Source organism: Kitasatospora sp. NPDC040550, assembly GCF_055594965.1.
In genome coordinates this window covers 1-112,597 of record NZ_JBVIWC010000004.1, presented here as the reverse complement: position 1 = coordinate 112,597, position 112,597 = coordinate 1, and the positions used below count along the sequence as shown (strand labels likewise).

Below are 112,597 nucleotides of genomic sequence, written 5' to 3'. Positions count from 1 at the left end.
CCGTCCCGATGCCCGACGGCCGGCGGATCACCCTGCTGGACAGCCTGGAGCGCGCCGACGTGGCGCTGCTGGGGAAGCTCTCCGCCGCCCCGGCCGTTTGACAGCGACATGCCCTACGTCCTGCTCACCCTCGCCATCCTGAGCGAGGTCTGCGCCACCAGCTGCCTCAAACTCACCGAGGGGTTCACCCGCCTCTGGCCCAGCCTCGGCGTCGGGGTCGGCTACGCCCTCTCCTTCTACCTGCTCGGCCGCGCGCTCAAGCACATCCCGGTCTCGGTCGCCTACGCCGTCTGGTCCGGCGCCGGAACGGCCGCGGTCGCCGGGATCGGCGTGGTCGCCTTCGGCGAATCACTCGGCAAGCTGCAGATCCTCGGCATCGCCCTGATCATCGTCGGAGTCGTCGTCCTCAACCTCAAGGGCGGCCACTGACCGACCGCCACCCCGCCCGCCCGGGCCGTCCCAGGCAGGCGGGGTGACCCACCTCACGCCACCCCGCCGGAACCCCGTAGACCGTCCCACCGTCCTGTCCTTCGCACTTTTCTGACGAACGGACAGTACGGGGGACGATGCCGTGAGTGATGACGCCGCGAAAGCCGGCGGACCGGAGTTCAAGATCCGGCCGGGGCAACTCACGGACGCCGCACCGACGTTCGAGAACCAGGGCAAGGCGCTCAAGGAGGCCCTCGACAAGCTCCGGCACAGCCTCGCCGACGCGGGCGGCCCGTGGGGCGACGACAAGCAGGGCAAGGAGTTCGCGGCGGCCTACAACACCCCGCACGACCACGTGCTCTCCGCGCTCGACGTCCTGGTCAAGGGCCTGACCAGCATCGGCGAGGGACTGCGGGCCCACGCCGACAACCACACCGGCGCCGACGACCACGTCAAGAAGGGCCTGACGCCATGACCGGCCGCCGCCCCCGAACGGGGCCGGCGCATGGGTGAGTCCACGGCGGCGAAGGCCGTCCGCAAACTCACCGGGATGTGGTGGCCCGACGCCGACCCCGACAAGCTCCGCACGGTCGCCGACGCCTGGGAGGCGATGGCCACCGCCCTCGACAACGTCACCGCCCCCACCAACCAGGCCGCCGCCGCCATCGTCGCCAACAACCACGGCCCCGCCATCGACGCCTTCGGCACGTTCTGGGGCCGGTACTACGGGGGCAAGGACAGCGCGGGCAAGGGCAAGGGCTGGCTGCCCGAGACCGCCGAGGCCTGCCGCAGCCTGGCCAAGGCCCTGCGCGACTTCGCCCACGAGGTCGACAAGGCGATCAAGAAACTGGAGGAGGAGGCCGCGATCGTCGGCGGCACCCTGGTCGCCGGCACCGCACTGGCCTTCTTCACCCTGGGCATCTCCGAGGGCGCCGCCCTCACCGCCACCGCGGGCATCGTCGCCACGGCCGCCGCCCTGGGCGTGACCGTCTCCGAGACCATTGCCATGATCGCCGCCACCGTCCTGGTCGGCGCCGCGTTCGGCGCCGTCGAGGCCATCACCGTCGATCTGGCCGTCGCCCAACCGATCCGGGTCGAGTTCTTCGACGACGGCGGCTACAGCCTCCAGGAGGCCGTCGACTCCGGCAAGGCCGGCGAACTCATGGGCGCCGCCGGCGGCGGCCTCGGCGCCGGCGGCCGCGCCGTCGCCAACGCCGCCGAACGCGCCGAGGGCGCCTCCGTCGCCCTCACCGGCCTGGCCAAGGTCGCCAACGCCGCCGACACCCTCCCCGGCCGCATGGTCACCGGCGCCGGCCTCGCCTACGGCTACGACGCCGCCTTCACAACCGGCCCCGTCATGCCCCTCGACCTCGTCCTCGGCGCCGCCGGCAGCGCGGCCGCACCGGGGGGAGGGTCCGGCCGCCGGCCGGCTCGGACGGCGGAAGGCCCCGAATACCTGCCCAGAACCGGAGGGTCGGAGTACGTCGACCCAGCCGAATCCGAAAAGGCCCGGCAGATTTACGAGCAAGTCCGCCGGGCCACCGGCGACACCGAACGGATCGCCGCGAATACTGGCTACGATCTGGATGTCCTCAAGAGAATCAAGAACCACATCTTCGAGAACACCCACAAAGACGTACCGGTACCGCCGGACGGAAGTCCGGCAACCGGCCGGTTCGCACCCATGGACCACATATCCGAAATGTGGCTAAAGGCGGAAGCGGGAACGCTCACCCCGGAAGAATCCACAAGATTCTTCCGCTGGGCCTGCCATGAAGGCGTCGAGAGTATACTCATGGAACCCCCTCACAATCTTCCGTACCGACGAGGTCGCTGGGAGGACGGCACCCACTGGCCAACCCCAGGCGATTGGGGCGCACACGAGGTGGCGCCCCACGAACACCGCGAGGACCCGTTCTTCGCCTGGCGCGGGCTCGGCCTCGATAAGCCAGATTTCCCCATAGCCGGCGATTTGAGCAATCTTGACGAGGTTGCCGCCTGGATTCTCGCGCAGAGGAAAGAATCGTGAACAGTGTGCACGCCCTGGCCGATCGACTGACGAACGTCGAATGGGACCCAGAGGAGACGGATCCCCGGCTTCGGGTCTCGCTCATGAAGGAGTTTCTCCGGCGTTCGGCACTGTGGGCCCAGCAATTGGGTTCGGACACGTGGCCGTTCTTCGATGTGGCGGCCCTGATCGACCCGTCCGTTCGCGCCGACGCCGAGTTGGTCGAACGGGTCTCGAAGAGCTGTGCGTTGCAGAGCAATGCCGTCCGGCAAAGCTGCGTGGGAGCGCTGCATTTCGCCGCCCTCCAGGAATCCGGCCGAGCCGTGCCCCGACTGCCGGACCCTTATGAGCCCATCGTCTCCCTCTTCGAGAACGGCGGCGGCTTCGCTCTCGACGGAACCGGGATGATCGACATCGATGCCGCCGTGAGCATGAGCCGGGGCAGCCTGGCGGACTGGCTGGAGCGCACGGGGCCGACCTCCTGACGCATACCCACGACCACCATCTGCCCAGGGAAGTGCGTCCGTCGGCGGCTCGGGCCGGGCCGGAGCCGCCGACGATGACCGGGAAGTCGGACCGGCCGACTTCCTGACCCCCGCCCGGAGGCGGCAGGGGCCGGGCGTAGCGTTCCACCCCGGCGTCGTGAGGAGCGGGGGAAGCAGTGGCGGGGACGAGGACGAGACGCGGGACCGTCGCGCTGGCGGCCGCGCTGGTGGCGGCGGTGCCGGCCGGGACGTTCGGGCTGGTGGCGGTGAGCACGTACGTGGGGTTCGGGACGGCGTCGCTGCTCGGGCTGGTGCTCGGGGTCGGGTGGATCGTGGGGCTGGTCCGGTTGCTGGGGCCGGTGGGCTGTTGGGCGGCGATCCTGTCGGTGGCGCTGTGGGGCGGTGCGCTCGGCGAGGTGGTCTCGGCCCGGGACGCGGTGATCCTGAACGCCCGCGGGGTCACGGTGACGGCGCGGGTGTCGGCGGTGCACGACCACCCCGGCGACAAGCACCCGAGCTCGACGTACGACCTGGTCGGCGAGTTCGGCCTGCCGATCCCCAACGGCACGGTGTCCGGGAGCCTCCACGCGCACGCCGTCGGCGACCGGTTGGTGGTCCGCTACGACCCGGAGGGCGTGGCGGCCGCGACCGCCCCGGGCGATGTCGACTTCGCGAAGGACCTGGCGATCGCCGGCGCCCTGGATGCCGTCCTGATGGCGGCCGTCGCCGGTCTCGGGGTGGCGGTGGTCCGCAACGGCCGCCCGCGCCGGGTCCCGTGGCGCCGGGGCAGCGCCCTCTGAGCCACGCCCTGCGGCGGGGCCGCGCAGCCGAGGTGGGCCGGACGGGCCGGTGGGCTATTCCCGCGCCACCCGTGCCCGCAGGTAGTTGCGCCGTCCGAAGTTGGGCTCGTCGACCGCCGTGAGCTCCTCGACCTGGAACCGGTACAGCGCCGCCGCCCCGCCCCCGGTGAGGTACTGCCGCCGGACCTCCTCGTCCTGGGCGAAGGCCGGGTACCGCCCCTGGTAGGCCGCCAGCGCGGCTTCCGCCTGGTGCCCCCAGGCCTCGCCCGCGCTGCCGGTCAGCTGGAGTCCGCGCAGTTGCTCGCCGAAGACGGGCGGCGGCAGGAAGACGGTGGCGGCGGCCCGGGCCTCCTCGGCGAGGTGGTGGCTGTGCCGGGTGGAGCGCTCGCTGACGAAGTAGAGGACGAGGTCCTCGTCGTAGGCGAAGAAGGCGAGGTTGGCGTGCGGTCCGTGCTCGTGGCCGGCGGTGGCGAGGGTGAGCACCATGGCCTCGGCGAGCAGTCCTTCGACGCCCTTGTGCAGCAGGTCGCCCGGCCAGTCCCCCTGTGTGATGTCGAGTCGGTACGGCATACGGCACTCCCCTCCGCTGGCGCCCGGTGCCTTCGCGCCCCGAGCACGACTGAGCCGGGCGGGCGCCCCCGTCGGGGGCCGCACGCCCGGCTCACATGCTCCACCCGCCGTCCGAAACCGGACAAGGGGCGGGCCGCTCACGAATTGGGTTCTACTGCGCGCGGTGCGAGGCGTACCCGCGGGTCACCACCGGCACCGTGCCGGGGCCGAGCAGCGGCCGCAGCGCGCCCGACCGCATCCTGTCGACGAGCGGTCCGCAGCGTCCGGCCAGCGGGGCCAGCACCAGTGCGACCAGGGTGCCGACGAGGGCGCCGACCGCCACGTCGTGGGGGTAGTGCACGCCGACCCAGACGCGGGAGGCGGCCATCAGGGCCGCGAAGACGGTGGCGACGACGCCGAGCCGGCGGCTGACGAACCAGAGCGAGATCGCGGCGGCGAAGGCGATCACCGAGTGGTTGCTGGGGAAGGACCAGTCACCGGCGGCGGGGCAGGTCTCCAGCGAGACGCTGCCCTTGATCTGCGCGCACGGCCGGAGTTCCTCGACCATGCCCTTGAGCACGGAGTTGATGCCGTACGCGACGACCACGATCACCGGGGAGGCGAGCACCTTGGCCATCACCGCGGAGTCGGCGCCGCGCGCCCGCCACCAGGCGTACAGCATGAACAGGGCGAACAGCCCGAGGCCGATCGCGGACCAGACCTTGATCACGTCGTCCAGCCAGGCCGGGGCGGACTGCGCCCACTTGTTGACCTGGGTGTAGAGGCCGCCGTCGATGCCACTGCCGTCGTACACGGCGAGAGCCCGAGAGGACATCACACGTCACCTCCGTGACGGCGCGCCTTACGGGCGCGGAACAGTTCGAGAACAATGGGGAGCACGGAGACAACTACTACCAGACCGATGATCGGCAGCAGATACTGGTCGATCCCGGGAATCGAGGACCCGAGCCCGTACCCGGCCAGCACCACGCCGACGGTCCAGACCGCACCGCCCGCCACCTGCCAGAAGGTGAACGAGCGCACCGGCACTTCGAGTACGCCGCAGAGCGGATTCAGCACCGTACGGACCACCGGGATGAACCGGGCCAGCACGATCGCCTTGCCGTGGCCGTACTTGGCCAGCAGCTCCTCGGCCCGCGCCACGCCCTCCAGCAGGCTCTTGCGCTTGGTTCGGCCCAACAGCGCCCGGCCGCCGCGCCGGCCGATCAGGTAGCCGACCTGGGCCCCGGCCAGCGCCCCGATCAGGGCGGCGGGGAGCACCTGCCACAGGTGCAGCTGCGGGCCCTTGGTGGCGCCGGGCACGCAGAGCAGGCCCGCGGTGAACAGCAGTGAGTCGCCGGGCAGGAAGAAGCCCACCAGCAGGCCGGTCTCGGCGAACAGCACCACGGCGATGCCGAACGCCCCGAAGGCGGCGAGCAGCGAGGAGGCGTCCAGCGGGTTCACGGCGAGGTGGGTGCCCATCGCGAGGTGAACGGCCGGATCGGCGGGGAACTGGAGCAAGGCTGGCGGACCTCCCGTACGTTGGGGGGCGGTCGCCGCGACGCGCGGCGGACCCACCCGGGACCGTCTACAGTGACGTAGACGGTCTACATGACTGTAGACGAAAGCTGGAGGAAGCGCCGCCATGTCCGACGTACCGTCCGCCCGCCGGCCCGCCGGGGAGCTGGAGTCCGAGGTGCTGGCCGCCCTGTGGTCGGCCCGGCAGCCGATGACCCCGCAGGACGTCCAGACGGCGCTCGGCGGGGACCTCGCCCGCACCACCATCGCGACGATCCTGGCCCGGCTGCACGACAAGGGCACGGTCGAACGCACCCGGACCGGCCGCGCCTACGCCTACACCCCGACCGTCCAGGACACGGCGGGCCTCGCCGCCCGCCGGATGCACACCGAGCTCGGCCGCGAGGCCGACCGCTCCACCGTGCTCGCCCGCTTCGTCTCCGACCTCTCCGCCGAGGACGAGCAGCTGCTGCGCGCCCTGCTCGGCGACGGCACCCACGCCCTCGACGGCACCCACGGCGCCGACGGCGGCCCCCGACCGACGGGCGGCCCCGGATCGGCGGGCGCCCCGTGATGATCGCCGTCTGGGCGCCGCTGCTGCTGCCCTTCCTGACCGTCCCGCTGGCCCGCCGGCTCGCCGAGGCGCTGCCGCCGCGCGCCGCCGCCTGGCTGCTGGCCGGCACCGCCACCGTCCTGGCCGGCGGCACCCTCTGCTCGCTCGGACTGCTCGCCACCGCCGGACTGCTCCAGCTGCCCCCGGTCGCCGCCCTCGGCCACCTCTCGCTGCCCTGGCTCACCGCCGCCGCGCCCAGCGCCCCGCTCGCCGCAGCGGTGGCCGGCCTCGCCCTGGCCGCGCTGACCGCGCTGGCCGTACGGACGACCCGCCGCCGGTGCCTGGAACTGCGCACCGCCCGGGCCGCACTGCCCACCTCGGATGCCTTCTGCGGCACCGAGCCGGGCGCCGAGACGGCGACCGCAACGAGCGCCGTGACGCGCACCGCAACGCGCGCCGTAAAGCGCACCGGGACGGACGCCGACCAGCATCCGGACACGCGCCCCCGCCACGCCTCGATGCGCCGGGCGCGCGCCGAGCGCGGGCCGCTGGACCCCGCCCGGCGCTCAGCCGCGCGCCCCGCCCCGCGCCTCGTGCCCGGCCCCGCCCGGACGGCCTGGCGGCAGGCACTGGCCCGGCTGCGGCACCCCGCCGACCACCCGCTCACCGTGCTGGACGACGAGCGCGCCGACGCCTTCGCCCTCCCCGGTCGCCTGCGCCGCCCCGGCCGGACCGGCGAGCCCGGCCGGATCGTGGTCACCTCCGGGATGCTGCGCGCCCTCAGCGGGCCCGAGCGCTCCGCCCTGCTCGCCCACGAGCGCGCCCACCTGACCGGCCGGCACCACGTCTTCCTCGCCCTCGCCGAGCACGCCTCCGACGTCCACCCGGCGCTCCGCCCCCTGCGCGCGCCCCTCGGGTACCACCTGGAGCGCTGGGCCGACGAGGTGGCCGCCGCCCGGATCGGCGATCGCGCCGTGACGGCCCGCGCGGTCGGCCGGGCCGCCCTCGCCGCGAGCCGTTCGCCCTGGCCGGCCCGGCCCCGGCTGGTCGCCGCCGCCCACTCCGGCCCGGTCCCGCGGCGGGTCGCGGCCCTCCTCCAGCCCCGCCCGTCCACCGCCCCGGCCACCCGGCTGCGGGCCGTCGCGCTGGCCCTGGCCGCCTGCCTGGCCCTGACCACGGGCGCCACCCTGGAGGCCACCGCCGACCTCCACCACACCGTCGAGACCGCCCAGCACGAATCCGGCACGGAGCGCTAACCGCCCCCGAACGGGCACGGCCGGCCGACCCCGAGCGGGCACCGAAGCGCCTCCGAACGAGCGCCGAAGGGCCGCCGAACGGGCACCGAAGCGCCTCCGAACGGGCACCGAACGGCCCCCGTACGGGCACCGAACGGCCGCCGGACGAACGTCCGCCGGGCGCCCCGCGCGGTTTCTGTACCGACCGGTATGCGGACTTGGCGGACCCCGTCCCCATGCGCCCATCGCACCCGTACGCTTTCGTCAGCGCGTCGACCCCGGCGCGTCCTCGAACGGCGGCGAGGAGCAACCCGAGTGCGGCAGACCGGACGGCAGTCCCGACGACCAGAGCGCCGCACCCCGCCGACCGCGGCGGAGCTGGCCAGGGTCCACGAACGCACCCTCGCCGACGCCGCCGCCCGCGAACTCGTCCTCCCCGAGAACACCGGGCCCGGTACGCCCGGCCGACCCGAACCCCGCCCGGAGATCGGCGACTCCTGGGCGAGGCTGCGCCGTCTCGGCCTCGACCCCGACACCGGCGCCTCCACCGTCCTGCTCGGCCCCGCCGAGCTGGAGCAGCGCCGCCGGGCCAGCGGCCTCGACAACGTCATGCCGGTGCTGCGCGAGACCCTGCTGGAACCGGTGAGCCAGGCACCGCTGATCCTCGCCATCGCCGACGCCGAGGGCCACGTGCTCTGGCAGGAGGGCGAACGCGGCCTGCGCCGCAGCGCCGACCGGATCGGCTTCGTCACCGGCGCCCGCTGGATCGAGGAGACCGTCGGCACCAACGGCATCGGCGTCGCGCTGCGCGCCCAGCGCCCGATGCACGTCCACTCCGCCGAGCACTACCTGCGCAGCCACCACACCTGGACCTGCGTGGCCGCCCCCGTGCACGACCCGGCCACCGGGCGGCTGGTCGGCGCCATCAACCTCAGCGGCCCGGCCCACAACGTCCGCCCGTACCTGCTCCAGCTCACCGCCACCGCCGCCCGGCTCGCCGAGACCGAGCTGCGCGCCCACCGCCTGGAGGCGCTGAACCAGCTCCGCACCCTGGCCGCCCCGCTGCTCGCCCGGGTCGGCGGACCGGCCCTGGTGGTGGACGCGGCCGGCTGGACCGCCGCCTCGGCCGGGCTGCCGCCGCGGAGCCGGCTGCGCATCCCCAGCGAGGGCTGGGTCCCGGCCGCCGTGCACTGGGTGCCGGGGCTGGGCGAGTGCGTGCTGGAACCGCTCGCGGACGGCTGGCTGGTGCGGCCCGTCCGCCCGACCGAGGCGGACGGCTCCGGCACGGTGACCGCCGAACGCGCCGAGGGCGCCCGGCTCCGGCTCGACCTGCGCCGACCGGACCGCCCCGAACTGTCCGTCCGGGGCGCGGCCGACAGCTGGTCGCACCCGGTCAGCCCGCGCCACGCCGAGCTCCTGCTGCTGCTCGCCACCACCCGCGAGGGCAGCACCGCGTCCCAGTTGGCCGAGGCACTGTTCGGCGACCCGGGGCGGACGGTCACGGTCCGCGCCGAACTGTCCCGGCTGCGCCGCTACCTGGGCGGCCTGCTGGCCCACCGGCCGTACCGCTTCGCCGACTCGGTGCTGGTCACGGTGGAGGGGCCGGCCGATCCGCTCGACCTGCTGCCCTCCTCCACGGCCCCCGCGGTACGGCGGCTGCGGGCGGAGCTGGTGGCGGGCCTGGTCCGGCTGCCCGGGGCCGCGGCACCCGTGCCGTCACCGCGCCACGGCGGGGGCCCGCCGGTCCCGGACGGCGACCCGGCCGCGCGGTGCGCACCGACGAACAGCTCCCCCACGAACGGCCCGGCCACGAACAGCACGGCCACGAACGGCGCCCCCACGAGCGGCCCGGCCACCGACAGAACTGTCACCAACGGCCCGCCCGCGAGCGGCAGTTGCGCTCCTCAGCCGCCGGCGAGCAGCGCGGCCAACTGGGCGTCGGTGGGCCCGCAGTCGCGCTCGGCCTCGGCCGAGACCAGCGCGTAGGTGCGGTCCAGCCAGGCCTGCACCCGGGGCCTGGAGGCCTCCAGCAGGGCGCTGCCGTGCGGGGATTCGAGCGCCAGGTGCAGGGTCGAGCCGTGGCAGGGGCAGTACGCCGGCCACAGCTTGACGTCGCCCTGGCCGCTGATCCCCTGCAGTCCGTCGCGCAGCAGGTCGCGGGAGAACACCCAGTCCGCCTCGTCCGGACGCCCCAGGTGGAAGGTCAGCAGCACCTCGTAGGGCCGTGCGGCGTCGAAGCGGAACCGGGTGCACACCTCGCCGACCACTTCGTCGCCCAGTGAGATCCGCAGCATCAGCACCTCCTCCACCGACGCCGGAGCGGCGGCGGAGCCACCCCCATCGCCGCCCGTGGGGGTGGCGGCGAGGGGGGCACTGGAGGCTGCGGACAGCGGGTCGGGCGGCATGACGGTCTCTCCGGGAACGGCGCGGGATGCCATCAGCCTGCGTCACCCGCGACCGGGCAGGCAAGGGTTGCAAGGGGGTTGCAATAACCCCCGCCCGGGCCCGCCGACCCTTACCAGGAATATCAGACGGACCGTCAACTTCCGCCCATCGAACGGATGTCCGGAGAATGGAGGGATACTGTCCGTCGTCCGGCCACCCGCTGGTACGCTCTCCCCCTCCCGGCGCGGGCCCGCCCGCGAGGCCGGCCCGGAACGGCCGGACCGCTGCCCGGCGGTGGTGCGTGGGAGAATACGGCGACGCGACGGCGGCTTCGGGGAGGGAGGGGTCCGGTGGCTGTGCGTGGGGAGACCACGCGGGACGTGCAGCACGAACCCGCACGGCAGGGTCGGCACGGTCGGCCCCGCCCGTTCGGCGGCCGCTTCCGGCTGCCCACCCTGCGCTTCTCCGGTGCCGCGATGGCGATGTCCACCGTCGTCGGCATCAGCATCGCCACCACCCTCCTGCTGAACGAACAGCAGGGCATCGGCCGTCGGGCCGGCGTCGCCCGGGTCGGCACCACCCCGCCGCCCAGCCCGAGCGGTACGGACCAGGCCGAGGCCGCCTCCGAGCGGACCACGGACACCCCTCCCCCGCCCTCCGGCCACCCGCACGCCCCGAAGCCCTCCGGCCACCCCTCGACGCACCCGTCCGGCCCGGCCAACGCCGCCGCCACGCCGCCGTCGGGACTGCGGGCCGGAACGGCCGCCCCGGTCACGCCGTCGACCGGCGGGCAGGCCTCCGCCGGGCACGACCCGCAGCCCTCCGCCGACACCCCGGCGGACGGCTCCTCCCCCTCCGCCCAGCCGCCCACGGCCACCGACCCGTCCGCCCCGCCCCCGGGTCAGCCGGGCGCCGGGCCGGCGGGCACCGGACGACCGGAGGTCGGAGCAGCCGGCACGGGCGAGTCCCCGCATCCGCCCGCGCTCCAACCGGCCAAGCCCGGCCGCCCGGACGCCGCCCTCCCCGGCCCGGGCCGCCCGCTCCCGCCGCCGCCGGGCGCCGCCGCCCCCGGAAACGCCGTCGTCCCCGGAGACGCCGCTGGCACCGACACCGCCGGCAGCCCCGGTGCCACCAACGGCGCCGACGCCACCGCCACCACCCAGGACGCGGAGGGCGCCGGGAGCACCGAGGGCACCACCCCGGACGCCGATCAGGCCCTGACCGGCAGCGGACTGACCACCCCCCTCGGCCGCGACGGCCTCCGGCACGCGCTGGACCTCACCGTGGCCGAACCGGTCACCGCACTCCAGGCCGAATTCCGGCTCACCGCAGGCGAGTTGGCCCCAGGCACCGGCACCGTCTGGACCGACCTGCCGGGCGCCGTGGTGACCACCCAGCAGGAACGCGGCACCGTGGTCTACCGCTTCACCACCCCGCCCGGCACCGACGTCGAGCCCGGCCGCTACGGCTTCGTCGTGCGCGGCACCCGCCCGGCCGAGCCGGTCGGCCCGGTGCGCAGGTCGGGTGCACAGGAGAGCTGGAACGCCGCGGCCTTCGGCATCGACCACCCCCGGGCGGTCGCCGCGCTCGGCGGCTTCGGCCCGTCGGCGCCGCAGCGGACACCCCAGCCCGCACCGCAGGCCACACCCCAGCCCGCACCGCAGGCCACACCGCAGGCCGCCGAGCAGCCGGTGGGCCAGGTCCGCTGACCACCCCTCGGCCGATCCGATCGTCCGACGATCGGCCAGCTCACCGGGCTCATCCCCGCACCCCCGTTCGTTACTGTGTGCAGCACCCGGCCCGACGCCCCCAGCGGCCCCGGCCCGGGCCGTCGTTCCGCACCCGAGGAGGAGTCCTTGTCCACCGTCCTGACCCAAGGCGGCAACGCACCGCTGACCGCCGCGCGGGTGACCGTCGAGGTCACCGCGCCCAAGGCGCTGGACGTCTCCGGCCTCCTGCTGACCGACGCCGGCAAGGTCCGCTCGGACGCCGACTTCGTCTTCTTCAACGCCCCGCACGGCCCGGGCGTGAGCCTGCGCCCGGCCGCCGCCGGAGCACCGGACGCGATCACCGTCGACACCCCGGCCGTCCCGGCCGACATCAGCAAGATCGTGGTCACCGCCAGTCCGGCCGACCAGTCCGCCACCTTCGCCGGGATCGAGCCGACCGCCACCGTCCGGGACGCCGACACCGGAGCCGTCCTGGTCACCTTCACCCCGCCCCGGCTGGGCCTGGAGACCGCGCTCATCGTGGTCGAGGTCTACCGGCGCAACGGGGTCTGGAAGGTGCGCGCGGTCGGCCAGGGGTACGCGGACGGCCTGGCGGGCATCGCCACCGACTTCGGCGTCACCGTCGACGACGCCCCGACCTCGACCCCGGCCCCGCAGCCGACCGCCGCCCCCGCCCCGGCCGCGCAGCCGACCCCCACCCTCGCCCCGGCCCCAGCCCCGGCCCCGCCGAGCGCACCGGCACCCGCCACGGCCCCGACCAGCGCGCCGACCGTCCAGATGCACTCCCCGGCCGACCTCCCGCTGCCGCCCGTCCCCCCGGTGCCCCCGGCCCCGCCCGTCCCCCCGGTGCCGCCGGTGCCGCCGGCTCCCGCGGTCGACCCCCGGATCGCCCTGGCCACCGTCCCGTCCATGCCCGCCGCACCCCCGGAGCCCCCGGCCCCCGGAGCCACTCCGGCCCCCGCCCCCGCCGAGCGCCCCAAGGTCACCCTGGACAAGGGCCGGGTCAACCTGGTCAAGGGCAGCTCCGTCTCCCTGGTGAAGAACGGCCGCCCCTTCCTCTCCTCGGTCCGGATGGCCCTCGGCTGGGAGTCCGCCGCCCGCGGCCGCGACATCGACCTGGACGCCTCCTGCCTCGCCTTCGACGCCCAGCACAAGCGACTGGAGACGGCCTGGTTCATGAAGCTGAGCATCTTCAACGGCGCGATCGCCCACTCCGGCGACAACCTGGTCGGTGGGGACGGCGGCGACGACGAGGCGATCACCGTCCACCTGGAGGGCCTGCCGGCCGAGGTCCACGCGCTGGTGTTCGTGGTCAACTCCTTCTCCGGCCAGAAGTTCACCGAGCTGCGGAACGCCTACTGCCGCTTGGTGGACGTCCGCACCGAGGAGGAGCTGGCCCGCTTCGACCTGACCCACTCCGAGCCGCGCACCGGCGTGGTGATGTGCAAGCTGGTCCGTCGCCCCGCCGGCGAGTGGGAGATGACGGCGCTCGGCGAGTTCGTCGACGGCAAGACCGCCCGGGCGATGATCGAACCCTCCGCCGCCCTCCTCTGACCCGACCACACCCACCCAACGTCAAAGCCACGCCACCGATTTCACCCCCCTGGGGCATCAAGTCGTCCACGGATCGACTCGATTGACTCTCCGGGGGGTGATGCGCGCTCTCCCCCGCATCCGCGCACCCGCACCACCCGCGCACCCGTGGAGGAGAGACCGTGCCCCGCTTCCCGTCCCGCCTCGCCGTCGCCGGCGCCGCCGTCGCCCTCACCGTCGGCCTGATCACGCCCGGCGCCGCCCAGGCCGACACCACGCCCGCCACCCGGGCCGGCGCGCTCAAGTGGGCCGCCCTCGGCGACTCCTACACCGCGGGCGTCATCGAGGCCACCGGCGACCTCACCGCACCCCAGGACGGCTGCGCCCGCACCACCGGCTCCTACCCCGAGCTCATCCGCCGCGAGCTCGGCGCGCTGGTCGACCTCCACAACGCCAGCTGCAGCGGCGCCACCAGTCCGAACGTCTCCGCGAACAAGCAGAGTCCGCTCGGCCGCCCGCTGCCGCCCTTCGGCAGCGACCCCAACGCGCCGTACCCGCCCGTCCCGCCGCAGATCGACGTCGTCGACCCGGACACCGCCGTGATCACCGTGGGCATCGGCGGCAACGACCTCGGCTTCGGCCAGATCCTCAAGGACTGCATCGAACTCGGCGCCACCCACCTCGGCCTGGGCACGCCCTGCAAGGACAAGTACGACGCCCAGCTCCCCGGCCGGCTCAACCAGCTGCGCACCGACTACGGCACCATGCTCGCCGCCCTCCGGGCGAAGGCCCCGTCCGCCAAGGTCGTCACCGTCGGCTACCCGCACCTGGTCCCCGAGGACGCCGCCCGCTGCCGGTACGGCGACCTGCTGCAGTTCGGGACCTTCACCACCGGCGACCTCGCCTGGGCCCGCGACAGCATCCTCAGGCCGCTCAACCTGGCCATCGAGCAGGTGAGTTCGGCCCAGCAGGACACCTACGTCGACCTCTACCCCGGCTCCGCCGGACACAGCGTCTGCGACCCCGACCACTGGCTGGACGGCGTGCTGACCAGCATCCTGCCCGTCACGTACGCGCTGGTGCACCCCAACGCCAAGGGCCAGTCCTTCGCCGCCGGGCAGGTCAAGCGCACCGTCCTGGGCGGCTGAGGGAAATCCGGTGGCACGGCCCACCGTCGGGGATCATCCTGATCGGATGATCATCCGCGAAGCCACCCCCGAGGACTGGTCGGCCATCTGGCCGTTCTTCCACGACATCGTCGCCGCCGGCGAGACCTTCCCCTACCCCCTGGACATGCCCTCCGAGCTGGGCCGGGAGTGGTGGATGAAGACCGCCCCCGACCGCACGGTGGTCGCCGTCGACGAGGACGGCACGGTCCTCGGCACCGCCACCATGAACCGCAACCGCCCCGGCAACGGCGGGCACGTGGCCAGCGCCAGCTACATGGTGGACCCGGCCCACCACGGCAAGGGCATCGGGCGGGCCCTGGTCGAGTACACCCTCGACTGGGCCCGCCGGGCCGGCTTCCGCGCCATGCAGTTCAACGCGGTGGTCGCCAACAACGACCACGCCGTCAAGCTCTACCGCTCGCTGGGCTTCGAGGTGGTCGGCACCGTCCCCGAGGCCTTCCACCACCCGGTCGACGGCTACGTCGGCCTGCACGTCATGTACCGCCCGCTGTAACCACGGGGCCTACTCCTCGATCGCCCCGCCGACCCGCCGCAGGTGCTGCCGGAAGCTGTACGACGGGTCGGCGGCGCGGCGCTCCAGGAACTCCTCGAAGCGGGTCTGCCTCCGCAGGGTGTCCCCGGCCGTGATCCGCCCGGCCTGCGCCCGTTCGGTGGCGGCGATCCCGGCGGCCGTCTCCAGCACCTCCCCGGCCCGGTCGGCCGGCACGAACAGCACGCCGTCCGCGTCCGCGAACACAACGTCCCCGGCGGTCACCAGGTGCGGCCCGAACCGCGCCGACTCCAGCGCCGCCGGCTCCCGCCCGTCCAGCCGCAGCGGCCCCACCGGCAGCGCGCCGTAGCTGAACACCGGCAGCCCGATCTCCACCAGCTCGGGGGTGTCCCGGTGCAGCCCCCACACCACGATCCCGGCCACCCCGGCGGCCCGTGCCTCCAGCACCGCGAGGTCCCCGATGCAGGCCTCGTCGGTCCGCCCGCCGTTGTCGATCACCAGCACGTCCCCGGCCAGCGCGCCCCCGTACGCCTCCAGGAACACGTCCACGCTCCCGTAGTGCCGCACCGGCAGCGCCCGCCCCGCCACCCGGGTCCCGGCCACCACCGCCCCCACCCCCACCGGCGCCGCCCGCACCCCCACCCCGAGCCGCACGCACGCATCCGCCACCAACGGCGTCGACAGCCCCTCGAACTCCTTGAACATCCCCAACTCCTCCCGCTGAAAGCCCGGTTCACAGCAGCGAAGATCCTGAGCCCGGCCGCCGGAACAACGGAACGGCCCGCACCCCCCGTCAGGGGTGCGGGCCGTTCATCCTGCCGCCAGGGTCAGCTACGGGTGGCCATGGCGCGCAGGAAGAAGGTGAGGTTGGCCGGGCGCTCGGCGAGGCGGCGCATGAAGTAGCCGTACCACTCCTGGCCGTACGGGAGGTAGACCCGCATGGTGTTGCCCTCCTCCGCGAGGCGCAGCTGCTCCTCGGGGCGGATGCCGAACAGCATCTGGTACTCGAAGGAGTCCCGGGTGCGGTTGTTCCACTGGGCCAGCTGGCCGGCGATCTTGATCATGTTGGGGTCGTGCGAGGCGATCATCGGGTAGCCCTCGCCGGCCATCAGGATCTTGAGCGCGCGGACGTACGCGAGGTCGACCTCGTGCTTGCCCTGGAAGGCGACCGACTCGGGCTCCTTGTAGGCGCCCTTGCACAGGCGCACGCGGGAGCCGGGGCCGGAGAACTCGCGGCAGTCGGCCTCGGTGCGGCGCAGGTAGGCCTGGAGGACGACGCCCAGCCAGGGGTAGTCGGCCCGCAGCTCGCGCGCGATGGCGAGGGTGGAGTCGGTGGTGGTGTGGTCCTCCATGTCGAGGGTCACCGTGGTGCCCGCGTCGGCGGCGGCCTCGCAGATGCGGCGGGCGTTCTCCAGCGCGATCTTCTCGCCGTCCACCGGCAGGAACTGGCCGACGGCCGACAGCTTGACGGACACCTCGGCGCCGGCGGCGAGGCCGGTCTCCTTGAGGGCCTTGAGCAGGTGCTCGTAGGCCTCGGCGGTGCCGGCGGCCTGCGCGGCGTCCTGGGTGTCCTCGCCGAGGTGGTCGAGGGTGACCTTGCGGCCGGTCGCGACCAGGTCGTCGGTCGCGGTGACGGCGTCGTCGAGGACGTCACCGGCGACGAAGCGCTCGACTATCGCGTGGGTCGGGGGGAACTTCTCGACCACGGTGCGGACCTGGGGGGACCGCGAGGCCGCGAGAAGGGCGGAACGGAGCATCGTGACTCCTGGAGCTGGTGTTTCCAAGGGTGGCAGAAAGGGGGCCGGGGCGGCGGTACGGGGGTGAGCCGCCGCCCCGGCGGGGCGGCGCCCGGCTGCGGGGCCGGGCGTCGCGGGTGACCGTTGGCTACTGGCGCAGAGCTGTCGAGAAGCGGAGCCGTCGAGAAGCGGAGCTGTCGCGAAGCAGAGCGGTCGGGGCCGGGCCGGGCCGGTCAGCCCATGTGCGGGTAGCGGTAGTCGGTCGGCGGGACGAAGGTCTCCTTGACCGAGCGGGTCGACGTCCAGCGGGCCAGGTTCTGCTTGGCGCCGGCCTTGTCGTTGGTGCCGGAGGCGCGGCCGCCGCCGAAGGGCTGCTGGCCGACGACGGCGCCGGTGGGCTTGTCGTTGATGTAGAAGTTGCCGGCGGCAAAGCGCAGCTTGTGCATGGCGTCCTGGGCGGCGGCACGGTCCTGGGCGATGATCGCGCCGGTCAGGCCGTAGGCGGACACCGACTCCATCTGCGCCAGCATCTCGTCGTACTTCTCGTCCTCGTAGACGTACACGGCGAGGATCGGGCCGAAGTACTCGTCGCGGAAGTACTCGGAGGCCGGGTCCTGGCAGACCAGGACGGTCGGGCGGACGAAGTAGCCGACCGAGTCGTCGTAGGTGCCGCCGGCGATGACCTCGACGGACTCGTCGGCGTGGGCGCGGTCGATGGCGGCCTTGTTCTTGGCGAAGGCGCGCTCGTCGATGACGGCCGACATGAAGTTGGCGAGGTCGCTGACGTCGCCCATGGTGAGGCCGTCGACCTCGGCGGCGAACTCGTCCTTGAGGCCGGCCCAGATCGAGGCGGGGACGTAGGCGCGGGAGAGCGCCGAGCACTTCTGGCCCTGGAACTCGAAGGCGCCGCGGGTCATCGCGGTCTTGAGCACGGCCGGGTCGGCGGACGGGTGGGCGACCAGGAAGTCCTTGCCGCCGGTCTCGCCGACGATCCGCGGGTAGGTGCGGTAGCCGGCGATGTTGTTGCCGACCTCGCGCCACAGGTGCTGGAAGGTGGCGGTGGAGCCGGTGAAGTGGATGCCGGCCAGCGCGGGGTGCTTGAGGGCGACGGCGGAGACGTCCAGGCCGTCGCCGGTCACCATGTTGATGACGCCCTTGGGCAGGCCGGCCTCCTCCAGCAGCTGCATCAGCAGGTGCGCGGAGTACTGCTGGGTGGGGGACGGCTTCCACAGCACCACGTTGCCCATCAGCGCGGGCGCGGTCGGCAGGTTGCCGGCGATCGCGGTGAAGTTGAACGGGGTGATCGCGTAGACGAAGCCCTCCAGCGGGCGGTGGTCGCTGCGGTTCCACACGCCGTCCGAGGAGATCGGCTGCTCGGCCATGATCTGGCGGGCGAAGTGCACGTTGAAGCGCAGGAAGTCGACCAGCTCGCAGGGGGTGTCGATCTCGGCCTGCTGGGCGGTCTTCGACTGGCCGAGCATGGTGGCGGCGGCCAGGGTCTCGCGCCAGGGGCCGGCCAGCAGGTCGGCGGCCTTGAGGAAGATCGCGGCGCGGGAGTCGAAGGAGAGCGCCTGCCAGGCCGGGGCAGCGGCCAGGGCAGTGTCGATGGCTTCCTGCGCGTCGGCCTGGGTGGCGTTGCGCAGGGTGCCGAGCCGAGCCGCGTGGTTGTGCGGCTGGACGACGTGGATCTCGGTGCCGCCGCCCATCCGGCGCTCACCGTTGATCGTCATGGTCAGCTGGACCGGCTCCTGGCCGCCCAGCTCCTTCAGCTTGGCCTCCAGACGAGCCCGTTCGGGGCTGCCGGGGGCGTAGCTGTGGACCGGCTCGTTCACCGGCGCGGGGACCTGGGTCACAGCATCCATGAAGCGCACGCTCTCCTTCGTTCCATGCGGGGGAAGACCTGTGCGGGTCACGCACAGGCCACAGCACGAACGCTATTCCTGGCCGCCGGGCCACTTGATTGGCCGGGCGGCTAAATTCCCCCGTACGGCGTTGTCCGGACCGACGAAAGCGATCACACAACGGTCACGACAGCCCCATCTGCCCTACCTGCCCCACCGGCACCACCCTCGGCGGGACGCCCGGCCGGAACCGTTGGACGGTCCCGGTCCTGTCCGCCCGGCTAAAATCGACCGCACACCGTTGTCCGAGCGGATGAAGGAGGTCCGGAGTGACCACCCCCGGCCTTCCGCTCCGCCAGCTGCTGATGTCACTGGGCGAACCCCTGGTCGAACTCCAGGCCGCCCCCCAGGGCCTGGACGTCCCCGTCCGCGACGTCGCGATCCTCGATCCGGAGGACCCTCCCACCGCCTCCCCCGGCGAACTCGTCCTCGCCATCGGCGCCCGCGGCCGCGCCGCCCTCCCCGCCCTGCGTGCCGCCGGCCGGGCCGGCGCCGCCGCCGTCGCGGTCAAGCTGGACGCCCCCGGCCAGGCCGACGCCCTGCGCGAGGCCGCCACCGACGCGGGCGTCGCCCTGCTGTCGGTGCGCCGGGAGACCCGCTGGGAGCACCTGGACTCGCTCGCCCGGGCGATCATCGCCGGCCCCGACGCCCCGGCCTCCCCCGGCGCCCCCGAACCCAACGCGGGCGACCTCTTCTCCCTCGCCCAGACCGTCGCCGTGCTCACCAACGGCATCGTCTCGATCGAGGACACCTCCAGCCGGGTCCTCGCCTACTCCCGCTCCTCCGACTCCGACGAGGTCGACGACCTGCGCCGGCTCTCCATCCTCGGCTGGCAGGGCCCCGAGCCGTACCTCTCCAAGCTCCGTGAGTGGGGCATCTTCCAGCACCTGCGCAGCTCGGACACCCCGATCGCGGTCGAGCCGCACCCCGAACTCGGCCTGCGCCGCCGCCTGGCGGTCGGCATCCGGGCCGGCGCGCAGCCGCTCGGCACCATCTGGGTGCAGGAGGGCGCCCAGCCGCTGGCCGCCCACGCCGAGCAGGCCCTGGTCGGCGCCGCCCGGGTCGCCGCCGCCCAACTGGTGCGCCGCCGCCGCGAGTTGTCCGCCGACGTCCGACTCACCCAGACCCTGCTGACCGGACTGCTGGAAGGCTCCACCGGCCCCCAGTCACTGGCCACCCACCTCGGCCTGGACCTGCGCCGCCCGGCCACCGTGCTCGCCTACGGCGCCCACACCACCGAGGCGCTGCACCGCTCCGACGTCACCGGCCTGATCTCGGTGCACACCGCCGCCCGGCACCGCGCCGCACTGCTCGCCCCGATCGAGTCCCGGGTCTACGTGCTGCTGCCCGAGCTCCCGCCCGGCCTGCCGATGACCACCCTGCGCGGCTGGGCGGCCGAGGTGGTCACCGCCGCCCGGGAGCACCTCGGCGTCCCGCTGCGCGCCGCGATCGGCTCGACCGTCGACGGCCTGTCCCAGGTGCCGGACTCCCGCGCCCAGGCCGACCGGATCCTGGACGCGATGGGCCGCGGCGGGGTCGACCTCGACGTCGCGGCGCTGATCGACGTCCAGGCCGAGGTGCTGGTCAGCGAGGTGCTCGCGCTGCTCCAGGACCGCGTCGGCCTGCGCGACCCGCGGCTCACCGCGCTCACCGAGTACGACCGCCGCCACCACACCCGGCTCGCCGAGTCGGTGCTCGCCTGGCTGGACGCGCTCGGCGAGGTCCGGGTCGCCGCCGACGCCCTGCACATCCACCCCAACACCCTGCGCTACCGGGTGCGCCGCGCCGAGCAGTTGACCGGCATCGACCTCGCCCAGCCGCAGCAGCGGCTGCTGGCGATGCTGCAACTGCGGCTGCCCGCGGACGAGTAGTCCGCGGGCAGCCGCTCACGCACCGGAGGCCGGGCGCCGGAGGTCAGGCGCCGTACCCCTGGCCGCGCTTGTGCTCGTTCAGCCGCCGCCACGGCCCGCTGATCGCCAGCTGGATGCCCGGCTCCTGGATGTTGGCGAAGAGGGTCCGGCCGTCGTCCGAGAAGGTCACCCCGGTGAACTCGCTGAACTCGGGCTTGCCGACGCTGCCGATGTTCAGCTCGTTGCGCGCGATCGGGTAGACCAGCCCGTCCTCGGTGGCGCCGAACAGGTGCGAGATCCCGTTGCCGTCCTCGGCGATCACGATGCCGCCGTACGGCGAGACGGTGATGTTGTCCGGGCCGTCGTAGTTGTCGTGGTCGCCCAGGACGTCGTCGTTGACGCCCAGCAGCACCTTGAGGGTGATGGTGCGACGCGCCGGGTTGTAGAACCACACCTGGCCGTCGTGCTGGACCGGGCTCTCCGAACGGGCGTAGCTGGAGACGAAGTAGAAGCCGCCGTCTCCCCACCACATGCCCTCCAGCTTGCGGGCCCGGGTGACCTCGCCCTCCTTGAACTGCTTGCGCACCGAGACGGTCCGGGCGTCGCGGTCCTGCACCTTGACCCAGTCGGCGCCGTAGACGGTACCGACCTTGGTGGCCCGGGAGAGGTCGTCGACGAACCTGCCCTGGGCGTCGAAGACCTTGAAGGCCTCCAGCACGCCGGCGTCGGCGGCGAGCTTGCGCAGCTGGTGGCGGCCGTGCCGGAAACCGGCCGGCGGGGTCCAGCGGAACAGCAGCCCGTTCGGGTTGGAGGCGTCCTCGGTGAGGTAGACGTGGCCGCGCTTGGGATCCACCACCACGGCCTCGTGGGCGTACCGGCCGAAGGCCTTCACCGGCTGCGGGTCGCGGTTGTAGTCGTCGTCGAAGGGGTCGACCTCGAAGACGTAGCCGTGGTCCTTGGTGAAGCCGTTCTTGCCGGCCCTGTCCTCGGTCTCCTCGCCGGACAGCCAGGTGCCCCACGGGGTCACCCCGCCCGCGCAGTTGGTGGCGGTGCCGGCGATGCCGACCCACTGCTCGACCGAGCCGTCCCGCTTGGCGTGCACGATGGTGCAGCCGCCGGCCGCGCCCGGGTCGTAGACGTGCCCCTCGGTCAGCGGCACCGGGTGCGGCCAGTTGGCCCGGGCGCCGGACAGCTCGTGGTTGACCACCATCAGGTTGCCGCCGCGCTCGTCCTCGAAGGCGGACGTGCCGTCGTGGTTGCTCGGCGTGAACTCGCCGGTGCGCAGCCGGGTCTGCCCGGCCCGGTTGAGCACCTGGTACGAGAAGCCCTTGGGCAGCGAGAGCAGCCCGGCCGGGTCCGGCACCAGCGGGCCGTAGCCGATCGCGGCGCCGCCCGCCGCGTTGGTCCCGGCGGCACCGGCCGCGGCGGCGACCGGGGCCTCGCCGCCGACCGGCGCGGCGATCGCACCGGGGGCGCTGGCCAGCGCCTCGGCGCCGCCGGCGATCAGCACGCCGGCCCCGACGAGGGTGGAACGGTTGACGAAGTCCCGACGGGACAGCGACATGGCAGCAACTCCTGGGGGTGTACGGGCGTCGAGGCAGGTCGTCGACGCCCAGCAGACTCCGCCGCAGGGATGAACCCGGCATGACGCCCACCGCACGACGAGGCGTCCATTTGCCAACCGATGACCGACACATGACCCGGGCTTTACCGAGTGCGGGTCAGCCGCGCCCCGTCCGCCACTGCTCCCAGGCCGACAGCCACAGCTGCTCCACCAGCCGGTGCTCCTCCGGGGTGCCCGAGCCGGCCGCCCCCGGGCGCTCCCGCCACAGCTGCTCCCAGGCCCGCTGCGCCGGCAGGCTCGCCACCTCGCTGGCGAACACGGTGTACCGGACCACCTCCTCGACCGCCGCCTCCCCCTCCGGCGTGCCGATCAGCCAGTGCGTCTGCTGGGACAGCCGGTTGAGGTGGTTGACCATCGAGGTCACCGCCGCCGCGGCCTCCTCCCGGGTCTCCGTGGCGAGCCGCATCTGCTGGCGCACCGCCGCCTCCCAGCGCACCGCGCAGGCGTCCCCGCGCAGCCCGCGCGGCAGCCGCGGCGTCCGCCCGACCCGCACCTGGGCCTCGATCGCGGCGGCCTCCGCGATGCTCTGGGCGATCAGTTCCCGGTGCGCCTCCAGCCCCGCGGCGGGCGGCAGTTCACGCTCCTCGACCGGTACGTAGCGGGCCCGCCGGGAGGCCAGGTCGCGCAGCAGCTCGGTGCGCCCGCGCAGGTAGCAGTCGAAGTCCCCGATCCCGGCCAGCTCCACCCCGCCGGGGGGCAGCCCGCGCCCGCACACCGTGACGGCCTGCCCGTCGACCCGCAACCGGCCGGCCCACACCGGCCCGGCGGCCTCCGGGCCACCACCCGCCGCACCGGCCGGCGCCCCACTCAGTGCCCCACTCGGCGCCCCACCGACCGCACCACGGCCGACCGCACCGCCGGCAACCGGCCGGTCCTCGTGCACCTCCACCGGGCAGGGCTCGCCGTCCACGGTGATCCACTCCCGCAGCGTCCGCACCCGGCCCGGACCGTCGCCCTCGTCGACGCCCAACTGCTCGTAGACGCGGTCCCGTTCGTCCTCGACCACGTCCTCCAGCTCGGGCAGCACCTCACAGCCGTCGGCCCCCGGCCGGTACGTCCGCACGGTCACGTACGGCCCGGCCGCGGTGGTCCAGTCGCCGCACTGCACCTCGACCCAGCGCAGCTCGCCGCCGCAGGTCTCGAAGGCCGCGAGCGCCTCGCCCCGACCGGGCGGCCCGGCCACGCCGTACACCGGGAAGTCCACCGCGGAGAGGGTCCGGCGGGAGAACTCCTCCTGGCCGGCGAACCGCTCCTGCCCGCCCGACCGCTCCGGCCCCGACCGCTCGACGTTCCACTCCTGGGGCCTTCCGCCGCTCTCCCGCACCATCCTCTGCCGCACCCCCGAGTCCTCGCGCCCGCACCGCTGACGCCACCTTACGTGCCGGGAGCTGCCGGGTCATCAGCTCCGCTGCCGTACGGGGGCGGTGGCCGTGTCCGTCGGCCACGATGTCAGCCGCCCTCCCTACGCTGGCGGCATGACAGCACAGAACGACGCAGCCCAGCCCGCCTTCCCCGCCCGGATCAGCATCGTCACCCTCGGCGTCTCCGACCTCGACCGCAGCGCCCGCTTCTACCAGGACCTCGGCTGGCGGCGCTCCTCCGCCTCCAGCCCGGAGATCGTCTGGTTCCGCACCGCCGACTCGGTGCTGGGCCTCTTCCCCGCCGAGGAGCTGGCCGCCGACGCGGGCGTGCCCGCGACCGGCGAACCCTCCTTCCGCGGCGTCACCCTGGCGGTGAACCTGGAGTCCCCCGCCCTGGTGGACGCCGCGCTGCACACCGCCGTCGAGGCCGGCGCCGTGGTGGTCAAGCCGCCGGTCCCGACCAGCTGGGGCGGCTACTCCGGCTACTTCGAGGACCCGGACGGGCACCTGTGGGAGCTGGCCCACAACCCGTTCTTCCCGTTCACCGAGGACGGCTCGCTGGACCTCCCGTAGCCGCCGCCGACTCTTCGGCAGCCTCCCGTCAGCCCCTCCTCAGCCCCCGTCACAGCCCCTCGCCGGCCCCTCCTCAGCCCTTCGACCGGGCCTTGAAGGCCGCCTTGCGGGCCTCCTTGGCCAGCGCCCGGTCCGTGTGCAGCTCGCCGATCGCCTCCAGGACGTCCGCCGTGTACGGGTGGTCGACCCGCCACAGCTCACCGAACCACGACGCCGGGTCGCCCTTCACCGGCAGGTCGGTGATCAGCTCGCGCAGCAGCGCCGCGTCGCCGCCGCTGTCCAGCAGCTGGGCGGCGAAGGTGTCGACCACCGTCCACAGCGCCATCGTCCGGTCCGGCACCGGCACGTCCGTCGCGCCCAGCGCAGACAACCAGGCGCGGGCCGCACCACCGAGTTCCGGGTCGTCCAACACCTCCCGGACGGCGGGCTCGGCGCCCGCCCCCAGCAGGTTCAGCGCCGAGACGCACAGCATCCGGCGCAGCGGACCGTACGCGTCGTCGCCGCGCGCCGCCGCCAGCAGCTCGCGCGCCGCCGGCTCCGGCTCCCGGCCGGCCACCCAGACCCGCAGCTCCTCCTCCGGCAGCACGTTGGCCGCCTCGCACACCCCGCGCAGCAGCTCGGCGGCGTCCCCCTGGGCCAGCTCGCCGACCAGCGGGGCGTCGTAGCCGTCCTCCAGCAGCCACTGCCGGATGCCGTACTGGCCGAGCGGGGTGAGCCGGACCAGCCCGAAGCGGGCCGACTCCTCCTCGTCCAGCGGCGCCTCTCCGACGACGGGCTCCTCGCCCTCCTCCTCGTCGAACAGCTCCGGGTCGATCGGCCGGTACTCCAGCAGGCCCAGCTCGGCGAGGTCGCCCAGCATCGGGTCCAGGGCGACCATCACGTCGGTGATGTCGCCGAGCAGTTCCTCGCTCGGCTCCTCGCCCTCCGGCACCACCAGCAGCGCGGCCAGCACGCCCAGCGGCACCGTCTCGTTGCCCGGCTCGGCGAAGGCGGTGGTCTCGTACAGCACCTGCAGCGCCTCGTCGAGCAGCTCGGCGGCGGCGTCCCGGGCCTCCTCGACCTCGCTCAGGCCGTCCTCGTCCTCCTCGTCCGCCGCGTCGGCCCGCTCACCGTCCTCGTCCTCCTCCGGCAGCGAGTCCGCCTCCACCGCCAGTTCCCGGACGATCCCGGCGGCGGTCAGCCACAGCTCCAGGACGGTCTCCGCGTCCCCCTGCTCGGCGGGCTCCAGGTCCGGGCCCGGGACGGCGACGTGCTCGCCCTCCTTGGTCGTGCCCAGCTCCACCAGGTCCAGGTCGCAGGCCAGCGACCAGGCCCGCAGCGCCTCGACCTCGGCCTCCTCCGGCACCTCGCCCTCGGCCGGGGCCAGCCCGAGCAGCCGGGCGACCGGCGCCCGGTCCTCCTGGACCAGGTCCCCGAACTCGTCCACCACCCGGTGCGGGGACGCCCAGCGGGCCAGCGCCAGCGCGTAGCCGAACATCGGCACGGCCTTCGCCTGCTCGGCCAGCTCCTGCTCCGCGGGCAGCTTCACCGGCGGCACCAGGACCGCCGCGTCGTCCAGGTCCTCGTCGTCCAGGCCGTGCGCGGCGAACGCCCCGTAGAGGTCCTGGAGCTCCAGGTCCGCGGGCAGGACCGCCTCGGCCGCGCCCTCTCCGGCCGAAGCCCCCGCGTTCTTCCGACGTCGTCCGGCCATCGTCGTGTGCTCTCCCTCAGCCAGCGGTCAGCTCGAACAGCTCCGCGTGTCGATCTACCACCTCAGCGTATAGGCCGGGCACCCCCGATGCCCGGCCTCACAGGGCGCGCAAAGGGGCGCGCGCCGCTTCCGTGCGCCCACCCCTTATCCTTCGCATTGGCACCGCGCACAACCCCGCGCGGGCCACCGGGCAACGAAGCCCCCTTCTCTCAGCTCACCCGCTCCACCAGGGAGCCCCGCACCGCGGCCACCACCACAGCGCCTCAGGACGGGCGCACCGGCACACCCAGCCGACCCCGGTGGCGCCCGGCCACAGGAGACCCCTGCCATGGCGGACCTCTCCCCCGCCGGCTCCGCGCTGCGCACCGCGCAGCTCGACGGACGCCGACTGTCGGAGGCCCTGCTCCCCCTGGAGCTCGCGCCCCGCGCCCAGCTCCAGCTCGCCGCGATCAGCCGCTGGAACGCGCTGCGCGGCATACGCGTCGGCCTGGTCGCCGCCGCCCTGCTGTTCATGCTGATCGGTGCCAACCTGGCGACGCCGATCTACCCGATGATCCAGCAGCGCCTCGGCCTCGGCCCGCTCGACACCACGATCCTCTTCACGATCTACGTCTTCGCGCTGGTCCCGGTCCTGGCCGTGGTCGGCCACTGGTCCGACCACCTCGGCCGCCGCGCCCTGATCCTGCCCGCCGTGGTCCTGGCCGCCGCCGGGGACCTCGTCTTCGCCACCTCCGGCAGCTTCTGGCAGCTCGCCCTCGGCCGGGCCGTCCAGGGCATCGCCGTCGGCCTGTCCACCGGCGCCGCCGGGGCCGCCCTCGGCGACCTGCTGCCCGACCAGCCGACCCTGGCCGCCAAGCTCACCCTGGCCTGCTCGGCGGGCGGCGTCGCGCTCGGCCCGGTCGTCGGCGCCCTGCTGGCGAACGGCTCCGACCCGCTGCTGACGCCCTTCCTCCTGCACGCCGTCGCCCTGCTCGCGCTCTGCGTGCCGCTGGCGGTCGTCCACCCCCGGATGCCCGGCCGCAACCGCCCGCCCGCGTCGCCGCCCCGCATCACCACCCCGGCCCACCTGCGCCCGCAGCGCCTGCGACTGCCGGTCACCGGCCGCCGCGAGTTCCTGCTCGCCGCCTCGGCCGGCTTCATCTCCTACGCGGTCTTCGGCGTCTACCTCAGCCTGGCACCGGCCTTCTCCGCCAAGCTGCTGCACACCGACTCGCACCTGACCGGCGCGATCGTGGCCGCCCTGCTGCTCGGCTCCTCGGCCGCCGCCCAGCTGATCGTCCCGCCCACCGCCGACCGCACGGTCATCGCCCTCGGCATGACCGGCCTGGCCACCGGCCTCGCCCTGGTCGTCGCCGCCGGGTACACCGGCACCCCCGCGCTGCTGTTCATCGGCAGCGTCCTCGGCGGCGCCTGCCAGGGCGTCGCCTTCCGCTCCCTGTTCACCACCGCCGTCGCCGCGATGAACCCGGAACGCCGGGGCTCCGAGATGAGCTCCCTGTGGATCATCGTCTACCTCGGCAGCTCCCTCCCCATCGTCATCGTCGGCGCCCTGGTCAAGAGCTACGGCCTCCTCCCCGCCATCAGCGGCTTCGCCAGCGTCGCCGCCCTCCTCTGCGCGGCCCTGGCCCTCGCCGTCGCCCGCAAGCCCAAGGCCGCCTGACCCCCGCACGCCCCAAACGCCGCTGCCCGGGACTTCCCCTTCGGAAGTCCCGGGCAGCGGCGCTTCCCCCACCGGCTGAACACCCGCGCATCATCTGCTCCGTCGAACAGCTCTCCCACCGTTCCCCACCATCCACCCCCCACCCGCCTCCCGGCGGGTGCCCGCCCCGACCCCGCCGCAGGAGCAGGAGCGGGGCGAAGCTCCTGCCGGAAGCGAGAGGCCCCGTCCTGCCGGACCCTCCACACCCGTACTACCAGGCGCCATCGCCCCAGGCTCAGCGGATCGAGCGGATCATCGCAGTCAGCCGGGGCGAGTCCGGAGAGGGCTGTTGCGCATTGAACGCCCTATAGCCCCAGGACTCGTAGAGCCGCTGGACCTTGCCGTCTCCGGCGAGCGGGTTGACCAGGAGGGTGACACGGTCCTCAACGCGGCGGCGCAGCAGGTCATCGTGGATTCGGCGGGCGGCACCCGTGCCCCGCCATGGGACCCGGACGCCGATTTCCTTGACGGCCAGAGCAGGGGTCTCCGTGTAGCCGGCCGGAAGGGGCTCGGTCATGCGCTTCCAGTACCGGTCGCCCGCCTCGATCGTGTTGCCGTAGGCGTAGCCGACCGGTACCTCGCCGTCGTAGCCGAGGACGAGCCCGAAGCCGGGCTCGGTGGCATGCCGATCGAGGCGTTCGGCGAACACGTCGACGCGGTAGTTCGGCAGGCGCAGCAGTGGGGCCCGCACGTCGGCGTACACGTCCAGCAGATCCTGCCGGGCCTCAGGGGGCAAGGTGGTGTGGTGGCGGAGTTCGACGGTCACGCGGTGGTCCTCCAGGTGTTGTGGGCGTACGCCGTCCAGGTCCGATCCGGGCCGCTGCCGTCGGCCAACTTGTGCAGCGAGGTGCCGAAGGCGACCAGCATCCGGATGACGCGGGGGTGCGCGGAGTCCTCGGCCGGGACGGACATGGCGGTGGCGACTGCGGGCTCCAGATCGCCCTGTCCGAGCTGGGCCCGGGCGAGCCGGACGGTGGTGATCGCGCGGGACCGCTGCATGGTGTCACGTCGCTGGGCGATGCTGCGGTGTGCGTGTGCTTCCGCGTCCTCCCAGTTCCCGGCCGCCAGGTGGGCGGCGAGGGCGAGGGAGTCGAGTTCGGACTGGTCGTAGAAGGCGGTGATCCACACCGGTCGGGAGACGCCGAGGTCCGCGCGGTTGAGGGCGTCCTGTGCGTGTCCGACGGATCGGCGGACGGCGTTGGAGTCCCCGGTCAGGCCGTGGATGGCCGCGTGCCGCGCGTGTCCGAGGGAGGCGAACAGCGGGTCACGCCGGGAGATCGGCAGGCTGCGGGCGACCTCATTGGCGGCGAGCGCGTCGCCGGCCTGCCCGAGGTGCCGGTACAGGCTCCCCGCGTGGGACCAGATGCGGAACTGGATGCCGGAGTCGCCGGACATCGCCGCCAGGGTGGCGGCCTTCTGGTGGTGTTCGAGGGCGGCGCCGAAGCGACGGCCGTCGATCGCGGCCCACATCGCCGAGGACGTGAACGATGCCGCGCACGCGTACAGCTGGGCCCGGACCCGCTGGGTCGCGGTGCCGTTCTTCTGCAGGTCGAGGGCTTCCTCGGCGAGCGCGGTCGCCCTGGTCTCGATGCTGAGCCGACCGCCGTGGCGGTGGTCGCTGGCGATGACCTCGACGAAGCGGCTCTGCAGTCTCCGCACGTCACCGACGCCGATCCGGCCGCTCGATGCCACGGCAGGGGAGCCTGTGAGCACGGTCACGGCCGCGCCTCCGGCCGCCGCTATGAAGTCGCGTCGCCTCACGTCGTCCTCCGGTGTGGTGCGGGCCCGCCCGGTCGGGACGAAGCCCAGGTCTTCGGGCGTACATGCGAATACTGCCCTGAGTGCGAGGCGGATCTTCACCGGTGGCCACCGGGTCGCGCCGGTCAGCCAGTTGTGCACCGTGCGCTCTGAGACGGAGCCGAGCCTCCCCGTGAGAGTCCTGATTTCGGTGTTCACTTCGCGCGCCAACTCGGCCTTCGTCATGCGGCGTTCGGTCATCCGGAGGCGGAGCGGGACATTGGCCAGCATGGGGTCACCGTAGTCGTGTTGTCACGTGCCGCACATGAGGCCAGGCAATGGGACGGTCAAGTTTTCCGGTCGAGACGGGACCAGAGTTTCTGCAACTTTGCCTCACCATAAGGCTTATGACGGTCGTTCACTGATTGCGCGCCGCTCGACCCCGGGCGGCCCCGGCGCAGGATCCCGTCTCGTGAATGGACCTGCGGCGGCCCAGTCTCCACCCTTGGAGGGTCAGCATGATGCACTCTCCGGCCCAATATCGGCGCCGCATCGCCCGTCGTCCGAGGACGGTCGTTCTCCAGACGGACCCTTTCTGCAACCTGGACTGCTCCTACTGCTACCTGCCCGACCGCAAGCGGCGGGCCCCGATGTCGGTCGCGGTCGCCGAGGCGGTGGCCCGTTCCGTCGCCGAGTTCGCCGATACCGCGTCGCCGGAGCCGGTCGAGGTGGTCTGGCACGCCGGCGAGCCGCTGACCGTCGGCCGCACTCGGCTCGCGGAGCTGCTGGCCCCGTTCGAGCCGTTGCGGCAGGCCGGGCTGGTCGAGCACTCGGTGCAAACCAACGCCGTCCTGATCACCCCGGCCTGGTGCGAGTTCCTCACCGCGTACGGGTTCCGCGTCGGGGTGAGCGTCGACGGCCCTTCCGAGCTCAACCAGCGGCGCGTGGACTGGTCCGGACGCCCGACCTTCGGCCGGATCATGAAGGGCGTCGAGTGCCTGCGCGACTACGGCGTACGGTTCTCGGCGATCGCGGTCGTCAGCGCGGAGAGCATCGGTGATCCCGAGGGCCTGCTCGACTTCATGGCCGACCTCGGCTGCCACACGGTGGGTCTGAACATGGAGGAGAGGGAAGGCGTCAACACCGACCGGGCAGTTCCCACCCCCGAGCAGGCCCGCGCGTTCTGGCGCCGCGCCATCACCTGGTCACGCCGCCACCGCAACCTGGCCATCCGCGAGATCGACCGGCTCGGCGGCTACCTGCGGGATGTCCGCGCCGGACACCAGGCCGCCTGGGACCGCGTGTCGATCGACCCGATCCCGACCATCGCCTCCAACGGCGACGTCGTCCTGCTTTCGCCCGAACTCGCTGGGATCACCGACCCGGCCTACGGGGACTTCCGGGCCGGGAACGTCCTGGAGCGGAGCGTCGGCTCGATGCTGGACCAGGCTCACCGCCTGCGCTACGTACGTGAGTTCCTGACCGGACTGGACGCCTGCGAAGCCACCTGCGATCTCTTCGACTTCTGCCGAGGGGCCCAGGCCGGCAATCGCTACTTCGAGAACGGCCGCCTGGACACCACGGAGACGAACTACTGCCGCGTGTCCCGGCAAGCCCTGGTCACCGCTCTGTCCGACAGCGTCCAAGAAGAGAAAGTCGCATGACCCTGCTCGAACTGCTGGCCGCCAGCAACACCGCCGTCGTCGCCGACCTCACCCGCCTCGCCGTGACCGACCCCACCGCCGGGCCGTTCGACAATCGACCCACCTGGGACAACAACGGGCCGAAGTTCGACAACCGGCCCACTTGGGACAACTGGTCGAACAAGAACAAGGGCAAGTAACGCCACCCGGACGCACCCGGGCCCGCACCAGCTGGTGCGGGCCCGTCCCTCGAGAGAGCGGAGCCCCTCATGGACAGCATCACCTTCGGCCGTGTCACCGTGACCCTGCCCCACCTGAACGAGCCCGGCCTGTACCTGTCCAACGTCACCACCCTGGATTCCGCCCGGGGCATCGTCCAGGACTTCCAGTACGGCGACGCCGACCTGCGGGCCCTGGACCTCGCCGAGACCCGCCTCGTCACCGGCCGCGTCTCCAACGTGCGGGCCGACCGCGTGCAGTTCGACCAAGTCCGCCTTGATTCCGTTGAGTTCGACACCTGCGACCTCGCCGCCACTCGCATCACCGACAGCAAGCTCTCCCGCGTCGTCTTCCGCAACTGCAAGATCATGGGCGCCAGGCTCGTCGGTGTGACCCTGGACAACGTCCTCTTCGACAACTGCAAGCTCGACTACACAACCTTTGAGCAGATCCGCGCCACCGGCGCGGTCGTCTTCTCCAAGTGCGGGCTCACCGAGGCGTCGTTCACCGGCTGCGACCTCGGCGGCGCGGTCCTCGACACCTGCATCCTGCGGCTGACCGAGTTCGGCCGGGGCAAGTACCAGGGCCTTGACCTGCGGGGCAACAACCTGACCACGCTGAGAGGCGTCGCCAACCTCGGCAAGGTCCTCATCGACCGCACCCAGCAGGCCGAACTCGCCGAAGCCTTGGTCGCCGAGCTGGACGTGACCTTCACCGACACCCTCGACGACCGGTGAACCACGCCTGGGAGGAATCCGCGTGACTCTCGCGATCGCCCACAGCGATCCCGCCGCCCTCATCGCCAGGTGTGACAGCACCGGCGTCCGCACCGCACGCGGCGAGCCCGAGTACGAGAACGGGGCCGTCCTCCCGACCGGCCCCTGGCAACCCCTCACTGCCGTGCTGGCGGCAGAACTCCGCTCGACCGAGCAGAGCGACAGCACGCTGGTGGAACTGGTGAAGCTGCCCGACGGCCCGCCGCCGGCCACCCTTCCCACGCTCGCTGACCAACTCGGCGACCCCGACGCCGTCCACCTCGGCCAAGCCACGAGCCCGGCCAAGGCTCTCACCACCACCCCGAATTACCAGGACGGCCGCCGTATCGGCCTGCACATCGACAACTGGGACAGGCTCCGCTACCAGGCCAAGCACACCGGTCGCCGACGCCTGTGCTTCAACCTCGGTCCGGGAACCCGCTACCTCCTGCTCGGTGGCCTCGACATCCGCGCTGTCTGCCGCGGACTCCACACTGACCCCGAGGACCACTATCCGCACACCGACGACCTGCGGTCCTACACCGCCCTCGGGCTACCCCTGCGTGTCTTCCGGCTGCGGCTCGACCCCGGCGAGGGCTACATCGCCCCCACCGAACTACTGCCCCACGACGGCTCCACCGAGGGCCAGCCCCAACCATCCACCGCCGCGTTCTGGCTCGGCCACTGGCCACGTGGCGTCCTGGCCTCACTGATCTGACACCGGCCCGTGCGAGTTGTTCCGCTGCCCGTGATGGTGGCAGCGCCGCGTCCGCCCCATTCACGTAGGAGACTTCCATGGCTGCTGCGCCTCCACAGAACCCCCGGCCGGTCACGCCTCGGCTGCCGACCGGCCCGACCTTCGACCAGGAGCTGTGCGCGCTCGTACTCGACACCGCACCCCGGCTGTTCGCCGTCGTCCAGGTCTGGGGCGAGGGACTCTCGGACGTCGACGGGTGGGTCGTGGCCTGGGGGGTCGCCGACCACAGCGGGCAAGCGCACGTGATCGGCATCGACGGGCAGGCGCGAATGACCCTCGCGTCTCCCAACCGGGCCTTGCGCCATTTCGCCGGGCGACCGGGGATCACTGCACGGCTGGTCTGGCTCGCGCAGCCGAGTGCAGCCGCAATGGAGCAGGCCGAAGCCGCCTGACTGCGGCCTGCTGGCGCGCGCGGGCCGGTAGCTATGTCAGCACACTGGTCTCACGTTGAATACCACGAACAACTCACGCTACGTCAAACATCGTGGTACGTTCCGTAATCCAATCAAAAACGGGTGACCCCGGCAGCGCGCCAACGCTCCGGGGTCCGGCAACAGGAGCTAGACCTCCCGATGCGCATCCATCGTAGCGCCCACGTGCGCAACTTCACCGTGCTACCCAACGCCGTTCTCCAGTACCGGCGGTTGAGCTACACCGCCCGCGGCCTGCTCGCGGACCTCCTCTCCCGGCCCGATGGCTGGCGCGAGGACGGGCGGCACATGGCCGACAGCAGCCCCCAGGGGCGCGGAGCCGTCCGAAAGGCGTTGAAGGAGCTGACCGAGGCCGGGTACTACCGGGTCGAGAAGATCCGCATGCCGGACGGCACGATCATCACCGAAACCCACGTCTACGACACCCCGCAGCTCGCGCGCCCGGGTGCCACCCGTCCGGCGCCCGGTGCAGCGGCAACCGGCCGTGCTGGCAGCCCTGTTGTAAAGGACCGGCACCAAGAACCCTCCCTCCCCCCGAGCCCGGCAGACGAAAGCGACCGGGGAGGCGAGGAGGAACCACCCGAGATCCGCGAAGCGGTGGCCACCCTGTTCCGGGTGATCCGCCCCGAGCCCCGGCTGCGCCTGGGCAAGGCCGAGGCCCGGGAGCTGGCCCCCTTGGTGGCGCAATGGCTGCAGCGCGGCGCGACCAACGCCGACCTCACGAACGCCCTGCTGCCGGGCCTGCCCACCCCGGTGCACTCGGCTGCGGCCGTGCTCCGCTACCGCCTGGTGCACAAAATGCCGCCCGCCCGGCCCGCTGCACGGCCACCGGCCCGCTACGCCGAGTGCGCCAAGTGCCACGACCCCGTGCCACGACCGGGCATCTGCCGCCCGTGCGCCGGGCTGACCGCCCGAACCCCCACGGCCCACCAGGGCGCGGACGTGGCCACCGCAGGTGCCGCCCGAGTCCGAACTGCCCTGCGCTCCGCGATGACCGGCAGTCGGCCTGCGCAGATCGCAGCCTGAGACGTATTCCACCAGGGCCGGACGGCGCCCGGCGAGGGCCGGGGCGGGCACCCGCCGACAGGCGGGTGGGGGGTGGATGGTGGGGAACGGCGGTGGACTTGCCCCGGCTCCACCTGCCCCATGAACCAGCTCCCGCAGTACCAGCAGCCCGGACCGCTGTTCCCCGGGCACCCGCACTCCCACAGCCGGTACAAGGCAGGGGACTTCCCGGTCGCGGAGCACGCCCACGCCCACACGATCAAGCTCCCGGTCTGGCATCGTGAGCAGGATCTCGAAGTGGCCGAGCAGTACGTCCGCGCGGCCGTCAAGATCAGCGACCATCACAAGGAGCTGCAGTGACTGTCACCTCCCCCGAGTTCGTGGCCGGCCTGGCGGCCGACGCCGACGCCGCCGGAATCAGCGGCTTCGTCGCCGCCGCCGTGATCAATCACGACGGCCGGGTCCTGCTCGTGCGGCGCAACCCCGACGACTACATGGGCGGGATGTGGGAGATCCCCTCCGGCACCGTCGAGGCCGGGGAGAGCATCCTGGAGGCCCTGTACCGCGAGACCGCAGAGGAGACCGGGCTGACCATCAAGGAGGTCACCGGCTACATCGGGCACTTCGACTACCAGAACAGCCGCGGCGGCACGACCCGCCAGTTCAACTTCGCCGTCACCGTGGAGAAGACCGAACCGGTCGTCCTCACCGAGCACGACGCCCACCAGTGGGCACTCCCCGGTGAGCTGCCCGAAGTGAGCGACGCGGTTTGCGAGCTGATCGCCCGCTGAGATGGTGCGAGTGCGGCGGGGCCCTCGGATTCCCCGAGGGCCCCGCCGCACCAAGGTCGAGCTGCCCTGCTGCGGCTCAAGAGGGTTAATGCCGATGCGCCGAGGATAACGAGTGGAGCTTCGAGGACCGCACCGGCTCCGAGTTCAGCCAGGAAGGCCGAGGCGAGCACCTCCTGGGGAGATCCCCCTCACCCTTGTGCTCCGGACGTGCTGCGGCCCGGGGCGGGCCGTCCCGGGCCGCGAGCATTTCACACCGCGCCTTAGTCGCTCCCGGCCTCCAACTCTCCGTATCGATCCGGAAGTCGGCGGGCTTCGACGGTCTGGCCACCAAGTACGGTATGAGCCACCAGTCACAGAGCATTGACGGCATCCGGTGAGACTACGGCCGCCAGACCGCTCTGAAACCTCGGTGATCAAGGAGTATGCGGGTGGCGGACATTCACCCTCTGGTCACTGCTGAGCAGTGGCGGGATGCCCAGACAATCTGGGACTACCACCAGATGCACCACGAGCTGGGTCCGTGCGATGCGGCGATCGGCCTCGGCAGCCACGATCTCGGAGTGCCGGTCTACGCGGCCGAGCTCTACCACGAGGGTTTCTTCCCGACCCTGGTCTTCACCGGTGGTCCCAATCCCACCCACCCGGAGCGGTTCCCTCGGGGCGAGGCGGTGCACTTCCGCGAGCACGCTCTTGAGCTCGGCGTCCCGCAGTCCGCGATCCTTCTGGAGCCGAACGCCACGAACACGGGCCAGAACATCAGCCTCTCGCGGGAGGCACTGGCCTCGGCCGGACGTGAGGTTCGGTCGGTGATGCTGATCGCGATGCCGTACATGGAGAGGCGCGCGTTCGCCACCTGCCGGAAGCTGTGGCCGGACGTTGAGGTGGTTTGCGCCTCGGCACCAGTGAGGCTAACCGACTACACAAAGGACTTCGCGAGCGAGAAACACGTCATCGACATGCTCGTCGGGGACATGCAGCGGGTGATCGAGTACCCGAAGCTCGGGTTCGCCGTCGAGCAGGAGGTCCCGGAGGAAGTCAATGCCGCTTACGACCGGCTCTGCTGCGCCGGCTTCGACACACGACTCATCAAGTCCTGACATTCTGCCGCCGCTCGGCCGGACAGGCGCCGGCCTGACAACCCGCACCCTCACAACCGGCTAGGGCGCAGAGGTGGCAGCCGCCGGTGCCGGACGGCCGGACGGCGCCCGGCGAGGGCCGGGGCGGGCACCCGCCGACAGGCGGGTGGGGGGTGGACGGTGGGGAACGGCGGTGGACTTACCCCACCCCACCAGATCACGCGCGGGTTCTCACCCGACGCCGGGCGAAGCACCCACGCGGATACACCACTGCCGCGCGAACCCACAGGATTCGCGCGGCAGCAGGTTGACGAATGGGCCCGTCGGTCAGACGTTGAAGCCCAGCGCCCGCAGCTGGTCGCGGCCGTCGTCGGTGATCTTGTCCGGGCCCCACGGCGGCATCCAGACCCAGTTGATCCGCAGGTCCTGGACCAGGCCGTCGGTGGCGGTCTTGGCCTGGTCCTCGATGACGTCGGTCAGCGGGCAGGCCGCCGAGGTGAGCGTCATGTCGATGGTGGCCACGTCGGACTCGTCGATGTGGATGCCGTAGATGAGGCCCAGGTTGACGACGTCGATGCCCAGTTCGGGGTCGACGACGTCCATCAGGGCCTCGGTCAGGTCCTCGACCGAGACGGTGCCGGCGGTGGTGCCGACGATGACGGTGCCGGTCTGCTCCTCCGCAGTGGAGGGGGTTTCGTCACTCATGGTCTTGTCCTCCTCTGCGGGTCAGTCGTTCACGGCGGGGTGGTTGGCGAGCGCCTGGGCGGTGGCGTCCTTCCAGGCCATCCAGCTGAGCAGGGCGCACTTGACGCGGGCCGGGTACTTGGAGACGCCGGCGAACGCGACCGCGTCCTCCAGCACCTCCTCGTCGCCCTCGCCCTGGCCCTTGCTCTGCATCAGCTCCAGGAAGGCCTCCTGGACGGCCTGCGCCTCGCCGACGGTCTTGCCGACGACCAGCTCGTTCAGCACCGAGGCGCTGGCCTGGCTGATCGAGCAGCCCTGGGACTCGTACGAGACGTCGGCGACGGTCGCGCCGTCGAGCTTCACCCGCAGGGTGATCTCGTCGCCACACGTCGGGTTGACGTGGTGCACCTCGGCGTCGCCGTCCCGCAGCCCCTTGCCCTTCGGGTTGCGGTAGTGGTCCAGGATGATGTCCTGGTACATCGAGTCGAGCTTCATGATCGTCCTGCCCTGTCCCGTCAGCCGAAGAAGTTCCGGACGTGGTGCAGGCCGTCGATCAGCGCGTCGACCTCGCCCGGCGTCGAGTACAGGTAGAACGACGCCCGCGTGGTCGCCGGAATTCCGTACCGGAGGCAGACCGGACGCGCGCAGTGGTGTCCGACGCGCACGGCGATGCCCTGCTCGTCCAGCACCTGGCCCACGTCGTGCGGGTGGATGTCGCCGAGGGTGAAGGAGATCGCGGCGCCGCGGTCCACGGCCGTGCGCGGGCCGATGATCCGCAGGTCGGGGACCTCCAGCAGGCGCTCCACCGCGTACTCGGTGATCGCGTGCTCGTGTGCGGCGATCTTGTCCATGCCGATGGCCGACAGGTAGTCGATGGCCGCGCCGAGCCCGACCGCCTGGGCGATCGGCGGGGTGCCGGCCTCGAACTTGTGCGGCGCCGGGGCGTAGGTGGACGAGCCCATGGTGACGGTCTCGATCATCTCGCCGCCGCCGAGGAACGGCGGGAGGTCCTCCAGCAGCTCCTGGCGGCCCCAGAGCACGCCGATGCCGGTCGGGCCGAGCATCTTGTGGCCGGTGAAGGCGACGAAGTCGGCCTCCAGCGCCTGGACGTCGAGCACCATGTGCGGCGCGGCCTGCGAGGCGTCGATGACGACCAGCGCGCCGACCGACTGGGCCTTGCGGACGATCGTCTCGACCGGGTTGACCGTGCCCAGCAGGTTGGAGACCAGGGTGAAGGAGACCACCTTGGTCTTCTCGGTGATCAGCTCGTCGATGTCGGACAGGTCGAGCCGGCCCTCGTCGGTGAGCCCGAACCACTTGAGCTTCGCACCGGTGCGCTGCGAGAGCAGCTGCCACGGGACGATGTTGGAGTGGTGCTCCATCTCCGTGATCACGATCTCGGAGTCGGCGTCGACCTTGTACGGCTCGTCGGCCCAACCGAGCATGTTGGCAACGAGGTTGAGCGACTCGGAGGCGTTCTTGGTGAAGATCACCTCGTTGCGGCTCGGCGCGTTGACGAAGGCCGCGACCTTGTCGCGGGCGCCCTCGTACAGTGCCGTGGCCTCCTCGGCGAGCACGTGCACGCCGCGGTGGACGTTGGCGTTGTGCCGCTCGTAGTAGGCGGTCAGCGCCTCCAGCACCTGGCGCGGCTTCTGCGAGGTCGCCGCGTTGTCCAGGTAGACCAGGGGCTTGTCGTCGTGGAGCAGCCGCTGCAGGACCGGGAAGTCCTTGCGGATCGCGTCGGTGTCCAGCAGGCCGGACAGCGGGGTATGGGTCACTCGGAAGCGCCCCCCTTCACATACGCCTCGTAGCCCTCGTTCTCCAGCTTGTCGGCCAGCTCGGCGCCGCCGGACTCGACGATGCGGCCGCCCGCGAAGACGTGGACGTAGTCGGGCTTGATGTACCGCAGGATGCGGGTGTAGTGGGTCACCAGCAGGGTGCCGACCTCGCCGGTGGAGCGGACCCGGTTGATGCCCTCGGAGACGATGCGCAGCGCGTCGACGTCCAGGCCGGAGTCGGTCTCGTCGAGGATCGCGATCTTCGGCTTGAGGAGCTCCAGCTGGAGGATCTCGTGGCGCTTCTTCTCACCGCCGGAGAAGCCCTCGTTGACGTTGCGCTCGGCGAAGGCCGGGTCCATCTGCAGGGCGGCCATCGCCTCCTTGACCTCCTTGACCCACAGCCGCAGCTTGGGGGCCTCGCCGCGGACGGCGGTGGCGGCGGTGCGCAGGAAGTTGGAGACCGAGACGCCGGGGACCTCGACCGGGTACTGCATGGCCAGGAAGACGCCGGCCTTGGCGCGCTCGTCGACGGACATCTCCAGGACGTCCTCGCCGTCCAGCAGCACGGTGCCGCCGGTGACGGTGTACTTCGGGTGGCCGGCCAGCGAGTAGGCCAGGGTGGACTTGCCGGAGCCGTTCGGACCCATGATGGCGTGGGTCTCGCCCTGCTTCACGGTCAGGTCGACGCCCTTCAGGATCTCGCGCGGGCCGTTCTCGGCCTCGACGGAGACGTGCAGGTCGCGGATTTCAAGGGTTGCCATGTGTACTCAGGACTCCTGGTTGACGGAGACGAGCACATCGTCCCCTTCGATCTTTACGGGGTAGACAGCGACCGGCTTGGTGGCGGGCAGGCCGGAGGGCTTGCCGGTGCGCAGGTCGAAGCTGGAGCCGTGCAGCCAGCACTCGATCATGCAGTCCTCGACCTCGCCCTCCGAGAGCGAGACGTTCGCGTGCGAGCAGGTGTCGTTGATCGCGAACACCCCCTCGTCGGTGCGGACGACCGAGACCGGCACGCCGTTGAGGTCCACGCGCTTGGGCACGTCCTCCTGGAGGTCGCTCAGCGCGCAGGCACGCAGGAAACTCATCGGGATCAGACCGCCGCTTCCAGCTCTGCGTCGATCTTCACCAGGAGCTGCTCCTGGACCTCGGCCACCCCGATCTGCTGGAGCAGCTCGGCGAAGAAGCCGCGGACCACCAGGCGGCGGGCCTCCTCGGCGGGGATGCCGCGGGCCATCAGGTAGAACAGCTGCTCGTCGTCGAAGCGACCGGTCGCCGAGGCGTGGCCGGCGCCGACGATCTCGCCGGTCTCGATCTCCAGGTTCGGGATCGAGTCGACCCGGGCACCGTCGGTGAGCACCAGGTTCCGGTTGAGCTCGTAGGTGTCGGTGCCGACGGCGGCGGCGCGGATCAGCACGTCGCCGACCCAGACCGCGTGGGCGTCCTGGCCCTGCAGCGCGCCCTTGTACGCCACGTTCGACCGGCAGTGCGGCGTGTCGTGGTCGATGACCAGGCGGTGCTCCAGGTGCTGGCCGGCGTCGGCGAAGTAGAGGCCGAACAGCTCGGCCTCGCCGCCGGGGCCGGCGTAGTTGACCCGCGGGTGCAGGCGGACCAGGTCGCCGCCGAAGGTGACGACCACGGACTTGAACGAGGCGTCCCGGCCGACCAGCGCGCTGTGCTGGGCGACGTGGACGGCGTCCCGGTCCCAGTCCTGCACGGAGACGAAGGTGAGCTTGGCGCCGTCGCCGACCAGCAGCTCGACGTTGGCGGCCCGGGTGCCGGTGCCCTCGTGGTTGAGCACCACGACGGCCTCGGCGAACGGCTTGACGTCGATCACCACGTGGGCGAAGCGGACCCCGCCCTCGGCGCGCACGTCGATCTTGACCGGCTCGGTCAGCACCGCGTCCTTGGGGACGGTGACCACGAGCGCCTGCTCGAAGGCGCTGAACGCCTGCGCGGCGACCCGGTCGACCGGCGTGCCGGCCTTGCCCAGCCGGGCGTCGTCGCGGCCGACGGTCTCGGCGGTGACGCCGTCCGGCAGCGCGAACTCGACCTTGTCCGCGCCCCGCTCGCCGGCAGCGGCGGCGGTGCCGTCGTGCAGCCCGGCGAGACGGTGCAGCGGGGTGAACCGCCAGTCCTCCTCGCGGCCGGTGGGCACCGGGAAGTCGTTCACGTCGAAGGACGGCTTGACCGCGACGCGCGCGTCGATCGGCTGATGGACGGTGGTCCGGCCGGTGCCGGGGCCGGCGAGCTGCGCGCCCGCGCCGGCGGTGCCGACCTCGATCGAACCGGCGGTGGTGGAGCCGGTGGTGTTCTGAACGTCAGCCATGGCTGTTCGTAGTGCTCTCTTCCTCAGAAATTCCGGATGGATGGCGGCGGTACGGCCGGTCGTCAGCCGACCGCGCCCTCCATCTGCAGCTCGATCAGCCGGTTGAGCTCCAGCGCGTACTCCATCGGCAGCTCGCGCGCGATCGGCTCGACGAAGCCGCGGACGATCATCGCCATCGCCTCGAACTCGGTCATGCCCCGGCTCATCAGGTAGAACAGCTGGTCCTCGCTGACCTTGGAGACGGTCGCCTCGTGGCCCATGGACACGTCGTCCTCGCGGACGTCCACGTACGGGTAGGTGTCCGAGCGGGAGATGGTGTCGACCAGCAGCGCGTCGCACAGCACGTTGGACTTGGCGCCCTTGGAGCCCTCACCGATCTCGATCAGACCGCGGTAGGAGGTCCGGCCGCCGCCGCGCGCCACCGACTTGGAGACGATGTTGGAGGAGGTGTTCGGCGCCATGTGCACCATCTTGGCGCCGGCGTCCTGGTGCTGGCCCTCGCCCGCGAAGGCGATCGACAGGGTCTCGCCCTTGGCGTGCTCGCCCATCAGGTAGACAGCCGGGTACTTCATGGTGACCTTGGAGCCGATGTTGCCGTCGACCCACTCCATGGTCGCGCCCTCGTACGCCACGGCGCGCTTGGTGACCAGGTTGTAGACGTTGTTCGACCAGTTCTGGATGGTCGTGTAGCGGCAGCGGCCGCCCTTCTTGACGATGATCTCGACGACCGCCGAGTGCAGCGAGTCGGAGGAGTAGATCGGCGCGGTGCAGCCCTCGACGTAGTGGACGTAGGCGTCCTCGTCGACGATGATCAGCGTCCGCTCGAACTGGCCCATGTTCTCGGTGTTGATCCGGAAGTAGGCCTGGAGCGGGATGTCGACGTGCACGCCCTTCGGCACGTAGATGAACGAGCCGCCGGACCACACCGCCGTGTTCAGCGCGGCGAACTTGTTGTCGCCGGCCGGGATGACGGTGCCGAAGTACTCCTTGAAGATCTCCGGGTGCTCGCGCAGCGCGGTGTCGGTGTCCAGGAAGATGACACCCTGCTCCTCCAGGTCCTCGCGGATCTGGTGGTAGACGACCTCGGACTCGTACTGGGCGGCGACACCGGCGACCAGGCGCTGCTTCTCCGCCTCCGGGATGCCCAGCTTGTCGTAGGTGGCCTTGATGTCCGCGGGCAGGTCCTCCCAGGACTCGGCCTGCTTCTCGGTGGAGCGGACGAAGTACTTGATGTTGTCGAAGTCGATGCCGGTGAGGTCGGAGCCCCAGGTCGGCATGGGCTTCTTGCCGAACAGCTTGAGGCCCTTGAGCCGCAGGTTCAGCATCCACTCGGACTCGTTCTTCTTCGCCGAGATGTCGCGGACGACGTCCTCGCTGAGCCCGCGCTTGGCCGCGGCACCGGCGGTGTCCGGGTCGGCCCAGCCGTACTCGTAATTGCCGAGGCCTTCGAGCTCGGGGTGCGAAACGGTGTCAGTCATGCGAGCTTCCTAACGCGCGGACGCTGAATCTTCGGTGGACGCGGAGTTTTCATGTACTGGCAGTCGGCGCCGCATCGGAACCGTGGCCCGCGGTGCGCTGGGCGGGCGACGATGCGACACCGGGTGCCGGCACATAGGTGGTGCAGACCCCGTCGCCGTGGGCGATGGTGGCCAGCCGTTGCACATGGGTGCCCAGGAGCTGGGAGAAGACCTCGGTCTCCGCCTCGCAGAGCTGCGGGAACTGCTCGGCGATGTGCGCGACCGGGCAGTGGTGCTGGCAGAGCTGGGCGCCCGCCGGGGCCTTGGCCACGGCCGACGGGACACGCCGCACCGTGGCAGCGTACCCGTCCGCGCTCAGCGCCTGGGCGAGGGCCTCCGGGCGCTCCTGGACCTCGGCCTGCCGCAGGGTCTCCAGGTACTTCTCGGCCTGCTTGCCGAAGCGGGCGCGGGCGAAGGCGGCGACCGCCTCCTCGCCCGCCTCGCCGCCGCCCACCGAGTCCGCGATCCAGCGCAGGGCGTCGGCGGCGAGCTGGTCGTACGCCTGGTAGAAGGCGTCCCGACCGGCGTCGGTGAGGGCGAAGACCTTGGCCGGGCGGCCCCGGCCCCGGCTGCCGTAGACCCGCTGTTCGCGGGACTCGACCAAACGGGCGGCGGCCAGGCCGTCGAGGTGGCGGCGGACGGCCGCGGCGGTGAGGCCGAGCCGGGTCGCCAGGTCGGCGGCGGAGGAGGGGCCGTGGTCCAGGATCGACCGGGCGACCCGGTCCCGGGTGGCCCGGTGGCCCTCCAGCAGCACCTCGGCCGCCGTCACGGGCACGTCACAGCCGGGGGCCGACTCGGCCTCCTGCTGCGGGGTGTGCTCGCGCATGTTTTTCACAACACCAGTGTTGCGTAATTACTTCCGACAGGACAAGCCGTGATGCAGGCCTCACTCGTGTCATCTGTCACGCAGGCAAGCCTTACCTGACCTGCGTAAACGATCACCAAGGCCGGTGTCCGGCCCGCGCGTTCGGCCCTCTTAGACTCGCCGGTATGAACCCCGTACCCGCGGTCCAGGTCGCCGGGCTGGTCAAACGCTACGGTGACAAGGTCGCGGTGGACGGCCTCGACCTGACCATCGCGACCGGCGCGATCACCGCCGTCCTCGGCCCCAACGGCGCCGGCAAGACCACCACCATCGAGACCTGCGAGGGCTACCGCCGCCCCGACGCCGGCACCGTCCGCGTCCTCGGTCTCGACCCGGTCGCCCAGAGCGCCGCCCTGCGGCCCCGGATCGGCGTGATGCTCCAGTCCGGGGGCGTGTACGCGGGCGCGCGCGCCGTCGAGATGCTCCGGCACACCGCCAAGCTGCACGCCCACCCGCTGGACGTGGACGCCCTGGTCGAACGCCTCGGCCTCGGCTCCTGCGGCCGCACCACCTACCGCCGGCTCTCCGGCGGCCAGCAGCAGCGGCTCGCCCTCGCGATGGCCGTGGTCGGCCGCCCCGAACTGGTCTTCCTGGACGAGCCCACCGCCGGCCTCGACCCCCAGGCCCGCCGCGCCACCTGGGACCTGGTCCGCGACCTGCGCCGGGACGGCGTCACCGTGGTCGTCACCACCCACCACATGGACGAGGCCGAACAGCTCGCCGACCGCGTCGCCGTCGTCGACCGCGGCAAGGTCATCGCCGACGGCACCGTGACCGAGCTGTGCCGCGGCGGCGCCGAGGACGCCCTGCGCTTCGACTGCCCGCCCGGCCTCGACCTCGCCCCGCTGCTCGAGGAACTGCCCGCGGGCGCCACCGCCACCGAGACCGCCCCCGGCAGCTACCGCGTCGAGGCGCCCCTCGACCCCAGCCGGCTGCTGGCCACCGTCACCGGCTGGTGCGCGGCCTCCGGCGTCCTGCCCGAGCGGCTGGCCGTGCAGCGCCGCAGCCTCGAAGACGTCTTCCTCGACCTGACCGGACGGGAGCTCCGCTCGTGAGTACGTACGCGCCGAAGCCCGGCGCCGCACCCGTCAGCCGGATGCTGCTCGCCCAGACCGCCTTCGAGACGAGGATGCTGCTGCGCAACGGTGAGCAGCTGCTGCTCACCGTGGTCATCCCGACCGTGCTGCTGGTGCTGTTCTCCGCCGTGGACGTCGTCGCCGTGGAGGGCCCCGGCAAGCGGGTCGACTTCCTGGCCCCCGGCCTGCTCGCACTGGCCGTGATGTCCACCGCCTTCACCGGACAGGCCATCGCCACCGGCTTCGAGCGCCGCTACGGCGTGCTCAAGCGGCTCGGCGCCAGCCCGCTGCCGCGCTGGACGCTGCTGACCGCCAAGACCGGCTGCGTCCTGGTGACGGAGATCCTCCAGGTCGCCCTGCTGTCGGTGATCGCCCTGGCCCTCGGCTGGTCCCCGCACGGCAACCCACTGGCCGTCGCCGCCCTGCTGGTCCTCGGCACCGCCGCCTTCTCCGGCCTCGGCCTGCTGATGGCCGGCACCCTCAAGGCCGAGGCCACCCTGGCCGCCGCCAACCTGGTGTTCATCCTGCTGCTGCTGGCCGGCGGGGTGATCGTGCCGCTGGGCAAGTTCCCGGACGCCGTACGGTCGGTGCTGGAGCTGCTGCCGATCTCGGCACTCTCGGACGGGCTGCGCTCGGTGCTCCAGCACGGCGCCGGGGTGCCCTGGTCGGACCTCGGGATCCTGGCCGGCTGGGCCGTCCTGGGGCTGGCCGCGGCCGCCCGGTTCTTCCGCTGGGAGTAGCCGCCTCCCCGTCGACGCCCGACGCCCCCGACCTCAACAGGTCGGGGGCGTCGGGCATTTCAGCCGATCATCGGGGGTCAGCCCTGGCTGCCACCGCGCCGCTTGCGGGCGAGCAGCACGAGCGCGCCACCGACCAGCAGCACGCCGCCACCGGCCGCCGCGATCATCGGGGTCGCGTCGTTGCTACCGGTCTGGGCCAGCGCCGGGGCGCTGGTGCCGGGCACCGGGGCCGGGGCGGCCGGGGTCGTCCGGCTGGGGGTGGGGCTGGCCGACAGGGTCCCGCTCGGGGTGGGCGTCGCCGACGGGGTGCCGGTCGGCGTCTGCGTCGGGGTCGGGGTGGGGGTGGGGGTCTTGGTGGGGGTCGGGGTCGGCGTGGGGGTCTTGGTCGGGGTCGGGGTCGGCGTCGGGGTGTGGCACGGCGCGATCGTCTTGGTCTCGTCGATGTTCCACCCCTTCTCCGCCGGGGTCTCGGTGGTCTTGACCACCAGGTGGGCGACGATCGGGGCGTCGTGGTCCTTCACCGGGTACTTGCCGTGGAACTCCGCCGGGAACCCCTGGGCGTCCAGGACCTTCTCGTCACCGATGGTCAGGCTGACGGTGTTCTTCACATCAGGCTTGGGGCTGTAGTTGATCAGGTCGACCACGACCTTGTCGCAGGTCACCGACCAGGTCGGCACGTGCGCCGAGGCGTTGGTGGCCAGCGCCAGCGGCAGGAGAATTCCGGCCGCCGCCGTGCCGGCGAGTGCCGCCGCGCCCATCCGAATGTGCCGCTGCTGTCGCGCCATTACCCTGTTCCCCTCCGAACGGTCGTACGCAGCAGGCGGGTTGAAGTGGTTCGCGGTGGCCCACTACGACATGTCCGGGGGACTCTACCGGCACTTCCGTACCTCGCCACACCCCGCCGTACGACCGGATTTCGTCTGTCCGTGCGTTCCTGGATGTGCTCGACCAGCCCATCACAGCCGCCACCTCGCAGAACGCGAATTCGGCGAACTTGAATGAACTTGGTCACTTTCAGAACAACGGCGCCCCCGGTGATCAGGTTCAATCACCGGGGGCGCCCTGTCGACACGTCGACGAACAGTCGGACCACTCAGGCCGTTCAGGCGTTTCAGACCTCTCAGGCCTCTCAGGCCTCTCAGGCCCGCTTCGCGACCTTGCGCCGGGCCGCGACCACGATCCCGCCGCCAGCCGCCAGCACCACGGCGCCGCCGATCGCCAGCGGCAGCACCGGACCGGAGCCGGTGTGCGCCAGGTTGCCGCCCTCGTTCGACGGGGCGGACGGGCCGGCCGAAGCACCACCCGGCACGGCCGCCGAGGAAGAGGCGGAGGAGGAGGACGGACCGGCCGAGCCGCTCGGGCTCGGCTTGCCGGTCGCCGGGGCGCTCGGGGAGCCGGACGGACCGGTCGAGGCGCTCGGCGTCACCGGGGTGGTCGGCGTGCCGGACGGCGTCACCGGCGGGGTGACCGGCGGCGTGGCCGGGGTGGTCGGCACGACGGTGCCGGGCAGGCAGCCGGTGAAGGGGTAGTGGTGGGTCTCGGCGCCGCCCTTGCCGGTCAGCGAGGCCGCGATCACCGAGCCGTTGACCGGGCCGCCGCTGCCGAGCTCGAAGGCGGCGTTGGGCGCGAGCACCGTCCCGGCCCAGGCGGCCTTGCTGTTCTTGACCACCGTGGTCGCGGTCGGGAAGTTCCAGAGCAGCTTGGCCCGGATCGCGCCGCCCGCCGCGCTCTGGTTCTTGTCGTCCAGCAGGAAGGCCGACCTGCCCTCGTCCCACAGGTGGAAGCCGGTGGTCCCGGCCGCCGCCATGTCGTACGAGCCGCCGGTCACGTTGATGACGGTCACCGAGCCGGCCGGCACCTTGACGAAGACGTCCTTGGCGCCCTGGAGCTTCCCGGCGTCGACGGTGAAGCTGTTGTACGTGGCGTCGCCACCGGCGAAGGTCAGCTCGGTGCCCTTGGCCTGGACGGTGGCCCCGGCGGTCTGCGGCACGGCGGCCAGCGCGGTGGAAGCGGCGCGCAGCTTGGCGAACTCGGCCTTGAAGTCGATCGGCGAGGCGCCCTGGGCGATCTTGCCCTGGTGGGCCTCGACCACGGCACCGTCGGCCTTCGAGCCGTAGACGCCGTTGCCCTTCATCACCTGGGTGTTGTGGCCGGTGATCTTGCCGGCCACGACCAAGGCGTTCCTGCCGGGCAGGGCGTCGACCTCGGCGGCGGTCAGCTCCTGGCCGATGGAGAACCCGCCGGTGAAGTCGGCGTTGCCGCCGACGGCGACGGCGCCCTCGGCGTCGGGGGTGTGGGTGTCGTCGCCCTCGATGAACTCGCCGTACAGGTTGGCGACCCCGAGGGTGCGGCAGTCCTGATCGGTACCGACGGCCTGGGCGGCCGGAGCGATCAGGCCGGCGAGTGCGAGCGAGCCGCCGACCGCGAGCGCGGCGGCGGAGGTGGATATGCGCATTTGCGGGTCTCCGCTGGTGCGGGAGGAGTGGGAGAGGCCCGAAAAAGGTATGGACCAATCCGCACTCTTTCGGCCAGACGGGTGAATGGTCAAGACCACTGACCGCCTTGTCCGAACAGTCCGCTTTGATCACCGGCGGCCGCACCCCGCGCCCCGCCCCAAGATCGCCCGTAAGGCCGCCTACGATGGAGCCCGTGCTGAACCCCTTCTCCCTGCTCGCCGAGCGCTGGCAGCCCTCCGCCGCGATGGTCCGGCGCGCCACGTTCGCCGCGCTGGTGATGAGCGTGGTGATCGTCGTCACCGGCGGCGCCGTCCGCCTCACCGCCTCCGGCCTCGGCTGTACCACGTGGCCCCGCTGCACCGCCGAGAGCCTGACGCCCACGGCGGAGATGGGCTTCCACGGCATCGTCGAGTTCACCAACCGGATGCTCACGTACGTGCTGAGCGCGGCGGTCGGCTGGGCGATCCTCGCCGCGCGCTGCCACCGCCCGTGGCGGCGCAGCATGACCAAGCTCGGCTGGGCCCAGTTCTGGCTCGTGATGAGCAACGCCGTCCTCGGCGGCATCACGGTGCTGACGGGCCTCAACCCGTACACCGTGGCGCTGCACATGATCGCCGCGATGGCGCTGGTCTGGGTCGCCCTCCTCATGTGGGAGCGATCGAAGGAAGGAGACGGCGCCCCCAAGCTCAACGTGGCCCGCCCCATCCACCAGCTCTCCTACGTGCTGGTCACGGTGGTCGGCCTGCTCGTCGCGGCGGGCACCCTGGTCACCGGCGCCGGCCACCACCCGGGCACGCCCCAGGACAACAAGATCGTGCCGCGCATCCCGATCGACTACGACCGCCTCGCGCAGTTCCACGCAGACCTGGCGTTCGTCTCGGTCGGCCTGACCATCGCGATGATCTTCGTCTTCGCGGCCATCAAGGCCCCCCCGGCCGCCAAGGCCCGCACCAAGGAACTCCTCGCAGTCCTGCTGTTGCAGGGCCTCCTCGGCTTCATCCAGTACTTCACGGATGCCCCCGAGCTCATGGTCGGCCTCCACATGTTGGGAGCGTCCCTGACCTGGATCGCCGCCCTCCGCATCCCCCTCGCCCTCCGCACCCGCGAGACGCCGGAGGTCGCCGACCAACTCCCCACCCAGACCCCCCAGGCCGCCGCAGTCTGAGCACCACCGAAGGCCCCATCCGAATCGGATGGGGCCTTCGCCGTCACGGCCAAAGGCGGCTAGCGCACCACGGGGATCTCTCCGGAGCGCCAGTCGGCCAGCCGCTTGCGGATGCTCGACACCATCGGCAGCCCGTCCGTCTCGGCCGGGGTGAACCACGCCACCTCGTGGGACTCATCGGACACCCGCAACTCCCCACCGAGCGGGCGTCCGAGGAGGCAGATGGAGAACTCCTGGCGGACCTCGCCGTCGTCATAGGCGAACACATGGCCCGGGTCGGTGTAGGTGCCGACGATCCCGGTGATCGCGATGTCGATGCCGGTCTCCTCACGGGTCTCGCGGACACCGCAACCAGCGAGCGACTCCCCGATGTCCATCCTGCCGCCGGGCAGCGCCCACATCCCGTTGTCCGTGCGCCGCTGGAGCAGGACCCGGCCCGCATCGTCGACCACGACCACGGACGCGGCCGGGACCAGCGAGTTCGCCTCGGGCGCGTTCGGGTCATTCTCGTAGTCACGCCTCGACACGATCCACCACCTCCGCTGCCGGGATCGTCCATACGTCCCGCCCCTTCGCCCACAAGTCCTCGACGTGGCCCACGAAGCGATCGAACACGCCGTCGCCCTGGCGGCGCGGCCGGGCTCACCCCCAGCGACTCGGCAGGCCTGCCGAGTCGCTGTTCGACCTCAACCAGGGCGTCCTCGGTGCATCCAGTTGCTTCACCGACGCTCCCCAGGCCCCGGTCATCCCGGATCTCGAACGTTGTGCCCCCTTGAACTGGGGCGTGGCAACGATCACTACAACTCAAGCGGCAATGGGGCCATCGCCGTGTCACAACGCCAAGTGCCCGGCCCTTGCCGAAGGCTCGCTTCGGATACTCAGGCTCGCCATCACGTTGGCCAGCTTCCGCTTGCTCGTGACCCAGTCCGGATCACCGGCAGCGACCGCCTGCTGCACCGTCCCCAGAACAGCTTCGTTGGCCTCCGCCGGCCGAGCCAGGCGTGCCCGCATGAAGAGCTTGAAGAGCGCGGGCAGCTGGTCCGGCCGGGTTGTTGTCTTCGCTTTCAGGGAGAAGAGCGGGAGGAACCACTGCTCGAAGGTATCCGAAGTCGTCTGGGCGGCCTGGTGCAGCTCGTACATCGGCTGCAGGCTTGCCCTGTGGTGGTACGGAATGCGGCCGTGCAGGGCGTACTGGAGCCGGATGCCACCGTGTTCGCGGAAGTGCTGGCCGTGGGCGGCGATGTGGTTGGCGGCGTTCTCGGTGATGGTCATGACGGCCGTGTCCGCTTCGTGCCGCCGGGCTGCGGCGAGGACGGTGGCGTGGATACCGACGCGCGGATCGAGAACGAGACCGTTGAGGCCGAGAGGCGCGAGGTCGATGCCGTGGTCGCGGGTTCGGGAGAGGATCAGCCGCTCGGCGACATTGCCAGCGGTGTGCTGGAGGTGCTTGGGCTGTTGACGATGGCTGGCGTGGATGTCCGTACGGTCGAGGACGGGGCGGTCCTTGGCGAGTTCGGCGACGAGGTGGCGGCCCGTACGGTCCTCGGTGTCAGTGCTGCCACAGACGTTGCAGGGGTGGCCGCCGGTGCCGGTCATGTGGCCGCAGGCCCGGCAGGTGGGGAGGGTCTCGCGGCTGATGGTGAGGGCGCCGGCGCGGAGGTTGGTCTCGATCATCTCCAGCGCGAGGTTGGCGACCTCCGCGTCGGTGTCGGTCAGGATGCCGCCCGCCGGAAACCCGCCGGGCGTGTACTTGTCGGCGATCAGCTCGGCCTCGAACCGCTGGCGAGGGATCATCGAGCCCTCCGCCTGGAGGTGGCGGAGGTCTCCGGCGAGGGTGACGGTGTTCCACAGGTGGGGTGCGGGCGGTAGGCCCAGGATGGCGTTGAGGGCGGCGGCGAGGCGGATGCCGACGGCCTTACCGGGCCGGGCGGCGAAGGTGAAGGGCCCGTTCTGGACGGGCCCGTTGAGGAAGAGGTATCGCACGGGCTCCTCCTAGATCGGCGGGGTGGTGGTTCCCGTCCGAGCGAACCGGCCGTCGTGCAGCTCGTAGTGGAGGATCGCGGCGTTGGGCATCGTGCCCTTCCGCTCCTCGGCGAGGATCTCGGGCAGGGTGCGGAGCTCGAGCAGGGATCGGAGCGCCACCGCGGCGGTCTGGTGGGTGAAGGCGACGACGGTGCGCGATTCCTGGAGTTCGGCCCGGGCGAGCGCGGCGAACTCGGCGGCCCGGTTGAGTACGCCCTCGGCGAGTGACTCGCCATCGCCCGGCGCGGTCCAGGCGTGCTTGCGCAGGCGGCGGTCCTCGGCGAGTGCGGGGTAGTTGTCGTAGAGCTCGCGCTTGGTCATGTAGGTGGCGTCGCCGTAGTGCTGCTCGTCCAGGAGCGCGGTCTGCCGGGGCCAGTCGTCGGGGAGGTCGGGCATGGCGATCGCGGCCGTGTCGATCGCTCTGCGGTAGGTCGACGTGTAGACGTGCGGCTCGGAGCCCGCGAGCTGCGGGAGGACCTCGGCGAGCCACTGGGCCTGCCGGAAGCCGCGCGGGGTCAGGCCGACGATGGTGCGGGAGATGGCGTGAGCGGCGGCTCCGCTGTAGGGGCGGGGGTCCTGGTAGAAGCCGTGGTACTTGTCGGCGTTCTCGACGGACTCGGCGTGCCGGATGACGAGCAGGGACATGGCCGCGGCGGGTCCTATCCGGCGAGGTTGGCGACGTACGAGCCGCTGATGGCCCAGGGGGTGAGTTCGATGCCGAAGCCGCTGTGGTCGCCGTCCTGGGTGTGGACGAGCTTGCCGGACAGGTGCACGGTGTCGCCGGACCTGAAGGCGCCGGTGTAGGCGCCGAGGTACGAGCGCATGTGGGTGATCCGGCGGGCGAAGGAGTCGGCCTCGTCGATGGTCGAGTTGAGGATGGTCCGGACCTTGATCCCGTAGACGGCGGGGGTGGTGAGGCCCTCGGCGTGGTCGGTGATCTTCGCCAGGAGGGAGATCTCACCGATCTCCTTGGAGGAGATGCGGGCGAAGGTCCTGTCGAGGTCGGAGCGGATGGGTTCGCAGTTGATGTGCGCGCCGGCACCGGCGGTCAGCCCCTGGAGCTTGCGGCGTTCCTGCTTGATGAGGGCGTCGAAGGAGCTGCCCTCCATGTACTTGGCCCGGCGGAGGTACAGCCGGGTGAGGTCGTCTCCGTCGTACGGCCGGATCAGGTCGGTCTGCTGGAACAGTTCCTGGGCGGCCTGGTAGCCCTCGGGTCCGTAGCAGACGAGGTCGATGTCGGAACGTTCGTTGAAGCAGCCGACGAGGAAGGAGCCGGTGACGCCGATCAGGCCCTGGGCGTGGTTCGCGGCGATCCACTCGGTGATCGCCAGGAGGTCCTTGCCGGCCGGGTTGTCGGCGACCGTGCCGGGATCCTCGTGGATGGCAGCAAGGGCCTGGCGGCAGGAGTAGTGGACGGCGACGTCCTCGCGCGGGATGCCGGTGATGACGCAGCCGAGGGTGTCGGAGTAGACGTAGCACTCCGGCCTGCCGGCCAGGATGCCGAAGGACTTCGACACGACGCTGTTCTGCCGGTAGGTCCGGCCGAAGAGCCGGCGGTCGCCCTTGTCGTCGGGGTGGTACTTGACGTAGCCGAGGTAGTGGCTGCCGGGGTGGCTGTCACCGATGACCTTGAAGACGACGCCGTGGTGGTCCATCAGGTAGTCGCGGTCGCGGACGGCGGGGACCGGCCTACCGGTGCTCAGCGGCGAACCGTTCCAGAGTGGGGAAGGTGCCGGTGTCGATGGTGTTGCCCGACTCATACTGCTCAAGTCCCATCGTGAGAAGGGCGCGGCGGTACTGCCACTTGATGTGCTTGTCGTGCCGGGTGGGGTCGGTGGGCCGCATGAGGGCGAGGAAGAAGAAGCACTTGACCAGCAGGAAGTCGCCCAGGTGCTCGCTCACCCGCTGCCCGATCAGGGACGCGGTGGTCTCGTCGAGGGCCGCGGTGTAGGCGGCGCGCTGTTCCGGGGTGATCGTGTAGCCCCTGCCCCCGCCTTTGAAGGCCACGATGTCGAGCGCGGGGTAGACGTCGTAGCCCAGCGGGACCGGTCCGTGGTGCTGCCAGTCGATGACCCCGGCGCGGAGGATGTTGGGCAGGCCGTAGTCCAAGTGCCCGCGCACCATCGGAAGTCGGGTCAGTCGGCCGAGGGCCCGCTTGACCGCCTCGCGGACGCGCGGGGTGTCGAGGTCCGGGTTCTCCTCGAAGACCTCGGCTGCGAAGGCCGCCTTCTCGAACCACGATGTCGCGGGCAGGGGGTGCCTTGCCTGGGCCTGCATGAGCTTCGACGAGACCGTAGCGGCCGTACTGATGACCCGGTAGCTGACCTGCCCGTCCCGTCCGGCGTCGGCCAGGGCCTCCTCGTGCAGCGAGTTGTCACCGATGGCGCGCTCGACGACGAAGTAGCCTCCGCCCTCGGACCCGCTGTCGACAATCTCCGGCACCGGGTAGCCGAGGCCGGCGGCCAACTGCTGGAACTCGGCCTCTGCCCGTAGGTCGTCGCCACCGGTCCGCTTGTAGAGCAGGCCATCAGCCGACCTCCACACCGTACCTTCGCCGGCGGTTCTGTCCTTCACGAACTCCCAGTCACTCATTCATCCATCCTTGTTCAGAGCCGAGTTGGCCCGGGCCGGACACAACCGTGCCGAGCGGACTGTGCGGCGCCCCACGGTCCACTCGATAGTTGCGCACCGCGCGGGACCCGGTCACCGCGTACGGGGACGACTCAGGGACGTCCTGGGACGTTTTCCAGCAGAGCGAGGAGGCCCGCCGTGTCCGACAGGTCCGGCAGGACCACTGGGGCTCCCGCCGCTTCCAGCACGGCCCGACTGTGGATACCGGAAGCGACCGCGATGATCCCGGAGCCCGTGGTGAGGGCAGCCTCGATGTCTCGTGGTGTGTCGCCGACCAGGACGACGGGGGCGTCACCGGGCAGTCCGCGGTAGCGCTGGACACGCCGCCGAGCAACGGCGACCAGATCGCGACGCTGTTCTGCGTCAGCACCGTATGCCCCGACGGACAGATCCAACAGCGGGTCGAGGCCGAAGGCCCACAGCTTCACACGAGCGTTCGCTGCGATGTTGCCGGTCAGCACCGATGACACCCAATCAGCCTGGGACGACACGGCCTTGAGGGCATCGAGCACGCCCGGAAGTGCCGTCCCGCGCCGGCGCAGTTCGCCCAAGCGCTCCGCACCGGCCTGGGTGAGCGCAGCCTCGACGGTCGGCCAGTCGGGCTCCCGGAGATCGTGCCGACGAAACATGTCGCGCATGATCAGGCGATCAGTGCGCCCCTCCGTCGACGCTCTCACAGCCGGCGGGGCTCCGGTCAGCACGGTGAATGCGGCGGCGTAGATCTCCTTGCTCACCCCGGCGTTCTCGATGAGCGTGTGGTCGATGTCCCACAGGACGATGAGCTGCATCCCGCCAGCGTAAGCACCTTGATCGCGCGTCAGCTCAAGCCGGAACGCTCACCACGTCCTTGCACGGCAGCGCCCGGCTCGGCTTGTATGGCCTCCGTGAACGAGCGACTTCACTCCGTACTCGCTCAGCGAGGCGTAGAGCCCGACGCGCTCGCCGAGGCCTGCGAAGTGGACCCCAAGACCGTTGGCCGCTGGCTCGGCGGGCGCGTGCCCCACCCGAGACACCGATTCCGAGTCTCTCGGTTCCTGCACGTCGAGGAGGCCTTCCTCTGGCCGAACCCGTCGGCCCGTGCGGGCCGACGGACCGTCGGGTCAGGCACTGAACTCGTCGGCACCTATCCGAACCGGGCCAGCGTGCCCCGTGAGACCTGGCTGACTCTGCTGCAGGGGGCTCGGCACCAGATCGACGTGCTCGTCTTCTCCGGGACGTTCTTCGCCCAGTCCAACCCACACGTTGCCAGGATGCTCGCCGAGCGCACAGCCGACGGGGTCCAGGTCCGACTGTGCTTCGGTGACCCGCAAGGGCAGGCCGCCGCCGTACGAGGCCGTGAGGAAGGCATCGGCGACACCCTTGCTGCCAAGATCCGCGCTTCCCTCACCTACTACCGCCCCCTGCTTCTGGAAGACGGCTGCGAGGTGAGGCTCCACGACGCCACGCTGTACAGCTCCCTCTTCCGATTCGACGACAACCTGCTGGTCAACCCGCATGTCTATGGCCAGCCGGCCAGCGCCAACCCCCTGCTCCACCTCAAGCGATTGGAGTCCACCGGCTGGTTCGACAACTACGCTCAGAGCTTCGAAGCCGTCTGGGCCGGCGCACGGTCATGGGCACCCGACCGGGAGGGGACCACCGCACATGGGTAGGACCGAGTACTACAACGACCCCGACGCCCCCAAGGCCAATACCCTCATCCCCGCGAGCAATCTGCTCGTCGTCGACGACTCCGGAGCCATCCTGCTGCAGCGCCGTCGGGACACGGGCCAGTGGGCCCTGCCCGGCGGCGCCCAGGACATCGGTGAGACCGCCGCGGAGTGCGCTGTGCGCGAGTGCCTGGAGGAGACCGGCATCCAAGCCGAGATCAGCGGCTTTCTCGGCGTCTACACCAACCCGAACCACATCGTCGCGTACACCGACGGCGAGATCCGCCAGCAGTACGAGAACACCTACATCGGCCGCCCGATCGGTGGAGAGCCCACGATCAACGACGAGGCCGACGACGTCCGCTTCGTCCAGCCCTCCGACCTCGACCGGTACGACATCCACCCCAGCATGCGCCAACAGATCGGCGACTACCTCGCCGGCACCTACCCCCACCTCGGCTGAGCCACCAGCGCCGCCTCGACCCGCGCCACGGCCGCGAGGATTCCCGGCGACGCGCGGCGGATGAACCGCCCCACCGTGCTCTCCTCCCCGTAGCGACCACGGATCTCTGCCAGGCGTGCCCCGGCCGTGGTCGGTCCACCATCTGGCGTCGTAGTCATGTCACACCACACCAGGGCGTCCACCAGCCCCTGGTCCTCCAGCAGCGGGAACTCGACCTCCAGTACCTCCCGGAGGCCGCGTTCCTCGGCTTCGAGCAGTGCGAACGAGTGGTTCGCCACCAGCCGCGCGAGTTGGTCATCAACCCTGTGGACGTCTCGGAGGAACCGTGCGCCGCCGAGCGGATGAAACCCTGTTGTCGCCAGCCTCGGCGCGTAGCCGACATCGTGCAGCAGAGCTGCTCTGACCAGAAGCCCGGCCTCCCGGCCGAGAATTCCTCCGAGGCGGCGGGCTCGCTCTGCCACACCTTGAGTGTGCGCCCAGCGGCGGGGCAGTGACTCGGCCAGCTCACCCCTCGCCACCGCTCTGGCCCACGAGGTCGGTTCTTCGCTCATGCGTCGATGGTTTCCCGTGCCGATCGGCACCATGCATGGGATCAACCGGTCCACGGTCGATCGAACCGCAATCGCCTGTTCCGAGTTGGACAACGGCCCGGCTCCCCCACCAGGGGAGCCGGGCCGTTCGCTGGCTGCGGGATCAGATCTGGATGCCGGCCATGCGCTTCCACTCGTACGGGCCGGTCTTGACCTTGAGGCCCAGCTCGCCCTCGAAGTTCTCGTGCAGGGTGAGCCCGGCCAGCTCCGCGGCGCGGCGGCCGACGGCGTAGGTGGGGGCGACCTGGTCGCCCCAGGCGCCGTCCGCGCCGACCACGACGATGCGGGTGGCCACGCCGCCGACGTACTCGACGACCGCGTCGGCGCTGCCGCCGTGCTGCTGGGCGAAGCTGGTGAGGTGCTTGGCGATGCGCTTGGCGCGGCGCTCGGTGCGGGCGTCCGGCGCGGCGGCGGTGGCGGTCTCTGCGCTGCTCATGCCCGCATGCTACCCACCGGTACGCGACCTGGCGACGGGAGCACCCTGTGCACCGGGCCACATACTCACACCATGACGTTCAATGGCTGGCCGGCCGAGGCGCTCGACTTCTACGAGCACCTCGAGGCCGACAATTCCAAGACCTTCTGGCAGGCCCACAAGGAGCAGTACGACGACGCCGTACGGGCGCCCATGGAGCTGCTGCTCGCCGAGCTGGAGCCGGAGTTCGGGCCGGGGAAGATCTTCCGCCCCAACCGCGACGTCCGGTTCAGCGCCGACAAGTCCCCGTACAAGACGCACATCGGCGCGCACCTGGAGGCCGGCGGCTACATCCAGCTCTCCGCCGACGGCCTGGCCTGCGGCAACGGCATGTACCAGCTCGCCCCGGACCAGCTGGACCGCTACCGCGCCGCCGTCGCCGAGGACGTCAGCGGCGCCGAACTGGAGCGGGTGATCGCCCGGGTGGAGAAGGACGGCCCGCACGTCCACGGCCGGGACTCCCTCAAGACCGCCCCGCGTGGCTTCCCCAAGGACCACCCGCGGATCGAACTGCTCCGCCACAAGGGCCTGGTGGCCTGGCAGGAGTGGCCGCCCGCGAAGTGGCTCGGCACCCGCACCGCCCACACCCGGATCGCCGCCTTCCTCCACGCCTCCCAGCCGCTCAGGGACTGGCTGGACGACCACGTCGGCCCGTCCGAGCTACCCGGACGGTGACACGCGAAGAGCCCCGGTCCGCCAGGACCGGGGCTCTTCGCACAGACCGGAACAGGAGCCCTACTTCACGAACGGGTCGATCGCGCACACCACGAACAGCAGCGACAGGTAGGTGATCGACCAGTGGAACAGCCGCATCTCCTTGAGCTTCGCGCCCACGATCCCGGCCTTGGCCCGCCCGTACAGGGCGTGCGCCTCGCGCAGCCAGAACCCGCCGAGCAGCACCGCGGCGACGGGGTAGAGCCAGCTCATGTGTCCGAGCGGCCAGACCGCCAGCGAGACCGCGACCATCACCCAGGAGTAGGCGACGACCTGCTTGCCGACCGCCACGTTGCCCTTGACGACCGGCAGCATCGGCACGCCGGCCCGCTCGTAGTCGTCGCGCACCTTCATCGACAGCACCCAGGTGTGCGGCGGGGTCCAGAAGAAGACCACCAGGAACAGCGCGATCGCCGCCCAGGACACCGTGTCGGTCACCGAGGACCAGCCGATCAGCACCGGCATGCAGCCGGCGATGCCGCCCCAGACGATGTTCTGCGAGGTGCGCCGCTTGAGCCCCAGCGTGTAGACGAACACGTAGAACAGCAGCGCGCCGAGCGCGAGTCCGGCGGAGAGCCAGTTGACCCCGAAGCCGAGCAGCAGGGTGGAGAGGACGCCGAGCGTGATGCCGAAGACCAGCGCCTCGCGCGGGGACACCATCCCGGTGACGATCGGCCGCCGCTCGGTGCGGGACATCAGTGCGTCGATGTCGCGGTCGATGTACATGTTGAGGGCGTTGGCGCCGCCCGCCGACAGGTAGCCGCCGACCACGACCTTGAGCACCAGCAGCATGTTCGGCACGCCCTGCTGGGCCAGGAACATCACCGGCACGGTGCTCATCAGCAGCAGCTCGATGATCCGCGGCTTGGTCAGTGCGACGAACGCGCCGACACGGGCCCCGATGGGCCGGTGCGCAGGAGTCGCCCCGGTGACCCCGGCGGGACGGGTTTCGACGGCGGTCACTAACACCCCAACTGAAGATGAAACTTCGCAGGCGTCCACAGGAACGAAGGGTCCCGAATCGTCCGCTCTGCGCGTACCACGACACCATAGACGCTCCATACATCCCAACCGGCTCCGGGGTCCCCCGGCGGGGCGGACGGCCCGCCCCCGGGTCGACCGACTGGGTGAAGCCACGAAGCGGCCCGAGCGCGCCTCCGCAACCCGTCCCGACCACCCGGGCGGCGCGCCCAGCCGAATCGGGAGAGCCTGGGACGAAACGGATCAGAACGCCCTAGTGGGAATCACCATGCGGAAATCCCGGTTGTCCCGGCACGGAGGGTGAGCCCCGGCCCGGACGGTAGGCTCGCACGCAGAAGCGGGATCTACCCTCCGTGACCGGCACCACCCACAGTCGGGACCACAGCGCCGTGGCCGACCCGGTCCCCATTCACGGGGTCACTCTTCACAATGGAAGGAGCCCTGAGACAGGGTGAGCACTGCGCCGAAGAACGCATTCGAGTGGAGCGACCTGGACGAGCGCACGGTTGACACGGCGCGGGTCCTGGCGATGGACGCTGTCCAGAAGGTCGGTAACGGGCACCCCGGGACGGCCATGTCGCTGGCCCCCGCTGCCTACCTGATCTTCCAGCGCTTCCTGCGCCACGACCCGACCGACCCGGCCTGGGTCGGCCGCGACCGCTTCGTCCTCTCCCCCGGGCACACCAGCCTGACGCTCTACACCCAGCTGTACTTCTCGGGCTACGGCCTGGAGCTGGACGACCTCAAGGCCTTCCGCGTGGCCGGCAGCCGCACCCCGGGCCACCCGGAGCACGGCCACACCGCGGGCGTGGAGACCACCACCGGCCCGCTCGGCCAGGGCATCGCCAACGCGGTCGGCATGGCGATGGCCGCCCGCTACGAGCGCGGCCTGTTCGACCCGGAGGCGGCGGCCGGCGAGTCCCCCTTCGACCACACCGTCTGGGCCATCGTCTCGGACGGTGACCTGGAGGAGGGCATCTCGGCCGAGGCGTCCTCGCTGGCCGGCCACCAGAAGCTGGGCAACCTGGTCGCCCTGTACGACGACAACCACATCTCGATCGAGGGCGACACCGAGACCGCCTTCTCCGAGGACGTCCTCAAGCGCTACGAGGCGTACGGCTGGCACGTCCAGCGGGTCACCCCGAAGGCCAACGGCGACATCGACGTCGAGGCCCTCGCCGGTGCGCTGGCCGCCGCCAAGGCCGAGACCTCGCGCCCGTCGCTGATCGCGATGCGCACGATCATCGCCTGGCCGGCCCCGGACGCCCAGAACACCGCCAAGGCGCACGGCTCCGCGCTCGGCGCCGCCGAGATCGCCGCCACCAAGAAGGTCCTGGGCTTCGACCCGGAGAAGACCTTCGAGGTCAGCGACCAGGTCATCGAGCACGCCCGCCAGGTCATCAAGCGCGGCAAGGTCGCCCGCGACCAGTGGCAGCAGGGCTTCGACGCCTGGCGCGCGGCCAACCCGCACCGGGCCGCCGAGTTCGAGCGCATCCAGGCCGGCGAGCTGCCCGAGGGCTGGAAGAAGGCCGTCCCCTCCTTCCCGGCCGGCAAGGACGTCGCCACCCGCAAGGCCTCCGGCGAGACCCTCAAGGCGCTCGGCGCGGTGATCCCGGAGCTGTGGGGCGGCTCGGCCGACCTCGCGGAGTCCAACCTCACCACCATCGACGAGGACAGCTCCTTCCTCCCCGAGGGCAACCCGCTGAAGTCGGCCGGCCCGTACGGCCGGACGATCCACTTCGGCATCCGCGAGCACGCCATGGGCTCGACCATGAACGGCATCGCCCTGCACGGCAAGACCCGTGTGTACGGCGGCACCTTCCTGGTCTTCGCCGACTACATGCGCCCGGCCGTGCGCCTGGCCGCGCTGATGAAGCTGCCGGTCACCTACGTCTGGACGCACGACTCGATCGGCCTCGGCGAGGACGGCCCGACCCACCAGCCGGTGGAGCACATGGCCTCGCTGCGCGCCATCCCGGGCCTGGCCATGGTCCGCCCGGCCGACGCCAACGAGACGGCCGTCGCCTGGCGCACCGTGATCGAGCGCCAGACCAGCCACCCCGGCCCGGTCGGCCTCGCGCTGACCCGCCAGAACGTCCCGACCTTCGACCGCGAGGTCTTCGCCTCCGCCGAGGGCACCGCCAAGGGCGCCTACGTGCTGGCCGAGGCCGGCAACGGCGACCCGCAGCTGATCCTGCTGGGCACCGGCTCCGAGGTCCAGCTGGCCGTCCAGGCCCGCGAGGTCCTGGAGGCCGAGGGCATCGCGACCCGCGTGGTCTCGGTCCCGTCCTTCGAGTGGTTCCAGGAGCAGGACCAGGCCTACCGCGACAGCGTGCTGCCGCCGTCGGTCAAGGCCCGCGTCTCGGTCGAGGCCGGCATCGCCCAGGGCTGGCGCGAGCTGGTCGGCGACCACGGCCGGATCGTCTCGCTGGAGCACTTCGGTGCCTCCGCCGACTACAAGGTGCTGTTCGAGGAGTTCGGCCTGACCGCCGAGCGCGTGGTCGCCGAGGCGCACAACGCCCTGCGCTCCCTCGAAGCCGTCAACCGCTAACGCGTCCGGGCCGCGTGCCCGCCCGCACGCGGGCACGCGGCCCCCTCTGACTACCCCACGAAGCAGAAGAAGACGAAGGACTGAAGCACCATGACTGACGCACTGAAGCGCCTCAGCGACGAAGGCGTTGCGATCTGGCTGGACGACCTCAGCCGCGCGCGGCTGAACTCCGGCAACCTGGCCGAGCTGGTGCAGAACAAGCACGTGGTGGGTGTCACCACCAACCCGACCATCTTCCAGAAGGCCATCGCCGGCAGCGGCGACAGCTCCTACGACGGCCAGCTGCGCGACCTCGCCGTCCGCGGGGTCACCACCGACGAGGCGATCCGCATGATCACCACCTCGGACGTGCGCGACGCCGCGGACGTGCTGCGCCCGGTCTACGACGCCTCCAACGGCCGCGACGGCCGGGTCTCCATCGAGGTCGACCCGCGCCTGGCGCACGAGACCGCCCCGACCGTGGCCGAGGCCAAGCAGCTGTGGTGGCTGGTCGACCGCCCGAACGTCCTGATCAAGATCCCCGCCACCCGGGCCGGCCTGCCGGCCATCGCCTCGGTCATCGGCCTGGGCATCAGCGTCAACGTCACGCTGATCTTCTCGCTGGAGCGCTACAAGGCCGTCATGGACGCCTACCTGACCGGCCTGGAGGCCGCCAAGGCCAAGGGCCTGGACCTCTCCCAGATCGAGTCGGTGGCCTCCTTCTTCGTGTCCCGCGTGGACACCGAGATCGACAAGCGCCTGGACAAGATCGGCGGCGAGGCCAAGGACCTGCGTTCCAAGGCCGCGCTGGCCAACGCCCGCCTCGCCTACCAGGCGTACGAGGAGGTCTTCGGCTCGGTCGACGGCAAGACCGCGGGCAGCGCCCGCTGGAAGGCCCTGGAGGCCGCCGGCGCCAAGCCGCAGCGCCCGCTGTGGGCCTCGACCGGCGTCAAGGACCCGGCCCTGCCGGACACCCTGTACGTCACCGAGCTGGTCGCCCCGGGCACCGTCAACACCATGCCCGAGGCCACCCTGGACGCCACCGGCGACCACGGCGTGGTCACCGGCAACACCATCGTCCCCAACTACGCCGACGCCAAGGCCGTCCTGGACGCCATCGCGGCCGCCGGCGTGGACTACGACGACGTCGTCCAGGTGCTGGAGGACGAGGGCGTGCAGAAGTTCGAGCAGTCCTGGCAGGAACTGCTCGACACCGTCACCGCCTCGCTGGCCTCCTTCGCCAACGAGCAGTGACCCCCGCTCACACAGCCAGCGCACGAAAGCGGAGCACACCAAGTGAGCACTGATTTCCCCGAGTTGACGTCGGAATCGGACGCGGACGACCTCCCGGCCGCCCCCGTCAACCCGCTTCGTGACCCCTCCGACCGGCGGCTCCCGCGCATCGCGGGGCCGTCCGGCCTGGTCATCTTCGGGGTCACCGGCGACCTGTCCCGCAAGAAGCTGATGCCGGCCATCTACGACCTCGCCAACCGGGGTCTGCTGCCGCCGGGCTTCTCCCTGGTGGGCTTCGCCCGCCGCGAGTGGGAGGACGAGGACTTCGCCAAGGAGGTCCACGACGCGGTCAAGGAGCACGCCCGGACCCAGTTCCGGGAGGAGGTCTGGCAGCAGCTCGCCAAGGGCATGCGCTTCGTCCAGGGCACCTTCGACGACGACGAGGCCTTCGACAAGCTCCGCGAGACCATCGAGGAGCTGGACAAGGCCCAGGGCACCGGCGGCAACTTCGCGTTCTACCTGTCCGTCCCGCCGAAGTTCTTCCCCACGGTCGTCCAGCAGCTCAAGAAGCACGGCCTGGCCGACCCGCCGCAGGGCTCCTGGCGCCGCGCCGTCATCGAGAAGCCCTTCGGCCACGACCTGGAGAGCGCCCAGGAGCTCAACAAGGTCGTCCACGAGGTCTTCCCGCGCGACGAGGTCTTCCGGATCGACCACTACCTGGGCAAGGAGACGGTCCAGAACATCCTGGCGCTGCGCTTCGCCAACCAGATGTTCGAGCCGATCTGGAACCGGTCGTACGTCGACCACGTGCAGATCACCATGGCCGAGGACATCGGCATCGGCGGCCGGGCCGGCTACTACGACGGCATCGGCTCCGCCCGTGACGTCATCCAGAACCACCTGCTCCAGCTGATGGCGCTCACCGCCATCGAGGAGCCGGCGTCCTTCCACCCGAAGGCGCTGGTGGCCGAGAAGCTCAAGGTGCTCAGCGCCGTCAAGCTCCCGGCCGACCTCGGCCAGCACACCGTGCGCGGCCAGTACGCGGCCGGCTGGCAGGGCGGCGAGGAGGTGGTCGGCTACCTGGACGAGGACGGCATTGACCCGGACTCCAAGACCGACACCTACGCGGCCATCAAGCTGGAGATCAACAACCGCCGCTGGGCGGGCGTCCCGTTCTACCTGCGCACCGGCAAGCGGCTGGGCCGCCGGGTCACCGAGATCGCGGTGGTCTTCCAGCGCGCCCCGTACCTGCCGTTCGACTCCTACGCGACCGAGGAGCTGGGGCAGAACGCCCTGGTCATCCGGGTCCAGCCGGACGAGGGCGTGACGGTGCGGTTCGGCTCCAAGGTGCCGGGCACCTCCTTCGAGGTCCGGGACGTCACGATGGACTTCGCCTACGGCGAGTCCTTCACCGAGTCCAGCCCGGAGGCGTACGAGCGGCTCATCCTCGACGTGCTGCTCGGCGACGCCAACCTGTTCCCGCGCCACCAGGAGGTCGAGCTCTCCTGGCAGATCCTCGACCCGATCGAGAAGTACTGGGACGCCCACGGCAAGCCCGCCCAGTACGCGGCGGGCACCTGGGGCCCCACCGAGGCGGACGAGATGCTCGCACGAGACGGCAGGAGCTGGCGGCGGCCATGAAGATCGACCTCACCAACACGACGTCCAGCAAGATCAACGCCGCGCTGATGGAGGCGCGCCGGGCCAGTGGCTCCACCGCCGCCGGCATGGTGCTCACCCTGGTCATCGTGACCGACGAGGGCAGCGCCTACGACGCCCTCAAGGCCGCCAACGAGGCCTCCCGCGAGCACCCGATGCGCACCCTCGCGGTGATCAAGCGCGCCGGCCGCTCGCCCCGGGCCCGCGCCGAGACCCGGCTGGACGCCGAGATCCTGGTCGGCTCGGACGCCGGCTCCGGAGAAACGGTCATCCTGCGCATGCACGGCGAACTCGCCTCGCACGCCCAGTCGGTGGTCCTGCCGCTGCTGCTGCCGGACGCCCCGACCGTGGTCTGGTGGCCGGACAACGCGCCGCTGCACCCGGCGCAGGACCCGCTGGGCGCGCTCGCCCAGCGCCGGATCACCGACGCGGTCACCGCCGAGTCCCCGGTCGGCCAGCTCGCCCAGCGGGCCCAGAGCTACACCCCGGGCGACACCGACCTGGCCTGGACCCGGATCACCGGCTGGCGCTCGATGCTGGCCGCCGCGCTGGACCAGCGGCCGGCCGCCATCAGCTCGGTGGTGGTCGAGGGCGAGTCCTACAACCCCAGCGTCGAGCTGCTCGGCCTGTGGCTGCTCAACCGGCTGAACGTGCCGGTCGAGCGGCGCGTCACCGGCGGCCCCGGCATCACCGCGGTGCACCTGCGCACCAAGGACGGGGACATCACCCTGGACCGCCCGGACGGCCTGATGGGCACGCTCTCCATGCCCGGCTCGCCGGACCGCCAGGTGGCGCTCAAGCGGCGCGAGACCTCGGAGCTGATCGCCGAGGAGCTGCGCCGGCTGGACCCGGACGACATCTACTCGACGGCCGTGCGCACGTCCGTCGAGCGACTGCGCGAGCCCTCGGAGCAGACCGCCCCGGCGGCCGCGGCCGAGCCCGTCGCCGACGCGGCGGCCGCGGCCGCCGACGCCGCGGTGGCCGACCCGGCCCGGGTGACCGCCGACGCGGAGAAGCCCGCCGCGAAGAAGGCCGCGGGCAAGCGCGCCGCCAAGGGCAGCGCATGACGGCCGCGACCCCGCAGCTGGTCGTCCACCGGGACAAGGAGCTGATGGCCCAGGCGGCCGCGGCCCGGCTGATCACCCGGATCGTGGACGCCCAGGCCGCCCGCGGCACCGCCTCGGTGGTGCTCACCGGCGGCCGCAACGGCAACGCCCTGCTGGCCGCGATCGCCGCCTCCCCGGCGCGCGACGCGGTCGACTGGGGCCGGCTGGACCTGTGGTGGGGCGACGAGCGCTTCGTCCCCGCCGCCGACCCGGACCGCAACGCCGTCCAGGCCCGCGCCGAGCTGCTGGACGCCGTCCCGCTCGACCCGGCGCGGGTGCACGAGATGCCCGCCTCGGACGGCGTGGACGGCTCGGACGTGGAGGCGGCCGCCGCCCGCTACGCGGAGGAGCTGGCCAAGGCCGCCGGACCGGGCGACCGGCTCGGCGTCCCGGCCTTCGACGTGCTGCTGCTCGGCGTCGGCCCGGACACCCACGTCGCCTCGCTCTTCCCGGAGCACCCGGGCGTGCGGGAGACCGAGCTGACCGTGGTCGGCGTGCGCGGGGCCCCCAAGCCCCCGCCGACCCGGGTCTCGCTCACCCTCCCGGCGATCCGGGCGGCCCGCGAGGTCTGGCTGCTGGCCGCCGGCGAGGACAAGGCGGGCGCGGTCGCGCTGGCCCTGTCCGGCCCCGGTGAGCTCCAGGCGCCCGCCTCCGGCGCGTACGGCCGCAGCCGCACCCTGTGGCTGCTGGACCGCGCCGCCGCCGAGCGGATCCCGCCGCAGCTGTACCCGCCGGCCTCGGCCTGACAGCCCGGCAGCCCGGCGGCCCCGCGGCCTGACAGCCCGGCGGCCGCACCAGCTGGGAACGCCGAAGGGCGCCCCCGTCACTCGACGGGTGGCGCCCTTTGTCGTCAGCTCCTCAGATCTCGCCGCGCAGCTTGGCCAGCGCCTCGGCGAGGATCGCCTCGCCGTCGGCGTCGGTGCGCCGCTCCCGGACGTAGGCGAGGTGGGTCTTGTACGGCTCGTTGCGCGAGGGAGCCGGCGGGTTGTGCTCGTCCTGCCCGGCCGGGAAGCCGCAGCGCGGGCAGTCCCAGGTGTCCGGGATGACGGCCTCGGCGGCGAAGCTGGGGCGCGTCTCGTGCTTGTTGGCGCACCAGAAGGAGATCCTGTTGCGCGGAGCGGACTCGCCGCGCTCCGCCTCCCCCATCGGGCCTGCCCCGACCCTGCTCCCACGGATGGCGTTGCCACTTGCCACGGTCTGACTCCCTGCGTGCTGGTGCGCCGACCCGCCGCGGTGCGCGTCGGTGGCGAAAGTCGTCCTAGTGTAAGCAGGACTTAAGGTTCCGCCACCATCGCCTCCGCCCCCGACCGTCCCAGGATAGGCGCTCGGGCGACGGGGCGTCAGGGCTGTGTCAGCTCTTGTACTTCAGGATCAGGCCCAGCGCGATGATGGAGGCGAACCAGCCGACGCCGACCACGATGGTGATGCGGTCCAGGTTGCGCTCGGCCACCGCCGAACCGCCGCCGGTGGACATCGCACCGCCGCCGAACATGTCCGACAGGCCGCCGCCCTTCCCCTTGTGCAGGAGCACCAGCAGGATCATCAGCAGGCTGAAGATGATCAGGGCAATCGAGAACCCGAGAACCACGACCGGACCAACTCTCTCGTATCTTCGGCGACGGGGCCGGGCCGCTGTCGGCGGTCCGGCCCCAAAGCCTACGTTGCTGCGGCGGCGTTAGCCTACTGCCTGCTCACGGTAGCGCACGATCTTGACGAACTCGTCGGCGTCCAGGGAGGCGCCGCCGATCAGGCCGCCGTCGATGTCGGGCTTGGCCATCAGGCCGGCCGCGCTCGACGACTTGACCGAACCGCCGTACAGCACACGGACCTTGTCGGCCAGCTCGGCGCTGTACAGCTCGGCCAGGCGGGCCCGGATCGCGGCGCAGACCTCCTGCGCGTCCTCCGGGGTGGCCACCTCGCCGGTGCCGATCGCCCAGACCGGCTCGTAGGCGACCACGATCGACTCGGCCTGGTCCGCCGGGACGCCGTCCAGGGCGCCGTCCAGCTGGGCCAGGGTGTGCTCGACGTGGGTGCCGGCCTTGCGGATCTCCAGCGGCTCGCCGATGCACAGGATCGGGGTGATCCCGGCCCGGTAGGCGGCCTTGACCTTGGCGTTGACGATCTCCTCGGTCTCGCCGTGGTACTGGCGGCGCTCCGAGTGGCCGATCACCGCGTAGGTGCACTGGAGCTTGGCCAGCATCGGGCCGGAGACCTCGCCGGTGTAGGCGCCGCCGTCGTGCTGCGAGATGTCCTGCGAGCCGTACTTGATCTTCAACTTGTCGCCGAAGACCAGGGTCTGCACCGACCGCAGGTCGGTGAACGGCACCAGGACGGCGACCTCGACGGCCTCGTAGTCCTTGTCGGCCAGCGCGAAGGCCAGCTTCTGGGTGTGCTGGATGGCCTCGAGGTGGTTGAGGTTCATCTTCCAGTTGCCCGCCATCAGCGGGAGACGCTCAGTCATGCTTTCAGCCTTCCAGGGCGGCGAGACCGGGGAGGGTCTTGCCCTCCAGGTACTCGAGGCTCGCGCCACCGCCGGTCGAGATGTGCCCGAACTTCGTCTCGTCGAAGCCCAGGATGCGGACGGCCGCGGCGGAGTCTCCGCCACCGACCACGGTGAATGCCTCGCTGTTCAGCAGGCCCTGCGCGACGGCCTTGGTGCCGTTCGCGTAGTCCGGGTGCTCGAAGACGCCCATCGGGCCGTTCCAGAACACCGTGCCCGCGTCGGCCAGCTTGGAGGCGTACAGCTCGCGGGTCTCCGGGCCGATGTCCAGGCCCTCCTCGTCGGCCGGGATGGCGTCCGCGGCGACGACCGTGGGGTTCGCCGGGGCCTTGGTCTTGAGGTCGGGGAAGTCCGGCGAGACCAGGACGTCCACCGGCAGCACGAACTCGACGCCGCGCGCCTCGGCCCGGGCCAGGTACTCCAGGCAGACCGGGATCTGGTCCTCCTGCAGCAGCGAGATGCCGACCTCGTGGCCCTGGGCCTTGAGGAAGGTGTACGCCATGCCGCCGCCGATCAGGATCCGGTCGGCCTTCTCCAGCAGGTTGTCGATCACGCCGAGCTTGTCGGACACCTTGGCGCCGCCGAGCACCACCACGTACGGGCGCTTGACGTCCTCGGTGAGCTTCTTGAGCACGCCGACCTCGGTGGCGATCAGGTCGCCGGCGGCGTGCGGCAGCAGGGCCGGCAGGTCGTAGACCGAGGCGTGCTTGCGGTGCACGGCGCCGAAGCCGTCGCCGACGTACAGGTCGGCCAGGGCGGCCAGCTGCTCGGCGAAGGCCTTGCGCTCGGCGTCGTCCTTGCTGGTCTCACCGGCGTTGAAGCGCAGGTTCTCCAGCAGCGCGACCTCGCCGTCGGCCAGCCCGGCCACGACGGCCTCGGCGGACTCGCCCACGGTGTCGGCGGCGAAGGCGACCGGCTTGCCGAGGACCTCGCCGAGCCGCTCGGCGACCGGGGCGAGCGAGAACTTCGGGTCCGGCTCACCCTTGGGGCGGCCGAGGTGGGAGGCGACGACGACCTTGGCACCGCGCTCGACGAGCTTGGCGATGGTCGGCGCCACGGCGCGGATCCGGCCGTCGTCGGTGATCGTGCTGCCGTCCAGCGGGACGTTCAGGTCGGCGCGTACGAAGACGCGCTTGCCGGCGACGTCCAGGTCTTCGATGGTCTTCACGGGTTCTTCTGTCTCCTGGGGAGATGGTTGATGCGCAGAGGCGGCACGGCGCAGGGGCCGCCTGAGAAGTCCTTGTACGCAGAACGAGGGCCCGGTCGGCACGTTGTCGCCGTCCGGGCCCTCGCCCCTACATCACGTCAGCTCCCACTGCGTCAGAGCTGGCCACCGACGAGGGTGACCAGGTCCACGACGCGGTTCGAGTAGCCCCACTCGTTGTCGTACCAGCCGAGCACCTTGACCTGGTTGCCCTGGACCATGGTGAGCTGCGAGTCGAAGATGCAGGAGGCCGGGTCGTTGACGATGTCCGACGACACGATCGGGTCCTCGGTGTAGGCCAGGATGCCCTTGAGGGAACCCTCCGCCGCCTTCTGGAAGGCCGCGTTGACCTCCTCCTTGGTGACCTCGCGCTCCAGGGTGACGACCAGGTCGGTGATGGAGCCGGTCGGGACCGGGACGCGCAGCGAGGTGCCGTCCAGCTTGCCCTTCAGCTCCGGCAGGACCAGGGCGGTCGCCTTGGCGGCACCGGTCGAGGTCGGGATGATGTTCTGCGAGGCCGCACGAGCACGGCGCAGGTCCTTGTGCGGGAAGTCCAGGGTCACCTGGTCGTTGGTGAACGCGTGGACGGTGGTCATCAGACCCTTGACGATGCCGAAGCTCTCGTTCAGCACCTTCGCCATCGGCGCCACGCAGTTCGTGGTGCAGGAGGCGTTGGAGATGATGTGGTGGTTGGCGGCGTCGTACTTCTCGTCGTTGACACCCAGGACGATGGTGACGTCCTCGTCGGTGGCGGGCGCCGAGATGATGACCTTCTTGGCACCGGCGGCGAGGTGCTTCTTCGCGGCCTCGGCCTTGGTGAAGATGCCGGTGGACTCGACGACGATGTCGGCGCCCAGGGCGGCCCACGGCAGGTTGGCCGGGTCACGCTCGGCGGTCACCTTGAAGGTGTGGCCGTCGACGGTGATGCTGTCCTCGGTGTGCGAGACCTCGGCCTGGAGGGTGCCCAGGGTGGTGTCGTACTTGAGCAGGTGAGCCAGGGTCTTCGTGTCGGTGAGGTCGTTGACACCGACGATCTCGATGTCCGCGCCCTGGGCCTTGACGGCGCGGAAGAAGTTGCGGCCGATGCGGCCGAAGCCGTTGATGCCTACCCGGATCGTCACGAACCGATCTCCTCGTTAGGTACGCCGGCGCTGAGCCGACGGGGATGAGATTTGGGAAGTCCCCGACCGCCTACGACCCTACCTCTCCCGACCCTGGGAGGGCACATCGCGCCACCTGGCAAGACGTGGCGTGGCGCGTTCCGGGGCCCTCCGTCCTTGCCCCTCCGGGCCGTTGGTCCTGGTCAAGTGGTCTTGACCAATTTCGGATCCCGGTCCGACCCCCGGCCGGCCCCGGACACGACGACGGCCGGGGTCCGGAATCCGGACACCGGCCGCAGATCGGTCATCGACCGCGAACGATCAGTTGAGCGCCATCTCGTCGGTCAGGTTGGCCTCGGTGCTCGGCAGGCCCAGCTCGGCCGCCCGCTTGTCGGCCATCGCCAGCAGCCGGCGGATCCGGCCGGCCACCGCGTCCTTGGTCAGCGGCGGGTCGGCGAGCGCGCCCAGCTCCTCCAGCGAGGCCTGCTTGTGCTGCATCCGCAGCTGGCCGGCCGCGGCCAGGTGCTCGGGCACCTCCTCGCCGAGGATCTCCAGCGCGCGCTGCACCCGGGCACCGGCCGCCACCGCGGCGCGGGCCGAGCGGCGCAGGTTGGCGTCGTCGAAGTTGGCGAGCCGGTTGGCGGTGGCCCGGACCTCGCGCCGCATCCGGCGCTCCTCCCAGGCGAGCACCGACTCGTGCGCCCCGAGGCGGGTCAGCAGCGCGCCGATCGCGTCACCGTCCCGGATGACCACCCGGTCCACCCCGCGCACCTCGCGGGCCTTGGCCGGGATGCCGAGCCGGCGGGCCGCGCCGACCAGGGCCAGCGCCGCCTCCGAGCCGGGGCAGGTGATCTCCAGCGAGGAGGAGCGGCCCGGCTCGGTGAGCGAGCCGTGCGCCAGGAAGGCCCCGCGCCAGGCGGCCTCGGCGTCGCAGGTGGCCCCGGAGACGACCGCCGGGGGCAGGCCCCGGATCGGCCGGCCGCGGCCGTCCACCAGGCCGGTCTGGCGCGCGAGCAGCTCGCCGTCCTTGACCACCCGGACGACGAAGCGGCTGCCGCGCCGCAGGCCGCCGGGCGCCATCACCACGAGGTCGGAGGAGTGCCCGAAGATCTCCAGCAGGTCCTTGCGCAGCCGCCGCGCCGCCGCGCCGGTGTCCAGCTCCGCCTCGATCACGATGCGGCCGCTCACGATGTGCAGCCCGCCCGCGAACCGCAGGATCGCCGACACCTCAGCCTTGCGACAGCAGGCCCGGGTGACCGGGAGCCGGCTGATCTCGTCCTTCACCGCTGGAGTCATCGCCATGGCCCGATCCTTCCATGTGTCCGGAAAATCCGGTCGTACGCGGCTGCCAACAGCTCCGGGTCGTGTCGCGGGGTGCCGTCGGTGCGGGCCACCGTGCCGAGCACCAGGGCGGCACCCATCCGCTCGGCGGCCTTCTCCAGTCCGGCCAGGTCCGCCTGGCCGAAGGCGCCGCCCGTGACGGCGCGCTCGTCCACCAGGATCGCATCCACCGCGAGGTCGGGAGCGTGGTCGGCGATGACCTCCAGGTGGCGCTGCGGGGTGAAGCCCTCGGTCTCCCCCGGCTGCGGGGCCAGGTTCAGCGTGAGCAGGCGGCGGGCGCGGGTCTCCACCAGCGCCTTGGCCAGCTCGGGCACCAGCAGGTGCGGCAGCACGCTGGTGAACCAGGAGCCGGGGCCGAGCACCACCCAGTCCGCCTCCCGGACCGCCGTGACGGCCTCCGGGACGGCCGGCGGCTCGTCCGGCAGCAGCCGGATCGACTGCACGGTGCCGGGGGTGACGGCCACGTCGGCCTGGCCGCGGACGGCCGTGACCTCGGCCGGGCGGGCCGGGTCGTGGCCGCGCACGGTGGCCTCGATGTCCAGCGGCACCGCCGACATCGGCAGCACCCGGCCCTGGACGTTCAGCAGCCGGCCGACCCAGTCCAGCGCCGCGACCGGGTCGCCGAGCTTCTCCCACAGCGCCACGATCAGCAGGTTGCCGACGGCGTGGCCGCCCAGCTCGCCGTTGCCGGTGAAGCGCTGCTGGATCACCTCGGACCAGGTGCGGCCCCAGTCGTCGTCCCCGCACAGCGCGGCCAGCGCCTTGCGCAGGTCGCCGGGCGGCAGCACCCCCAGCTCCTCGCGCAGCCGCCCGCTGGAGCCGCCGTCGTCGGCGACGGTGACCACCGCGGTGAGGTCGCTGGTGAGCCGGCGCAGCGCGGACAGCGAGGCGGACAGGCCCTGGCCGCCGCCGAGCGCGGTGATCCGGGGGGCCGGATTGGCCCGGGCGGGACTGCTCCGCGGCCGACCCGGCGACGGGCCGGCCGCCCGCTCCGCGGTCCTGCTCTGCAGCTGTCGCCCGGGCACGTATCCCGCCACAATCACCTCGCGTTCCTCGGCCCCGCCACCGGCTCCGCCGGCGGCCCGGCAGGGAAGGCGGCGGTTACTCCCGACCCATGTCACGGTGGACGAGCACCGTCTCGACTCCGTCGGCGATGAGACGCTTGGTCAGACGCTCGGACATGGCGACGCTGCGGTGCTTGCCACCGGTGCAGCCTACGGCAAGCGTCATGTAGCGCTTCCCCTCCCTGCGGTAACCCTCGGTGACGATGCGCAGCAGCTCGGCGTAGCCGTTCAGGAACTCGTTGGCACCGGGCTGCTGGAACACGTAGTCGGCGACGTCCGAGTCGGTGCCGGTACGGGCCCGCAGCTCGGGCACCCAGTGCGGGTTCGGCAGGAAGCGGCAGTCCACCACCAGGTCGGCGTCGACCGGCAGGCCGTACTTGAAGCCGAAGGACATCACGGTGGCGCGCAGCTCGGGCTCGTCGTGGTCGGCGAACTGGGCGTCCAGCTTGGCGCGCAGCTGGTGCACGTTGAGGTTGGAGGTGTCGATCACCAGGTCGGCCTCGCCGCGCAGGTCGCGCAGCAGGTCGCGCTCCTGGGCGATGCCGTCCACGATCCGGCCGTCGGCCTGCAGCGGGTGCGGGCGGCGCACGCTCTCGAAGCGGCGGACCAGCGCCTCGTCGGAGGAGTCCAGGAAGACCACCCGGAGCCGGACGCCGCGCTTCTCCAGCTCGTCCAGCGAGGTGAGCAGGTCGTCGAAGAACTGGCGGCCGCGGACGTCCACGACCACGCCGATCCGGGCGACGTTGCCCTGGGAACGGGCGCCCAGGTCGACCATGGTCGGGATCAGGGCCGGCGGCAGGTTGTCCACCACGAACCAGCCCAGGTCCTCCAGGCACTTCGCGGCGGTGGAGCGGCCGGCTCCGGACATGCCGGAGATGATCACCAGCTCCGGCGCGTTCTCGGCCACGTCTGACACGGTCACTTCGGTTCCCCGCTCTCGGTCTTTCTGCTGGGGAGAACGCGCACGGCACGGCCGCCCTTCCCCGTCCCGGACAGTCGGGCGGGGTCGGGGCGCGCCGACAGACGGGCGGCGTCGGCCGTCATGGCGTCTCCTGGGATGGTGCGGTCCGGGGTGCTGCGGCCACCGGCTCAGCGGCCTCGTCAGCCCCGTCCTCGATGATCTCGCCGGTCGCGGTGTTGACCGCGGGTGCGGCGGGTGTACGGGACGACAACGCCGCCGCAACAGTTTCCGCGGTGCGGCGCCCGATGCCGGGTACCGCGCAGAGCTCGTCGACGGTGGCGGCCCGGAGCTTCTTCAGCGAGCCGAAGTGCTTGAGCAGCGCCCGGCGGCGAGTCTCGCCGAGGCCCGGGACGGAGTCCAGTTCCCCGGCGGTGAGTCGCTTGGAACGCTTGGCGCGCTGGTAGCCGATCGCGAAGCGGTGGGCCTCGTCGCGGACCCGCTGGAGCAGGTAGAGGCCCTCGCTGGAGCGGGGCAGCACGACCGGGTCGTCCTCTCCGGGCAGCCACACCTCCTCCAGGCGCTTGGCGAGGCCGCACAGCGCGACGTCGTCGATGCCGAGCTCCTCCAGGGCCCGCTGGGCGGCGGCGACCTGCGGCTGGCCGCCGTCGACCACCAGCAGCTGCGGCGGGTAGGCGAAGCGCTTGGGGCGGCCGTCCTCGGTGCGCGCGCCGTCGCCCGGCTGGTCCTCGTCGGGCTCCTCCGGGACGGCCCACTCGCCGGTCTGCTCGCGCTCCTGGAGGTAGCGGCGGAAGCGGCGGCTGATCACCTCGTGCATCGAGCGGACGTCGTCCTGGCCCTCGAAGCCCTTGATCTGGAAACGCCGGTACTCGCTCTTGCGGGCCAGGCCGTCCTCGAAGACGACCATGGAGGCGACCACGTCCTCGCCCTGGAGGTGGGAGATGTCGTAGCACTCGATCCGCAGCGGGACGGAGTCCAGCTCCAGCGCGTCGGCGATCTCCTGGAGGGCGCGGCTGCGGGTGGTGAGGTCGGAGGCGCGCTTGGTCTTGTGCAGGGCCAGCGCCTGTTGGGCGTTGCGCTGCACGGTGGCCATCAGGTCCTTCTTGTCGCCGCGCTGCGGGATCCGCAGGTCGACCTGGCTGCCGCGCAGCCCGCTGAGCCATTCCCGGACGGGGGCGGCCGGTTCGGGCAGCGCCGGGACGAGCACCTCGCGCGGGACGGACTCGTTGCGTTCGTCCGGTCCGGCGCCGCCGTAGAGCTGCTGGAGGGCGTGCTCGACCAGGCCGGCGGTGTCCACGTCCTCGACCTTGTCGGTGACCCAGCCGCGCTGGCCGCGCACCCGGCCGCCGCGGACGTGGAAGATCTGGACGGCGGCCTCCAGTTCGTCCTCGGCCACGGCCAGCAGGTCGGCGTCGGTGGCGTCGGCGAGCACGATGGCGTTCTTCTCCATCGCACGCTTGAGGGCGCCGATGTCGTCCCGCAGCCGGGCCGCCTTCTCGTACTCAAGGTCGGCCGCGGCCTCCTGCATCTGCTCTTCCAGCCGGCGCAGGTAGTTGCCGGTGCGCCCGGCCATGAAGTCGCAGAAGTCCTCGGCCAGCGCCCGGTGTTCGTCCGCGGAGACCTTGCCGACGCAGGGTGCGGCGCACTTGCCGATGTAGCCGAGCAGGCAGGGCCGGCCGACCTGCCGGGCGCGCTTGAACACGCCGTTGGAGCAGGTGCGGACGGGGAAGACGCGCAGCAGCAGGTCGACGGTCTCGCGGATGGCCCAGGCGTGCCCGTAGGGGCCGAAGTAGCGCACGCCCTTCTTGTGCGCCCCGCGCATCACCTGGACCCGCGGGTACTCCTCGTCGAGGGTGACGGCGAGTTCCGGATAGCTCTTGTCGTCGCGGTACTTGACGTTGAACCGGGGGTCGAACTCCTTGATCCAGGAGTACTCCAGCTGGAGCGCCTCGACCTCGGTGGCGACCACGGTCCACTCCACCGAGGCGGCGGTGGTGACCATGGTCGCGGTGCGCGGGTGCAGACCGGCGAGGTCCTGGAAGTAGGACGAGAGCCGCGGCCGCAGGCTCTTGGCCTTGCCGACGTAGATGACCCGATCGTGGGCGTCACGGAACTTGTAGACGCCCGGGGAGGTCGGGATCGCGCCCGGCGCCGGGCGGTAGGTGCTCGGGTCAGCCATGGGTCCACCGTACCGAGTTCGGCTGGAAGTCGATCAACTGCTTCAGCTCGGAGTCACCTTGAGGTTCCCGCCCTCGACCGTGACGGCGTAGAAGGGCAGCGGGCTGGGGGCCGGGCCGTCCTGCACGGCGCCGTCGGCGATGGCGAACCGGCTGCCGTGGCAGGGGCACTGGATCTGCTGGTTCTTGACCTGGTCCACGATGCAGCCGGCGTGGGTGCACTTGGCGCTGAACGCCTTGTACTGGCCGGCGGTCGGCTGGGTGACGACGATCTTCTGCTCGCGGAAGACCTTGCCGCCGCCCTCCGGGACGGCCGAGGCCGGGCCGAGGTCCACCGGGCCCTTGGCGGTGCTGCCGGCGTCCGAGGAGCCGGCGGAGGAGCCGCAGCCGGTGACCGCCACGGTGCCACCGGCCGCCAGCACGGCCGCGGCTCCGCAGAGCAGGGTGCGGCGGGAGGTGGCGGGGCTGGTGTCGGGGGCCTCGGACATCGGTGCGCTCCTACGGTGTGCTGCTGCGAGGGACCACGGAAGTCTATGCCGCACCCGCCCCGCCGCTCCCGGGATGTCCGGGAGCGGCGGGGCGGATCGGGCCTACTTCTTCGCCGCGGTGGCCCGCTTGGCCGGGGCCTTCTTGGCGGCCGCGGTCCTGGCGGGCGCCTTGGCGGCCGTCGTCTTCGCAGCCGTCGCGGCGGCCGTCGCGGTGGCCGTCTTCTTGGCGGCTGCCTTCCTGGCGGGCGCCGCGACCGGGGCGTCGGCGAAGTCGCCCGGCAGGATGTCCCGCAGGAACTTGCCGGTGTGGCTCTCCGGGACGGCCGCGATCTGCTCCGGGGTGCCCTCGGCGACCACCGTGCCGCCGCCGGAGCCGCCCTCGGGGCCCATGTCGACGACCCAGTCGGCGGTCTTGATCACGTCGAGGTTGTGCTCGATCACGATCACCGTGTTGCCCTTGTCCACCAGCCCGCTGAGCACCTTGATCAGCTTGCTGATGTCCTCGAAGTGCAGGCCGGTGGTGGGCTCGTCCAGCACATAGACCGTCCGCCCGGTGGAGCGCTTCTGCAGCTCGGAGGCGAGCTTGACGCGCTGCGCCTCGCCGCCGGAGAGCGTCGGCGCGGACTGGCCGAGCCGGACGTAGCCGAGGCCGACGTCGTTGAGCGTCCGGAGGTGGCGGGCGATCGCCGGGACGGCCTCGAAGAAGGCCAGCCCCTCCTCGATCGGCATGTCCAGCACCTCGGCGATGGACTTGCCCTTGTAGTGGACCTCCAGCGTCTCCCGGTTGTACCGGGCGCCGTGGCACACCTCGCACGGGACGTAGACGTCCGGCAGGAAGTTCATCTCGATCTTGATCGTGCCGTCGCCGGTGCAGTTCTCGCAGCGGCCGCCCTTGACGTTGAAGGAGAACCGGCCGGGCAGGTAGCCCCGGACCTTGGCCTCCTGGGTCTCCGCGAAGAGCCGGCGGACGTGGTCGAACACCCCGGTGTAGGTGGCCGGGTTGGAGCGCGGGGTGCGGCCGATCGGCGACTGGTCGACGTGCACCACCTTGTCCACCAGGTCGGTGCCGGTGATCCGGGTGTGCCGGCCGGGCACGCTGCGGGCGCCGTTCAGCTCCCGGGCGAGGTGGGTGTAGAGGATGTCGTTGACCAGCGTGGACTTGCCGGAGCCGGAGACGCCGGTGATCGCCGTGAAGGTGCCGAGCGGGAAGCCGACCGTGACGTCCTTGAGGTTGTGCTCGCGGGCGCCGTGGACGGTCAGCTGGCGCTTCTTGTCCCGGTCGCGGCGGGCGGCCGGGATCGGGATGGAGCGCTTGCCGGAGAGGTACTGCCCGGTCAGCGACTCCTTGTTGGCCAACAGCCCCTTCAACGCGCCGGAGTGCACGACCTTGCCGCCGTGCTCACCGGCGCCCGGGCCGATGTCCACCACCCAGTCCGCGGTCTTGATGGTGTCCTCGTCGTGCTCGACCACGATCAGGGTGTTGCCGATGTCGCGCAGCCGCACCAGCGTCTCGATCAGCCGGTGGTTGTCCCGCTGGTGCAGGCCGATGGACGGCTCGTCCAGCACGTACAGCACGCCGACCAGGCCGGAGCCGATCTGGGTGGCCAGCCGGATGCGCTGGGCCTCGCCGCCGGACAGGGTGCCGGCCGCGCGGTCCAGCGAGAGGTAGTCCAGGCCGACGTCGACCAGGAAGCGCAGCCGCTCGTTGACCTCCTTGAGGACCCGCTCGGCGATCTGCTTGTCCCGGTCGTTGAGCTTCATCGCGCCCAGGAACTCGGCGCAGTCGCTGATCGACATCGAGGAGACGTCGGCGATCGACCTGTCCTCGACGGTGACCGCGAGCACCACCGGCTTGAGCCGGGTGCCCTGGCAGGTCGGGCACGGCACCTCGCGCATGTAGCCCTCGAAGCGCTCCCGGCTGCTGTCGCTCTCCGCCTCGGTGTGCCGGCGCTGGATGAACGGGACGGCGCCCTCGAAGCCGGTGCTGTACGAGCGCTCACGGCCGAAGCGGTTGCGGTAGCGGACCTGCACCTGGTGCTTGTGCCCGTACATCAGCGCCTTCTTGGCGCGGGCGGGCAGCCCGGCCCAGGGGATGTCGGTGCGGAAGCCGAGCTCCTCGCCGAGCGCGTCGATCAGGCGCTGGAAGTACTCCTTGGCGTGCCCGGCCGACCACGGGTGGATCGCGCCCTCGTCGAGCGAGCGCTCGACGTCCGGCACGACCAGCTCCGGGTCGACCTCCATCCGGTTGCCCAGGCCCGAGCAGTCCGGGCAGGCGCCGAACGGCGAGTTGAAGGAGAACGAGCGCGGCTCCAGCTCCTCGAACGACACGTCGTCGTACGGGCAGTAGAGGTGCTCGGAGTACATCCGCTCGCGCTCCGGGTCGCCCTCGGGGAGGTCGACGAAGTCGAGCACGACCATGCCGCCGGACAGCCGCAGGGCCGTCTCCACCGAGTCGGTGAGCCGCCGCTTGGCGCTCTCCTTGACGGTCAGGCGGTCGACGACCACCTCGACGGTGTGCTTCTCCTGCTTCTTGAGCTTCGGCGGCTCGGCGAGCTGGACCGTCTCGCCGTCGACCCGGGCGCGCGAGTAGCCCTTGGACTGGAGGTCGGCGAAGAGGTCGACGAACTCGCCCTTGCGCTCGCGCACCACCGGGCTGAGCACCTGGAACCGGGTGCCCTCGGCGAGCTCCAGCACCTTGTCGACGATCGCCTGCGGCGACTGCTTGGCGATCGGGCGGCCGCAGTGCGGGCAGTGCGGCTTGCCGATCCGGGCGAACAGCAGGCGCAGGTAGTCGTAGACCTCGGTGATGGTGCCGACGGTCGAACGGGGGTTGCGGTTGGTGGACTTCTGGTCGATCGAGACGGCCGGGGAGAGGCCTTCGATGAAGTCGACGTCGGGCTTGTCCATCTGCCCGAGGAACTGCCGGGCGTACGAGGACAGCGACTCGACGTAGCGGCGCTGGCCCTCGGCGAAGATCGTGTCGAAGGCGAGCGAGGACTTGCCGGAGCCGGAGAGGCCCGTGAAGACGATGAGGGAGTCGCGGGGCAGGTCGAGCGAGACGTTCTTGAGGTTGTGCTCGCGAGCACCGCGGACGATGAGGCGGTCGGCCACTGCTTCTGGCGCCTTTCTCCGGACGAGAGGGCTTGCGGTGTGTGGGGTGTTCTTCTTCCAGGATGCGGCAGCCAGCCTATAGCTCAGACGTTCGAATCTCGACTTCGTCCAGCGGAGTCCACCCGAACGAGTGAGAGCGCCCGCCGGACCGTCCGTACCCGGACCGAAAAACCCCTGCTCAGGACCGGGGACCGGGCGGTAACGTCGGCTGGTCAACGAGCGAGGCCCCCTCCGGGCAACGCACCGCCCCGTACAGAAGGCAGATCCGATGACCGACCCGCAGTCCGCGGCCGCGATCGCCGCCGAGCACCTGGCCCTGGTGGAGGACGCCACCCGGGCACTGCTGGAGACCGTCGCCGGGCTGGCGCCCGAGGCCCTCGCCGAGCCCTCCGCGCTCCCCGGCTGGACCCGGGGCCACGTGCTCGCCCACGTCTCCCGCAACGCCGACTCCCTGGTCAACCTGCTCACCGGCGCCCGCACCGGCACCGACATCCCGCAGTACGCCAGCGAGCAGGCCCGCGAGGACGGCATCCAGGAGGGCGCCGGCCGCCCGCTGGCGGCCCAGCTCGCCGACCTGCGCGAGTCCCACGAGCGCTTCCTCGCGGCCGTCGCGCCGATGACCCCCGAGGACTGGGCCGCCGAGGTGCGCCACCGCTCGGGCACGGTCTTCCCGGCCTGCGACCTCGTCTGGAAGCGCCTCGGCGAGCTGGAGTACCACCTGGTCGACCTCGACGGCGGCTACACCCCCGCCCGCTGGCCGGAGCTCTTCGCCGTCACCGAGTTCCGCAAGCTCGCCGCCAAGCTGGCCGGCGCCGACCTGCCCGCCGTCGAGCTGGTCGCCGAGGACACCGGGGACAAGGGCCTGATCGGCACCGGCGGGGCCGCCCTCACCGTCCGCGGCCCCGTCCGCGCCCTGCTCGCCTGGCTCTCCGGCCGCTCCGCCGGCACCGACCTGACCCGTACCCCCGACACCGCCCTCCCCCAGCTTCCCCCGCTGGGCTGAGGGCGCGAGGATGATCCCGAACCCTGTTTCAGTCGGACCCTGACGAGGAGCGGACGGATGACGTACCACGGAGCGGTCAAGGTCGGCGGACCGCCGGACGTGCGCGAACTGGCCCACCTGATCATCACCAAGGTGGCCGTGGGCCCGTACGACAACAACGCGTACCTGCTGCGCTGCCGGGCCACCGACGAGCAGCTGCTGATCGACGCGGCCGCCGACGCGCCGGGGCTGCTGGAGACGGTCGGGGACGACCTGGCGACCGTGGTCACCACCCACCGGCACCACGACCACTGGGGCGCGCTGGCCGAGGTGGTCGCCACCACCGGGGCCCGGACCGCCGCCGGGGAGCACGACGCCGAGGGCATCGACGTGCCGACCGAGCTGCGGCTCGCGGACGGCGACACCCTGCGGGTCGGCGAGGTCGGGCTCACCGTCCGGCACCTGGTCGGGCACACCCCGGGCGCGATCGTGCTGGTCTACGACGACCCCCAGGGCCACCCGCACGTGTTCACCGGCGACTGCCTCTTCCCGGGCGGCGTCGGCAACACCTGGGGCGACCCGGAGGCCTTCAAGACCCTCTTCCGGGACGTCAACGAGAAGATCTTCGACGTCCTCCCGGACGAGGCCTGGGTCTATCCCGGCCACGGCAACGACACCACCCTCGGCGCGGAGCGCCCGCACCTCGCCGAGTGGCGCGAGCGCGGCTGGTAGCCCGCCCCCCGGACGCGAAGGGGCCCCGCGACGCGATGCGCGTCGCGGGGCCCCTTCGCGTTGCCGCCCGGGCGGGGTCAGGCGTCCAGCTTCTCGGGCTCCCGCTCGGCCTGCTCGGCCTTCTTCGAGGCCATCAGGCTGGTCACGGTCGTCACGGCCAGCACCACCACGATGAAGCCCAGCGAGAACGGGATGCCGATCTCCGGGACGTTCGCACCGGCCTCGTGGGCGGCGTGCAGGACCAACTTCACGCCGATGAAGCCGAGGATCACCGACAGGCCGTAGCTCAGGTGGACCAGCTTCTTGAGCAGCCCGCCGATCAGGAAGTACAGCTGGCGCAGCCCCATCAGGGCGAAGGCGTTGGCGGTGAAGACCACGTACGGGTCCTGGGTGAGGCCGAAGATGGCCGGGATCGAGTCCAGGGCGAACAGCACGTCCGTCGTACCGATCGCCAGCATCACGATCAGCATCGGGGTGATCAGCCGACGGCCGTTCTCCCGGACGAACAGCTTGGTGCCGCGGTAGTCGTCGGTGGCCGGGAAGCGCCGGGTGATCGACTTGAGCAGCCGGTTCTCCTCGAACTCCTCCTCTTCCTCGTCGGCCCTGGCCTCCTTGATCAGCTTCCAGGCCGTCCAGATCAGGAAGGCGCCGAAGATGAAGAACACCCAGGAGAACTGCGTCACCAGCGCCGCACCGCCGGCGATGAACACCGCCCGCAGCACCAGCGCGATGATCACACCGAACATCAGCACGCGCTGCTGGTAGATCCTGGGCACCGCGAACTTGCCCATGATCAGGATGAACACGAAGAGGTTGTCGACACTGAGCGACTTCTCGGTGATGTACCCGGCGAAGAACTCACCGGCCGGCTGCGCGCCGGAGTGCCACCAGAGGAAACCGCCGAAGAGCAGCGCCAGCACGACCCAGACGGCCGTCCAGATCCCGGCCTCCTTGATCGAGACCTCGTGCGGCTTGCGCCCCCCGATGAAGAAGTCCGCCACGATCAGTGCGATCAGCACACCGATCGTGGTGACCCACATGGTGATGGAAACGTCCACTACTGCTCCTCCGGCAGGTAGGCGAGACAGTCATCGTCACTGCCGGAGGTCTCTTCCGCCCGTCGGGCCGCACCCGTGCCGGACCAGTGCCCCGGGGCGCCGCGACGGGCGCCCGTGATGACGGGGTCGACTGCTGGGGAATACTCCCCTCCGCTGCCATCGAGAGTAACAGAACGGGCAAAGAAAGGTAAAGAAGGTAAAGAACCGTCAGAGGAACGGCTCGATCGCCGGCAGCAGGTCCTGGAAGGTCCGCCCCTTCGCCGGGGCGCCGATCGCCTGCATCTCCCAGCCGCCGTTGCCGTCCCGGACCACCTTCGCCATGATCTGCCCGGTGTGCGGCCCACCGCCCGCCAGCTCGTACCGGGCCAGCTCCACCCCGGTCGCCTCGTCCACCAGCCGGCAGTGCGCCTGGCTCACCTCGGCGAAGGTCTGCCCGGTGTACGAGCTGACCGTGAACACCACCTGGGTGATGTGCGGCGGCACGTGCAGCAGGTCGACCAGGATCGCCTCGTCGTCCTCGTCCCCGGAACCGCCCTCCAGGTTGTCCCCGGTGTGCCGCACCGAGCCGTCGGTGGACTCCAGGTGCTGGAAGAACACCACGTCGGACGGGGTCCGCTCGGCGTACAGCAGGGCCGAGGCGTCCAGGTCGATCTTCCTGGTCCGGCTGCCGAACAGGCCCCGCTTGGGCGCGGCCTGCCAGCCCAGCCCCATCCGCACCACGGTCAGGGCGGCGCCCGCCCCCTTCTGGAGGCTGACCCGCTGCCCCTTGGCAAGGTTCACCGACACGACGTTGTCCTCTCTGCCGGCCGTGCGGTCGCTCCCGCACGGCTCCCCGGTGGAACACCCCGTCGCCGTCCCCCGGCTGAGGCCCCCTCTGCTTCCGGCCCGCGACCCCGTCCCGAGGGCGCGATGCCGCAGGCCAGCCTAGGGCCTGCGGCACCCGCGACTCCTCCGGGTTACCCGGTTTGTGGCAAGGATGAGACACCGCCGGGCTTGACCGGTGCCGAACCGGCCAAGCCCCGCACGGCGGACCTCAGGCCACACCCGCCTCGCGCATCTGCCGCAGCTCCTTCTTCAACTCCTTGACCTCGTCGCGCAGCCGCGCCGCGACCTCGAACTGGAGGTCCGCGGCGGCCGTGTGCATCCGGTCCGTCATCTCCTGGATCAGCTCCGCCAGCTCGGCGGCCGGCAGCGACTTGGCCGGCTTGCGCCCCGCGCCCAGCGCCGGCACCGGGGCCTTGCCCTTGCCCTGGCCCCGGTAGCCGCTGGAGAGCAGCTCGTCGGTGTCCACGTCCTCCCGGGCGAGGGTGTCCAGGATGTCGCCGATCTTCTTCCGCAGCGGCTGCGGGTCGATCCCGTGCTCCTTGTTGTAGGCCTGCTGCACGGCCCGGCGCCGGTTGGTCTCGTCGATCGCCTTCTCCATCGACGGAGTGATCCGGTCCGCGTACATGTGCACCTGCCCGGAGACGTTGCGGGCCGCGCGGCCGATCGTCTGGATGAGCGAGGTGCCGGAGCGCAGGAAGCCCTCCTTGTCCGCGTCCAGGATCGCCACCAGCGACACCTCGGGCAGGTCCAGGCCCTCGCGCAGCAGGTTGATGCCGACCAGCACGTCGTACCGGCCCGCCCGCAGCTCGCGCAGCAGCTCCACCCGGCGCAGGGTGTCCACGTCGCTGTGCAGGTACCGGACCCTGATGTCCAGGCCCAGCATGTAGTCGGTGAGGTCCTCGGCCATCTTCTTGGTCAGCGTGGTGACCAGGACCCGCTCGTCCTTCTCGACCCGCTTGCGGACCTCGTGCACCAGGTCGTCGATCTGGCCCTCGGTCGGCTTGACGATCACCTCGGGGTCGATCAGACCGGTCGGGCGGATGATCTGCTCGACCTGGCCGTCACCGCGCGACAGCTCGTAGGCGCCGGGCGTCGCCGACAGGTACACCGTCTGCCCGATCCGGCCCAGGAACTCCTCCCACTTGAGCGGGCGGTTGTCCATCGCGGACGGCAGCCGGAACCCGTGCTCGACCAGCGTGCGCTTGCGCGAGGCGTCGCCCTCGTACATCGCGCCGATCTGCGGGACGGTGACGTGCGACTCGTCGATGACCAGGAGGAAGTCCTCCGGGAAGTAGTCCAGCAGGGTGTTCGGCGGGGAACCGGGCTCGCGGCCGTCGAAGTGCATCGAGTAGTTCTCGACGCCCGAGCAGGTGCCGATCTGGCGCAGCATCTCGATGTCGTAGGTGGTGCGCATGCGCAGCCGCTGGGCCTCCAGCAGCTTGCCCTGCTTCTCCTGCTGGGCGAGCGTCTGCTCCAGCTCCTGCTCGATGCCGGTGATCGCCCGCTCCATCCGCTCGGGGCCGGCCACGTAGTGCGAGGCGGGGAAGACGTAGATCTGCTCGTCCTGGCTGATGATCTCGCCGGTGAGCGGGTGCAGGGTGTACAGCGACTCGATCTCGTCGCCGAACATCTCGATCCGGACGGCGAGTTCCTCGTAGACCGGGAAGATCTCGATGGTGTCGCCGCGGACCCGGAAGGTGCCGCGGGTGAAGGCCACGTCGTTGCGGGCGTACTGGATGTCGACGAAGCGGCGCAGCAGCACGTCGCGGTCGATCTCCTGGCCGACCTTGAGCGGGACCATCCGGTCCACGTACTCCTGCGGGGTGCCGAGGCCGTAGATGCAGGAGACGGACGCGACCACGATCACGTCACGGCGGGTGAGCAGCGAGTTGGTCGCCGAGTGCCGCAGCCGCTCGACCTCCTCGTTGATCGAGGAGTCCTTCTCGATGTAGGTGTCCGTCTGCGGGACGTACGCCTCCGGCTGGTAGTAGTCGTAGTACGAGACGAAGTACTCGACCGCGTTGTTCGGCAGCAGCTCGCGGAACTCGTTCGCCAGCTGCGCGGCCAGCGTCTTGTTCGGCGCCATCACCAGGGTGGGGCGCTGCAGCTTCTCGATCATCCAGGCCGTGGTGGCCGACTTGCCGGTACCGGTGGCACCGAGCAGCACGACGTCCTTCTCCCCCGCCCTGATCCGCCGTTCCAGGTCGGCGATCGCCGCCGGCTGGTCACCGCTCGGTTGGTAGGGACTGACGACCTCGAAGGGCGCCACGGACCGCTCAATACTCGTGATGGGACGCACGCCTCCACCGTACGACCCACCAGTGACAAATCAGTCCCGTCCGCAGAAGACGCAGGCCGGGTACCAGGGCAGGGGGGTCAGGATGCGGTGGCGGCGGCAGGTGGCGGCCATGAACTCGGTGGGAGGCGCCGGGCGGGGGCGGGTGTGTTCGAGCATCCGGCGGAAGGCGCGCAGGTAGCCCTCGGCGTACGGGGGGTCGTAGCCCAGCTCGTCCCAGCGATGGCGGGTGAGCGCCAGGTCGACGACGGCGAGGGCGAAGGCACGGCCGCCCTCCGGGTCGGGGCCCCAGTCGAGCTCGTCCAGGTCGAGGCCGACCATGCCGCGGCCCAGCAGGTTCTGGTCCTGGTGGGCGAGCTCGGCGGCGAAGGCGTACTGCCAGTCCTCCCGGGCCAGCGCGGTGACCGCGAGCATCAGGACCTCGACCAGCACCTCGGTGGCGCCGTTGGTGAGGTCGAGCTCGCGGCCCCCGCCCCGGAAGGGGTTCACCGCTGCTGCGGCTTCGCGCTGTCGCGGGCCAGGGCGACCAGGCGGGAGATCGCCCGCAGGTACTTCTTGCGGTAGCCGCCGCGCAGCATGTCCTCCGGGAAGACCTGGTCGAAGGGCAGGCCGGAGGCGGTGATGGGCAGCTCGCGGTCGTACATCCGGTCGGCGAGGACGACCAGGCGCAGCGCCGTGGACTGGTCGTCGACCTGGTGCACGCCGCGCAGGCAGACCGCGGCGACGTCGTCCAGCAGCGCGCCGTAGCGGCTGGGGTGGACGGCGGAGAGGTGGGCGAGCAGGGCGTCGAAGTCGTCCAGCGAGGCGCCGGGGGTGCGGGCGGCGACGGCCTCGACGGTCTCGTCGGGGTACGGCGGCGGGGCGTCGGGCAGGCCGCGGTGGCGGTAGTCCTGGCCGTCGATCCGCATCGGGCGGAAGTGGGCGGACAGGCCCTGGATCTCGCGCAGGAAGTCGGCGGCGGCGAAGCGGCCCTCGCCGAGCTTCTCCGGCAGGGTGTTCGAGGTGGCGCACAGCTTGACGCCGTTCTCGACCAGTCGGCCGAGCAGGGTGGAGACCAGCACGGTGTCGCCCGGGTCGTCCAGTTCGAACTCGTCGATGCAGAGCAGGGTGTGCCCGGAGAGGGTCCGGACGGCCTGCTGGAAGCCGAGCGCGCCGACCAGGTTGGTCAGCTCGACGAAGGTGCCGAAGGCCTTGGGGCCGGGGGCGGCGTGCCAGAGCGAGGCGAGCAGGTGGGTCTTGCCGACGCCGTAGCCGCCGTCGAGGTAGACCCCGGCCGGGCCGGTGGGCGCGGGGGCGGAGCGGCGGAACCAGCTGCGCTTGGGCGCGGAACCGTTTCCCCCTCCGAGGGTGGCCGCGAACTGCTCCAGGACCTGGACGGCCTCGTACTGGCTGGGCTGGTTCGGGTCCGGGAGGTACGTCCCGAAGCTCACCTCGGCGAACCGGGGCGGCGGGACCATCTCGGCGACCAGCCGCTCGGCGGGCACGACGGGGCGGCGTTCGGTGAGTGCGATCGGGGCGCCGGCCGGGCTCTCGGCGGCTATCGACTCGGTCGCGGGGGCGGGGCGGGAGGCTGCGGGCACGTTAGTAGAGGGTACGCCTGGTGCCCGCGCCCACCGAACCCGCTCCCGGGCCGGTTCCGACCGGCCCGCGCGCCGACCGCTCCCGGCCCGCTCCCGGCCCACTCCCGGCCCCGGCCGGCCCCGCGGTGGAAGACTGGGGACATGCAACAGTTGATCAGCCCGCTGGGCGCTCCGGTCGCCGATCCGTCCGACCTGGAATCGCTCGCCGCCGTCTACGCGTACCCCGACCAGGTGAATCGGGGGCGCCCGTGGCTGCGGGCCAACATGGTGGCGGGGCTGGACGGCGGTGCGCGGCTCGACGGCCTGTCCGAGGGCCTGTCCGGGGACGCCGACAAGCGGATCTTCGGCGTGCTGCGGGCCCTGTCGGACGTGGTGCTGGTGGGCGCCGAGACGGTCCGGGCGGAGGGCTACCGGCCGGCCCGGGCCCGGGCCGAGTTCGCGGCCGCGCGGGCCGCCGCGGGGCAGTCCCCGGCCCCGGCGATCGCGATCGTGAGCCGCTCGCTGGACCTCGACCTGACCGCGCCGCTGTTCACGGAACCGCTGGTCAGGACAGTGGTGATCACCGTCGAGGACGCCCCGGAGGAGCGCCGCCGGGCGGTCGCCGGGGTGGCCGACCTGGTGCTCGCCGGGCGCGGCTCGGTGGACCTGCGGGCGGGCGTGGCGGCCCTGGTGGAACGGGGCTGGACGCGGCTGCTGACCGAGGGCGGCCCGCGCCTGCTGGGGCAGCTGGCGGCGGCGGGACTGCTGGACGAGCTGTGCCTGTCGCTGGCCCCGCTGGTCACCGGCGGCGACGCGCCGCGCATCGTCCGCGATGCGGAAATGCCGGACGTGCAGCGGATGCGGCTGGTCTCATTGATCGAGCAGAAAGGATTCCTCTTCACCCGCTACCTGCGTCACCTGGGTTCGGATGACCCCGTGACCCCCCGATCGTGATCCCGTTATGCGATGCCGGGGCCCGGGGGCCGGCCACTGGAAGGGACTCACGTGTTCAAGACGGTACTGATGATCGAAAAGGCGCTCTCGGACGCGGACGTGGAGCTCGTCACCACGCTCCACAGCGACGAGAAGGTGTCCTTCGTCGTCCTGATGCAGCCGCGCGGCAAGCAGGACGAGCTGCTGCGGGCGCTCGACGACGTCGCCCTCGGCCACCTCGACAAGGTGGTGCACGAGCACGACGAGTCCGAGCACGCCCCCACGGTGGCCGGCGAATCGCTGGAGCACAGCCTGCGCCACCTGCGCGCGGCCGGGGCGGAGGCGATCGGCGAACTGGTCGAGGAGAAGCCGCTGGAACGGCTGCGCGCGGCGGTCGGGGAACACCGGGCCGACGAGGTGGTGGTGCTCACCTCGCCGCACTTCGTCGAGGAGTTCTTCCACCGCGACTGGGCCTCCCAGGCCCGCCACAAGGTGGGGGTGCCGGTGCTCCGGCTCTTCGCCAGCGACTCCTGACTCCGCCCGCCGGTGGTGCAGAATCGTCCTTGCGGTCCGCCCGCGAGGACGATTCGCATCCCGTCCGCCTGCCCACCAGATCCCGCCCGTACGGAGCCACGCCTTGAACGACGCCGCGCACGACCTGCACGCCCCGCACTTCATCGGCATCGGCGGCGCCGGGATGTCCGGCCTGGCGAAGATCCTCGCAGTGCGCGGTGCCAGCGTCTCCGGCAGTGACTCCAAGGAGTCCGAGACCGTCCTCGCGCTGCGCGCCCTCGGCGCCACCGTGCACGTCGGCCACGCCGCCGAGCACGTGCCGGACGGCGCCAGCAGCATCGTGGTCTCCAGCGCGATCCGCGCCGACAACCCCGAGCTGGTCGCCGCCCACGAGCGCGGCATCCCGGTGGTGCACCGCTCCGACGCGCTGGCCGCGCTGATGGGCGGCCGCCGGGCGCTGGCGGTGGCCGGCACCCACGGCAAGACCACCACCACCAGCATGCTCGCCGTCGCCCTCGGCGAGCTGGGCCTGGAGCCGTCCTACGCGATCGGCGGCGACCTGGACGCGCCCGGCTCCAACGCCCAGCACGGCACCGGCGAGATCTTCGTCGCCGAGGCCGACGAGAGCGACCGCAGCTTCCACAAGTACGCGCCCGAGGTGGCGATCGTGCTCAACGTGGAGCTGGACCACCACGCCAACTACGCCTCGATCGACGAGATCTACGAGTCCTTCGAGACCTTCGTCGGCCGGATCACCCCCGGCGGCACCCTGGTCGTCTCCGCCGACCACGACGGCGCCCGCGAACTGACCTCCCGGGTGGCCGCCCGCGAAGGCCTCAACGTGGTCACCGTCGGCTCCGCCGAGGACGCCGACCTGCGCGTCCTGTCGGTGGTCGCCCACGGCATGACCAGCGAGGTCACCGTCCTGCTGGACGGCGAGGAGCTGACCTTCACCGTGTCGGTGCCCGGCCGGCACTACGCCCACAACGCGGTGGCCGCGCTGGCCGCCGGCGTCGCCCTGGGCGTCCCGGCCGCCGACCTGGCCAAGGCGCTCGGCGCCTACACCGGCGTGCGCCGCCGGCTCCAGCTCAAGGGCGAGGCCGCCGGCGTCCAGGTGATCGACTCCTACGCCCACCACCCGACCGAGATGACCGCCGACCTGGAGGCGATCCGGGAGGGCCTGGAGGGCGGGGGCCGCGTCCTGGTGGTCTTCCAGCCGCACCTGTTCAGCCGCACCCAGCAGCTCGCCGAGGAGATGGGCCGGGCCCTGGCGCTGGCCGACGCCTCGGTGGTGCTGGACATCTACCCGGCCCGCGAGGACCCGATCCCCGGGGTCACCAGCGAGCTGATCGTCGACGCCGCCCGCCGGGCCGGCGCCGGCGTCACCCCCGAGCACGACTTCGCCGCCGCCCCCGCCCTGCTGGCCGGCCTGGCCCGCCCGGGCGACCTGCTGCTCACCATGGGCGCCGGCGACGTCACCAACCTGGGGCCCGAAATTCTCCAGCACCTCGCGAACGTTGCTTCCAACGTCTGACGCAAGCCGAGCGGGAGTCGAGATGAGCTACGAGATCGAGAAGTCCGAGGCCGAGTGGCGCGCCGAGCTCAGCCCCGAGGAGTACCACGTGCTCCGCGAGGCGGGCACCGAGCGGCCCTTCGTCGGTGAGTACACCGACACCAAGACGGTCGGCGTGTACGCCTGCCGGGCCTGCGGGGCGGAGCTGTTCAGCTCCGAGACCAAGTTCGACAGCCACTGCGGCTGGCCCTCGTACTACGCGCCGCTGGCCGGGGACCGGGTCGAGTACATCGAGGACACCTCACTCGGCATGCGCCGGGTCGAGGTGCGCTGCGCCCGCTGCGGCGGGCACCTGGGGCACGTCTTCGAGGGCGAGGGCTACGGCACGCCGACGGACCAGCGTTACTGCATCAACAGCGTCTCGCTGACGCTGCGGCCGGCCGAGGAGGGCTGACCGCCGTTGCCGAGGGCCCGGCCGCTGCGGCGGCCGGGCCCTCGGCGCGGTCCGACCGGCCAGGGCATCCCGTGGGTTCCGGCGGACCCGGCAAGGGTCCAGGAGACGGGCCCTAACCTGCGACCGGCGCGAAGCGGACCGGCAGGTGTACCAGGGCGCGGTGGAACGGGCCCGGGCGCCAGAGCAACTCCCCTGCCGGGGTGGCCAGTTCGAGGTCGCTGAGCCGGCTGGTCAGCTGCTCGATGGCGGTGATCGCGATCAGCAGGGCCGGGTCCCGGGCCGGGCAGGCGTGCGGGCCGGCCGCCCAGGCCAGGTGGGCGCTCTCGCCGCTGCGCAGCTCGCCGCCGTCGGTGGCCGGCGCCGCCTGGGAGTTGGCGGCCGCGTACGAGACCAGCACCAGCGAGCCGGCCGCGATCTCGCGGCCGTGGAAGGTGATGTCGTACCGCGGGTAGTGGGCCGAGAGGTTGGCCATCGGCGGCTCGTGCCAGAGCACTTCGTCGATCGCCTGGTGGGCGGTCATCGCGCCGCCGAACAGCGAGCCGGCGTAGCGGGCGTCGGTGAGCAGGCGCAGCAGGGCGTTGCCGATCAGGTTGGTGGTCGGCTCGTGCCCGGCGATCATGGTGAGGGTGATCTGCCGGATCACCTCGTCGTCGTCCAGCCCGACCGGGTGGGTGACGAACCAGGAGGCCAGGTCGTGCCGGGGGCGCTCGCGGCGCTCGGCGACCATCGCGGTGACCACCGCGACGAGCTTGCCGTACGCGGCGCCGGCCCGGGCGCCCGACTCGATCAGCCCGGTGATCGCGGCCACCACCTCGGCGTGCTCCTCCTCCGGCACACCGAAGCCGGTGGTCAGCACGAAGGCGGGCAGCTGGCGGGCGTACTCGGCGATCAGGTCGGCGCTGCCGACCGCGGCGAAGCGGTCGATCAGCTGGTGGGCGGCCTCGGCGACCTGGCGCTGCAGCCGGTGCGGTTCGAGCAGGGCCAGGCCGTCGGTGATCACCGCGCGGTAGCGGGCGTGCGTCGCGCCGTCGCTGAACAGCGCGGTGGGGCGGTAGCCGAGCACCGGCAGCAGCGGGGAGTCCGGCGGGACGGTCGCCTGCCAGGCGCGGGAGTCCTTGGAGAAGGTGTCGGTGTCGCGCAGCAGGTCCAGGGCGGCCTGGTAGTCGGTGACCAGCAGGGCCTCGACGCCGGGGGCGATTTCGACCGGGGCGACGGCGCCGTGGCGGCGCAGCCGCTCGTACACCAGCTGGGGGTCGGCGGCGAAGACCGGGCCGTAGATCGGGGTCGGTCGGGTCTCGACGGTCACGGGCGTTCCTGGGGATCGGTGGTGGCGGCGGTGGCGGGCAGGGTGTCCAGGACGTGCTCGGCCAGGGCGATCAGCGCGTCGAGGCTGCTGCCGCGCTCGCGCGCGTCGCACAGCAGCAGCGGGGTCGCGGCGTGCAGGTCCAGGTGGGCGCGCAGCACCTCGGGCGCGTGCTCCGGGGAGTCCGGGAAGGTGTTGACGGCGACGGCGTACGGCAGGCCCTGTTCCTCGACCATGTCCATGATCTCGAAGGAGTCGGCCAGCCGGCGGGTGTCGGCGAGCACCAGCGCGCCCAGGGCGCCGCGGGCGATGTCCTGCCAGAGCGGGAAGAAGCGGCGCTGGCCGGGGGTGCCGAACATGTACAGCACCGTGTTGCCGGGCAGGGTGAGCCGGCCGAAGTCCACCGCGACGGTGGTGGTGGTCTTCTCCGGCAGGCCCGCCAGGTCGTCCACCGGCCGGCCGGTCTCGGTCATCGCCTCCTCGGTGTGCAGGGTGGCGATCTCGGAGAGGGTGCGGATGAGCGTGGTCTTGCCGACCCCGAACGGGCCGGCGACCACCAGCTTCATCAGCAGCTGGTCCCGGTCGGGCAGGTAGCCCACCCGGCTCGACCGTCCGGCCGGGAGGCCGTGGTCGGAACCGGGGCCTTCGTCGGTGGTCCGGCCGGGGCCGGGGTCACCGGAGCGCACGGAGTCCAACGAGGAGCCTCTCGACGATGGAGCGGTCGGTCTGCTGGGCGCGCGGGATCGGCGCGCGGGCGCGCAGGCAGCCCGCCTCGACCAGGTCGGCCGCGAGGAAGACGGTGGCGCTGACCGGCAGGCGCAGGTGCGCGGCGGCCTCCACCACGGTCAGCGCGCCGGGGCGCAGCAGGTCCCAGAGCCGGCGGTGCTCGGGATCGAGGTCGGCGGGCGGTTCGGCGCGGTCCGCGAACAGGACGGTCAGTCGCTCGAAGCCGTCGGTGCCGGGGCGGCTGCGGCCGCCGGTGGCCAGGTAGGCGGGCACCATCCGCCTGCGGGGGACGGCGCTCATGACCCGGTCGGGATGCCCTGTGCGCCGGCCTCCTGCTGCCGGGACGGGCTGGCCAGGGCCCGGCCGAGAGCGGCCACCTGGAGCTGCATCTGGTAGGCCACGTTGCCGAGTTGGGCGTCCGGGGCGGTGAACACGGCGAGCGAGGTGTTCTCCCCGGCGGGGACCACGATGGCGTAGCCGAGGTCGGACTCCACCACGGTCTGGGCCAGCCGCGGCCGCTCGACGTCGGTGAAGGCGGTGGTGAAGGCGCGGGCCGCGGCGTGCACGGTGGCGGTCATCGCGGCGACCCGCTCGGCGGAGGCCCGGCCGAGGCCGTCGGAGGCGGCCTCGACGAGGCCGTCACCGGTGGCCACCACCGCGTGCAGCACCCCCGGGAGCTCCAGCAGCGGGTTCAGCACCCAGGAGATCTCTTCGGTGGCGGTCGGGCTGGGCGAGCTGCTCACTGCTCGGCTCCTTCTAAGGTCGGTCCGGTGCCGCGGTCACCGGTCGGTCCGGTGGTGCGGTCACCGGTGTCGCGGCCGGCGGTGGTGTCGCCGGTGCTGCGGGTCTCGCCGGTGGGGCGGGTGTCGCCGGTGCTGCGGGTCTCGCCGGTGCTGCCGGTCCCGTCGGTGCTGCGGGTGTCGCCGGTCGCCGTGCTCCCGGGGGTGCCCGGGGTGGCCTGTGCCGCCGCGGCCCGGCCGGAGTCGGTGCCGCGCTGCAGGGCCTGCCAGTGGGCGGCGGCCCGCTCGGGGGTGCGGGCGTAGGGTGCGGGCCGCTCCCCCGGGCCGCCCGCGGCCCCGGCGGACGGTGCCCCGGCGGCCGTTCCCCCGGCGGACGGTGTCCCCGCGCCCGGTGCCCCGGGCGCCGCCCCCGGTTCCTCGCCGGTGCGCGGGCGGCGGCGGCGCCGACTGGGCAGGCCGCTGCCGTCCCCGTCGGGGGTGGCCCCCGCGTCCGGGTCGGGCACCACGTGGATGGCCGGCGCCGGGTGCGGGCCGGGCTGGTTGTGGCGGTCGGCGAGCACCGGCGGGGCCTGCTCGTCGGCATCGCGCATCGGCGGGACGGCCGTGACGGTGGGCGCCGGCGCCGGGCCGCTGCCGGCCCGCAGCGGCAGCGGGGTGAGCACGGACAGCGGCTGCTCGTCGTCCACCGTGGTCACCAGCGCGGCCGGGATGCGCAGGAGGGTCCGCATGCCGCCGTACGGCGAGGGCTCGATGTGGCAGGTGAAGCCGTACTGCCGGGCCAGCTTGCCGACCACCGCGAAGCCGGTCTTGGGCGGGTTGCCCAGCTCGGTGAGCAGCACGTCCGACGGGCCGGCCAGCAGTCGGCGGGCCCGGCGCAGCTGGTCCTCGTCCATGCCGATGCCGCTGTCGTCGACGATCACCAGCGCGCCGCGGCCGCCCTGCTGGACGGTGACCGGGACGTCGGTCTCCGGGTGGGAGTAGGCGGTGGCATTGGCGAGCAGTTCGGCGATGGCGATGGCGATCGGCTCGGCGGCCCGGGCGACCACGGCCAGCCGCTGCTCGCGCAGGTGGTTGGCGACCTTGATCCGGGCGTAGCCGGGCACCCGGGAGAGCGCACCGACGACCACCTCGGCGAGCGGGGAGTCGGTCCGGGCCAGGCCCGGCCAGGCCTCGCAGAGCACCGCGACGGTCTGGATCCGGCGCAGCGCGACCTCGTTGCGGAAGTCGACCTCCAGCAGCCGGGGGTCGTCGTTGTCGTGCTGGAGCTGCTGGACCAGGCTCTGGATCTGGTAGAGCAGGGTCTGGATCCGGGAGGTGGCGCCGCGCATGGCGGCCCGGGCGGCGGCGTCGACCCGCTCGCGCTCGTCGGCGAGGGCCGCGGTGATGGCGTCCAGTACGGACTGCAGGGCCCGGACGCCCTCGGGGCCGACGGCCCGCGGGTCCAGCGGGCCGACCGCCGGGGCGTTGGTGTGGATCAGCCGGACGGCCGTGGCGGCGACCCGCTCCTGGGCGAGGTGGCCGATCTCGGCCAGCAGCGCGGCGGCGGCGCGGTCCGCGGCGGCCAGCCGGGCCTCGGCGGCTTCGGCGCGGGCGTTCGCCTCCCCGATGCCGGCGTTCGCCTCCTTGGCCCGGGCGTTGGCGGCGGCGCCCCGCTGGTCGGCGGCCCGGGTGTGCTCCTCGGCCCGCCGGGTCTGCTCGGCGGCGTTCCGTACGGCCTCCTGGGCCTCGTCCCGCTGGCGTTCCGCGCGGGCGAGTTTGGCCTCGGCGGCGCGGGCCTGCTGCGCGCCCTGGCCGAGCGCGGCCTCGGCGGCCACCGCCCGGCGGACGGCTGCGGCCCGGCCGCGGGCGAGCACGACCGCGGCTGCGGTGGTGGCCAGCGCCAGGACGATCAGCGCGATCAGCGCGATCTGCGTCATCGGGGTCCTCGGGTGTCCTTGCTGCTCGGCCCGGGCCTGCGCCCGGGGTGCGGTGGCGGGCGGAGCTCGGGAGCGGGGTGCGCGCGGGTGCGGTGGTGCGGCTGCGGGCGTGCGGTGCCGGGTGCGCGCGGGGTCCGGCCGGATTGCGGCCGGTGGCCCCGGCGGTCAGGTCCGGGCGGTCAGGTCCGGGCGGTCAGGTCCGGGCGGAGCGCGGGTGCGGGATCCGGGCCGGGTCCTCGGCCAGTTCGCGGGCCACCAGGGCGACCTGGCCCATGGCGTCCAGGATGCCGGGCAGCTCGGAGCCGTCCAGGTGCCGGTACTCGGCCGCGACGGTGAGCACCAGCCGCTCGGGCAGGCCGAGTTCGGGGTGGCGCTGCTCGGCGATCACCCGCCGGGCGGCGTCCAGCGCGGGTATCCCGGCGGCGTGCAGGGTGTGGGCGCGCTCGCGGACGTACGCCAGGTAGCCGATGTGCTCCTGGACGCCGTCGCGGTCGAGTACCGGGCCGTGGCCGGGGACGAAGATCTCCGCGCCGGTGTCCAGGGCCTGTTCGCAGGCGCCGATGACGTTCTCCAGCGGGCCGGCCCAGTGCGAGGGGTGGTCGCCGGGCTGCTCGGGGGTCGAGGAGAAGATCACGTCGCCGGTGAACACGGCGCGCTGGTGCGGCAGGTGGACCATCAGGTCGCCGCCGGTGTGGGCGGCGGGCAGGCTGGTGATCTGCACCGGGTGGCGGCCGACCTTGAGTTCCAGCTCGCCGGTGAAGACGGTGTCCGGGTGCACCGGCTCGGTGGTGGACCAGTCGAAGCCGCCGAAGTGCTCGCGGAGGTAGCCGCCGAGCGGGGAGTCCGGGTCGCTGTTGGTGAGCAGGGCGTGCTGCTGCTGGGGGCTGGGCTCCCAGTGGATGTGCTCCAGCGCCTCGCGGGTGGCGATCACCTCGGCGTCGGGGAGCACTCCGGCGCCCCACAGGTGGTCGCCGTTGGCGTGGGTGACGACCACCCGGTCGATGTCGACCCCGGTCGGCAGCAGGCGCCGGCTGGCGGCCAGGAACTCCCCGGCCAGTGAGGGGTCGTACGGGGTGTCGATCCAGAGCGCGGTGGTCTCGGAGGCCAGCAGGCCGCAGTTGGCCAGGCCCCAGCCCCGCTTCGGCGGGAGCCACACGTACAGGTCCTCGGCAATCGCGCTCACGTTCGCACGGTTGATCGTCATGCGCGCGATTATGCCCATGTTGTGTCAGGGATGGGGCAAAAGCTGTGCGAACAGCTGGAGTTAGTGCCCCGTTCCCTCCCGCAGTGTCCGGATTCGCACCGCGTGGTCGAGACCAATCGTCTCACGGCTCGGGACGACTCGTGGACACCTCACCCCGGAATCCCGACGGGACGTCGGACCGCTGGCCGGGCAGTACCCGGCAGACCTCGACCGTGACGTCCACCGTGTCCAGCCCGATCACCCGCCCCTCCACCGCGACGAATCCCTTCTCCCCCGAGCGGAACAGCGCCGCCAGCGGGGAACCCCGGTTCGCCGAGGTCAGGGCCTCCACCGCCATCGCCGAGCCGAAGGCGAACACCCCGCAGAGCACGACGCAGGGCGCGTGCCGGGGCGTGCGGGTGACGAAGATGAAGCCGTGGTCGCGGATCAGCTCCCCGGCCGGGTTGTACAGCGCCTCGAAGGTCATCCCGCCCCAGCGGGCGCGGGCCTCGTCCGGGTACTCGACGGCGAAGTCCGGGAACACCGCGTCCAGGACGCCGCCGGAGTAGGAGTTGACGCCCGGCCCGCCGATCGAGAAGGTCGGCATCCGCGGGTCCTGCGCCCCCGCCACCACCAGCTCGATCGTCGCCTTGCGGTTGACCTTCCGCAGCAGGTCGGTCAGTTCCGCTATCGCCCTGGCCTCGGCCATCGGCACGAACAGCACGTTCTTCGGCCCGCGGCTGGTGAGCTGGCAGCCGTCCGAGGTGAAGGCGAACTCCGCCACCTCCAGGCTCGGGATGACGATCTGCACCCGCCCGTACGGCGCCAGCAGCGCCCGCAGGAAGCCGTAGCGGAGGAACAGCCTGGTGCGGGCGAGGGAACGGGCCGCGAGGAAACCGATCACGGCCGGAACCGATGCGATCAGCACCTGGAGCAGGATCTCCATATGATCCCCCGGAGGACGACTCGACCACGAACTGTGCGCTCTGGTCATGTCCCCGTCCGTGGCCGGAAATACCCCCCTTCGCGGCACATCGGGGTGACCGGGCCCGCGCGCCCCCGGTCACCCCAGGCGCTTGATCCCCTTGCGCTCCCCCGCGCAGCGCTCGTACCCCAGCCAGGCGTTGATCGCCAGCATCGGCGCGTTGGTGGCGTCGTTGCTGGTGTACGCGCGGCGGTGGCCCGCCGCGGCCGCGCGCCGCAGTGACTCCAGCTTGGCCAGCTTGACCAGCCCGCGGCCGCGGAACTCCCGGCGGCAGGCGGTGAACGCGGACCAGTAGCGGTCCACCCCGTCGGTCTGCGCCATCGTGAAGGCCGCCGGCTCGCCGTCCACCACGGCGACCACCGTCAGCCCGAGGTCGAGGTCCGGCCGGGCCCAGTCGCCCCGCAGCCACTCCTCGTAGTCCAGGGCGTCCATCACCACCTCGCCGGGCTCGTCCCGGATCGCGTCCGCCTCCACCAGGAACAGCGGGCGCGGGTCGTCCGCCCAGTCGGTGGCGGGGCGCAGCTCGACGCCGGCCGGCCGTGCCGGCGCCTGCGGCAGCGGGCGGGTCAGGTCCCGGCCGCCGAAGTGGGCTTCGCGCCCCAGCTCGTAGCCCCGGGCGGTGCCGAAGGCCAGGGCGGCGGGCTCGTCGTCCAGCCAGGTGTGCAGTTCGGCCACCCCGTGGGCGGTCAGGTGCCGCTCGGCCGCGGCCAGCAGCGCGGTGGCCGCGCCGCGCCGCCGGAACCCGGGCAGCACGCTGCCGTTGGCGTAGCCGACGCCGGTGGTCGTCGTCCCGAGCACCAGTCCGCAGCGCACCGCGCCGACCACCTGGCCGTCCAGCTCGGCGACGAAGGTGCGGAAGTGCTCCTCGGGATTCGTCCGGGCGTTCATCCAGAGCAGCGCCTCGGCGCTCATCACCAGGTGCTCGCGGCCGGCCCGGTGGGCGGCCGTCACCGCCTCGGCGTCGGCGGGGCGGAAGTCTCGGATCGTCATTTCGGTCTCGGTCATGGATTCCCACGCTATCCGCGCCCGCTCGTCGTCGCCTCCGAGTTTTCCCGCCGACGGGCCGCCCACCTGGGGATTCGCCCCGGACACCGGGCTGGAATCCTTGCCCACCAGGACGGCAAGGCTCAAATAATGCTCTGAGAAGACCGGGTGAGGCTTGGCAGCCGCTCCGCCCGGGGACATCCTCAGCAGCACGGCCGCGCGGTCCTGGCGACGACGCCCGCACCGCCCGACGGCCTCCCCACCCAGCCCTCCGAAGGGGGCGAACCGATGACTTCCCCTGCCCTGGCCCTGCCCGGCTCCGCCGCCTCCACGGCGGACACCGCCGCGACGGACACCGCCACGGTGGACACCGCCGCGCCCCGGCTCGGCGTCGGCCTCGGCTGGCGCAGCGAGATCGACACCGTGGTCGAGCGCCAACCCGGCCTGGACTGGGTCGAGGTGGTCGCCGAGAACGTCTGCGCCGACCACCTGCCCACCTCGCTCACCGTCCTGCGCGAACGCGGCGTCACCGTCGTCCCGCACGGCGTCGGCCTCGGCCTCGGCGGCGCCGACCGGCCCGACCCCGGCCGGCTCGGCAGGCTCGCCGGAACGGCCCTCGCGCTCGGCTCCCCGCTGGTCACCGAGCACCTGGCCTTCGTCCGGGCCGGCGGCCTGGAGGCCGGCCACCTGCTGCCCGTCCCGCGCACCCGGGACTCGCTGCGGGTGATCGCCGAGAACGTCCGGATCGCCCAGGACCAGCTTCCGGTGCCGCTCGCCCTGGAGAACATCGCCGCCCAACTCGCCTGGCCCGACGACGAGTTCACCGAGGGAGAGTTCCTCGCCGAACTCGTCGCGCGGACCGGCGTCCGACTGCTGATCGACGTGGCCAACCTGCACACCAACCGGGTCAACCTCGGCACCGACCCGGCCGCCGAGCTCGACCGCCTGCCGCTGGAGGCGCTCGCCTACGTGCACGTCGCCGGCGGCACCCTGGTCGACGGCGTGTGGCACGACACCCACGCCCATCCCGTCACCGCACCGGTGCTGGAGGTCCTGGCCGAACTCTGCGCGCGGGTCGAACCACCCGGCGTCCTGCTGGAACGGGACGCCGACTTCCCGCCGCCCTCCGAACTGGCCGGTGAACTGGACGCCATCCGTCGGGTGCTGGAGGGGAGCACCCGATGACGCCCGACCTGGACCGCGTCGAGCCGACCGGGCCCGCCGGCGCCGAGGACGCGACCGGTGACCGCGCCGAGTGCGCGACCGGCGCCGCCCGGGAGCGCCTGGCCCGGCGCCAGACGGAACTGCTGGCCGCCCTGGTGGCCGGCGGGCCCGTTCCGCCCGGCTTCGACCCGGACCAGGTCCGCGCCCAGTCCACCGGCCTCACCGCCAAGCGGCGCGACACCACCGCGAAGGTCGCCCCCGACCTGCCCCGCCTGCTCGGGGCGCAGTACGGGCCGCTCTTCCTCGCCTACGCCCGCACCCACCCGCAGACCGGCGGCTACCACGCCGACGCCCGGGCCTTCGCCGCGTGGGTGCTCACCGACGGCGGCCCGTCCGCCGCCGACCACCGCCGCGCCCTGGAGCAGTGGCTCCACCCGGCGCCCGAACCGCCGCCCGGCCCGCTCGCCAGGCTGCGCCGGGCCCTGCGCGGCCACTGATCCGACGTCTCACTCGGGGGAACCGCCCATGTGGCACAACAGCTACTTCCTGATCCCGGCGCTCCTGCTGGCCGCGGCGGCGCTGTACGCCGTCCAGGCCCGACAGCGGGTCCGCCACGTGCCCCGCCCGCAGGGCCTGCCCGGCCGCAGCCTGCCGCTGCTGGACACCGCCTTCCTGGCCGGCGGCCCGGGCCGGGTCTTCGACACCGCGCTGATCCGGATGCACCTCGGCGAGCAGGTCGTGATCAACCGCGCCGGACTGGTCACCCTCACCGGCGCCCGCCCGTACGACGGGGTCGACCAGGCCGTGCACGACGCCGTCGGCCCGACCGGCAGCCGGGAACTCGGCGCGCTGCGCCGCACGGTGACGCGCTCCGCCGCCGTCCAGGAGATCGGCGACCGGCTCGCCGACCGCGGCCTGATGCGCCGCCCGGAACGGCTGCACCGGGCCCGCGTGGCACGGCGGCTGCTCTGGCTGGCGATGCTCGACGTCGTGGTCTTCGCCGGGACCGCCCTGCTGCTGGACAACGACGACGCCCGCTACGACCGCCCCGACCTCTGGTACCCGGGCCTGCTGCTGCTCCTCGGCGCCGTCACCCTGCTCACCACCCGCCCGGTCGACGGCCGGGTCACCCCGGCCGGGCACCGCCAGCTCGCGCTGATGCAGGGCACCACCCCGTGGACGCCCGACTCCGGCGTCTCCCCCCGGCTGACGGGCGGCGCGATGCTGGGCGCGGTCGCCCTCGGCGGCCTGGCCGCAGCCGCGCTGGACAACCAGGAGCTGGAGGCCGCGATGCTGGCCGCGGCGGCCGAGGACGAGGCGGTGCGACAGGCCCAGGCGTCCTCGTCCTTCTTCTCCTCGTCCAGCGGATCCTCGTCCGGCAACTCCTCGTCGAGCGGCTCCTCCTGCGGCGCCGCCGCCACCGCCTCGTGCGGCTCCTCCGGCTCCGGCTCCGGCTCCACCCACCACCACTCCTCGTGCGGCTCCTCGCACCACTCCTCGTGCGGTTCCTCGCACTCCAGCAGCTGCGGCTCCTCGCACTCCAGCTGCGGTTCCTCCTCCAGCTGCGGGTCGAGCTGCGGGAGCAGCTGCGGCGGCTCCTGACGTCACAGTTCGGTATCGCGCCCCGGGAAGCCGTTCCCCGGGCCGGGGCCCCAGGCATAGAACAAGCCCATGTGGTTGCTGTTCCTGATACCGGCCTGTGTCGCGGCGGTGCTGTCCTGCCTCAGGCTGGTGCGGATGACCGCCACCGCCGATGCCCTCGCCGACCAGGACGGGCTGCGCCCGCCGGAGGCCGTCGGCATCGGACTGTACGAGACGGCCTACCTGGCCGGCGGCCCGGACCGGGTGGTCGAGCTCGCCCTCGTCCTGATGGCCGGCCGCGGTCGCCTGCACCTCGCCCACACCGGCTGGACCACCGTGGTCGACCCCCGGGGCCGCAGCCGACTGGAACGGGCGGTCATCGCCACCGTCGGCCCCGAGGGCCAGTGCCGTACCGACGAGCTGCGCCGGGCGATGGGCGAGCACCCCACCGTGCTGGAGATCGGCGCCCGGCTGGCGCTGGCCGGCCTGGCCACCCCGGCCCTGGTCCAGCGCAACACCGTGGTGGTGGTGCGCCAGGTCCGGCACGCGATGCTGCTGACGCTGGTGCTGCTCGCCGCCGCGGTCTCGCTCAGCGGCTTCACCGGCGGTGACACCCTCGCCCCGCTCGCCTGGTTCTCGCTGCCGCTGGTGCTCACCGCGGGCACCCTGCTGATGGCCCGGGTCGACGTCTACCCGTACACCCGCTGGGCCTCCCCGATCGGCCAGGAGGTGCTGCGGGAGGTCCGCCCGGCCCGCCAGCGCGGCCTCGCCGACGACGAGGAGCGCCAACTGCTCACCGCCGTCGCGATGAACGGCCCCGCCGTGCTCCCCGACGCCCGCCTGCGCGCCGCCCTGCGCCCGCACCGCGGCTGACATCCGGCCGCGCCGACGGCCGCTCCTCCGACGTCACCGGGTCGACGCCGGCTCCCGGGTCGACGTCGGCACCCGCCACCACGCCGTCCTGCGGGAGTTCGCGGGCCCGTGCCCCTGACCAACGACCGGAGGCCGGCTCCCACCCCAGCGGGGGGAGCCGGCCTCCGGTGCGGCGCGGGTCAGGCCAGGCCGTTCAGCAGCTCGCTCACCGGCTTGCGGCGGCCGGTGAAGAACGGCACCTCCTCGCGGACGTGCAGCCGGGCCCGGGAGGGGCGCAGGTCGCGCATCAGGTCGACGATCCGGTGCAGCTCGTCCGCCTCGAAGGCGAGCAGCCACTCGTAGTCGCCGAGCGCGAACGAGGCCACCGTGTTGGCCCGCACGTCCGGGTAGCCGCGGGCCATCTGGCCGTGCTCGGCGAGCATCGCGCGCCGCTCGGCGTCCGGCAGCAGGTACCACTCGTAGGAGCGGACGAAGGGGTACACGCAGACGTAGTCGCGCGGGCGCTCGTCGGCGAGGAAGGCCGGGATGTGCGACTTGTTGAACTCGGCCGGGCGGTGCAGGGCCATGTTCGACCAGACCGGCTCCAGCTGGCGGCCCAGGCCGGTGCGGCGGAAGCGGTTGTACGCCTCCTGGAGGTCGTCCGAGTCCTCGGCGTGCCACCAGATCATCAGGTCGGCGTCGGCGCGCAGCCCGGACACGTCGTAGGTGCCGCGGATCGTCACGTCCTTGGCGTCCAGCTGCGCGAACAGCTCGTCCACCTCGGCGGCGAGGGCGGTGCGGTCCTCGGGCAGGGCGCCCTTGAGCTTGAACACCGACCACATGGTGTAGCGGATGACCTGGTTCAGGTCGCGCGCCTTCTTCTTCTCGGGCCGCTGCTCGGGCTCCCGCTCAACGCTCTCAGTCATGCGCCCATTGTCCTCTCCGTGGAACCGTCCCCGGTCGCCGGGGTCAACAGTCTGTCGATGTGCTCGCCGACGGCCGCTGCGGCGGCGGCCGCCGAACCGATGCAGGCCGGGATCCCCACCCCGTCGTACGCGGCGCCGCAGAGCGCCAGGCCGCCCACCGCCCGCGCCGCCGCGCGCACCCGGGCCACCCGGTCCGGGTGGCCCACCGGGTACTGCGGCAGGCCCGCCGTGAAGCGCGACACGAAGGTGTCGTACGGCCGGGCGGTCAGCCCGACCGCCTCCGCCAGGTCCGCCAGCGAGCGGGCCACCAGCTCCTCGTCCGGCAGTTCCAGCACCTCGTCCTCGCGGTGGCGGCCCAGCGAGGTGCGCAGCAGGAAGGCGTCCGGGGCGGAACGCTCCAGCCAGCCCCACTTGTTGGAGGAGAAGGTCGAGGCCTTGATCCGGCGGCCGTCCACCGGCGGCACCAGGAAGCCGCTGCCGGCCGGCGGCTCGGGCAGGTCGGCGCGGCGGAACGCCAGCGTCACCAGGGCCATGCCCGCGTACTCGACGGTGTCCAGCTCGGTGGCCGCCGCCGGGGCGTCCGCCCGCAGCAGCCGGGCCGCGGCCGGCGCCGGGACGGCCAGTACCACGGCGTCGGCGGTCAGCACCTCGCCGCCGGCCACCACCCGCCAGCCCTCGGGGGTGCGGCGCAGCTCCTCCACCGGGGTATCGGTGCGCAGGTCCACGCCCGCCCGCACGCAGGCCGCCGCCACCGCCTCCGGCAGGGTGCCGAGGCCGCCGCGCAGGCCCTGGAACACCGGGGTGCCGACCACCTGCGGCCGGGACGCCAGCGCGTGCACCCCCTCGACCAGCGAGCCGCCGCCCTGGGCGATCGGCAGCAGCTGCGGCACGGCGGCACGCAGCGAGATCTCCTCGGCGCGACCGGCGTAGACGCCGCCCAGCAGCGGCTCCACCAGCCGGTCCACCACCTCCTGGCCCAGCCGGTCGGCGACGTAGCGGCCGATCGCGACGTCCGACCCGACCTCGGCGACCCGCTCGTGCCGGGCCCGCTCCAGCCCCTCGGCGCTGAGCACCCCGGAGGCGGCGAGCGCCTCCAGGTCGCCCGGGACGCCCATCACCTGCCCGCCCGGCAGCGGTCGCAGCGCACCCCTGGTCCAGATCGCCGCCTTCGCGCCGGTCGGCGGCTCCAGCCGCTCCCCCAGCCCGACGGCCCGGGCCAGTTCCACCGCCTCCGGCCGCCGCGCCAGCACCGACTCGGCCCCGAGGTCCACCCGGACCCCGCCGACCTCGCCGCCCCACAGCTTCCCGCCGACCCGCCCCAACGCCTCCAGCACCGTCACCCGCGCCCGCGCCGGCCCCCCGGCCGCCCCGCTCAGGAAGGCGGCCGCAGCCAGCCCCGCGATCCCACCACCGACGACGACGACGACCTGTGCATCCGACATGCCTCGCAGTCTCGCAGGTCTTTACACGGATGCCTCAATCCGCTGCACGCGACAGGTCGATGAAGATCGGAACGGCATCGGCCGTTCCAGCACACCACGGAGGACTCCGGCGGATGCGTAGCCGGCGGGCGTCCTGTCCGACTCGAGGACGCGCACCACCGGCTGCCCGGGTGACGGCGGCGCTGCCGCGTCGGGCGGGGGTCGAGGTCGGCGGGCGGTAGGTCGTGTCCGTCCCGGCGCCGAGCCGTGATGGACCCGCGATCTGCCGGGCGGGTCCGTCGGGCAGTCTCTTACGTCCAACGGCAGGAACTGCCAACGGACTTGGGGAGGGGCCGGGGAATGGGACGACGGACGAGAGCCGGGGCGCCGGCGGCGGCGGTGGCCGCGGCGGTGCTGCTGGTCGGGGGTTGCAGCGCGAGCGGCGGCGGGGACCCGGGGCGGAACGACTCGGCGGGAGCACCGGCCAAGGCGGCCGGTGGAGCGGCCGCACCGGCCCCGGCGGCCCCGGCGGGCGGGCAGCCGTCCGCCGCGCCGACGGCCGCCGGGGTCACTCCGGCCGCGGACACCCGGCTGATCTCGTACACCGCGCAGCTCTCGCTGACCACCAAGGACGTCGGGCAGGTCCTGGGCAGGGCGAGGGAGTTGACGACCGCGTCGGGCGGTTACGTGGGCGGCGAGTCGGTCAGCGGCGGCGGTGCGGACGGGTCCGGGCAGTTGACGCTGCGGATCCCGTCCGCCGCCTACCAGCAGACCCTGGACCAGCTGGCCGCCCTGGGCCAGGTGGTCTCGCGCAAGAGCCAGGCGGACGACCTGACCCAGCAGGTCGCGGACGTGGCGAGCCGGGTGCAGACCCAGCAGGCCAGTGTGGACCGGGTGCGGGCGCTGATGGCGCAGGCCAGGACGCTGAGCGACATCACCTCGCTGGAGGGCGAGTTGAGCCGCCGGGAGGCGGACCTGGAGTCCCTGCAGAAGCAGCAGAAGGAGCTGGCCGCCCGGACCTCGTACTCGACCGTCACCCTGGACGTCCGCCGCGAGGCGGCGGCCCCGACGCCGACCCCGACCCCGACCCCGGCCGGGGGGAAGGGCTTCGGCGCCTCGGTCGGTTCGGCGCTGGGCGGCGGCTGGCACGTGCTGGTCGCGATCGGCACCGCGCTGGTGGTGGCGCTGGCCGCGGCGGCGCCGTTCCTGCTGGTGCTCGGGGTCCCGGGGGCGCTGCTCCACCGGTACTGGCGGCGGACCCGCGCACGGCCGGTCGTACCGCCCGAGGAGCCCGCGCCCACCGAGCCCCGGGACTGACGCGCGACGGCCGACGCACGACGGCGGCGGACCCCCGGGAGCCGGGGGTCCGCCGCCGCGGGGCGTCAGCGGGCGCTGGCCTCGTGCACGAAGGCGACCAGGCGGCTGAGCGCGTCCGGGTCCATGGACGGCATCACACCGTGGCCGAGGTTGAAGATGTGGCCGCTGGTGCCGAGCGCCTGGGCGGCGTGCAGCACCTCGCGGGCCTTGGTCTCGACGACCTTGGTGGGCGCGTACAGCACCGCCGGGTCGAGGTTGCCCTGGAGGCCCTTGCCGAGGCCGACCCGCTCGGCGGCGACGTTCAGCGGCACCCGCCAGTCGACGCCGACGATGTCCGCGCCGGCCTGGCCCATCAGCCCGAGCAGCTCGCCGGTGCCGACGCCGAAGTGGATCCGCGGCACCCCGTAGTGGGCGACGGCGTCGAAGACCTTGGTGCTGGCGGGCATCACCGAGCGGCGGTAGTCGTCCGGGGCGAGCGCGCCGACCCAGGAGTCGAACAGCTGGACCGCGGAGGCGCCGGCCTCGATCTGCACCTTGAGGAAGGCGGACGTGATGTCGGCGAGGCGGTCCAGCAGGGCGGCCCAGAGCTCGGGCTGCCCGTACATCATGGCCTTGGTGTTCTCGTGGTTCTTGGAGGGCCCGCCCTCGATGAGGTAGCTGGCGAGCGTGTACGGCGCGCCCGCGAAGCCGATCAGCGGGGTCCCGCCGAGCTCGTCGACCAGCAGGCCGACGGCCTCGGTGACGTAGGGGACGTCGTCGGGCTCCAGCGGGCGCAGCCGGTTGAGGTCCTCGAAGGTGCGGATCGGGTCGGCGATGACCGGGCCGATGCCGGGCTTGATGTCCACGTCGACGCCGACGGCCTTGAGCGGCACCACGATGTCGCTGAAGAAGATCGCCGCGTCCACCTTGTGCCGGCGCACCGGCTGGAGGGTGATCTCCTTGACCAGCTCGGGCCGCATGCAGGACTCCAGCATGGGGATGCCCTCGCGGACCTTCAGGTACTCGGGCAGCGAGCGGCCCGCCTGGCGCATGAACCACACCGGCGTGTGCGGCACCGGCTCGTGCCGACAGGCGCGCAGGAACGCGGAGTCGTGCGCGGCGCCGCGGCGCGCGGGGGTGCTTCGGCCGTCGGAGGTGGCCGCCGTCGGGTCTGCCGTAGTCTCGCTCACGGGTCAAATCTTCGCACGCGCCCGGGGGCGCACTTCCCGGGCGGTCTCGTCGGTTCCTCCAAGATCTGGCCGGGTTTGCCGTTCCGGCACGCCGCTCGGACGGAAGTTGCGGCGATAACCCGGGTCTTCGACCTAGTCTTCGGGGCATGGCAGCGGTCGGCGGGCACCCCGCACAGGGTGGCGGAACAGGTGGCGGAACGGGTCGGGAGGGGGCGCCGAGCGAGTTCCGGGCCGCCGTGGAGGCCCTCGACGGGGCTCGGCTGCGGCCGGAGCTCCAGCTCTCCCCCGCGCCGGCCCCGCGCCGGCTGGCCCCGTACGCCTTCGCGCTGACCGCCACCGTGGAGGTGGACGACGAGGAGCTGGCCGACGGCCGGCTGGTCCTGCTGTACGACCCGGCCGGGCAGGAGGCCTGGAACGGGGAGTTCCGGGTGGTCACGATGACCCGGGCGGAGCTGGAGCCGGAGATGGCCGGCGACCCGATGCTCTCCGAGGTCGGCTGGGCCTGGCTGCTGGACGCGCTGCAGGCGCACGGCGCCGGGTACGCGGAGCCGTCCGGCACGGTGACCCGCTGCGCCTCGCAGTACTTCGGCGGCCTGGCGGACCGCCCCGCCGCGACCGAGATCGAGATCCGGGCCTCCTGGACGCCGGCCGACGGCCGGTTCGAGCGGCACCTGGCGGCCTGGGGCGACCTGCTCTGCATCAGCGCCGGGCTGCCGCCGGCCAACCCGTCCCCGCCGCCGGCCGAGGTCACGTCACTCGGTGGAGTGGTCCCGATGCCCGCCCGGCGACGCCCCCGGTCGCACTGAAGGGTGGCGTCCGGGCCGGACGGCACCGCCGGCCCCGATGCCACCCCCAGGACTGACGGAGTGTGACTTCAGCCCTGCTCTGCGTCAATTACCTGCTCAAAGTCGATCGATCTGTCACGGATCTGATCGATTTTGTACGAATTCCAGGCATGTCGCATCAGTCATATGCGCGATTTGTCCGTATTGTTACTCACTAGATCGTGATCTTTCGCTAAAGCCGGGCACGGTAGCTGCCGAAGCAGACTGTGACCCTTTCCGAACGCGGAACACTCCGACCGCCCCCTCGGGGTTCCGTCCGCCACTCCCCGCAGGAGGCCTGGTGTCGGTCCTTCTTGAGCACCCCGCAAACGTGGTCGCCTACCGCCCGACCAAGCCCACCGCCATGGTGGTCATCGCCGATCCCCGCGTCCGAAACACCGTCACCCGCCACCTCTGGGCGCTCGGCGTCCGTGACGTGATCGAGGTGTCCTCGATCGCCGAGGCCCGCCCCCGGGTCTCCACCCCGCGCGACATCTGCGTCGCCGACGTCCACCTGCCGGACGGCTCCGGACTGACCATCCTCGCCGAGACCCGCGCCGCGGGCTGGCCCAACGGCCTGGCCCTGTCCGCCGCCGACGACATCGGCGCGGTCCGCAGCGCCCTCGCGGGCGGCGTCAAGGGTTACGTGGTCACCGGCACCCGCACCAACGTCGCGATGCCCGGCCGCCCGGGCCTGCCGCTCGGTGCCGCCGGGCTGGCCGGCCGGATGCGCCGCCCCGGGATGCCGGGCATGCCGGGTGCCGCCGGCGCCCCGGGCGCGCCGGGTGCCCCCGGGGCGCCGGGCCCGCAGCAGACCGCCTACCGCGAGCTGTCCGGCCGCGAGGTCGAGGTGCTGCGGCTGGTCGCCGAGGGCCAGTCGAACAAGGCGATCGGCGTCGCGATGGGCCTGTCCGCGCTCACCGTGAAGAGCCACCTGGCCCGGATCGCCCGCAAGCTCGGCACCGGCGACCGCGCCGGGATGGTCGCGGTCGCGCTGCGCACCGGCATCATCCACTGAGTCGGCCGGGGCCGAACCGCTCCGCGAACCGTCGGCGGCCCAGGAGGAACGTTCCTCCTGGGCCGCCGCACGCTCACCCGGCGGCACCCGGGATGCCGGGCCCGGCGATCCGTCAGCCGGGCGCCCGGGCAGGCGGTCGGGCGGGCAGGCGGACGACCGGGCGGATGACCGGGCGGGCGGGCGATCAGCAGTCTGACCAGTCCGACAACACTCCCAGTTCCGGCGACCGTCGTACCCTTGGTAGGTGACCGACGCCGTAGCAGCCATCCCAGAAGAAGCAGCCCCGGTCCCGCTCCTCGAACCGAAGGAGGGGATCCCGCCCGTCGTGGCGGACGAGCAGGCGCTGGCCGCCGTCGTCGCCGCCTTCGCCGCGGGCACCGGACCTGTCGCCGTCGACGCCGAGCGCGCCTCCGGTTACCGCTACGGGCAACGGGCGTACCTCATCCAGCTGCGCCGCGCGGGCGCCGGCTCGGCGCTGATCGACCCGATCGCCTGCCCCGACCTCAGCGGACTGGGCGCCGCCATCGCGGACGCCGAATGGGTGGTGCACGCCGCCACCCAGGACCTGCCCTGCCTCGCCGAGGTGGGCATGAGACCGACCCGGCTGTTCGACACCGAGCTGGCCGGGCGGATCGCCGGCTTCGCCCGGGTCGGCCTGGGGCCGATGACCGAGAACGTGCTCGGGCTGAGCCTGGCCAAGGAGCACTCGGCGGTCGACTGGTCCACCCGCCCGCTGCCCGAGCCCTGGCTGCGCTACGCCGCTCTGGACGTCGAGGTGCTGGTCGAGCTGCGTGACGCACTCGAACAGGAGCTGGTCGCCCAGGGCAAGCTCGACTGGGCCCTGGAGGAGTTCGCCGCGATCGCCGCCGCGCCCCGCCCGGCCCCGCGCACCGACCCGTGGCGGCGCACCTCGCAGCTGCACAAGGTCCGCCGGCGCCGCCAGCTGGCCGTGGTGCGCGAGCTGTGGCTGACCCGCGACCGGATGGCCCAGGAGCGCGACGTCTCCCCCGGCCGGGTGCTCTCGGACGCCGCGATCGTCAACGCCGCGCTGGCCATGCCGCTGAACATCGCCGCGCTGCAGGGCGTCCAGGGCTTCGGCCCGCGGCTGCACCGGCGCCAGCTGGACCAGTGGCTGGCCGCCGTACAGCGCGGCCGGGAGGTCCCGGAGAACCAGCTGCCGCCGGCCGCCGCCCCGCACGACGGGCCGCCGCCGCCGCGGGCCTGGGCGGAGAAGGACCCGGTCGCGGCCGCCCGGCTCTCGGGTGCCCGCGCCGCGGTCAGCGAGCTGGCCGAGCGCCACCACCTGCCCGCCGAGAACCTGATCACCCCGGACCTGGTGCGCCGGGTCTCCTGGGAGCCGCCGGCCGACCTGAGCGGCGACGGCGTGGCCGCCGCGCTGCGTCGGCTCGGCGCCCGGCAGTGGCAGGTCGACCTGGTGGCGCCGGTGGTGGCCGCCGCCTTCGTCACCGCCGCCACCGCCGGCACCGCCGAGGCCTGATCCGGCCGGAGCGCACCGGCCCGCCCGCGCGGTCCCGGCCCCGCCGACCGACTCCCGTGAGGGGGCGCCGTCCGTCACGGACGGCGCCCCCTCACCGCGTTCCCGGGGAGCCTTCCTGGTCGCGGTGGTGCCGGACGTGTCGCGGGACACATGGTCAGAACCGTCCGAGGGGCCTGGGCAGGTTGGTTACCGACGGGTAGCATGACTCTGACGCGGCGCCGCTCGGGATCTTCCGGCGGCAGCCTGCACACCCGAAATGTTGGTCCCTGGGAGGAGAGCCCCCGTGCCTCGTACCGCGAGGGACGTCGTCTTCGTCGATGGCGTCCGCACCCCGTTCGGCAAGGCCGGCCCGAAGGGCATCTACCACGAGACCCGCGCCGACGACCTCGTCGTCAAGTGCATCCGGGAACTCGTGCGCCGTAACCCGAACCTGCCCGTCGAGCGCATCGACGAGGTCGCCATCGCGGCCACCACGCAGATCGGCGACCAGGGTCTGACCATCGGGCGCACCGCCGCCCTGCTGTCCGGCCTGCCGAAGTCCGTCCCGGGTTACGCGATCGACCGCATGTGCGCCGGCGCCCTGACCGCCGTGACCACCACCGCCGGCGGCATCGCCTTCGGCGCGTACGACGTGGTCGTGGCCGGCGGCGTCGAGCACATGGGTCGCCACCCGATGGGCGAGGGCGTGGACCCGAACCCGCGCTTCGTCTCGGAGAAGCTGGTCGACGAGTCCGCCCTGTTCATGGGCATGACCGCGGAGAACCTGCACGACCGCTTCCCGCACATCACCAAGGAGCGCTGCGACGCCTACGCCGTGCGCTCCCAGGAGAAGGCCGCCAAGGCGTACGCCAACGGCGACATCCAGCCCGACCTGGTGCCGATCACGATCCGCAACACCAACCCCGAGGTCGGCGAGACCGGCTGGGGCCTGGCCACCGTGGACGAGCCGCTGCGCCCGGGCACCACGATGGAGTCGCTGGCCGGCCTCAAGACCCCGTTCCGCCCGCACGGCAACATCACCGCGGGCAACTCGGCCGGTCTGAACGACGGTGCCACCGCCTCGCTGCTGGCCGCCGAGGACGTCGCCGAGGAACTCGGCCTCCCGGTCAAGATGCGCCTGGTCTCCTACGCCTTCGCGGGCGTCGAGCCCGAGGTCATGGGCATCGGCCCGGTGCCGGCCACCGAGAAGGCGCTGGCCAAGGCCGGTCTGACCATCGACGACATCCAGGCCTTCGAGGTCAACGAGGCCTTCGCCGTCCAGGTGCTGTCCTTCCTGGACCACTACGGCATCGCGGACGACGACGAGCGGGTCAACCCGTTCGGCGGCGCGATCGCCTTCGGCCACCCGCTGGCTTCCTCGGGCGTGCGCCTGATGAACCAGCTGGCCCGCCGCTTCGAGCAGCGCCCGGACGTCCGCTACGGTCTCACCACCATGTGCATCGGCTTCGGCATGGGCGGCACCGTCATCTGGGAGAACCCGCATTGGAGCGGAGCGGAAAAGTCGTCTCAGGTCGAGGGTGGTAAGTGAGCATGAGCAACACCACTGAGCTGCTCCAGCAGGGCGCCGAGCTGTTCCCGGGCGAGGTCGTCACGACCGCGCACGTGCGCCACCTGGACCTGCCGCTGCAGGCCGGCAAGCTGGCCATGATCACCCTCGACAACGGCTTCGACCACACCAAGCCGACCACCTTCGGCCCGGGCTCGCTGCTCAAGCTGTCCGAGGCGCTGGACCAGGTCGAGGCCGAGGCCGCCGAGGGCAAGATCGTCGGCGCCGCGATCACCGGCAAGCCGTTCATCTTCGCCGTGGGCGCCGACCTCAAGGGCGTCGAGCTGCTCAAGCAGCACGCCGACGCGCTGGCCATCGGCAAGGGCGGCCACGAGGTCTTCAAGCGGATCGCCGCGCTGCCCGTCCCAACCTTCGCCTTCTACAACGGCGCGGCCATGGGCGGCGGCGTCGAGGTCGGCCTGCACTGCGACTACCGCACGGTGTCCGCGGGCGTTCCGGCCTTCTCGCTGCCCGAGGTCTTCCTCGGCCTCGTCCCCGGCTGGGGCGGCTGCACCATCCTGCCGAACCTGATCGGTGCCGGTAAGGCCGTCAAGGTCATCATCGAGAACTCGATGAACCAGAACAAGCAGCTCAAGGGCAAGGACGTGTTCGAGCTGGGGATCGCCGACGCGATCTTCGAGCCGGCCGACTTCCTGGAGCAGTCGCTGCTGTGGGCCGCCAAGGTCCTCAAGGGCGACGTCGTCGTCGAGCGCGAGGCGATCGACCGCGGCAAGGCCTGGGACGACGCCGTCCTCTGGGGCCGCATGGTCGCCGACGGCAAGGTGCACGGCGCCGCCCCGGCCGCCTACAAGGCGCTGGACATCATCGCCGCCGTCAAGGACGCGGACCTCACCGACAAGGCCAGCCTCCAGGCCGGCTTCGACGCCGAGGACGCGGCCCTGGCCGACCTCATCATGAGCGGCGAGCTGCGCAGCGGCATCTACGCCTTCAACCTGGTGCAGCGCCGGGCCAAGCGCCCGTTCGGTGCGCCGGACAAGTCGCTGGCCCGCCCGGTCTCCAAGGTCGGCATCGTCGGCGCCGGCCTGATGGCCTCGCAGCTGGCGCTGCTGTTCGCCCGCCGTCTGGAGGTGCCGGTGGTCCTCACCGACATCGACCAGGAGCGCGTCGACAAGGGCGTCGGCTACGTCCACGCCGAGATCGACAAGCTGCTCGGCAAGGGCCGGATCGGCCAGGACAAGGCCAACCGCCTCAAGGGCCTGGTCAGCGGCTCGCTGGACAAGGCCGTGGCCTTCGGCGACGCGGACTTCGTCATCGAGGCCGTGTTCGAGGAGATGGGCGTCAAGCAGACCGTCTTCGCGGACCTGGAGGCCGTGGTCTCGCCGACCTGCGTGCTGGCGACCAACACCTCCTCGCTGTCGGTCACCGAGATGGCCTCGAAGCTCCAGCACCCCGAGCGGGTCGTCGGCTTCCACTTCTTCAACCCGGTCGCGATCCTGCCGCTGCTGGAGATCGTCCGCGGCGAGCAGACCGACGACGCGTCGCTGGCCACCGCCTTCGCCGTGTCGAAGAAGCTCAAGAAGACCTCGGTGCTCTGCAAGGACGCCCCGGCGTTCGTGGTGAACCGGATCCTGACCCGCTTCATGGGCGAGATCCAGAACATCATCGACGAGGGCACCCCGATCGCCAGCGTCGAGAAGGCCGTCGAGCCGCTCGGCCTGCCGATGTCCCCGATCGTGCTGCTGGAGCTGGTCGGCCCAGCCATCGCCCTGCACGTCTCGGAGACCCTGGCCGGCGCCTTCCCGGAGCGGTTCACCGTCTCCGAGAACCTCGGCAAGGTGGTCAAGGCCGGCAAGCGCGGCTTCTACACCTGGGTGGACGGCAAGCAGGTCCTCGACCCCGAGGTGCTGGAGCTGCTGACCTTCGGCGACACGGTGCTCACCGAGGAGCAGGTCCTGAACCGCTCCCTGGAGGCCGTGGCCCAGGAGATCGGCCTGATGCTGGAGGAGGGTGTCGTCGGCGAGGCCCAGGACATCGACCTCTGCATGATCACCGGTGCCGGCTGGCCCTTCCACCTGGGCGGGATCACCCCGTACCTGGACCGTGAGGGCGTCTCGGAGCGGGTGAACGGCAAGAAGTTCCTCGCCCCCGGCGTGGCCTCGGTGCCCGCGTAAGGCGTAGCGGTACGAGCGGAGCCCCCGGCGACCTGGGCGGTTTCTAGGGGTCGTTGCAACACGTGGTCGGTTGTCTAGGCCGCGATGAGTTTATGCAGGCGCTCGGCTGGGGTTTCCCAGCCGAGCGTTT

At 72.3% G+C, this 112,597-nt stretch carries 108 protein-coding genes and 1 pseudogene (1 of these 109 cut by a window edge); 51 read left to right on the top strand and 58 right to left on the bottom strand.

Annotated features, from left to right (window positions below; translation table 11 throughout):
- The 6 genes from ACZ58X_RS08245 to ACZ58X_RS08220 form a co-directional block, all read left to right on the top strand.
- Positions 1–101 carry the final stretch of an HAD family hydrolase gene (locus tag ACZ58X_RS08245; RefSeq protein ID WP_470332838.1) on the top strand. Its footprint begins 598 nt before the window's first position, so the window shows 101 of its 699 coding nt (coding positions 599–699); the start codon falls outside the window, past its left edge; the stop codon is at positions 99–101.
- Between the two features lie 7 nt (positions 102–108).
- Complete coding sequence (locus tag ACZ58X_RS08240) at positions 109–429, top strand: DMT family transporter (protein ID WP_350506695.1); 321 nt, start codon at positions 109–111, stop codon at positions 427–429.
- 142 nt (positions 430–571) lie between these two features.
- Positions 572–904 (top strand): WXG100 family type VII secretion target, encoded by a 333-nt coding sequence (locus ACZ58X_RS08235; protein ID WP_470332837.1) that lies wholly within the window; start codon positions 572–574, stop codon positions 902–904.
- Positions 905–934: 30 nt separating this feature from the next.
- Entirely contained in the window at positions 935–2,458 is a 1,524-nt protein-coding gene (locus tag ACZ58X_RS08230; protein ID WP_470332836.1) for a WXG100-like domain-containing protein, read from the top strand.
- Positions 2,455–2,922, top strand: a complete 468-nt coding sequence (locus ACZ58X_RS08225; RefSeq protein WP_470332835.1) for a hypothetical protein — start codon at positions 2,455–2,457, stop codon at positions 2,920–2,922. Before ACZ58X_RS08230 ends, ACZ58X_RS08225 begins: the two co-directional genes overlap by 4 nt.
- A 176-nt stretch (positions 2,923–3,098) precedes the next feature.
- Positions 3,099–3,722 (top strand): hypothetical protein, encoded by a 624-nt coding sequence (locus ACZ58X_RS08220; protein ID WP_470332834.1) that lies wholly within the window; start codon positions 3,099–3,101, stop codon positions 3,720–3,722.
- 54 nt (positions 3,723–3,776) lie between these two features.
- On the opposite strand, the gene ACZ58X_RS08215 is transcribed toward ACZ58X_RS08220, so the two are convergent.
- The 3 genes from ACZ58X_RS08215 to ACZ58X_RS08205 all read right to left on the bottom strand — a co-directional run bounded on the left by ACZ58X_RS08215 (position 3,777) and on the right by ACZ58X_RS08205 (position 5,753).
- Complete coding sequence (locus tag ACZ58X_RS08215; RefSeq protein ID WP_470332833.1) at positions 3,777–4,292, bottom strand: pyridoxamine 5'-phosphate oxidase family protein; 516 nt, start codon at positions 4,290–4,292, stop codon at positions 3,777–3,779.
- Between the two features lie 151 nt (positions 4,293–4,443).
- The gene (locus tag ACZ58X_RS08210; protein ID WP_470332832.1) at positions 4,444–5,106 is read right to left on the bottom strand and encodes a phosphatase PAP2 family protein; all 663 of its coding nucleotides are present in this window, start codon (positions 5,104–5,106) and stop codon (positions 4,444–4,446) included.
- The gene (locus tag ACZ58X_RS08205) at positions 5,106–5,753 is read right to left on the bottom strand and encodes a DedA family protein (RefSeq protein WP_470333097.1); all 648 of its coding nucleotides are present in this window, start codon (positions 5,751–5,753) and stop codon (positions 5,106–5,108) included. Before ACZ58X_RS08205 ends, ACZ58X_RS08210 begins: the two co-directional genes overlap by 1 nt.
- Positions 5,754–5,916: 163 nt before the next feature.
- On the opposite strand from ACZ58X_RS08205, the gene ACZ58X_RS08200 reads away from it, so the two are divergent.
- The 3 genes from ACZ58X_RS08200 to ACZ58X_RS08190 all read left to right on the top strand — a co-directional run bounded on the left by ACZ58X_RS08200 (position 5,917) and on the right by ACZ58X_RS08190 (position 9,563).
- Positions 5,917–6,363: a BlaI/MecI/CopY family transcriptional regulator gene (locus ACZ58X_RS08200; protein ID WP_470332831.1), complete on the top strand. Its 447-nt coding sequence runs from the start codon at positions 5,917–5,919 to the stop codon at positions 6,361–6,363.
- Positions 6,363–7,598 (top strand): M56 family metallopeptidase, encoded by a 1,236-nt coding sequence (locus ACZ58X_RS08195; protein WP_470332830.1) that lies wholly within the window; start codon positions 6,363–6,365, stop codon positions 7,596–7,598. The genes ACZ58X_RS08200 and ACZ58X_RS08195 overlap by 1 nt, the downstream gene beginning before the upstream one ends.
- Positions 7,599–7,892: 294 nt before the next feature.
- Positions 7,893–9,563 carry a GAF domain-containing protein gene (locus ACZ58X_RS08190; protein WP_470332829.1) on the top strand — a complete coding sequence of 557 codons (1,671 nt, stop codon included), beginning with the start codon at positions 7,893–7,895 and terminating at the stop codon, positions 9,561–9,563.
- Here ACZ58X_RS08190 and ACZ58X_RS08185 read toward each other — a convergent pair.
- Entirely contained in the window at positions 9,482–9,982 is a 501-nt protein-coding gene (locus ACZ58X_RS08185) for an SsgA family sporulation/cell division regulator (RefSeq protein WP_470332828.1), read from the bottom strand. The two genes, ACZ58X_RS08190 and ACZ58X_RS08185, sit on opposite strands and share 82 nt — an antisense overlap.
- Before the next feature lie 330 nt (positions 9,983–10,312).
- Here ACZ58X_RS08185 and ACZ58X_RS08180 point away from each other — a divergent pair, with 330 nt between their 5' ends.
- The 4 genes from ACZ58X_RS08180 to ACZ58X_RS08165 all read left to right on the top strand — a co-directional run bounded on the left by ACZ58X_RS08180 (position 10,313) and on the right by ACZ58X_RS08165 (position 14,908).
- Complete coding sequence (locus ACZ58X_RS08180; protein ID WP_470332827.1) at positions 10,313–11,671, top strand: hypothetical protein; 1,359 nt, start codon at positions 10,313–10,315, stop codon at positions 11,669–11,671.
- A gap of 159 nt (positions 11,672–11,830) precedes the next feature.
- Positions 11,831–13,246 (top strand): TerD family protein, encoded by a 1,416-nt coding sequence (locus ACZ58X_RS08175; RefSeq protein WP_470333096.1) that lies wholly within the window; start codon positions 11,831–11,833, stop codon positions 13,244–13,246.
- 161 nt (positions 13,247–13,407) lie between these two features.
- Positions 13,408–14,373, top strand: coding sequence for an SGNH/GDSL hydrolase family protein (locus ACZ58X_RS08170; RefSeq protein ID WP_470332826.1), 966 nt, complete (start codon positions 13,408–13,410; stop codon positions 14,371–14,373).
- A gap of 46 nt (positions 14,374–14,419) precedes the next feature.
- On the top strand, positions 14,420–14,908 hold the full coding sequence (locus tag ACZ58X_RS08165; RefSeq protein WP_470332825.1) for a GNAT family N-acetyltransferase: 489 nt from the start codon (positions 14,420–14,422) through the stop codon (positions 14,906–14,908).
- 9 nt (positions 14,909–14,917) lie between these two features.
- Here ACZ58X_RS08165 and ACZ58X_RS08160 read toward each other — a convergent pair whose 3' ends face one another.
- The 3 genes from ACZ58X_RS08160 to pruA form a co-directional block, all read right to left on the bottom strand.
- Positions 14,918–15,610 carry an RraA family protein gene (locus tag ACZ58X_RS08160; RefSeq protein ID WP_470332824.1) on the bottom strand — a complete coding sequence of 231 codons (693 nt, stop codon included), beginning with the start codon at positions 15,608–15,610 and terminating at the stop codon, positions 14,918–14,920.
- Between the two features lie 122 nt (positions 15,611–15,732).
- Positions 15,733–16,662 carry a proline dehydrogenase family protein gene (locus ACZ58X_RS08155; protein ID WP_363427903.1) on the bottom strand — a complete coding sequence of 310 codons (930 nt, stop codon included), beginning with the start codon at positions 16,660–16,662 and terminating at the stop codon, positions 15,733–15,735.
- Positions 16,663–16,874: 212 nt separating this feature from the next.
- Positions 16,875–18,503 (bottom strand): L-glutamate gamma-semialdehyde dehydrogenase, encoded by a 1,629-nt coding sequence (gene pruA, locus ACZ58X_RS08150; protein WP_470332823.1) that lies wholly within the window; start codon positions 18,501–18,503, stop codon positions 16,875–16,877.
- Positions 18,504–18,811: 308 nt separating this feature from the next.
- Between pruA and ACZ58X_RS08145 the strand changes: the two genes are divergently transcribed.
- Positions 18,812–20,413, top strand: a complete 1,602-nt coding sequence (locus tag ACZ58X_RS08145; RefSeq protein WP_470332822.1) for a PucR family transcriptional regulator — start codon at positions 18,812–18,814, stop codon at positions 20,411–20,413.
- Positions 20,414–20,456: 43 nt separating this feature from the next.
- Here ACZ58X_RS08145 and ACZ58X_RS08140 read toward each other — a convergent pair whose 3' ends face one another.
- Entirely contained in the window at positions 20,457–21,956 is a 1,500-nt protein-coding gene (locus tag ACZ58X_RS08140; RefSeq protein ID WP_470332821.1) for an alkaline phosphatase PhoX, read from the bottom strand.
- A gap of 157 nt (positions 21,957–22,113) precedes the next feature.
- Positions 22,114–23,355, bottom strand: a complete 1,242-nt coding sequence (locus ACZ58X_RS08135) for a hypothetical protein (protein WP_470332820.1) — start codon at positions 23,353–23,355, stop codon at positions 22,114–22,116.
- A 136-nt stretch (positions 23,356–23,491) separates the two neighbouring features.
- Between ACZ58X_RS08135 and ACZ58X_RS08130 the strand changes: the two genes are divergently transcribed.
- Positions 23,492–23,950: a VOC family protein gene (locus ACZ58X_RS08130; protein WP_470332819.1), complete on the top strand. Its 459-nt coding sequence runs from the start codon at positions 23,492–23,494 to the stop codon at positions 23,948–23,950.
- Positions 23,951–24,023: 73 nt separating this feature from the next.
- Here ACZ58X_RS08130 and ACZ58X_RS08125 read toward each other — a convergent pair whose 3' ends face one another.
- Positions 24,024–25,640, bottom strand: a complete 1,617-nt coding sequence (locus tag ACZ58X_RS08125; protein WP_470332818.1) for a hypothetical protein — start codon at positions 25,638–25,640, stop codon at positions 24,024–24,026.
- A gap of 328 nt (positions 25,641–25,968) precedes the next feature.
- Here ACZ58X_RS08125 and ACZ58X_RS08120 point away from each other — a divergent pair, with 328 nt between their 5' ends.
- A complete protein-coding gene (locus tag ACZ58X_RS08120; protein ID WP_470332817.1) occupies positions 25,969–27,300 on the top strand; it encodes an MFS transporter in 1,332 nt (443 codons plus the stop codon).
- Between the two features lie 274 nt (positions 27,301–27,574).
- Here ACZ58X_RS08120 and ACZ58X_RS08115 read toward each other — a convergent pair whose 3' ends face one another.
- Positions 27,575–28,105: a GNAT family N-acetyltransferase gene (locus ACZ58X_RS08115; protein WP_470332816.1), complete on the bottom strand. Its 531-nt coding sequence runs from the start codon at positions 28,103–28,105 to the stop codon at positions 27,575–27,577.
- Positions 28,102–29,031 carry a hypothetical protein gene (locus ACZ58X_RS08110; protein ID WP_470332815.1) on the bottom strand — a complete coding sequence of 310 codons (930 nt, stop codon included), beginning with the start codon at positions 29,029–29,031 and terminating at the stop codon, positions 28,102–28,104. The genes ACZ58X_RS08115 and ACZ58X_RS08110 overlap by 4 nt, the downstream gene beginning before the upstream one ends.
- 563 nt (positions 29,032–29,594) lie before the next feature.
- Here ACZ58X_RS08110 and amcB point away from each other — a divergent pair.
- From amcB to ACZ58X_RS08065, 9 genes are all read left to right on the top strand, one after another.
- Positions 29,595–30,740 (top strand): cyclophane-forming radical SAM peptide maturase AmcB, encoded by a 1,146-nt coding sequence (gene amcB / locus ACZ58X_RS08105; protein ID WP_470332814.1) that lies wholly within the window; start codon positions 29,595–29,597, stop codon positions 30,738–30,740.
- Positions 30,737–30,919 (top strand): multiple cyclophane-containing RiPP AmcA, encoded by a 183-nt coding sequence (gene amcA, locus ACZ58X_RS08100; protein ID WP_470332813.1) that lies wholly within the window; start codon positions 30,737–30,739, stop codon positions 30,917–30,919. The genes amcB and amcA overlap by 4 nt, the downstream gene beginning before the upstream one ends.
- Positions 30,920–30,988: 69 nt before the next feature.
- A complete protein-coding gene (locus ACZ58X_RS08095) occupies positions 30,989–31,675 on the top strand; it encodes a pentapeptide repeat-containing protein (RefSeq protein WP_470332812.1) in 687 nt (228 codons plus the stop codon).
- A gap of 22 nt (positions 31,676–31,697) precedes the next feature.
- Entirely contained in the window at positions 31,698–32,411 is a 714-nt protein-coding gene (locus ACZ58X_RS08090; protein WP_470332811.1) for a hypothetical protein, read from the top strand.
- A 77-nt stretch (positions 32,412–32,488) separates the two neighbouring features.
- Entirely contained in the window at positions 32,489–32,842 is a 354-nt protein-coding gene (locus tag ACZ58X_RS08085; RefSeq protein ID WP_470332810.1) for a hypothetical protein, read from the top strand.
- 180 nt (positions 32,843–33,022) lie between these two features.
- Positions 33,023–33,907 carry a hypothetical protein gene (locus tag ACZ58X_RS08080; RefSeq protein WP_470332809.1) on the top strand — a complete coding sequence of 295 codons (885 nt, stop codon included), beginning with the start codon at positions 33,023–33,025 and terminating at the stop codon, positions 33,905–33,907.
- Positions 33,908–34,027: 120 nt separating this feature from the next.
- Positions 34,028–34,246, top strand: a complete 219-nt coding sequence (locus ACZ58X_RS08075; RefSeq protein ID WP_470332808.1) for a hypothetical protein — start codon at positions 34,028–34,030, stop codon at positions 34,244–34,246.
- A complete protein-coding gene (locus ACZ58X_RS08070) occupies positions 34,243–34,677 on the top strand; it encodes an NUDIX hydrolase (RefSeq protein WP_470332807.1) in 435 nt (144 codons plus the stop codon). The genes ACZ58X_RS08075 and ACZ58X_RS08070 overlap by 4 nt, the downstream gene beginning before the upstream one ends.
- A 428-nt stretch (positions 34,678–35,105) precedes the next feature.
- Positions 35,106–35,774, top strand: a complete 669-nt coding sequence (locus ACZ58X_RS08065; protein WP_470332806.1) for a YdcF family protein — start codon at positions 35,106–35,108, stop codon at positions 35,772–35,774.
- Between the two features lie 306 nt (positions 35,775–36,080).
- Here the strand turns inward: ACZ58X_RS08065 and ACZ58X_RS08060 are convergent, their stop codons facing one another.
- The 8 genes from ACZ58X_RS08060 to ACZ58X_RS08025 all read right to left on the bottom strand — a co-directional run bounded on the left by ACZ58X_RS08060 (position 36,081) and on the right by ACZ58X_RS08025 (position 42,884).
- Positions 36,081–36,458, bottom strand: coding sequence for a metal-sulfur cluster assembly factor (locus ACZ58X_RS08060; RefSeq protein WP_259316762.1), 378 nt, complete (start codon positions 36,456–36,458; stop codon positions 36,081–36,083).
- 21 nt (positions 36,459–36,479) lie between these two features.
- On the bottom strand, positions 36,480–36,932 hold the full coding sequence (gene sufU / locus ACZ58X_RS08055; protein WP_470332805.1) for a Fe-S cluster assembly sulfur transfer protein SufU: 453 nt from the start codon (positions 36,930–36,932) through the stop codon (positions 36,480–36,482).
- 20 nt (positions 36,933–36,952) lie between these two features.
- Positions 36,953–38,215, bottom strand: coding sequence for a cysteine desulfurase (locus ACZ58X_RS08050; RefSeq protein WP_470332804.1), 1,263 nt, complete (start codon positions 38,213–38,215; stop codon positions 36,953–36,955).
- Positions 38,212–38,976 carry a Fe-S cluster assembly ATPase SufC gene (gene sufC, locus ACZ58X_RS08045; protein WP_188303623.1) on the bottom strand — a complete coding sequence of 255 codons (765 nt, stop codon included), beginning with the start codon at positions 38,974–38,976 and terminating at the stop codon, positions 38,212–38,214. Before sufC ends, ACZ58X_RS08050 begins: the two co-directional genes overlap by 4 nt.
- A 6-nt stretch (positions 38,977–38,982) precedes the next feature.
- Positions 38,983–39,300, bottom strand: a complete 318-nt coding sequence (locus tag ACZ58X_RS08040) for a bifunctional 3-phenylpropionate/cinnamic acid dioxygenase ferredoxin subunit (RefSeq protein WP_350506658.1) — start codon at positions 39,298–39,300, stop codon at positions 38,983–38,985.
- A 5-nt stretch (positions 39,301–39,305) separates the two neighbouring features.
- Positions 39,306–40,541 (bottom strand): Fe-S cluster assembly protein SufD, encoded by a 1,236-nt coding sequence (gene sufD / locus ACZ58X_RS08035; RefSeq protein ID WP_470332803.1) that lies wholly within the window; start codon positions 40,539–40,541, stop codon positions 39,306–39,308.
- A 62-nt stretch (positions 40,542–40,603) separates the two neighbouring features.
- Positions 40,604–42,019 carry a Fe-S cluster assembly protein SufB gene (gene sufB, locus ACZ58X_RS08030; protein WP_049650590.1) on the bottom strand — a complete coding sequence of 472 codons (1,416 nt, stop codon included), beginning with the start codon at positions 42,017–42,019 and terminating at the stop codon, positions 40,604–40,606.
- A 49-nt stretch (positions 42,020–42,068) separates the two neighbouring features.
- Positions 42,069–42,884: a helix-turn-helix transcriptional regulator gene (locus ACZ58X_RS08025; protein WP_470332802.1), complete on the bottom strand. Its 816-nt coding sequence runs from the start codon at positions 42,882–42,884 to the stop codon at positions 42,069–42,071.
- Between the two features lie 164 nt (positions 42,885–43,048).
- On the opposite strand from ACZ58X_RS08025, the gene ACZ58X_RS08020 reads away from it, so the two are divergent.
- Positions 43,049–43,978 (top strand): ABC transporter ATP-binding protein, encoded by a 930-nt coding sequence (locus ACZ58X_RS08020; RefSeq protein ID WP_470332801.1) that lies wholly within the window; start codon positions 43,049–43,051, stop codon positions 43,976–43,978.
- A gap of 41 nt (positions 43,979–44,019) precedes the next feature.
- A complete protein-coding gene (locus ACZ58X_RS08015) occupies positions 44,020–44,739 on the top strand; it encodes an ABC transporter permease (RefSeq protein ID WP_470333095.1) in 720 nt (239 codons plus the stop codon).
- A gap of 77 nt (positions 44,740–44,816) precedes the next feature.
- Here ACZ58X_RS08015 and ACZ58X_RS08010 read toward each other — a convergent pair whose 3' ends face one another.
- Both ACZ58X_RS08010 and ACZ58X_RS08005 read right to left on the bottom strand, forming a co-directional pair.
- Positions 44,817–45,524 carry an LAETG motif-containing sortase-dependent surface protein gene (locus ACZ58X_RS08010; RefSeq protein WP_470332800.1) on the bottom strand — a complete coding sequence of 236 codons (708 nt, stop codon included), beginning with the start codon at positions 45,522–45,524 and terminating at the stop codon, positions 44,817–44,819.
- Positions 45,525–45,877: 353 nt separating this feature from the next.
- Positions 45,878–47,194, bottom strand: a complete 1,317-nt coding sequence (locus tag ACZ58X_RS08005) for a choice-of-anchor A family protein (protein WP_470332799.1) — start codon at positions 47,192–47,194, stop codon at positions 45,878–45,880.
- 185 nt (positions 47,195–47,379) lie between these two features.
- On the opposite strand from ACZ58X_RS08005, the gene ACZ58X_RS08000 reads away from it, so the two are divergent.
- Positions 47,380–48,360, top strand: a complete 981-nt coding sequence (locus ACZ58X_RS08000) for a COX15/CtaA family protein (RefSeq protein WP_470332798.1) — start codon at positions 47,380–47,382, stop codon at positions 48,358–48,360.
- 59 nt (positions 48,361–48,419) lie between these two features.
- On the opposite strand, the gene ACZ58X_RS07995 is transcribed toward ACZ58X_RS08000, so the two are convergent.
- The 6 genes from ACZ58X_RS07995 to ACZ58X_RS07970 form a co-directional block, all read right to left on the bottom strand.
- Complete coding sequence (locus ACZ58X_RS07995; protein ID WP_470332797.1) at positions 48,420–48,887, bottom strand: NUDIX domain-containing protein; 468 nt, start codon at positions 48,885–48,887, stop codon at positions 48,420–48,422.
- Positions 48,888–49,191: 304 nt separating this feature from the next.
- Positions 49,192–50,343: a hypothetical protein gene (locus ACZ58X_RS07990; protein WP_470332796.1), complete on the bottom strand. Its 1,152-nt coding sequence runs from the start codon at positions 50,341–50,343 to the stop codon at positions 49,192–49,194.
- A gap of 9 nt (positions 50,344–50,352) precedes the next feature.
- Positions 50,353–51,027: a histidine phosphatase family protein gene (locus ACZ58X_RS07985; protein ID WP_470332795.1), complete on the bottom strand. Its 675-nt coding sequence runs from the start codon at positions 51,025–51,027 to the stop codon at positions 50,353–50,355.
- 14 nt (positions 51,028–51,041) lie between these two features.
- Positions 51,042–52,037, bottom strand: coding sequence for a nucleotidyltransferase domain-containing protein (locus ACZ58X_RS07980; protein WP_470332794.1), 996 nt, complete (start codon positions 52,035–52,037; stop codon positions 51,042–51,044).
- Positions 52,038–52,071: 34 nt separating this feature from the next.
- Positions 52,072–52,974, bottom strand: a complete 903-nt coding sequence (locus ACZ58X_RS07975; protein ID WP_470332793.1) for a phosphotransferase — start codon at positions 52,972–52,974, stop codon at positions 52,072–52,074.
- A gap of 131 nt (positions 52,975–53,105) precedes the next feature.
- Positions 53,106–53,801, bottom strand: coding sequence for an HAD family hydrolase (locus ACZ58X_RS07970; protein WP_470332792.1), 696 nt, complete (start codon positions 53,799–53,801; stop codon positions 53,106–53,108).
- A 96-nt stretch (positions 53,802–53,897) separates the two neighbouring features.
- Between ACZ58X_RS07970 and ACZ58X_RS07965 the strand changes: the two genes are divergently transcribed.
- Positions 53,898–54,665, top strand: coding sequence for an XRE family transcriptional regulator (locus ACZ58X_RS07965; RefSeq protein ID WP_470332791.1), 768 nt, complete (start codon positions 53,898–53,900; stop codon positions 54,663–54,665).
- Complete coding sequence (locus ACZ58X_RS07960) at positions 54,658–55,125, top strand: NUDIX hydrolase (RefSeq protein ID WP_470332790.1); 468 nt, start codon at positions 54,658–54,660, stop codon at positions 55,123–55,125. The genes ACZ58X_RS07965 and ACZ58X_RS07960 overlap by 8 nt, the downstream gene beginning before the upstream one ends.
- On the opposite strand, the gene ACZ58X_RS07955 is transcribed toward ACZ58X_RS07960, so the two are convergent.
- Complete coding sequence (locus ACZ58X_RS07955) at positions 55,107–55,676, bottom strand: HD domain-containing protein (protein ID WP_470333094.1); 570 nt, start codon at positions 55,674–55,676, stop codon at positions 55,107–55,109. The genes ACZ58X_RS07960 and ACZ58X_RS07955 overlap by 19 nt on opposite strands.
- 142 nt (positions 55,677–55,818) lie before the next feature.
- Positions 55,819–56,151, bottom strand: coding sequence for a hypothetical protein (locus tag ACZ58X_RS07950; RefSeq protein WP_470332789.1), 333 nt, complete (start codon positions 56,149–56,151; stop codon positions 55,819–55,821).
- A gap of 72 nt (positions 56,152–56,223) precedes the next feature.
- On the opposite strand from ACZ58X_RS07950, the gene ACZ58X_RS07945 reads away from it, so the two are divergent.
- The gene (locus ACZ58X_RS07945) at positions 56,224–56,865 is read left to right on the top strand and encodes a DUF2461 domain-containing protein (RefSeq protein ID WP_470332788.1); all 642 of its coding nucleotides are present in this window, start codon (positions 56,224–56,226) and stop codon (positions 56,863–56,865) included.
- A 60-nt stretch (positions 56,866–56,925) separates the two neighbouring features.
- Here the strand turns inward: ACZ58X_RS07945 and ACZ58X_RS07940 are convergent, their stop codons facing one another.
- Entirely contained in the window at positions 56,926–57,873 is a 948-nt protein-coding gene (locus tag ACZ58X_RS07940; protein ID WP_470332787.1) for a heme o synthase, read from the bottom strand.
- Positions 57,874–58,336: 463 nt separating this feature from the next.
- Between ACZ58X_RS07940 and tkt the strand changes: the two genes are divergently transcribed.
- From tkt to pgl, 5 genes are all read left to right on the top strand, one after another.
- Positions 58,337–60,436 carry a transketolase gene (gene tkt, locus ACZ58X_RS07935; protein WP_470332786.1) on the top strand — a complete coding sequence of 700 codons (2,100 nt, stop codon included), beginning with the start codon at positions 58,337–58,339 and terminating at the stop codon, positions 60,434–60,436.
- 90 nt (positions 60,437–60,526) lie between these two features.
- On the top strand, positions 60,527–61,669 hold the full coding sequence (gene tal, locus ACZ58X_RS07930) for a transaldolase (protein ID WP_470332785.1): 1,143 nt from the start codon (positions 60,527–60,529) through the stop codon (positions 61,667–61,669).
- Between the two features lie 63 nt (positions 61,670–61,732).
- Complete coding sequence (gene zwf / locus ACZ58X_RS07925) at positions 61,733–63,289, top strand: glucose-6-phosphate dehydrogenase (RefSeq protein ID WP_470333093.1); 1,557 nt, start codon at positions 61,733–61,735, stop codon at positions 63,287–63,289.
- Positions 63,286–64,374, top strand: coding sequence for a glucose-6-phosphate dehydrogenase assembly protein OpcA (opcA, locus tag ACZ58X_RS07920; protein WP_470332784.1), 1,089 nt, complete (start codon positions 63,286–63,288; stop codon positions 64,372–64,374). The genes zwf and opcA overlap by 4 nt, the downstream gene beginning before the upstream one ends.
- Complete coding sequence (gene pgl / locus ACZ58X_RS07915) at positions 64,371–65,159, top strand: 6-phosphogluconolactonase (protein WP_045702778.1); 789 nt, start codon at positions 64,371–64,373, stop codon at positions 65,157–65,159. Before opcA ends, pgl begins: the two co-directional genes overlap by 4 nt.
- A gap of 112 nt (positions 65,160–65,271) precedes the next feature.
- On the opposite strand, the gene ACZ58X_RS07910 is transcribed toward pgl, so the two are convergent.
- From ACZ58X_RS07910 to uvrA, 11 genes are all read right to left on the bottom strand, one after another.
- Positions 65,272–65,559, bottom strand: a complete 288-nt coding sequence (locus tag ACZ58X_RS07910) for an RNA polymerase-binding protein RbpA (protein ID WP_030308030.1) — start codon at positions 65,557–65,559, stop codon at positions 65,272–65,274.
- Positions 65,560–65,764: 205 nt separating this feature from the next.
- A complete protein-coding gene (gene secG, locus ACZ58X_RS07905) occupies positions 65,765–66,001 on the bottom strand; it encodes a preprotein translocase subunit SecG (RefSeq protein WP_470332783.1) in 237 nt (78 codons plus the stop codon).
- 87 nt (positions 66,002–66,088) lie between these two features.
- Complete coding sequence (tpiA, locus tag ACZ58X_RS07900) at positions 66,089–66,874, bottom strand: triose-phosphate isomerase (protein WP_470332782.1); 786 nt, start codon at positions 66,872–66,874, stop codon at positions 66,089–66,091.
- A 4-nt stretch (positions 66,875–66,878) separates the two neighbouring features.
- Entirely contained in the window at positions 66,879–68,081 is a 1,203-nt protein-coding gene (locus ACZ58X_RS07895) for a phosphoglycerate kinase (protein WP_470332781.1), read from the bottom strand.
- Positions 68,082–68,233: 152 nt separating this feature from the next.
- Complete coding sequence (gap, locus tag ACZ58X_RS07890) at positions 68,234–69,238, bottom strand: type I glyceraldehyde-3-phosphate dehydrogenase (protein ID WP_470332780.1); 1,005 nt, start codon at positions 69,236–69,238, stop codon at positions 68,234–68,236.
- 300 nt (positions 69,239–69,538) lie between these two features.
- Entirely contained in the window at positions 69,539–70,519 is a 981-nt protein-coding gene (whiA, locus tag ACZ58X_RS07885; RefSeq protein ID WP_188308910.1) for a DNA-binding protein WhiA, read from the bottom strand.
- Entirely contained in the window at positions 70,510–71,595 is a 1,086-nt protein-coding gene (locus tag ACZ58X_RS07880) for a gluconeogenesis factor YvcK family protein (RefSeq protein WP_470333092.1), read from the bottom strand. Before ACZ58X_RS07880 ends, whiA begins: the two co-directional genes overlap by 10 nt.
- Positions 71,596–71,659: 64 nt before the next feature.
- Positions 71,660–72,544, bottom strand: coding sequence for an RNase adapter RapZ (rapZ, locus tag ACZ58X_RS07875; protein ID WP_360236094.1), 885 nt, complete (start codon positions 72,542–72,544; stop codon positions 71,660–71,662).
- Positions 72,545–72,662: 118 nt separating this feature from the next.
- Complete coding sequence (gene uvrC / locus ACZ58X_RS07870; protein WP_470332779.1) at positions 72,663–74,720, bottom strand: excinuclease ABC subunit UvrC; 2,058 nt, start codon at positions 74,718–74,720, stop codon at positions 72,663–72,665.
- 42 nt (positions 74,721–74,762) lie between these two features.
- Positions 74,763–75,206, bottom strand: coding sequence for a Rieske (2Fe-2S) protein (locus ACZ58X_RS07865; protein WP_470332778.1), 444 nt, complete (start codon positions 75,204–75,206; stop codon positions 74,763–74,765).
- 102 nt (positions 75,207–75,308) lie between these two features.
- Positions 75,309–78,317 carry an excinuclease ABC subunit UvrA gene (gene uvrA, locus ACZ58X_RS07860; RefSeq protein WP_470332777.1) on the bottom strand — a complete coding sequence of 1,003 codons (3,009 nt, stop codon included), beginning with the start codon at positions 78,315–78,317 and terminating at the stop codon, positions 75,309–75,311.
- Between the two features lie 268 nt (positions 78,318–78,585).
- On the opposite strand from uvrA, the gene ACZ58X_RS07855 reads away from it, so the two are divergent.
- On the top strand, positions 78,586–79,320 hold the full coding sequence (locus ACZ58X_RS07855) for a maleylpyruvate isomerase family mycothiol-dependent enzyme (protein ID WP_470332776.1): 735 nt from the start codon (positions 78,586–78,588) through the stop codon (positions 79,318–79,320).
- A gap of 57 nt (positions 79,321–79,377) precedes the next feature.
- Complete coding sequence (locus ACZ58X_RS07850) at positions 79,378–80,031, top strand: MBL fold metallo-hydrolase (RefSeq protein ID WP_470332775.1); 654 nt, start codon at positions 79,378–79,380, stop codon at positions 80,029–80,031.
- Between the two features lie 77 nt (positions 80,032–80,108).
- Here ACZ58X_RS07850 and ACZ58X_RS07845 read toward each other — a convergent pair whose 3' ends face one another.
- The 5 genes from ACZ58X_RS07845 to zapE form a co-directional block, all read right to left on the bottom strand.
- Entirely contained in the window at positions 80,109–81,089 is a 981-nt protein-coding gene (locus ACZ58X_RS07845) for a TerC family protein (protein WP_470332774.1), read from the bottom strand.
- A 207-nt stretch (positions 81,090–81,296) separates the two neighbouring features.
- Positions 81,297–81,875 carry a TerD family protein gene (locus tag ACZ58X_RS07840; RefSeq protein ID WP_360236073.1) on the bottom strand — a complete coding sequence of 193 codons (579 nt, stop codon included), beginning with the start codon at positions 81,873–81,875 and terminating at the stop codon, positions 81,297–81,299.
- A 247-nt stretch (positions 81,876–82,122) separates the two neighbouring features.
- Positions 82,123–84,213 (bottom strand): excinuclease ABC subunit UvrB, encoded by a 2,091-nt coding sequence (uvrB, locus tag ACZ58X_RS07835; RefSeq protein ID WP_470332773.1) that lies wholly within the window; start codon positions 84,211–84,213, stop codon positions 82,123–82,125.
- Between the two features lie 30 nt (positions 84,214–84,243).
- Positions 84,244–84,699: a hypothetical protein gene (locus tag ACZ58X_RS07830; RefSeq protein WP_470332772.1), complete on the bottom strand. Its 456-nt coding sequence runs from the start codon at positions 84,697–84,699 to the stop codon at positions 84,244–84,246.
- On the bottom strand, positions 84,696–85,751 hold the full coding sequence (gene zapE, locus ACZ58X_RS07825; protein ID WP_470333091.1) for a cell division protein ZapE: 1,056 nt from the start codon (positions 85,749–85,751) through the stop codon (positions 84,696–84,698). The genes ACZ58X_RS07830 and zapE overlap by 4 nt, the downstream gene beginning before the upstream one ends.
- A 180-nt stretch (positions 85,752–85,931) precedes the next feature.
- On the opposite strand from zapE, the gene ACZ58X_RS07820 reads away from it, so the two are divergent.
- The 4 genes from ACZ58X_RS07820 (at position 85,932) to msrB (ending at position 89,182) form a co-directional block, all read left to right on the top strand.
- Entirely contained in the window at positions 85,932–86,723 is a 792-nt protein-coding gene (locus ACZ58X_RS07820) for a pyrimidine reductase family protein (RefSeq protein WP_470332771.1), read from the top strand.
- 51 nt (positions 86,724–86,774) lie between these two features.
- Positions 86,775–87,236, top strand: coding sequence for an indole-3-glycerol phosphate synthase (locus ACZ58X_RS07815; RefSeq protein ID WP_470332770.1), 462 nt, complete (start codon positions 86,775–86,777; stop codon positions 87,234–87,236).
- Between the two features lie 124 nt (positions 87,237–87,360).
- Positions 87,361–88,749, top strand: a complete 1,389-nt coding sequence (murC, locus tag ACZ58X_RS07810) for a UDP-N-acetylmuramate--L-alanine ligase (RefSeq protein WP_470333090.1) — start codon at positions 87,361–87,363, stop codon at positions 88,747–88,749.
- Positions 88,750–88,771: 22 nt separating this feature from the next.
- Positions 88,772–89,182: a peptide-methionine (R)-S-oxide reductase MsrB gene (gene msrB, locus ACZ58X_RS07805; RefSeq protein WP_470332769.1), complete on the top strand. Its 411-nt coding sequence runs from the start codon at positions 88,772–88,774 to the stop codon at positions 89,180–89,182.
- 112 nt (positions 89,183–89,294) lie between these two features.
- On the opposite strand, the gene ACZ58X_RS07800 is transcribed toward msrB, so the two are convergent.
- The 8 genes from ACZ58X_RS07800 to ACZ58X_RS07765 form a co-directional block, all read right to left on the bottom strand.
- Positions 89,295–90,488 (bottom strand): cytochrome P450, encoded by a 1,194-nt coding sequence (locus ACZ58X_RS07800; RefSeq protein ID WP_470332768.1) that lies wholly within the window; start codon positions 90,486–90,488, stop codon positions 89,295–89,297.
- The gene (locus tag ACZ58X_RS07795) at positions 90,485–91,051 is read right to left on the bottom strand and encodes a GTP-binding protein (protein WP_470333089.1); all 567 of its coding nucleotides are present in this window, start codon (positions 91,049–91,051) and stop codon (positions 90,485–90,487) included. The genes ACZ58X_RS07800 and ACZ58X_RS07795 overlap by 4 nt, the downstream gene beginning before the upstream one ends.
- 106 nt (positions 91,052–91,157) lie before the next feature.
- Entirely contained in the window at positions 91,158–91,511 is a 354-nt protein-coding gene (locus tag ACZ58X_RS07790; protein ID WP_470332767.1) for a DUF742 domain-containing protein, read from the bottom strand.
- Positions 91,508–91,954 carry a roadblock/LC7 domain-containing protein gene (locus tag ACZ58X_RS07785; protein WP_470332766.1) on the bottom strand — a complete coding sequence of 149 codons (447 nt, stop codon included), beginning with the start codon at positions 91,952–91,954 and terminating at the stop codon, positions 91,508–91,510. Before ACZ58X_RS07785 ends, ACZ58X_RS07790 begins: the two co-directional genes overlap by 4 nt.
- Entirely contained in the window at positions 91,951–93,867 is a 1,917-nt protein-coding gene (locus ACZ58X_RS07780; RefSeq protein ID WP_470332765.1) for an ATP-binding protein, read from the bottom strand. The genes ACZ58X_RS07785 and ACZ58X_RS07780 overlap by 4 nt, the downstream gene beginning before the upstream one ends.
- Positions 93,868–94,060: 193 nt before the next feature.
- Positions 94,061–95,071 carry an MBL fold metallo-hydrolase gene (locus ACZ58X_RS07775; RefSeq protein ID WP_470332764.1) on the bottom strand — a complete coding sequence of 337 codons (1,011 nt, stop codon included), beginning with the start codon at positions 95,069–95,071 and terminating at the stop codon, positions 94,061–94,063.
- Between the two features lie 121 nt (positions 95,072–95,192).
- Positions 95,193–95,978, bottom strand: coding sequence for a hypothetical protein (locus tag ACZ58X_RS07770; RefSeq protein ID WP_470332763.1), 786 nt, complete (start codon positions 95,976–95,978; stop codon positions 95,193–95,195).
- Between the two features lie 135 nt (positions 95,979–96,113).
- Positions 96,114–97,040: a GNAT family N-acetyltransferase gene (locus ACZ58X_RS07765; RefSeq protein ID WP_470332762.1), complete on the bottom strand. Its 927-nt coding sequence runs from the start codon at positions 97,038–97,040 to the stop codon at positions 96,114–96,116.
- A 342-nt stretch (positions 97,041–97,382) separates the two neighbouring features.
- Between ACZ58X_RS07765 and ACZ58X_RS07760 the strand changes: the two are divergent.
- The 3 genes and pseudogenes from ACZ58X_RS07760 to ACZ58X_RS07750 all read left to right on the top strand — a co-directional run bounded on the left by ACZ58X_RS07760 (position 97,383) and on the right by ACZ58X_RS07750 (position 100,637).
- Positions 97,383–98,680: pseudogene (locus tag ACZ58X_RS07760) on the top strand (MbnB/TglH/ChrH family RiPP precursor modification enzyme).
- 28 nt (positions 98,681–98,708) lie between these two features.
- Positions 98,709–99,785 carry a TIGR04222 domain-containing membrane protein gene (locus ACZ58X_RS07755; protein ID WP_470332761.1) on the top strand — a complete coding sequence of 359 codons (1,077 nt, stop codon included), beginning with the start codon at positions 98,709–98,711 and terminating at the stop codon, positions 99,783–99,785.
- 69 nt (positions 99,786–99,854) lie between these two features.
- Positions 99,855–100,637 carry a TIGR04222 domain-containing membrane protein gene (locus tag ACZ58X_RS07750; protein ID WP_470332760.1) on the top strand — a complete coding sequence of 261 codons (783 nt, stop codon included), beginning with the start codon at positions 99,855–99,857 and terminating at the stop codon, positions 100,635–100,637.
- 179 nt (positions 100,638–100,816) lie between these two features.
- Here ACZ58X_RS07750 and hemQ read toward each other — a convergent pair whose 3' ends face one another.
- Both hemQ and hemG read right to left on the bottom strand, forming a co-directional pair.
- On the bottom strand, positions 100,817–101,542 hold the full coding sequence (hemQ, locus tag ACZ58X_RS07745; protein WP_387930066.1) for a hydrogen peroxide-dependent heme synthase: 726 nt from the start codon (positions 101,540–101,542) through the stop codon (positions 100,817–100,819).
- Positions 101,539–102,984 carry a protoporphyrinogen oxidase gene (gene hemG / locus ACZ58X_RS07740; RefSeq protein ID WP_470332759.1) on the bottom strand — a complete coding sequence of 482 codons (1,446 nt, stop codon included), beginning with the start codon at positions 102,982–102,984 and terminating at the stop codon, positions 101,539–101,541. The genes hemQ and hemG overlap by 4 nt, the downstream gene beginning before the upstream one ends.
- 339 nt (positions 102,985–103,323) lie before the next feature.
- Here hemG and ACZ58X_RS07735 point away from each other — a divergent pair, with 339 nt between their 5' ends.
- Positions 103,324–104,280, top strand: coding sequence for a DUF4349 domain-containing protein (locus ACZ58X_RS07735; protein ID WP_470332758.1), 957 nt, complete (start codon positions 103,324–103,326; stop codon positions 104,278–104,280).
- Between the two features lie 65 nt (positions 104,281–104,345).
- On the opposite strand, the gene hemE is transcribed toward ACZ58X_RS07735, so the two are convergent.
- A complete protein-coding gene (gene hemE / locus ACZ58X_RS07730) occupies positions 104,346–105,359 on the bottom strand; it encodes a uroporphyrinogen decarboxylase (RefSeq protein WP_470333088.1) in 1,014 nt (337 codons plus the stop codon).
- A gap of 236 nt (positions 105,360–105,595) precedes the next feature.
- On the opposite strand from hemE, the gene ACZ58X_RS07725 reads away from it, so the two are divergent.
- The 5 genes from ACZ58X_RS07725 to ACZ58X_RS07705 all read left to right on the top strand — a co-directional run bounded on the left by ACZ58X_RS07725 (position 105,596) and on the right by ACZ58X_RS07705 (position 112,467).
- A complete protein-coding gene (locus ACZ58X_RS07725) occupies positions 105,596–106,255 on the top strand; it encodes a DUF3000 domain-containing protein (protein ID WP_360236022.1) in 660 nt (219 codons plus the stop codon).
- Positions 106,256–106,574: 319 nt separating this feature from the next.
- Positions 106,575–107,291, top strand: coding sequence for a response regulator transcription factor (locus ACZ58X_RS07720; RefSeq protein WP_350511717.1), 717 nt, complete (start codon positions 106,575–106,577; stop codon positions 107,289–107,291).
- 244 nt (positions 107,292–107,535) lie between these two features.
- Positions 107,536–108,789, top strand: coding sequence for an HRDC domain-containing protein (locus ACZ58X_RS07715; protein WP_470332757.1), 1,254 nt, complete (start codon positions 107,536–107,538; stop codon positions 108,787–108,789).
- Between the two features lie 283 nt (positions 108,790–109,072).
- Positions 109,073–110,317 (top strand): thiolase family protein, encoded by a 1,245-nt coding sequence (locus ACZ58X_RS07710; RefSeq protein WP_360243902.1) that lies wholly within the window; start codon positions 109,073–109,075, stop codon positions 110,315–110,317.
- A gap of 2 nt (positions 110,318–110,319) precedes the next feature.
- Positions 110,320–112,467: a 3-hydroxyacyl-CoA dehydrogenase NAD-binding domain-containing protein gene (locus tag ACZ58X_RS07705; RefSeq protein WP_470332756.1), complete on the top strand. Its 2,148-nt coding sequence runs from the start codon at positions 110,320–110,322 to the stop codon at positions 112,465–112,467.
- The last annotated feature ends 130 nt before the right edge of the window (positions 112,468–112,597 follow it).

Bases quoted from the DNA above. Each gene is read 5' to 3' on its own strand.
- hemG (WP_470332759.1), bottom strand. From the start codon at position 102,984: ATGTCGGATGCACAGGTCGTCGTCGTCGTCGGTGGTGGGATCGCGGGG.
- ACZ58X_RS08000 (WP_470332798.1), top strand. From the start codon at position 47,380: ATGGAGCCCGTGCTGAACCCCTTCTCCCTGCTCGCCGAGCGCTGGCAG.
- ACZ58X_RS07950 (WP_470332789.1), bottom strand. From the start codon at position 56,151: ATGAGCAGCGCAGAGACCGCCACCGCCGCCGCGCCGGACGCCCGCACC.
- ACZ58X_RS08165 (WP_470332825.1), top strand. From the start codon at position 14,420: ATGATCATCCGCGAAGCCACCCCCGAGGACTGGTCGGCCATCTGGCCG.
- ACZ58X_RS07790 (WP_470332767.1), bottom strand. From the start codon at position 91,511: ATGAGCGCCGTCCCCCGCAGGCGGATGGTGCCCGCCTACCTGGCCACC.
- ACZ58X_RS08160 (WP_470332824.1), bottom strand. From the start codon at position 15,610: ATGTTCAAGGAGTTCGAGGGGCTGTCGACGCCGTTGGTGGCGGATGCG.
- ACZ58X_RS07735 (WP_470332758.1), top strand. From the start codon at position 103,324: ATGGGACGACGGACGAGAGCCGGGGCGCCGGCGGCGGCGGTGGCCGCG.
- ACZ58X_RS07775 (WP_470332764.1), bottom strand. From the start codon at position 95,071: ATGACGATCAACCGTGCGAACGTGAGCGCGATTGCCGAGGACCTGTAC.
- amcB (WP_470332814.1), top strand. From the start codon at position 29,595: ATGATGCACTCTCCGGCCCAATATCGGCGCCGCATCGCCCGTCGTCCG.
- ACZ58X_RS08205 (WP_470333097.1), bottom strand. From the start codon at position 5,753: ATGGGCACCCACCTCGCCGTGAACCCGCTGGACGCCTCCTCGCTGCTC.
- ACZ58X_RS07750 (WP_470332760.1), top strand. From the start codon at position 99,855: ATGTGGTTGCTGTTCCTGATACCGGCCTGTGTCGCGGCGGTGCTGTCC.
- sufC (WP_188303623.1), bottom strand. From the start codon at position 38,976: ATGGCAACCCTTGAAATCCGCGACCTGCACGTCTCCGTCGAGGCCGAG.
- ACZ58X_RS07975 (WP_470332793.1), bottom strand. From the start codon at position 52,974: ATGAGTGACTGGGAGTTCGTGAAGGACAGAACCGCCGGCGAAGGTACG.
- ACZ58X_RS08040 (WP_350506658.1), bottom strand. From the start codon at position 39,300: ATGAGTTTCCTGCGTGCCTGCGCGCTGAGCGACCTCCAGGAGGACGTG.
- ACZ58X_RS07725 (WP_360236022.1), top strand. From the start codon at position 105,596: ATGGCAGCGGTCGGCGGGCACCCCGCACAGGGTGGCGGAACAGGTGGC.
- ACZ58X_RS08095 (WP_470332812.1), top strand. From the start codon at position 30,989: ATGGACAGCATCACCTTCGGCCGTGTCACCGTGACCCTGCCCCACCTG.
- ACZ58X_RS08060 (WP_259316762.1), bottom strand. From the start codon at position 36,458: ATGAGTGACGAAACCCCCTCCACTGCGGAGGAGCAGACCGGCACCGTC.
- ACZ58X_RS08130 (WP_470332819.1), top strand. From the start codon at position 23,492: ATGACAGCACAGAACGACGCAGCCCAGCCCGCCTTCCCCGCCCGGATC.
- ACZ58X_RS07820 (WP_470332771.1), top strand. From the start codon at position 85,932: ATGCAACAGTTGATCAGCCCGCTGGGCGCTCCGGTCGCCGATCCGTCC.
- ACZ58X_RS07955 (WP_470333094.1), bottom strand. From the start codon at position 55,676: ATGAGCGAAGAACCGACCTCGTGGGCCAGAGCGGTGGCGAGGGGTGAG.
- ACZ58X_RS07795 (WP_470333089.1), bottom strand. From the start codon at position 91,051: ATGAAGCTGGTGGTCGCCGGCCCGTTCGGGGTCGGCAAGACCACGCTC.
- pruA (WP_470332823.1), bottom strand. From the start codon at position 18,503: ATGGATGCTGTGACCCAGGTCCCCGCGCCGGTGAACGAGCCGGTCCAC.
- ACZ58X_RS07855 (WP_470332776.1), top strand. From the start codon at position 78,586: ATGACCGACCCGCAGTCCGCGGCCGCGATCGCCGCCGAGCACCTGGCC.
- ACZ58X_RS08140 (WP_470332821.1), bottom strand. From the start codon at position 21,956: ATGTCGCTGTCCCGTCGGGACTTCGTCAACCGTTCCACCCTCGTCGGG.
- uvrC (WP_470332779.1), bottom strand. From the start codon at position 74,720: ATGGCTGACCCGAGCACCTACCGCCCGGCGCCGGGCGCGATCCCGACC.
- ACZ58X_RS08120 (WP_470332817.1), top strand. From the start codon at position 25,969: ATGGCGGACCTCTCCCCCGCCGGCTCCGCGCTGCGCACCGCGCAGCTC.
- ACZ58X_RS08215 (WP_470332833.1), bottom strand. From the start codon at position 4,292: ATGCCGTACCGACTCGACATCACACAGGGGGACTGGCCGGGCGACCTG.
- msrB (WP_470332769.1), top strand. From the start codon at position 88,772: ATGAGCTACGAGATCGAGAAGTCCGAGGCCGAGTGGCGCGCCGAGCTC.
- ACZ58X_RS08195 (WP_470332830.1), top strand. From the start codon at position 6,363: ATGATCGCCGTCTGGGCGCCGCTGCTGCTGCCCTTCCTGACCGTCCCG.
- pgl (WP_045702778.1), top strand. From the start codon at position 64,371: ATGACGGCCGCGACCCCGCAGCTGGTCGTCCACCGGGACAAGGAGCTG.
- ACZ58X_RS08210 (WP_470332832.1), bottom strand. From the start codon at position 5,106: ATGTCCTCTCGGGCTCTCGCCGTGTACGACGGCAGTGGCATCGACGGC.
- ACZ58X_RS08080 (WP_470332809.1), top strand. From the start codon at position 33,023: ATGCGCATCCATCGTAGCGCCCACGTGCGCAACTTCACCGTGCTACCC.
- ACZ58X_RS07980 (WP_470332794.1), bottom strand. From the start codon at position 52,037: ATGGACCACCACGGCGTCGTCTTCAAGGTCATCGGTGACAGCCACCCC.
- ACZ58X_RS08125 (WP_470332818.1), bottom strand. From the start codon at position 25,640: ATGGCCGGACGACGTCGGAAGAACGCGGGGGCTTCGGCCGGAGAGGGC.
- amcA (WP_470332813.1), top strand. From the start codon at position 30,737: ATGACCCTGCTCGAACTGCTGGCCGCCAGCAACACCGCCGTCGTCGCC.
- tal (WP_470332785.1), top strand. From the start codon at position 60,527: ATGACTGACGCACTGAAGCGCCTCAGCGACGAAGGCGTTGCGATCTGG.
- ACZ58X_RS08155 (WP_363427903.1), bottom strand. From the start codon at position 16,662: ATGCTCCGTTCCGCCCTTCTCGCGGCCTCGCGGTCCCCCCAGGTCCGC.
- ACZ58X_RS08075 (WP_470332808.1), top strand. From the start codon at position 34,028: ATGAACCAGCTCCCGCAGTACCAGCAGCCCGGACCGCTGTTCCCCGGG.
- ACZ58X_RS07765 (WP_470332762.1), bottom strand. From the start codon at position 97,040: ATGACCGAGACCGAAATGACGATCCGAGACTTCCGCCCCGCCGACGCC.
- tpiA (WP_470332782.1), bottom strand. From the start codon at position 66,874: ATGACTGAGCGTCTCCCGCTGATGGCGGGCAACTGGAAGATGAACCTC.
- ACZ58X_RS07910 (WP_030308030.1), bottom strand. From the start codon at position 65,559: ATGGGGGAGGCGGAGCGCGGCGAGTCCGCTCCGCGCAACAGGATCTCC.
- ACZ58X_RS07960 (WP_470332790.1), top strand. From the start codon at position 54,658: ATGGGTAGGACCGAGTACTACAACGACCCCGACGCCCCCAAGGCCAAT.
- ACZ58X_RS07865 (WP_470332778.1), bottom strand. From the start codon at position 75,206: ATGTCCGAGGCCCCCGACACCAGCCCCGCCACCTCCCGCCGCACCCTG.
- ACZ58X_RS07705 (WP_470332756.1), top strand. From the start codon at position 110,320: ATGAGCAACACCACTGAGCTGCTCCAGCAGGGCGCCGAGCTGTTCCCG.
- ACZ58X_RS07755 (WP_470332761.1), top strand. From the start codon at position 98,709: ATGTGGCACAACAGCTACTTCCTGATCCCGGCGCTCCTGCTGGCCGCG.
- ACZ58X_RS08200 (WP_470332831.1), top strand. From the start codon at position 5,917: ATGTCCGACGTACCGTCCGCCCGCCGGCCCGCCGGGGAGCTGGAGTCC.
- ACZ58X_RS07970 (WP_470332792.1), bottom strand. From the start codon at position 53,801: ATGCAGCTCATCGTCCTGTGGGACATCGACCACACGCTCATCGAGAAC.
- whiA (WP_188308910.1), bottom strand. From the start codon at position 70,519: ATGGCGATGACTCCAGCGGTGAAGGACGAGATCAGCCGGCTCCCGGTC.
- ACZ58X_RS08240 (WP_350506695.1), top strand. From the start codon at position 109: ATGCCCTACGTCCTGCTCACCCTCGCCATCCTGAGCGAGGTCTGCGCC.
- ACZ58X_RS08230 (WP_470332836.1), top strand. From the start codon at position 935: ATGGGTGAGTCCACGGCGGCGAAGGCCGTCCGCAAACTCACCGGGATG.
- ACZ58X_RS07780 (WP_470332765.1), bottom strand. From the start codon at position 93,867: ATGACGCAGATCGCGCTGATCGCGCTGATCGTCCTGGCGCTGGCCACC.
- ACZ58X_RS08015 (WP_470333095.1), top strand. From the start codon at position 44,020: ATGCTGCTCGCCCAGACCGCCTTCGAGACGAGGATGCTGCTGCGCAAC.
- ACZ58X_RS08005 (WP_470332799.1), bottom strand. From the start codon at position 47,194: ATGCGCATATCCACCTCCGCCGCCGCGCTCGCGGTCGGCGGCTCGCTC.
- ACZ58X_RS08010 (WP_470332800.1), bottom strand. From the start codon at position 45,524: ATGGCGCGACAGCAGCGGCACATTCGGATGGGCGCGGCGGCACTCGCC.
- ACZ58X_RS08085 (WP_470332810.1), top strand. From the start codon at position 32,489: ATGGCTGCTGCGCCTCCACAGAACCCCCGGCCGGTCACGCCTCGGCTG.
- ACZ58X_RS08020 (WP_470332801.1), top strand. From the start codon at position 43,049: ATGAACCCCGTACCCGCGGTCCAGGTCGCCGGGCTGGTCAAACGCTAC.
- ACZ58X_RS08185 (WP_470332828.1), bottom strand. From the start codon at position 9,982: ATGCCGCCCGACCCGCTGTCCGCAGCCTCCAGTGCCCCCCTCGCCGCC.
- ACZ58X_RS07985 (WP_470332795.1), bottom strand. From the start codon at position 51,027: ATGTCCCTGCTCGTCATCCGGCACGCCGAGTCCGTCGAGAACGCCGAC.
- sufB (WP_049650590.1), bottom strand. From the start codon at position 42,019: ATGACTGACACCGTTTCGCACCCCGAGCTCGAAGGCCTCGGCAATTAC.
- sufU (WP_470332805.1), bottom strand. From the start codon at position 36,932: ATGAAGCTCGACTCGATGTACCAGGACATCATCCTGGACCACTACCGC.
- hemQ (WP_387930066.1), bottom strand. From the start codon at position 101,542: ATGACTGAGAGCGTTGAGCGGGAGCCCGAGCAGCGGCCCGAGAAGAAG.
- sufD (WP_470332803.1), bottom strand. From the start codon at position 40,541: ATGGCTGACGTTCAGAACACCACCGGCTCCACCACCGCCGGTTCGATC.
- ACZ58X_RS07945 (WP_470332788.1), top strand. From the start codon at position 56,224: ATGACGTTCAATGGCTGGCCGGCCGAGGCGCTCGACTTCTACGAGCAC.
- ACZ58X_RS07850 (WP_470332775.1), top strand. From the start codon at position 79,378: ATGACGTACCACGGAGCGGTCAAGGTCGGCGGACCGCCGGACGTGCGC.
- ACZ58X_RS08025 (WP_470332802.1), bottom strand. From the start codon at position 42,884: ATGCGCGAGCACACCCCGCAGCAGGAGGCCGAGTCGGCCCCCGGCTGT.
- opcA (WP_470332784.1), top strand. From the start codon at position 63,286: ATGAAGATCGACCTCACCAACACGACGTCCAGCAAGATCAACGCCGCG.